110 protein-coding genes, 1 tRNA gene, 1 other RNA gene and 1 pseudogene (1 of these 113 running past the window's edge) are annotated in these 115,343 nt (G+C 39.2%); 80 read left to right on the forward strand and 33 right to left on the reverse strand.

Features of this window, described 5'->3' with window-relative positions:
* Positions 1–118: 118 nt before the first annotated feature.
* Entirely contained in the window at positions 119–1,159 is a 1,041-nt protein-coding gene (locus ACFSBH_RS09970) for a GTPase (protein ID WP_379597325.1), read from the reverse strand.
* 118 nt (positions 1,160–1,277) lie between these two features.
* On the opposite strand from ACFSBH_RS09970, the gene ACFSBH_RS09975 reads away from it, so the two are divergent.
* Entirely contained in the window at positions 1,278–2,231 is a 954-nt protein-coding gene (locus ACFSBH_RS09975) for a dipeptidase (protein WP_251512250.1), read from the forward strand.
* 106 nt (positions 2,232–2,337) lie between these two features.
* On the opposite strand, the gene ACFSBH_RS09980 is transcribed toward ACFSBH_RS09975, so the two are convergent.
* Entirely contained in the window at positions 2,338–3,195 is an 858-nt protein-coding gene (locus ACFSBH_RS09980) for a YitT family protein (protein WP_251512249.1), read from the reverse strand.
* 266 nt (positions 3,196–3,461) lie between these two features.
* Complete coding sequence (locus ACFSBH_RS09985; RefSeq protein WP_251512248.1) at positions 3,462–4,556, reverse strand: branched-chain amino acid aminotransferase; 1,095 nt, start codon at positions 4,554–4,556, stop codon at positions 3,462–3,464.
* A 286-nt stretch (positions 4,557–4,842) separates the two neighbouring features.
* Between ACFSBH_RS09985 and ACFSBH_RS09990 the strand changes: the two genes are divergently transcribed.
* The 15 genes from ACFSBH_RS09990 (at position 4,843) to opp4A (ending at position 23,842) form a co-directional block, all read left to right on the forward strand.
* Entirely contained in the window at positions 4,843–5,631 is a 789-nt protein-coding gene (locus ACFSBH_RS09990; RefSeq protein WP_251512247.1) for an HAD family hydrolase, read from the forward strand.
* Between the two features lie 183 nt (positions 5,632–5,814).
* The gene (ilvD, locus tag ACFSBH_RS09995; protein ID WP_251512246.1) at positions 5,815–7,497 is read left to right on the forward strand and encodes a dihydroxy-acid dehydratase; all 1,683 of its coding nucleotides are present in this window, start codon (positions 5,815–5,817) and stop codon (positions 7,495–7,497) included.
* A gap of 759 nt (positions 7,498–8,256) precedes the next feature.
* Positions 8,257–9,978, forward strand: coding sequence for a biosynthetic-type acetolactate synthase large subunit (gene ilvB, locus ACFSBH_RS10000; protein ID WP_379597329.1), 1,722 nt, complete (start codon positions 8,257–8,259; stop codon positions 9,976–9,978).
* Positions 9,975–10,496, forward strand: a complete 522-nt coding sequence (ilvN, locus tag ACFSBH_RS10005) for an acetolactate synthase small subunit (RefSeq protein ID WP_251512244.1) — start codon at positions 9,975–9,977, stop codon at positions 10,494–10,496. The genes ilvB and ilvN overlap by 4 nt, the downstream gene beginning before the upstream one ends.
* Positions 10,497–10,529: 33 nt before the next feature.
* A complete protein-coding gene (gene ilvC, locus ACFSBH_RS10010) occupies positions 10,530–11,564 on the forward strand; it encodes a ketol-acid reductoisomerase (protein ID WP_251512243.1) in 1,035 nt (344 codons plus the stop codon).
* A complete protein-coding gene (locus ACFSBH_RS10015) occupies positions 11,551–13,101 on the forward strand; it encodes a 2-isopropylmalate synthase (protein WP_251512242.1) in 1,551 nt (516 codons plus the stop codon). Before ilvC ends, ACFSBH_RS10015 begins: the two co-directional genes overlap by 14 nt.
* A 44-nt stretch (positions 13,102–13,145) precedes the next feature.
* Positions 13,146–14,252 (forward strand): 3-isopropylmalate dehydrogenase, encoded by a 1,107-nt coding sequence (gene leuB, locus ACFSBH_RS10020; RefSeq protein WP_379597332.1) that lies wholly within the window; start codon positions 13,146–13,148, stop codon positions 14,250–14,252.
* Between the two features lie 25 nt (positions 14,253–14,277).
* Complete coding sequence (gene leuC / locus ACFSBH_RS10025; RefSeq protein ID WP_251512240.1) at positions 14,278–15,684, forward strand: 3-isopropylmalate dehydratase large subunit; 1,407 nt, start codon at positions 14,278–14,280, stop codon at positions 15,682–15,684.
* Positions 15,685–15,697: 13 nt separating this feature from the next.
* On the forward strand, positions 15,698–16,282 hold the full coding sequence (leuD, locus tag ACFSBH_RS10030) for a 3-isopropylmalate dehydratase small subunit (RefSeq protein ID WP_251512239.1): 585 nt from the start codon (positions 15,698–15,700) through the stop codon (positions 16,280–16,282).
* Between the two features lie 128 nt (positions 16,283–16,410).
* Positions 16,411–17,388 carry a threonine ammonia-lyase gene (gene ilvA / locus ACFSBH_RS10035; protein ID WP_379597445.1) on the forward strand — a complete coding sequence of 326 codons (978 nt, stop codon included), beginning with the start codon at positions 16,411–16,413 and terminating at the stop codon, positions 17,386–17,388.
* Between the two features lie 632 nt (positions 17,389–18,020).
* Complete coding sequence (locus ACFSBH_RS10040) at positions 18,021–19,031, forward strand: ABC transporter ATP-binding protein (protein ID WP_285853584.1); 1,011 nt, start codon at positions 18,021–18,023, stop codon at positions 19,029–19,031.
* The gene (locus ACFSBH_RS10045) at positions 19,018–19,950 is read left to right on the forward strand and encodes an ABC transporter ATP-binding protein (RefSeq protein ID WP_251512238.1); all 933 of its coding nucleotides are present in this window, start codon (positions 19,018–19,020) and stop codon (positions 19,948–19,950) included. The genes ACFSBH_RS10040 and ACFSBH_RS10045 overlap by 14 nt, the downstream gene beginning before the upstream one ends.
* Before the next feature lie 7 nt (positions 19,951–19,957).
* Positions 19,958–20,920: an oligopeptide ABC transporter permease gene (gene opp4B, locus ACFSBH_RS10050; RefSeq protein ID WP_251512237.1), complete on the forward strand. Its 963-nt coding sequence runs from the start codon at positions 19,958–19,960 to the stop codon at positions 20,918–20,920.
* A 32-nt stretch (positions 20,921–20,952) separates the two neighbouring features.
* Positions 20,953–21,858 carry an ABC transporter permease gene (locus ACFSBH_RS10055; protein WP_251512236.1) on the forward strand — a complete coding sequence of 302 codons (906 nt, stop codon included), beginning with the start codon at positions 20,953–20,955 and terminating at the stop codon, positions 21,856–21,858.
* Between the two features lie 124 nt (positions 21,859–21,982).
* On the forward strand, positions 21,983–23,842 hold the full coding sequence (gene opp4A, locus ACFSBH_RS10060) for an oligopeptide ABC transporter substrate-binding protein (protein ID WP_379597337.1): 1,860 nt from the start codon (positions 21,983–21,985) through the stop codon (positions 23,840–23,842).
* 50 nt (positions 23,843–23,892) lie between these two features.
* On the opposite strand, the gene ACFSBH_RS10065 is transcribed toward opp4A, so the two are convergent.
* Positions 23,893–24,678: an HAD family hydrolase gene (locus ACFSBH_RS10065; RefSeq protein WP_251512234.1), complete on the reverse strand. Its 786-nt coding sequence runs from the start codon at positions 24,676–24,678 to the stop codon at positions 23,893–23,895.
* A gap of 138 nt (positions 24,679–24,816) precedes the next feature.
* Complete coding sequence (locus ACFSBH_RS10070) at positions 24,817–26,514, reverse strand: M3 family oligoendopeptidase (protein ID WP_379597339.1); 1,698 nt, start codon at positions 26,512–26,514, stop codon at positions 24,817–24,819.
* A gap of 239 nt (positions 26,515–26,753) precedes the next feature.
* Between ACFSBH_RS10070 and ACFSBH_RS10075 the strand changes: the two genes are divergently transcribed.
* The gene (locus tag ACFSBH_RS10075) at positions 26,754–27,038 is read left to right on the forward strand and encodes a hypothetical protein (RefSeq protein WP_251512232.1); all 285 of its coding nucleotides are present in this window, start codon (positions 26,754–26,756) and stop codon (positions 27,036–27,038) included.
* 45 nt (positions 27,039–27,083) lie between these two features.
* Here the strand turns inward: ACFSBH_RS10075 and ACFSBH_RS10080 are convergent, their stop codons facing one another.
* On the reverse strand, positions 27,084–27,947 hold the full coding sequence (locus ACFSBH_RS10080) for a CvfB family protein (RefSeq protein ID WP_251512231.1): 864 nt from the start codon (positions 27,945–27,947) through the stop codon (positions 27,084–27,086).
* 144 nt (positions 27,948–28,091) lie between these two features.
* On the opposite strand from ACFSBH_RS10080, the gene ACFSBH_RS10085 reads away from it, so the two are divergent.
* Entirely contained in the window at positions 28,092–28,991 is a 900-nt protein-coding gene (locus tag ACFSBH_RS10085) for an AEC family transporter (protein ID WP_251512230.1), read from the forward strand.
* 44 nt (positions 28,992–29,035) lie between these two features.
* Here the strand turns inward: ACFSBH_RS10085 and ytaF are convergent, their stop codons facing one another.
* The gene (ytaF, locus tag ACFSBH_RS10090) at positions 29,036–29,656 is read right to left on the reverse strand and encodes a sporulation membrane protein YtaF (protein ID WP_251512229.1); all 621 of its coding nucleotides are present in this window, start codon (positions 29,654–29,656) and stop codon (positions 29,036–29,038) included.
* 198 nt (positions 29,657–29,854) lie between these two features.
* Here ytaF and ACFSBH_RS10095 point away from each other — a divergent pair, with 198 nt between their 5' ends.
* On the forward strand, positions 29,855–30,754 hold the full coding sequence (locus ACFSBH_RS10095; protein ID WP_251512228.1) for a nuclease-related domain-containing protein: 900 nt from the start codon (positions 29,855–29,857) through the stop codon (positions 30,752–30,754).
* Positions 30,755–31,164: 410 nt separating this feature from the next.
* On the opposite strand, the gene ACFSBH_RS10100 is transcribed toward ACFSBH_RS10095, so the two are convergent.
* Entirely contained in the window at positions 31,165–31,425 is a 261-nt protein-coding gene (locus tag ACFSBH_RS10100) for a hypothetical protein (RefSeq protein WP_379597343.1), read from the reverse strand.
* A 57-nt stretch (positions 31,426–31,482) separates the two neighbouring features.
* Between ACFSBH_RS10100 and ACFSBH_RS10105 the strand changes: the two genes are divergently transcribed.
* Positions 31,483–31,722, forward strand: coding sequence for a DUF362 domain-containing protein (locus ACFSBH_RS10105; protein ID WP_251512226.1), 240 nt, complete (start codon positions 31,483–31,485; stop codon positions 31,720–31,722).
* A 56-nt stretch (positions 31,723–31,778) separates the two neighbouring features.
* Here the strand turns inward: ACFSBH_RS10105 and ACFSBH_RS10110 are convergent, their stop codons facing one another.
* Entirely contained in the window at positions 31,779–32,351 is a 573-nt protein-coding gene (locus tag ACFSBH_RS10110; RefSeq protein WP_379597345.1) for a cupin domain-containing protein, read from the reverse strand.
* Positions 32,352–32,489: 138 nt separating this feature from the next.
* Between ACFSBH_RS10110 and ACFSBH_RS10115 the strand changes: the two genes are divergently transcribed.
* Both ACFSBH_RS10115 and ACFSBH_RS10120 read left to right on the forward strand, forming a co-directional pair.
* Positions 32,490–33,143, forward strand: a complete 654-nt coding sequence (locus ACFSBH_RS10115) for a YczE/YyaS/YitT family protein (protein ID WP_251512224.1) — start codon at positions 32,490–32,492, stop codon at positions 33,141–33,143.
* A gap of 41 nt (positions 33,144–33,184) precedes the next feature.
* Positions 33,185–33,601: a universal stress protein gene (locus tag ACFSBH_RS10120; protein WP_251512223.1), complete on the forward strand. Its 417-nt coding sequence runs from the start codon at positions 33,185–33,187 to the stop codon at positions 33,599–33,601.
* Between the two features lie 51 nt (positions 33,602–33,652).
* On the opposite strand, the gene ACFSBH_RS10125 is transcribed toward ACFSBH_RS10120, so the two are convergent.
* Together ACFSBH_RS10125 and ACFSBH_RS10130 are read right to left on the reverse strand one after the other, a co-directional pair.
* Positions 33,653–34,759, reverse strand: a complete 1,107-nt coding sequence (locus ACFSBH_RS10125) for an NAD(P)/FAD-dependent oxidoreductase (protein WP_251512222.1) — start codon at positions 34,757–34,759, stop codon at positions 33,653–33,655.
* The gene (locus tag ACFSBH_RS10130) at positions 34,756–35,214 is read right to left on the reverse strand and encodes a DinB family protein (RefSeq protein WP_379597348.1); all 459 of its coding nucleotides are present in this window, start codon (positions 35,212–35,214) and stop codon (positions 34,756–34,758) included. Before ACFSBH_RS10130 ends, ACFSBH_RS10125 begins: the two co-directional genes overlap by 4 nt.
* A gap of 205 nt (positions 35,215–35,419) precedes the next feature.
* Here ACFSBH_RS10130 and ACFSBH_RS10135 point away from each other — a divergent pair, with 205 nt between their 5' ends.
* A complete protein-coding gene (locus tag ACFSBH_RS10135) occupies positions 35,420–36,343 on the forward strand; it encodes a manganese-dependent inorganic pyrophosphatase (RefSeq protein ID WP_251512220.1) in 924 nt (307 codons plus the stop codon).
* A 552-nt stretch (positions 36,344–36,895) separates the two neighbouring features.
* On the opposite strand, the gene ACFSBH_RS10140 is transcribed toward ACFSBH_RS10135, so the two are convergent.
* Both ACFSBH_RS10140 and ACFSBH_RS10145 read right to left on the reverse strand, forming a co-directional pair.
* On the reverse strand, positions 36,896–37,096 hold the full coding sequence (locus tag ACFSBH_RS10140) for a cold-shock protein (protein ID WP_251512219.1): 201 nt from the start codon (positions 37,094–37,096) through the stop codon (positions 36,896–36,898).
* Between the two features lie 183 nt (positions 37,097–37,279).
* Positions 37,280–39,031 (reverse strand): SulP family inorganic anion transporter, encoded by a 1,752-nt coding sequence (locus ACFSBH_RS10145; protein WP_379597349.1) that lies wholly within the window; start codon positions 39,029–39,031, stop codon positions 37,280–37,282.
* A 125-nt stretch (positions 39,032–39,156) separates the two neighbouring features.
* On the opposite strand from ACFSBH_RS10145, the gene mscL reads away from it, so the two are divergent.
* The 10 genes from mscL to ACFSBH_RS10195 all read left to right on the forward strand — a co-directional run bounded on the left by mscL (position 39,157) and on the right by ACFSBH_RS10195 (position 46,324).
* Positions 39,157–39,525, forward strand: coding sequence for a large conductance mechanosensitive channel protein MscL (gene mscL, locus ACFSBH_RS10150; RefSeq protein WP_379597351.1), 369 nt, complete (start codon positions 39,157–39,159; stop codon positions 39,523–39,525).
* A 111-nt stretch (positions 39,526–39,636) separates the two neighbouring features.
* The gene (locus tag ACFSBH_RS10155) at positions 39,637–40,245 is read left to right on the forward strand and encodes a Dph6-related ATP pyrophosphatase (protein WP_379597353.1); all 609 of its coding nucleotides are present in this window, start codon (positions 39,637–39,639) and stop codon (positions 40,243–40,245) included.
* 83 nt (positions 40,246–40,328) lie between these two features.
* A complete protein-coding gene (locus ACFSBH_RS10160) occupies positions 40,329–41,315 on the forward strand; it encodes an ABC transporter ATP-binding protein (RefSeq protein ID WP_379597355.1) in 987 nt (328 codons plus the stop codon).
* Positions 41,290–42,066 carry an ABC transporter permease gene (locus ACFSBH_RS10165; protein WP_251512215.1) on the forward strand — a complete coding sequence of 259 codons (777 nt, stop codon included), beginning with the start codon at positions 41,290–41,292 and terminating at the stop codon, positions 42,064–42,066. The genes ACFSBH_RS10160 and ACFSBH_RS10165 overlap by 26 nt, the downstream gene beginning before the upstream one ends.
* Positions 42,067–42,207: 141 nt before the next feature.
* The gene (locus ACFSBH_RS10170) at positions 42,208–42,591 is read left to right on the forward strand and encodes a spore coat protein (protein ID WP_379597357.1); all 384 of its coding nucleotides are present in this window, start codon (positions 42,208–42,210) and stop codon (positions 42,589–42,591) included.
* Positions 42,592–42,664: 73 nt separating this feature from the next.
* Positions 42,665–43,219 carry an SLOG family protein gene (locus ACFSBH_RS10175; protein WP_379597447.1) on the forward strand — a complete coding sequence of 185 codons (555 nt, stop codon included), beginning with the start codon at positions 42,665–42,667 and terminating at the stop codon, positions 43,217–43,219.
* Positions 43,220–43,293: 74 nt separating this feature from the next.
* Entirely contained in the window at positions 43,294–43,458 is a 165-nt protein-coding gene (locus tag ACFSBH_RS10180; RefSeq protein ID WP_251512212.1) for a hypothetical protein, read from the forward strand.
* 34 nt (positions 43,459–43,492) lie between these two features.
* Positions 43,493–43,975: a GNAT family N-acetyltransferase gene (locus tag ACFSBH_RS10185; protein WP_379597359.1), complete on the forward strand. Its 483-nt coding sequence runs from the start codon at positions 43,493–43,495 to the stop codon at positions 43,973–43,975.
* A gap of 102 nt (positions 43,976–44,077) precedes the next feature.
* Positions 44,078–45,754, forward strand: a complete 1,677-nt coding sequence (locus tag ACFSBH_RS10190; protein ID WP_379597361.1) for a formate--tetrahydrofolate ligase — start codon at positions 44,078–44,080, stop codon at positions 45,752–45,754.
* Positions 45,755–45,766: 12 nt separating this feature from the next.
* Positions 45,767–46,324 (forward strand): 5-formyltetrahydrofolate cyclo-ligase, encoded by a 558-nt coding sequence (locus tag ACFSBH_RS10195; RefSeq protein ID WP_251512209.1) that lies wholly within the window; start codon positions 45,767–45,769, stop codon positions 46,322–46,324.
* A 137-nt stretch (positions 46,325–46,461) separates the two neighbouring features.
* Here the strand turns inward: ACFSBH_RS10195 and ACFSBH_RS10200 are convergent, their stop codons facing one another.
* Both ACFSBH_RS10200 and ACFSBH_RS10205 read right to left on the reverse strand, forming a co-directional pair.
* On the reverse strand, positions 46,462–46,998 hold the full coding sequence (locus tag ACFSBH_RS10200) for a GNAT family N-acetyltransferase (RefSeq protein WP_379597363.1): 537 nt from the start codon (positions 46,996–46,998) through the stop codon (positions 46,462–46,464).
* 186 nt (positions 46,999–47,184) lie between these two features.
* Complete coding sequence (locus tag ACFSBH_RS10205) at positions 47,185–47,715, reverse strand: YusW family protein (protein ID WP_251512207.1); 531 nt, start codon at positions 47,713–47,715, stop codon at positions 47,185–47,187.
* A 176-nt stretch (positions 47,716–47,891) separates the two neighbouring features.
* Here ACFSBH_RS10205 and ACFSBH_RS10210 point away from each other — a divergent pair, with 176 nt between their 5' ends.
* Complete coding sequence (locus ACFSBH_RS10210; RefSeq protein WP_379597364.1) at positions 47,892–49,289, forward strand: MDR family MFS transporter; 1,398 nt, start codon at positions 47,892–47,894, stop codon at positions 49,287–49,289.
* 67 nt (positions 49,290–49,356) lie between these two features.
* Here the strand turns inward: ACFSBH_RS10210 and ACFSBH_RS10215 are convergent, their stop codons facing one another.
* Positions 49,357–49,911, reverse strand: a complete 555-nt coding sequence (locus ACFSBH_RS10215) for a beta-class carbonic anhydrase (RefSeq protein ID WP_379597366.1) — start codon at positions 49,909–49,911, stop codon at positions 49,357–49,359.
* 81 nt (positions 49,912–49,992) lie between these two features.
* On the reverse strand, positions 49,993–51,033 hold the full coding sequence (locus tag ACFSBH_RS10220) for a C45 family autoproteolytic acyltransferase/hydolase (protein ID WP_379597368.1): 1,041 nt from the start codon (positions 51,031–51,033) through the stop codon (positions 49,993–49,995).
* 152 nt (positions 51,034–51,185) lie between these two features.
* On the opposite strand from ACFSBH_RS10220, the gene ACFSBH_RS10225 reads away from it, so the two are divergent.
* Positions 51,186–51,620, forward strand: a complete 435-nt coding sequence (locus ACFSBH_RS10225; protein ID WP_379597370.1) for a universal stress protein — start codon at positions 51,186–51,188, stop codon at positions 51,618–51,620.
* Between the two features lie 15 nt (positions 51,621–51,635).
* Positions 51,636–51,854, forward strand: coding sequence for a YdbC family protein (locus tag ACFSBH_RS10230; protein ID WP_379597372.1), 219 nt, complete (start codon positions 51,636–51,638; stop codon positions 51,852–51,854).
* 251 nt (positions 51,855–52,105) lie between these two features.
* Here ACFSBH_RS10230 and ACFSBH_RS10235 read toward each other — a convergent pair whose 3' ends face one another.
* Complete coding sequence (locus tag ACFSBH_RS10235; protein ID WP_379597374.1) at positions 52,106–52,783, reverse strand: MBL fold metallo-hydrolase; 678 nt, start codon at positions 52,781–52,783, stop codon at positions 52,106–52,108.
* A 1-nt stretch (position 52,784) separates the two neighbouring features.
* A complete protein-coding gene (locus tag ACFSBH_RS10240; protein ID WP_379597376.1) occupies positions 52,785–53,411 on the reverse strand; it encodes a TetR/AcrR family transcriptional regulator in 627 nt (208 codons plus the stop codon).
* A gap of 193 nt (positions 53,412–53,604) precedes the next feature.
* Between ACFSBH_RS10240 and cydD the strand changes: the two genes are divergently transcribed.
* Both cydD and cydC read left to right on the forward strand, forming a co-directional pair.
* A complete protein-coding gene (cydD, locus tag ACFSBH_RS10245; RefSeq protein WP_379597378.1) occupies positions 53,605–55,335 on the forward strand; it encodes a thiol reductant ABC exporter subunit CydD in 1,731 nt (576 codons plus the stop codon).
* Entirely contained in the window at positions 55,332–57,047 is a 1,716-nt protein-coding gene (gene cydC, locus ACFSBH_RS10250; RefSeq protein ID WP_251512187.1) for a thiol reductant ABC exporter subunit CydC, read from the forward strand. The genes cydD and cydC overlap by 4 nt, the downstream gene beginning before the upstream one ends.
* A gap of 449 nt (positions 57,048–57,496) precedes the next feature.
* Here the strand turns inward: cydC and cydS are convergent, their stop codons facing one another.
* The 4 genes from cydS to ACFSBH_RS10270 all read right to left on the reverse strand — a co-directional run bounded on the left by cydS (position 57,497) and on the right by ACFSBH_RS10270 (position 61,012).
* Entirely contained in the window at positions 57,497–57,610 is a 114-nt protein-coding gene (gene cydS, locus ACFSBH_RS10255) for a cytochrome bd oxidase small subunit CydS family protein (RefSeq protein WP_379597380.1), read from the reverse strand.
* Positions 57,611–57,616: 6 nt separating this feature from the next.
* The gene (locus tag ACFSBH_RS10260; protein ID WP_251512185.1) at positions 57,617–58,627 is read right to left on the reverse strand and encodes a cytochrome d ubiquinol oxidase subunit II; all 1,011 of its coding nucleotides are present in this window, start codon (positions 58,625–58,627) and stop codon (positions 57,617–57,619) included.
* Complete coding sequence (locus ACFSBH_RS10265) at positions 58,615–59,943, reverse strand: cytochrome ubiquinol oxidase subunit I (RefSeq protein ID WP_379597449.1); 1,329 nt, start codon at positions 59,941–59,943, stop codon at positions 58,615–58,617. The genes ACFSBH_RS10260 and ACFSBH_RS10265 overlap by 13 nt, the downstream gene beginning before the upstream one ends.
* Positions 59,944–60,235: 292 nt before the next feature.
* On the reverse strand, positions 60,236–61,012 hold the full coding sequence (locus tag ACFSBH_RS10270; protein WP_251512181.1) for an NRDE family protein: 777 nt from the start codon (positions 61,010–61,012) through the stop codon (positions 60,236–60,238).
* A gap of 183 nt (positions 61,013–61,195) precedes the next feature.
* Between ACFSBH_RS10270 and ACFSBH_RS10275 the strand changes: the two genes are divergently transcribed.
* The 5 genes from ACFSBH_RS10275 to ACFSBH_RS10295 all read left to right on the forward strand — a co-directional run bounded on the left by ACFSBH_RS10275 (position 61,196) and on the right by ACFSBH_RS10295 (position 63,562).
* Complete coding sequence (locus tag ACFSBH_RS10275) at positions 61,196–61,627, forward strand: OsmC family protein (protein ID WP_251512179.1); 432 nt, start codon at positions 61,196–61,198, stop codon at positions 61,625–61,627.
* Positions 61,628–61,640: 13 nt separating this feature from the next.
* Complete coding sequence (locus ACFSBH_RS10280) at positions 61,641–61,892, forward strand: hypothetical protein (protein WP_251512177.1); 252 nt, start codon at positions 61,641–61,643, stop codon at positions 61,890–61,892.
* A 130-nt stretch (positions 61,893–62,022) separates the two neighbouring features.
* Entirely contained in the window at positions 62,023–62,727 is a 705-nt protein-coding gene (locus ACFSBH_RS10285; protein ID WP_251512175.1) for a CBS domain-containing protein, read from the forward strand.
* A 53-nt stretch (positions 62,728–62,780) separates the two neighbouring features.
* A non-coding RNA gene (gene ssrS, locus ACFSBH_RS10290) (6S RNA) lies at positions 62,781–62,967 on the forward strand.
* 190 nt (positions 62,968–63,157) lie between these two features.
* Positions 63,158–63,562: a hypothetical protein gene (locus ACFSBH_RS10295; RefSeq protein WP_251512173.1), complete on the forward strand. Its 405-nt coding sequence runs from the start codon at positions 63,158–63,160 to the stop codon at positions 63,560–63,562.
* 4 nt (positions 63,563–63,566) lie between these two features.
* On the opposite strand, the gene ACFSBH_RS10300 is transcribed toward ACFSBH_RS10295, so the two are convergent.
* Positions 63,567–64,661 carry an SDR family oxidoreductase gene (locus ACFSBH_RS10300; RefSeq protein ID WP_251512171.1) on the reverse strand — a complete coding sequence of 365 codons (1,095 nt, stop codon included), beginning with the start codon at positions 64,659–64,661 and terminating at the stop codon, positions 63,567–63,569.
* Between the two features lie 177 nt (positions 64,662–64,838).
* Between ACFSBH_RS10300 and ACFSBH_RS10305 the strand changes: the two genes are divergently transcribed.
* The 11 genes from ACFSBH_RS10305 (at position 64,839) to ACFSBH_RS10355 (ending at position 76,978) form a co-directional block, all read left to right on the forward strand.
* The gene (locus ACFSBH_RS10305) at positions 64,839–65,921 is read left to right on the forward strand and encodes a sensor histidine kinase (RefSeq protein ID WP_251512169.1); all 1,083 of its coding nucleotides are present in this window, start codon (positions 64,839–64,841) and stop codon (positions 65,919–65,921) included.
* Position 65,922: 1 nt separating this feature from the next.
* Positions 65,923–66,555, forward strand: a complete 633-nt coding sequence (locus ACFSBH_RS10310) for a response regulator transcription factor (RefSeq protein ID WP_251512167.1) — start codon at positions 65,923–65,925, stop codon at positions 66,553–66,555.
* Between the two features lie 93 nt (positions 66,556–66,648).
* The gene (locus ACFSBH_RS10315; protein WP_251512165.1) at positions 66,649–67,464 is read left to right on the forward strand and encodes a cytochrome c oxidase assembly protein; all 816 of its coding nucleotides are present in this window, start codon (positions 66,649–66,651) and stop codon (positions 67,462–67,464) included.
* Positions 67,465–68,128: 664 nt separating this feature from the next.
* Entirely contained in the window at positions 68,129–69,061 is a 933-nt protein-coding gene (locus ACFSBH_RS10320) for an ABC transporter ATP-binding protein (protein WP_379597385.1), read from the forward strand.
* Positions 69,062–69,074: 13 nt separating this feature from the next.
* Positions 69,075–70,340: an ABC transporter permease gene (locus tag ACFSBH_RS10325; protein WP_251512161.1), complete on the forward strand. Its 1,266-nt coding sequence runs from the start codon at positions 69,075–69,077 to the stop codon at positions 70,338–70,340.
* Entirely contained in the window at positions 70,337–71,449 is a 1,113-nt protein-coding gene (locus ACFSBH_RS10330; RefSeq protein ID WP_251512158.1) for an ABC transporter permease, read from the forward strand. The genes ACFSBH_RS10325 and ACFSBH_RS10330 overlap by 4 nt, the downstream gene beginning before the upstream one ends.
* 124 nt (positions 71,450–71,573) lie before the next feature.
* Positions 71,574–72,533, forward strand: a complete 960-nt coding sequence (locus ACFSBH_RS10335) for an alpha/beta hydrolase (protein WP_251512156.1) — start codon at positions 71,574–71,576, stop codon at positions 72,531–72,533.
* A 164-nt stretch (positions 72,534–72,697) separates the two neighbouring features.
* A complete protein-coding gene (argC, locus tag ACFSBH_RS10340) occupies positions 72,698–73,747 on the forward strand; it encodes an N-acetyl-gamma-glutamyl-phosphate reductase (RefSeq protein WP_379597388.1) in 1,050 nt (349 codons plus the stop codon).
* Between the two features lie 13 nt (positions 73,748–73,760).
* A complete protein-coding gene (gene argJ, locus ACFSBH_RS10345) occupies positions 73,761–74,987 on the forward strand; it encodes a bifunctional glutamate N-acetyltransferase/amino-acid acetyltransferase ArgJ (protein ID WP_379597390.1) in 1,227 nt (408 codons plus the stop codon).
* Between the two features lie 10 nt (positions 74,988–74,997).
* The gene (gene argB, locus ACFSBH_RS10350) at positions 74,998–75,798 is read left to right on the forward strand and encodes an acetylglutamate kinase (RefSeq protein ID WP_379597392.1); all 801 of its coding nucleotides are present in this window, start codon (positions 74,998–75,000) and stop codon (positions 75,796–75,798) included.
* The gene (locus ACFSBH_RS10355) at positions 75,791–76,978 is read left to right on the forward strand and encodes an acetylornithine transaminase (protein ID WP_251512147.1); all 1,188 of its coding nucleotides are present in this window, start codon (positions 75,791–75,793) and stop codon (positions 76,976–76,978) included. Before argB ends, ACFSBH_RS10355 begins: the two co-directional genes overlap by 8 nt.
* An 89-nt stretch (positions 76,979–77,067) precedes the next feature.
* Here ACFSBH_RS10355 and ACFSBH_RS10360 read toward each other — a convergent pair whose 3' ends face one another.
* Both ACFSBH_RS10360 and dat read right to left on the reverse strand, forming a co-directional pair.
* Positions 77,068–79,071 carry a S9 family peptidase gene (locus ACFSBH_RS10360; protein WP_251512145.1) on the reverse strand — a complete coding sequence of 668 codons (2,004 nt, stop codon included), beginning with the start codon at positions 79,069–79,071 and terminating at the stop codon, positions 77,068–77,070.
* 123 nt (positions 79,072–79,194) lie between these two features.
* Complete coding sequence (gene dat / locus ACFSBH_RS10365; RefSeq protein ID WP_251512143.1) at positions 79,195–80,076, reverse strand: D-amino-acid transaminase; 882 nt, start codon at positions 80,074–80,076, stop codon at positions 79,195–79,197.
* Positions 80,077–80,400: 324 nt separating this feature from the next.
* Between dat and ACFSBH_RS10370 the strand changes: the two genes are divergently transcribed.
* From ACFSBH_RS10370 to odhB, 6 genes are all read left to right on the forward strand, one after another.
* Positions 80,401–80,474 (forward strand) — tRNA-Gly (locus tag ACFSBH_RS10370).
* Between the two features lie 312 nt (positions 80,475–80,786).
* Entirely contained in the window at positions 80,787–81,923 is a 1,137-nt protein-coding gene (queG, locus tag ACFSBH_RS10375) for a tRNA epoxyqueuosine(34) reductase QueG (RefSeq protein WP_251512253.1), read from the forward strand.
* Positions 81,924–81,976: 53 nt separating this feature from the next.
* A complete protein-coding gene (locus ACFSBH_RS10380; RefSeq protein WP_251512141.1) occupies positions 81,977–82,822 on the forward strand; it encodes an amidase domain-containing protein in 846 nt (281 codons plus the stop codon).
* Between the two features lie 48 nt (positions 82,823–82,870).
* Positions 82,871–83,344 (forward strand): tRNA (uridine(34)/cytosine(34)/5-carboxymethylaminomethyluridine(34)-2'-O)-methyltransferase TrmL, encoded by a 474-nt coding sequence (gene trmL, locus ACFSBH_RS10385; protein WP_251512138.1) that lies wholly within the window; start codon positions 82,871–82,873, stop codon positions 83,342–83,344.
* Between the two features lie 548 nt (positions 83,345–83,892).
* Entirely contained in the window at positions 83,893–86,736 is a 2,844-nt protein-coding gene (locus ACFSBH_RS10390) for a 2-oxoglutarate dehydrogenase E1 component (RefSeq protein WP_251512136.1), read from the forward strand.
* 13 nt (positions 86,737–86,749) lie between these two features.
* Positions 86,750–88,027 carry a 2-oxoglutarate dehydrogenase complex dihydrolipoyllysine-residue succinyltransferase gene (gene odhB, locus ACFSBH_RS10395; protein ID WP_251512134.1) on the forward strand — a complete coding sequence of 426 codons (1,278 nt, stop codon included), beginning with the start codon at positions 86,750–86,752 and terminating at the stop codon, positions 88,025–88,027.
* Positions 88,028–88,058: 31 nt separating this feature from the next.
* On the opposite strand, the pseudogene ACFSBH_RS10400 reads toward odhB, so the two are convergent.
* Positions 88,059–89,429, reverse strand: a pseudogene (locus ACFSBH_RS10400) (MATE family efflux transporter).
* A gap of 130 nt (positions 89,430–89,559) precedes the next feature.
* Between ACFSBH_RS10400 and ACFSBH_RS10405 the strand changes: the two are divergent.
* Complete coding sequence (locus tag ACFSBH_RS10405; protein WP_251512131.1) at positions 89,560–90,636, forward strand: undecaprenyldiphospho-muramoylpentapeptide beta-N-acetylglucosaminyltransferase; 1,077 nt, start codon at positions 89,560–89,562, stop codon at positions 90,634–90,636.
* Between the two features lie 66 nt (positions 90,637–90,702).
* On the opposite strand, the gene ACFSBH_RS10410 is transcribed toward ACFSBH_RS10405, so the two are convergent.
* From ACFSBH_RS10410 to ACFSBH_RS10420, 3 genes are read right to left on the reverse strand one after another with little or no spacing between them, the layout of a single operon-like run.
* On the reverse strand, positions 90,703–91,845 hold the full coding sequence (locus tag ACFSBH_RS10410; RefSeq protein WP_251512129.1) for a Ger(x)C family spore germination protein: 1,143 nt from the start codon (positions 91,843–91,845) through the stop codon (positions 90,703–90,705).
* On the reverse strand, positions 91,832–92,959 hold the full coding sequence (locus ACFSBH_RS10415) for a GerAB/ArcD/ProY family transporter (RefSeq protein ID WP_251512126.1): 1,128 nt from the start codon (positions 92,957–92,959) through the stop codon (positions 91,832–91,834). Before ACFSBH_RS10415 ends, ACFSBH_RS10410 begins: the two co-directional genes overlap by 14 nt.
* 8 nt (positions 92,960–92,967) lie before the next feature.
* A complete protein-coding gene (locus ACFSBH_RS10420) occupies positions 92,968–94,470 on the reverse strand; it encodes a spore germination protein (RefSeq protein WP_251512124.1) in 1,503 nt (500 codons plus the stop codon).
* Between the two features lie 222 nt (positions 94,471–94,692).
* On the opposite strand from ACFSBH_RS10420, the gene ACFSBH_RS10425 reads away from it, so the two are divergent.
* The 7 genes from ACFSBH_RS10425 (at position 94,693) to ACFSBH_RS10455 (ending at position 102,449) form a co-directional block, all read left to right on the forward strand.
* Positions 94,693–94,944: a hypothetical protein gene (locus ACFSBH_RS10425; protein ID WP_251512122.1), complete on the forward strand. Its 252-nt coding sequence runs from the start codon at positions 94,693–94,695 to the stop codon at positions 94,942–94,944.
* A gap of 321 nt (positions 94,945–95,265) precedes the next feature.
* The gene (locus ACFSBH_RS10430; RefSeq protein WP_379597398.1) at positions 95,266–97,017 is read left to right on the forward strand and encodes an ABC transporter ATP-binding protein; all 1,752 of its coding nucleotides are present in this window, start codon (positions 95,266–95,268) and stop codon (positions 97,015–97,017) included.
* Positions 97,014–99,050 (forward strand): ABC transporter ATP-binding protein, encoded by a 2,037-nt coding sequence (locus ACFSBH_RS10435; RefSeq protein ID WP_251512117.1) that lies wholly within the window; start codon positions 97,014–97,016, stop codon positions 99,048–99,050. Before ACFSBH_RS10430 ends, ACFSBH_RS10435 begins: the two co-directional genes overlap by 4 nt.
* An 11-nt stretch (positions 99,051–99,061) precedes the next feature.
* A complete protein-coding gene (locus ACFSBH_RS10440; RefSeq protein ID WP_251512115.1) occupies positions 99,062–99,883 on the forward strand; it encodes a S1 family peptidase in 822 nt (273 codons plus the stop codon).
* Between the two features lie 74 nt (positions 99,884–99,957).
* On the forward strand, positions 99,958–100,698 hold the full coding sequence (locus tag ACFSBH_RS10445; protein ID WP_251512111.1) for a PRC-barrel domain-containing protein: 741 nt from the start codon (positions 99,958–99,960) through the stop codon (positions 100,696–100,698).
* A 264-nt stretch (positions 100,699–100,962) separates the two neighbouring features.
* A complete protein-coding gene (gene sigI, locus ACFSBH_RS10450) occupies positions 100,963–101,691 on the forward strand; it encodes an RNA polymerase sigma-I factor (RefSeq protein WP_251512109.1) in 729 nt (242 codons plus the stop codon).
* Positions 101,691–102,449: an anti-sigma-I factor RsgI family protein gene (locus tag ACFSBH_RS10455; RefSeq protein WP_251512107.1), complete on the forward strand. Its 759-nt coding sequence runs from the start codon at positions 101,691–101,693 to the stop codon at positions 102,447–102,449. Before sigI ends, ACFSBH_RS10455 begins: the two co-directional genes overlap by 1 nt.
* 33 nt (positions 102,450–102,482) lie before the next feature.
* On the opposite strand, the gene ACFSBH_RS10460 is transcribed toward ACFSBH_RS10455, so the two are convergent.
* Positions 102,483–102,716, reverse strand: a complete 234-nt coding sequence (locus ACFSBH_RS10460; protein WP_251512104.1) for a YhdB family protein — start codon at positions 102,714–102,716, stop codon at positions 102,483–102,485.
* A 166-nt stretch (positions 102,717–102,882) separates the two neighbouring features.
* Between ACFSBH_RS10460 and ACFSBH_RS10465 the strand changes: the two genes are divergently transcribed.
* The 8 genes from ACFSBH_RS10465 to ACFSBH_RS10500 all read left to right on the forward strand — a co-directional run bounded on the left by ACFSBH_RS10465 (position 102,883) and on the right by ACFSBH_RS10500 (position 108,919).
* Complete coding sequence (locus ACFSBH_RS10465) at positions 102,883–103,533, forward strand: YhcN/YlaJ family sporulation lipoprotein (protein WP_251512102.1); 651 nt, start codon at positions 102,883–102,885, stop codon at positions 103,531–103,533.
* A gap of 122 nt (positions 103,534–103,655) precedes the next feature.
* Entirely contained in the window at positions 103,656–104,123 is a 468-nt protein-coding gene (locus tag ACFSBH_RS10470; RefSeq protein WP_251512100.1) for an S-ribosylhomocysteine lyase, read from the forward strand.
* 97 nt (positions 104,124–104,220) lie between these two features.
* Positions 104,221–105,591, forward strand: coding sequence for a dipeptidase (locus ACFSBH_RS10475; protein WP_251512097.1), 1,371 nt, complete (start codon positions 104,221–104,223; stop codon positions 105,589–105,591).
* Positions 105,592–105,613: 22 nt separating this feature from the next.
* The gene (locus ACFSBH_RS10480) at positions 105,614–106,387 is read left to right on the forward strand and encodes a (S)-benzoin forming benzil reductase (protein WP_251512095.1); all 774 of its coding nucleotides are present in this window, start codon (positions 105,614–105,616) and stop codon (positions 106,385–106,387) included.
* 80 nt (positions 106,388–106,467) lie between these two features.
* Positions 106,468–106,593, forward strand: a complete 126-nt coding sequence (locus ACFSBH_RS10485; RefSeq protein WP_251512093.1) for a YjcZ family sporulation protein — start codon at positions 106,468–106,470, stop codon at positions 106,591–106,593.
* A 195-nt stretch (positions 106,594–106,788) separates the two neighbouring features.
* Complete coding sequence (map, locus tag ACFSBH_RS10490) at positions 106,789–107,544, forward strand: type I methionyl aminopeptidase (RefSeq protein WP_251512092.1); 756 nt, start codon at positions 106,789–106,791, stop codon at positions 107,542–107,544.
* 356 nt (positions 107,545–107,900) lie between these two features.
* Entirely contained in the window at positions 107,901–108,629 is a 729-nt protein-coding gene (locus tag ACFSBH_RS10495; protein ID WP_379597405.1) for an AzlC family ABC transporter permease, read from the forward strand.
* Entirely contained in the window at positions 108,626–108,919 is a 294-nt protein-coding gene (locus tag ACFSBH_RS10500) for an AzlD domain-containing protein (protein WP_251512086.1), read from the forward strand. The genes ACFSBH_RS10495 and ACFSBH_RS10500 overlap by 4 nt, the downstream gene beginning before the upstream one ends.
* Here ACFSBH_RS10500 and ACFSBH_RS10505 read toward each other — a convergent pair.
* Positions 108,909–109,781 carry a cation diffusion facilitator family transporter gene (locus ACFSBH_RS10505; RefSeq protein WP_251512084.1) on the reverse strand — a complete coding sequence of 291 codons (873 nt, stop codon included), beginning with the start codon at positions 109,779–109,781 and terminating at the stop codon, positions 108,909–108,911. The two genes, ACFSBH_RS10500 and ACFSBH_RS10505, sit on opposite strands and share 11 nt — an antisense overlap.
* A gap of 241 nt (positions 109,782–110,022) precedes the next feature.
* On the opposite strand from ACFSBH_RS10505, the gene ACFSBH_RS10510 reads away from it, so the two are divergent.
* The 3 genes from ACFSBH_RS10510 to ACFSBH_RS10520 all read left to right on the forward strand — a co-directional run bounded on the left by ACFSBH_RS10510 (position 110,023) and on the right by ACFSBH_RS10520 (position 113,222).
* The gene (locus ACFSBH_RS10510; protein ID WP_251512082.1) at positions 110,023–110,256 is read left to right on the forward strand and encodes an IDEAL domain-containing protein; all 234 of its coding nucleotides are present in this window, start codon (positions 110,023–110,025) and stop codon (positions 110,254–110,256) included.
* Positions 110,257–110,398: 142 nt separating this feature from the next.
* Positions 110,399–111,874 carry a methyl-accepting chemotaxis protein gene (locus tag ACFSBH_RS10515; protein ID WP_379597408.1) on the forward strand — a complete coding sequence of 492 codons (1,476 nt, stop codon included), beginning with the start codon at positions 110,399–110,401 and terminating at the stop codon, positions 111,872–111,874.
* A gap of 106 nt (positions 111,875–111,980) precedes the next feature.
* On the forward strand, positions 111,981–113,222 hold the full coding sequence (locus ACFSBH_RS10520) for an MFS transporter (RefSeq protein ID WP_465264474.1): 1,242 nt from the start codon (positions 111,981–111,983) through the stop codon (positions 113,220–113,222).
* Between the two features lie 100 nt (positions 113,223–113,322).
* Here ACFSBH_RS10520 and ACFSBH_RS10525 read toward each other — a convergent pair whose 3' ends face one another.
* A complete protein-coding gene (locus tag ACFSBH_RS10525; RefSeq protein WP_379597410.1) occupies positions 113,323–114,237 on the reverse strand; it encodes a zinc dependent phospholipase C family protein in 915 nt (304 codons plus the stop codon).
* Between the two features lie 312 nt (positions 114,238–114,549).
* Here ACFSBH_RS10525 and fumC point away from each other — a divergent pair, with 312 nt between their 5' ends.
* Positions 114,550–115,343 carry the 5' portion of a class II fumarate hydratase gene (fumC, locus tag ACFSBH_RS10530; RefSeq protein WP_251512073.1) on the forward strand. 592 nt of this gene lie beyond the right edge of the window, so the window shows 794 of its 1,386 coding nt (coding positions 1–794); the start codon lies at positions 114,550–114,552; its stop codon lies off the right edge, out of view.

Consider the following 115,343-nt stretch of genomic DNA (forward strand, 5'->3'; position numbering starts at 1 on the left):
CTGTAAATATTACTGGGTTAGTTTAGTGTTGCCTTTTTTAAGATAATTGAACCTTGATAACTCAATAATCATTTATTTTACTCTTGACATATCACCGCAGGTCTTAACAATTAACGGATCAATCTGAGGATTGTCCGACTTCTTTCTTTTGCTTTTTGTCTTTAAAATATTCATATAGTGATTTTAATGTTTTAGCATCTAGTTCAATATCATTTTCATATGCATGTTTTACAGCGTATCCGAGGGCCAACGTCATCCCGCCCGCAATACTTCCACCAGCTACAGACCCTGCTCCTGGCACGAATTTAACGACTTGTCGAAATAGTGTTTTTCCGATATTTCCCGTGATTGTCGCTAATATCAATTCCTTCGCCTTTGCTTTAGATAGTGGTTTTTCATAAAGTGCTGCAAGTCTAACCATTAATCCAACCTGAATCCCGGTCAAAGGTACAAAATCGGAACCCGGAATAGGCACTGCGCCGATTGCTGCTGCAGACCCGGATGCACCAATAATCCACTTATTGGCGGTCGATGATTTCTCCTTAATCAGTCTTGCAAATTGGATTTCTTTATGCTTTTTTTTCAGGATATCCAAAATCTCATTTCGTAATTTGTCGATATTCTCTCCGGTTCTAGAGGATATTGGCACCACCTTGAACCGGGAACCTGTATGTTCTTTGATATAACTGACAAGTCCTGGAATATCTTCCGCCGCATCTATCTTATTCAACACGAAGATGATATCTTTATTCGTTTTTCGAATGGATTCAAAGGAGCGCAATTCCCCCTCCGATAATACTGTCCCCGCAGCATTGAGGAAAAATAAAACGACATCGGCTTGCTTAAAAAATTTTAACGTTTCTTCCGAGTTTTTGGTTTGAATATCATCTAGTCCAGGTGTATCGACGAAAACAATCTTCTCACGGTATACATAACGATCGATTCCCGTTGTTTCTCCCGGTCTTGCGCCGACTTGAGCAACCTCATCACCAACTAGCTGATTGATGGTTGATGACTTTCCTGTGTTGACATCACCAATCATCGCAAATAAGATTTCTTTATCGAGTTCAGCATTCACTTGGGCAGTCTCTTCTTCAAATGCCTGATTAAAGTCTTTTTCGTTATATTGCTGCAAGTCATCCACACTCCTTTTTTTCATTTTAGCAAATTATTCATTATTTGGATATATCCATCGATTTTTGTCGAATTACTCTTCTGGGTTGATTAATTATTTTAAATAGTGTTATTCTTTCGGGGAAGAGGATAGGGGGATGATTATGAAAATAATTGATACGCACTGTGACGCACTTTGGAAAATGCAGATGGCAAAGAGGGAAATTGAATTTGATGGACCGCTTGAATTCCGTAATGCACCTGAATTAGAAACGAACGTACAACGCCTAATTGCAGGAGGCGTTAAGGTACAATTTTTTGCGATTTTTATCTTGCCTGATGTTCCTACCACAGAACAATGGCAGCATGCCCTGGAACAAGTGGATCTTTTTTATACTGAAATATTAGGGAAAAATCCTGAGATGAAGCATATTAGAAGTTTTTCCGAATTTAAAAATCTTAAACCCGGTGAGATAGGGGCGGTGCTTACTTTAGAGGGGGCGGATTGTATCGGCAATGACTTAATGAAGCTGGAAACCCTTTACCGCCTGGGTGTACTCTCTGTCGGACTTACTTGGAACAATGCCAATCTATGCGCAGATGGACAAGGAGAACCAAGAGGAGGGGGGCTGACATCTTTAGGCAAGGAAGTGGTTGCTCTTAATAATGAGAATGGCATCTTAACCGATGTTTCCCATCTATCTGATAGAGCATTCTGGGATGTTCTTGATGTCGCAAAATATCCATTCGCTAGTCATTCCAATGCCCGTGCAATTTGCAATCATCCAAGAAACTTGCCTGATGAAGCGATAAAGGCATTGATCGAGAGAGGTGGTTTTCTTCACCTTGTATTCAACCCACCATTTATTAAAGAAGACAGTAATACGGCAACTATCTCGGATTTAATTAAGCATATTGACCATATTTGTTCTTTAGGAGGAGTGAAACATATCGGTTTCGGGTCAGACTTTGATGGCATTGATAATTTTGTCGACGATTTAAGCCATGCCGGGGAATTTCCAAACTTAATTAACGAGCTGCTAAAGTATTACTCAGAAGAAACAGTAAAAGGCTTTGCTTATGAGAACTTTGTAAACAATGTCAGTTACAAATCATAGGTTGAAAGCTGATATAATTCGTAAGGTTATTGGAAAAGACGCAAAAATCAATGAAACTTCATCTTAAATAATAGAAAAACTGGTACCTCTTATTAGAGTACCAGTTTTACAATTTTTGTCCGTAATATTTATCAATGGAGAATCCACGTCCAAGGATTTCTGAAGCATTGATGAAAATCACAAAAGCTTCGGGAGTTTCTTTTTGGAGGATTTTCTTTAATGTTACAGCCTCATGCTGCTCCGTAACGCAGAGAAGCATCGTCTGATCTTGGTTGTAATAGCCTCCGACGGACCGGACTTTCGTCAACCCTCGGTCAATTTCATCACGGATAATCTGTTGAATTTTCTCTTCTTCCTTGGTGATGATGACAATCAATTTGGTTGCGGAAGTGCGCAACTGTACAAAATCAATTGCCTTGCTACAAATAAAGATGGTCATTAAAGCGAATAATGTGAGCTCCAAGCTGAATACAAATATGGATGTGATGACAACAAGTCCATCCACAATAAATTGGGCGTAACCACTTGATATATTTGTAAATCGTTTCATGATTTGGGCGATTGCTGCCGTTCCACCAGTGGATCCATTTCCTTTATAAACTATTCCTAGTCCTACACCGAGAAGAATCCCACCGTAAATAGCGCTAAGCAATGGATTAGTGACCGTTAGTGGTATATCTTCGGTCAGATAGATAATAAATGGCACCCAAAATGTTCCAAGCAATGTTTTCCAGCTGAAATCTTTTCCCATTGTTATCCAGCCAATAAGAAAAATCGGTATATTAATTGCAAATTGAACTAGTGCTGGACTGACATGGTACAATTCAAACAGCAAGGTACTGATGCCGGATATTCCGCCTGCTGCGAGTTTTGCTGGTAACAGGAACATATTGTACGTTAAACCAACGATCGTTGCACCAAGGATGATGTAGTAATATTGTAGTAGTTGATTTTTTGTATGCATCCAAGTTTTCCTTTCCTACGCATTAACGGTCTGTAATATTCCAGCATATGTGTGAAGGGAAGCAGACCGTAAAAACTGATTTTGATTCACTAACAAGTTGTGAAGGCGTTAGGAAGACCTCCAAAGTGTGAAGTTTAATGTTATATTCTACCGTATCTACTTTACCATTCACTACGAATGACGTAAATAGTAGAGAAATTGTTATAACATTAAAAAAATCTCTAGCATGAATGCTAGAGATTTATTATCAGAGTTAACTTTTTAGATTATTGATTAACTTTTGCTTTACTAGTGATGGGCTCCACCCAGTTTAGTGGATCTTCGAGTTTTCCGTATTGGATGCCCGTGATCGTATCGTATATCCTCTTAGAAATTTCACCCGTTTTTCCACCGTTGATGGTGTACTCTTTTCCATTCCATCCTAACGCACCAATTGGTGAAATGACTGCAGCTGTTCCGGAACCGAATGCTTCTTCAAGTAATCCGGCCTCATGGGCATCTGCGAGTTCCTGCATGCCTATTCTGCGTTCGACGACTGGAACGTCCCAGTGTTTCAACAATTGAATGACCGAATCTCGAGTTACCCCCGCTAGAATACTTCCATTCAATTTCGGAGTTACAACTTCTCCATCAATCTTGAAGAAGACGTTCATACTACCAACTTCTTCAATGTATTTTTTCTCCACTCCATCCAACCAGAGCACTTGAGTATATCCTTTTTTGGAGACCACTTCTTGAGCGATAAGGCTTGAAGCATAGTTACCGCCAGTTTTAGCCTCTCCTGTTCCACCTTTAACCGCGCGCACATAAGTGTCTTCCACAGCGATTTTCACCGGATTGATGCCTTCTTTATAGTAAGATCCGACCGGGGATAGGATGATCATAAATTTATATTGATGAGATGGGGCGACGCCTAAAAACGGCTCCGTTGCAAAAACAAATGGGCGAATGTAAAGTGAAGTCCCTTCCGTATCCGGTACCCAATCTTGATCAATTTCAATTAGTTTTTTCAGTGCTTGTAAAACAAAATCCTCATCAATTGGAGGAATTACAAGGCGCTCATTTGATTTGTTCATTCTTTCAAAGTTTTTTCTAGGACGAAACAGCTGAACCTCACCAGATGGAGTACGGAATGCCTTTAATCCTTCAAAAACCGATTGTCCATAATGAAAAATCATTGCAGCAGGGTCAACCGAAATTGGCTGATATGGTAGAATTTTAGCATTATGCCACCCGTCCGTAACAGAATAATCCATCACAAACATGTGATCCGTAAATGTTCTGCCAAATTCTAATTGATCAGTCTGTGGTTTTTCCTTCTTTGCTGTGCTCAACTCAACTTGTATTGACTGTTCTTCCATATCTCTATCTCCTTATCCTGAAAAGTTCTCTTAATCATAAGATATTTTTTGAAATTTGGCAAGAGGCTATTTTTTTAAGTTTATTGTTTATTCAGTAGTTTTACATGCATAGATGAATCTTTCTAAAAATAGTTGAATAATCGTTGATATATAGCGCTAGTGAGGATGATGAAGTGATATTCGATAACATTTCACCATTTAGCACTTATAATATATTGCCAAGTGAACCTAAATCGATATTATGCTAGAGTAAAAGTATCGGAACTATACGAAGGGAGAAGAAGTTGTGATTAAGACAATAATTTTTGATCTTGATGATACATTGCTTTGGGATGAAAAGAGTGTAAAAGATGCTTTTGAAGAGACTTGTAATGTTGCTGCGGAGAAATATAATCTAGATCCTCAGGAACTGGAAGAGCGGGTAAGAGCGAATGCGAGAATAATATATGCGGATTATCCTACATATGAATTTACAAAGATGATTGGCATCAATCCATTTGAAGGGCTTTGGGGAGAATTTCCAGATGAAGGTGGGATGTTCCCTGAACTACGAAAATTGGCGCCGACATACCGTAAGGATTCATGGACCAAGGGTTTGGAAGATTTAGGGGTTGATGATCCGGCCTTTGGAGAAGAGCTTGGTGAAACTTTTCCAGAGATGAGAAAAAAGACTGCTAGACTTTATCTGGATACTATTCAATTACTTGATGCGTTAAAAGACAAGTATGAAATGGTTTTATTGACGAATGGTTCTCCTGCACTTCAAAACTTAAAACTTGAGCTTACTCCAACCCTCGCACCATATTTTGAACATATTGTGATCTCTGGAGAATTTGGTAGAGGGAAACCAGATACATCTATCTTTGAACATGTTTTAGAGTTAGTGGAAAAAGATAAAGAAGATGTGCTGATGGTAGGGGATAATCTAAATACAGATATTCTAGGAGCAGTGAGGACAGGAATCACTTCGGTTTGGATTAATCGAAAAGGAGCTATAGCTGAAAAAGTGAGGCCCGAATATGAAATAAATGAGTTGATGGACCTTTTGCCTTTACTCGATCGTATAAATTCATAATAAATCGTGTTGTTCGTTCAGGACAACACGATTTTTCTTTTGGAAGGAAAAAATTTTCAGTGCGTCAAAATGCTTGATTTGTCGACTTATTTCGAGAGTTTACTAAAGCGTAAAACAAAATAATACATTGAAATATTTGAAAATTAATCTTATAATGATTCGAAAATGAAGGGTGGAGAAAAAATGACAAAGGATCTAAGAATAAAGAGTCAAGCATTTGATGGTAAAATGCGCTCACCAAACCGGGCGATGCTCCGGGCAGTAGGACTTACTGATGAAGATTTTAAAAAACCAATGGTTGGGGTTGCCGATTCGGAAAGTGATGTCACCCCATGTAACGTCCATCTAGGATCTCTAGCAAAAAATGCAAGAGAAGGGGTGCGTGAGGCTGGAGCAGTACCGTTTCTTTTCCACACCATCACGGTATCAGATGGTATTTCCATGGGTACACAAGGCATGCGTTACTCCCTGCCAAGTCGGGAAATCATCGCCGACTCGATTGAAACCGTAGTTGGTGCTGAGAACTTGGACGGGCTCGTTGCATTTGGTGGATGTGATAAAAATATCCCTGGCTGTATGATTGCAATAGCTAATGCCGAAATTCCTTCCGTCTTTGTTTACGGTGGAACGATTTCTCCGGGGAATCTGAACGGAAAAGATATTGATCTCGTTTCTGTATTTGAAGGTGTCGGAAAAAATAATAAAGGTGAAATAAGTGATGACGAATTAAGGGATATTGAATGTGCAGCCTGTCCTGGTGCAGGTGCTTGTGGCGGAATGTATACAGCAAATACGATGGCATCCGCGGTAGAAGCACTTGGAATGAGTTTACCTGGAAGCTCATCTCATCCGGCTGAGTCTAAAGATAAGTGGATCGACTCGAAAGAAGCAGGTAAAGCAGTCTATAAATTAATAGAGAAACGTATCTTCCCGAAAGACATTATGACAAAAGAAGCGTTTGAAAATGCTATTGTTGTCGTAATGGCACTTGGTGGTTCTACCAACGCGATCCTTCATTTGCTTGCGATTGCGCATGCCATTGAAGTTGATCTAACGATTGATGATTTTGCACGCATCCAGAAAGAAGTACCGCATTTAGCAGATTTGAAACCTAGTGGAAAATACGTTTTCCAAGATTTGTACAAAGTTGGCGGAGTTCCAGCTGTTATGAAATTATTACTAGAAAACGGCTATTTGCATGGTGATTGTTTGACAGTCACTGGGAAAACATTGGCTGAAAACTTAAAAGATGTCCCTGATCTGGCGGAGGGGCAACAGGTAATCATGCCTCTTGATAAACCAAAACGAAAGGATGGACCATTGATTGTTCTGAAAGGTAACCTATCTCCTGAAGGATCAGTTGCGAAAGTATCTGGAGTTAAAGTTACTCGCCATACAGGTCCAGCTCGTGTATTTGATACAGAGGAAGCTGCAACGAAAGCTGTCATGAATGACGAGATCAAAGAAGGGGACGTTCTTGTCATTCGTTATGTCGGTCCAAAAGGTGGTCCAGGAATGCCGGAAATGTTATCCATTTCTAGTATACTAGTAGGTAAAGGGCTTGGAGAGAAAGTAGCACTCTTAACGGATGGACGTTTTTCTGGCGGGACTCACGGCTTGGTGGTAGGTCATATTGCGCCAGAAGCTCAAGTTGGCGGTCCGATTGCTTTGCTTCGAGAGGGAGATATGGTGACTGTCGATACGGAAGAAATGGTACTTTCTTTCGATGTGTCCGAAGAAGAAATAGAAAGACGCCGCAGCGAGTGGGTAGCGCCACCGCTTTATAAAAAAGGCGTATTGGGTAAATATGCACATAATGTGACTAGTGCATCAAAAGGTGCTGTCACGGATTACTTAAATCGCTAAAGATAGAAAATAACCCAGGGTGAATTCCTGGGTTATTTTTTTGTTTTAAAATAAATGTCTCCGGTACGTGAAAATCCTAAAATACTATATGTTTAACAGTGATGACAATTTCTTGGAAAATATGAGAATGCTTCAAACGAAACGTACTACGATAGCCCTCAGAAAATAAAAAAATCAGAAAAAAATTAAGTTTATTTATTAAACTAAAAAGTGTGACAACGACAATGATGTAAGCGCAAACAATTTAATAGACTTATCAAAAGTATCAAAAAACTTTGCGAAAAACGGTTGACCTTTTGAAAAAAGCATTGTATGATAAACGGCAATATCATTAAACGTTAAAAACAGTTGGCTAGACAGGTTAAGAAAAAACATTACCCGTAGCCGACGAACTTATAAATTTCATATCACAAATCGATGACGGGAATAAAGGAACATGGTAATGGTACTCACAGAGATCTGGGGTTGCTGGAAGCCCAGAAGTACCTATTGTTCTGACATCATCTCTGAGTGCTTAGCTGAACGGTCTTTCTTAGACTCATTAGGCTAGGTCAGGTGCAGCCATTGTACCTGTTATCAAATCAAGCTGATGCAGCTTGATGAGGCAGTATTCGTGAGGATGCTGTGTATATGGGTGGTACCGTGAAAAGTAGACGCTTTTCGCCCCAGTAGACATTGCGGTTAGGCATTGTTGTGGGGTGGGAAGCGTCTTTTTTGTATTCAATCAAATTATTTTAGGAAATTGAGGGAGGTATACGAATGGCGGTAAAAGCTAGTCAAAGGTCGGAAGTTGGAAAGGAGTTCGTAACGGGGGCTGATCTGCTCATTGAAGCGTTGGTGGAAGCCGAAGTTGAGAAAGTGTTTGGATATCCTGGTGGAGCTGTATTACCGATTTATGATGCGATGTTCCGCCATGATTTTCCCTTTGAACACATCCTTTGTCGCCATGAGCAGGGCTCAATCCATGCGGCGGAAGGTTATGCACGAGTGACTGGAAAGCCTGGAGTCGTGCTAGCCACCTCGGGTCCCGGTGCAACGAACTTGATTACAGGTATTACGGATGCAATGATGGATTCTTTGCCGCTCGTGATTATCACCGGTCAAGTGGCGCAAGGTGTAATCGGGACAGATGCTTTCCAGGAAGCTGATGTGATGGGATTAACGACACCGATTACGAAATATAATTATCAAGTCCATGATGCAAGAGAACTGCCACGTATCATAAACGAAGCATTTTATATTGCGACGACAGGCAGACCAGGACCAGTACTAATCGATATTCCAAAAAATATCTCGGCGGAGATGACATTTGCCAATACGGATAACACGATCAATTTACCAGGATATCAGCCAACGGTCGAACCTAATGTAATGCAACTTCAGAAGCTGGTCCATCTTTTGGAAGAAGCTGAACGGCCAATCTTATTAGCTGGAGCAGGTGTATTGTTAGCTGACGGAGCGGATTTACTGCTTCAGTTTACAGAACGGCATGAATTGCCGGTAGTCAATACGTTACTAGGGTTAGGAAGTTTTCCGGGTGAACACGAGTTGTTTCTTGGGATGGGAGGCATGCACGGGACATATACAGCGAACATGGCAATCTACGAGGCGGACTTACTCATCAATATCGGAGCACGTTTTGATGACCGGTTAACTGGAAAGGTGGCCAACTTTGCTCCAGGAGCAAAAGTAGTCCATATCGATATTGATCCAGCAGAAATCGGAAAAATCATCCGAACGGAAGTACCTATCGTAGCAGACGCTAAAAAGGCATTACAAGCTTTGCTTGAAATGGACGTCAAAAAACCGCAAATAAGTGAATGGTTGACGAAGCTGATGGCTAGCAAAGTAAATAATCCATACTGGTACAACCGAAATGATGAGACCATTTCACCACAGTGGCTCATCGAGCAGATGCATGAAGCATCTGATGGAAAAGCGATCATTACAACAGATGTTGGACAGCATCAGATGTGGGCAGCTCAATTTTATCTATTTAACAACCCACATAACTGGGTCACATCAGGAGGACTCGGAACGATGGGATTCGGACTTCCGGCTGCGATTGGTGCTCAACTTGGCAGACCAGATGATTTAGTCATTTCGATTGTCGGTGATGGTGGATTTCAAATGACAATTCAAGAATTGGCAGTCATTTCAGAACGGAAGCTACCAATCAAAATATTTATCATTAATAACGAAGCACTAGGAATGGTTAGACAATGGCAAGAAGAGTTCCATGGCGAGCGTTACTCCAGCTCATTATTCACTCAAAATCCAGACTTTTTAAAACTGGCAGAAGGTTATGGTATTAAGAGTGTGCTCGTCCATAAGGAAAAAGATGTACCGGCAGTATTGGAAGAGGTATTCGATTATGATGGACCGGTGCTTGTCGATTTCCGGATCGACTGGAAGGAAAAGGTGATGCCGATGGTGGCGCCTGGTAAAGGCATCAATGAAATGGTGGGGGTGAAGCCGTGAAACGGATAATCAGCTGTACCGTACAAAATCGCGGTGGTGTTTTAAACAGAATTACCGGAATGTTTTCAAAACGGCACTTCAATATTGAGAGCATTACGGTAGGAGAGTCGGAAGCAGAAGGGCTCGCGAAGATGACATTTGTTGTAAACGTCGAGGATGAAAATAAACTGGAGCAATTGACTAAACAGCTCCACAAGCAAATTGACGTAGTAAAAGTATCTGACATCACAGAAAAATCAATTGTTGCTCGTGAACTTGCACTTGTGAAAGTAGCTGCAGGAAGCCAAGTCAGAGCAGAAATACAAGGGATCATTGCTCCGTTTCGAGGGACGGTCGTGGATGTCAGTAAAGAAACAATGACGATCCAAGTAACTGGTAAAACAGATAAAGTGGATGCGTTCATCACACTCCTCAAACCATATGGCATTAAGGAAATTGCCAGAACCGGAGTGACTGCATTACTTAGAGGTCAGCAAGTCAAACCACATTTAGCGGAAGTAAGCACATTTACTATATAAAATAAAAAACTTATTAGGAGAGGGAGATTTATTATGGCAAAAGTATTATATGAAAAGGATATCAACAACACAGTATTAGAAGGGAAAAAAATTGCAATTGTAGGATATGGATCTCAAGGTCACGCACATGCACAAAATTTACGAGACAGTGGGTACGAAGTAGTGATTGGTTTACGAGCTGGGAAATCACAAGCGAAAGCGGAAGAAGATGGTTTTACTGTATATCCAGTGGATGAAGCTGTTAAGCAAGCGGATGTCGTGATGATTTTACTTCCGGACGAAGCTCAAGCGAAAGTCTATGAAGCAAGTATTAAACCAAACTTAAAAGAGGGAAGTGCTTTAGCATTTGCTCATGGATTCAATATCCATTACTCACAAGTAGTGCCTCCTGCGAATGTTGATGTATTCCTAGTTGCTCCTAAAGGCCCTGGACATTTAGTTAGAAGAACGTATGAAGAAGGAGCTGGTGTCCCAGCGTTATACGGGGTTTACCAAGACGTAACCGGCCAAGCGAAAGATGTTGCCCTAGCTTATGCTCAAGCAATTGGAGCTGCACGTGCCGGAGTTCTGGAAACAACTTTCCAGGAAGAAACAGAGACTGATTTATTCGGTGAGCAAGCAGTGCTTTGTGGTGGAGTAACAAGCTTGATTAAAGCAGGATTCGAAACCCTTACCGAAGCAGGTTACCAACCAGAAGTTGCCTACTTTGAATGTTTACATGAAATGAAGCTTATCGTTGACTTGCTTTATGAAGGTGGACTGGAAAACATGCGTTATTCCATTTCCGATACTGCACAATGGGGTGATTTCGTATCAGGTCCACGAGTGATCAATGAGGAAACAAAAGAAAGAATGCAAGAAATCCTAAAAGATGTTCAAACGGGTGCATTTGCTAAAGGGTGGATCTTAGAAAACCAGGCAGGACGTCCACAATTTAATGCAATCAATCGAGCGGAGAACAATCATCCAATTGAACAGGTAGGAAGAGAGCTTAGGGACCTTATGCCATTTGTGAAACAGCCCATCCAAGACAAACAGAAGGAAGTGAAGGAATATGTCAAGAATTAAAATTTTCGATACGACCCTGAGAGATGGTGAACAATCACCAGGGGTCAACCTTAACCAACAAGAAAAATTGGAGATAGCAAAACAACTGGAACGTTTAGGAGTAGACCGGATAGAAGCAGGATTCCCTGCTTCTTCCAAAGGTGATTTCCAAGCAGTGAAAGCTATCGCCGATACAATCAAATCTACTTCTGTAATTGCTTTGGCACGTACTGTAAAATCGGATATCGACACAGCTTGGGAAGCCTTAAAAGGAGCAGCCAAGCCTGCAATCCATATCTTCTTGGCAACTTCACCAATTCACATGGAATATAAATTACGCAAGACTCCTGAAGAAGTGATTGCAACGTCTGTAGAAATGGTCCGATATGCAAAAGAGAGATTTGATGAGGTCCAATGGTCAGCAGAAGACGCATCACGTTCCGATTTGAACTTTCTTGCAGAAATCATCGAAAAAGTAATTGATGCCGGGGCTACGGTAATCAACCTTCCAGATACTGTTGGTTATTCGACACCAGCGGAATATGGGAACATGTTTAAATTCATGAAAGAAAATGTGCCTAATATTGATCAAGTCACTTTGTCCTGCCACTGTCATGATGACCTCGGAATGGCTGTAGCCAATTCCATCGCTGCAGTTGAAAATGGAGCAACACAGGTAGAAGGCGCCATCAACGGTATTGGTGAACGTGCCGGTAATGCTTCTTTAGAGGAAATCGCGGTAGCATTGAAAATCCGTTCCGACTTTTACCCTTACCAAACAAACCTCGTATTGAATGAGATTAAGCGGACGAGTGACCTTGTTTCAAAACTTACAGGTATGCATGTGCAGGCGAATAAGGCGATCGTCGGACGTAATGCCTTTAGCCATGAATCAGGAATTCATCAGGACGGTGTACTGAAACATGTGGAAACCTATGAAATCATTACACCTGAAATGGTCGGCGTACAAGAAGCGAATACACTGTTTCTAGGTAAGCATTCTGGACGACATGCATTTAAAGAAAAAGTCCAGGAGATCGGCATTGAACTGACTGAGATAGAACTACAGGATGCATTCACTAAATTTAAAGCATTGACCGATCATAATAAAGAAGTGACTGATGATGATATTTATACCATCATTATGGAAATCAAGACTGATTCGAAACAAGTAGATAAATACGAGTTGAATAGTTTCCAAGTTTATTATGGGACTGCAAATACTCCAACCGCAGTGGTCAGGTTGATTACTCCGGAAAAAGATGAATTGGAAGCGGCTTTGACTGGTAATGGTAGTGTAGAAGCTCTATATAAAACGATAGATAGTTTAATAGAAGAAGAACTGAACTTGATCAATTATCAACTAAACTCGGTAGGCGGAGGAAAAGATGCTCTCGCTGAGGCATATGTGCAATTAAGTGTGAATGGAGAAGTAATGAACGGCAGAGGATCTCATCAGGATGTGTTGATGGCATCTGCTAATGCATTCTTAAATGCGGTGAACCGTTATATAACGAAACACAGTACAGTGAAGAAGCAGGAAACTGTAACTCAATGACTAAATTGAGAGTGCAATAAAATTTAAGGAAGGGGAGACCGAACATGAAAAAGCAGATTGTTTTGCTTCCAGGTGATGGCATCGGCAGAGAGATTATGGAGAGTGCAAAAGAGGTATTACAGGTGATTGCTGAAGAATTTGATCACACTTTTATTTTTCATGAGCATGCAATTGGCGGAGCAGCAATTGATGCGTATGGTGAACCCCTCCCGGAGGAAACGTTGAAAGCCTCCGAACATGCAGACGCAATTCTTTTAGGTGCTGTGGGAGGACCGAAATGGGATGATCAGCCGGTGCATAATAGACCTGAACAGGGACTATTAAAAATACGTAAAAGCCTTGGATTATTTGCTAATTTACGTCCAATCAAAATCATTCCTGCGCTTACTCATGCATCTCCGTTGAAAGAGGATATTGTGTCAGGCAGTGACATCCTAATAATTCGTGAGCTGACAGGTGGATTATATTTCGGTAAACCCAGTGAAAGAAGAAATAACGGCAACTCTGTCGTAGATACTCTAAGTTATGAGCGCTATGAAATGGAAAGAATTATTGAAAAGGCCTTTGAAACTGCGATGACTAGACAAAAACATCTTACATCTGTTGATAAAGCGAATGTACTCGAATCAAGCCGGATGTGGCGAGAAATTGTAGATATGAAGTCAAATGAATATCCAGAGGTCACCGTAGAGCATGTGCTGGTCGACGCGGCAGCGATGAAACTCATTACGAATCCTGCACACTTCGATACGATTGTAACGGAGAATCTGTTTGGTGATATTTTAAGTGATGAGGCTTCAGTGATTCCTGGATCATTAGGTCTCCTGCCATCTGCAAGTGTAAGAGAAGATGGGGTGGGCTTATATGAACCGATTCACGGTTCTGCTCCAGATATCGCCGGAAAAGGAATTGCCAATCCATTAGGGATGATCCTTTCAGCGGCATTTATGCTGAGAAATTCCTTCGGTCTTGATGCCGAGGCAAATGAGATTGAACGGGCAGTGAATGAGGCATTGGAGCAAGGTTATCATACCGCAGACCTTCAAGTTAAAGATGGAACATTAGTATCCACAAAGGAAATGACGGAATTAGTTGTGGAGAATTTGTCCACTCGAAGTATTTCGGATAGCATTTGTCTAACGTATGTTTGATTTATCTTTAGTTGAGGTGAGGAAGATGGGGAAACCAAAAACAATTATTGAAAAAGTTTGGGAACAACACGTAGTTCATCGGGAGGAAGGCAAGCCGGACTTATTGTATATTGATCAGCATCTCGTTCATGAAGTCACATCTCCTCAGGCGTTTGAAGGTCTGCGCTTAGCGAACCGAAAAGTTCGCAGACCAGACTTAACATATGCAACGATGGACCATAATGTTCCGACAAAAAATCGCGAAGTGGTCAAGGATGAGATTTCACGCCAACAGATGGAAACATTGAGAAAGAACTGTGAGGAGTTTGGCATCAAACTGGCTGATATGTTTCACCCCGATCAGGGGATTGTACATGTTATTGGTCCACAACTCGGATTGACGCAACCGGGAAAGACGATTGTTTGTGGAGATAGTCATACATCAACCCATGGTGCTTTTGGAGCGATAGCATTCGGGATTGGAACGAGTGAAGTGGAGCATGTACTTGCAACCCAAACCATTTGGCAAGATCGTCCCAAAACGATGAATGTCAAAGTGGAAGGTGACCTTGGACCAGGGGTGACAGCGAAAGACTTAATCTTAGCTATCATTGCTAAATTTGGAGTCCGTTTCGGAACAGGATATATTATGGAATATACAGGAGATGCAATTCGTAAATTAACTATGGAGGAACGGATGACGATCTGCAACATGTCGATTGAAGGAGGCGCTCGAGCTGGTTTAATCAGCCCTGACGACACGACAATTGAATTCTTACGTGGCAGAGAATATGTTCCTAAAGGGGAAGAATTTGAAAAGGTAAGCCAAGAGTGGTTGGCTTTGGCAACAGATGAGGGTGCGGAATATGACCATACTGTTGTGATTGATGCGAGTGAGGTGGAACCACAAGTGACTTGGGGGACCAATCCATCGATGGGTGTCCCAGTCAGCGGAGCGACACCTCGAATTTCTGAATCGGATAATGCGGATGAAGTGAAGCGTGCACTTGAGTATATGGGATTGGAAGAGAACCAACCGATTACTTCTATTGAAATCGATCATGTATTCATCGGTTCTTGCACGAACTCCAGACTAAGTGATTTACGAAAAGCAGCCAAGATTGTAGAAGGCAGAAAAGTGAAGGACCATGTGAAGGCTATCGTCGTTCCAGGTTCCTTTAGTGTCAAACTTCAAGCTGAAGCAGAAGGCATTGACAAAATATTTAAAGAAGCAGGATTTGAATGGCGTGATTCTGGATGCAGCATGTGTTTGGGAATGAACGATGACATTGTTCCTCCAGGGGGACGCTGTGCTTCAACTTCCAACCGAAATTTCGAAGGACGCCAAGGCAACCGTGCAAGAACTCACCTGGTAAGTCCTGAAATGGCTGCAGCAGCCGCAGTGGAAGGCCGTTTTGTAGACGTCCGTCATTACGCAGGAGTACTTAACTAGAAAGGGGATTCTTATGGAAGCAATAAGACAACATAAGGGCTTGGTCTATGCCTTAAACCGTACCAATATTGATACGGACCAGATCATTCCTAAACAATTTTTAAAACGCATTGAACGAACCGGGTTCGGTCAATTCCTCTTTTACCATTGGCGTTTCAATGATGACGGTACATTAAACCAAGAATTCAGTATGAATAACCCAAAATATGAAGGAGCATCCATTTTGCTGACGGGGGAGAATTTCGGGTGCGGATCCTCAAGGGAGCATGCACCATGGGCGTTGGCAGACTACGGATTCAAAGTTATTATCGCTCCAAGCTTTGCAGATATTTTTTACAATAATGCATTGAAGAATGGGATTATTCTCATCAAGAGTGATGAAGAACAAATAAATACTTGGCAGGCAAAGGCTGAAAATGAGGAACTTCATCTTGAAGTTGATTTAGAAGAGCAAACAATTAAAGATAATGATGGTACGGTTGTAAACTTTGATATACCTTCTTACCATAAAGAGAAACTTATTAATGGTTGGGATGATATTGCTTTAACTTTATTATTGGAAGAAAAGATAACAACATTTGAAAATCAAAAAGCTTAAAAGATAAATATTGTAAACTAGGAAAATCAGGAAAATAATATTTGTTGTACAAAAAAGATTAATATATATAGGAAGAAACTGATCATAAGGAGTGTGGCTTTCTTGGGGATTTATTAACTGGCGAAAAAATTTATCAAGCTTGGAAGCGGTTGGCACCAATCGTTCATCAAACACCGCTCCTGACTTCGCATACAATTGATGATATGGTAGGAAAAAAAGTGTACTGCAAGATGGAGAATCAACAGAAAACGGGAGCATTTAAATTTCGTGGAGCAAGCTTCAAGCTAATGCAATTGTCGAAGGAAGAATTGAAAAGAGGTGTAATAACCGCTTCTGCTGGTAATCATGCACAAGGAGTTGCCTATGCAGCCAGAAAGCTTGGTGCGAAAGCAAAAATCTTTATGCCAGAAGAAACACCATTAGCCAAAGTACATGCGACGAGAAATTATGGAGCAGAAGTCGTACTCACTGGAGAAAGTTTTCAAGAAGCTTATCAAGCTTCCAAGGAATATGAATTATTGAGCGGAGGTGTGTATATTCACCCGTTCGATGATTACGATGTGATGGCAGGGCAGGGAACAATAGCAATGGAACTGCTTCGTCAAGAAGATCGGATTGATACGATTTTTGCACCAATCGGTGGCGGAGGTCTCATTAGTGGAATTGCTGTTGCTTGTAAGCATATTAATCGCAATATTAGAGTGATCGGTGTTCAGGCAAGTGGAGCAGATGCTGTATATAAAACCTACCACACAGATCGGGTCCACCATTTGCCAGAGGTAAATACACTTGCCGATGGAATTGCGGTGAAACAACCTGGAAAATATACGATGCCCATCATACAAGAATATGTGGATGATGTTGTGACTGTGACAGATGAGCAAATTTCTGCGAGTATCCTGTTTATGTTGGAAAGGAATAAAACACTGACTGAAGGAGCAGGAGCTACAGCATTAGCTGGATTATTTGCTTATCATAAGGAAATAAAAAGTCGTCATTGTGGAGTCATCGTAAGTGGTGGAAATCTGGATATCAATAGAATGCCAGAAATTCAAGGATTAGCTGAAGGAAACTCACCGTTTGAAAAAATCAAGCAAATGGCTTAATAAAATAGTGCTTCCCTTAATAGGGATGCACTATTTTTAATAATACAAACTAAAGTGGTTTCGTATTTTACGAAAAACTGTACTACAAATATCAGAAGAGCTGGATAATACAGTTGAAGATTTTCATTGATGAAGAAATAAAAAGAATTAATTTATTGGAAGATGACAAATATAAAGATGAAATATAATATTACTCAATATTTTTCCATATTTCCGGAAACTCTTTAAACCTTATTATATCAAGGTTTTCAAGATTGTTTTATGACAATTCAGTAATGAGAAAGTTAAAATAATTCCCTAATAATATTGCTTTTTTGAATTTATTCCCTTATAATCGCATTACTATAATTTTTACGATTCAATTACAAATTTTACGAATTTGCAATAGTTCAGTAATAATGTGGTTGTATAGTGTTTAAATTAATAGGATGCTAATGTCAGTGTTATAGTATTACAGCTAAATTCCAGAAAAAATTAATAGTTGCATAAACTTAGAAAAATGATAAAATATAACAAACAGGTAAATCAAAATTATCAGAAACTTATGATTTTTACTAAACTGATAGTTTTTATGGCCCTTAGGTAATGGTCATTCGTTGATTTAGAAATTTGTTAGCTAGGGGGATTACATTTTGAGTAACAGATTACTAGAAATAGAGAATTTGACCACTTCATTTCGAATAGGCGACGGGTATTATGCAGCAGTAGATAATGTATCTTTAACTGTAAATAGAAATGAAGTTTTGGGAATTGTTGGTGAGTCCGGATCAGGAAAAAGTGCACTGGCATTTTCCATTATGAGATTACATAACCGTGCGAAAATTGAAGGAAAGATCAACCTGGAAGATACTGACTTAGTGAAAGCATCTACTAATGAATTGAACAAATTACGCGGGGACAGCCTCTCAATGATTTTTCAGGATCCACTCACTGCTCTCAATCCGTTGATGGAGATTGGTGCACAGATTGGGGAAACATTAGTGCTCCACCGCCCACAAATGTCGAAGAAACAACGTTACGATCGTGTAATTGAATTATTGAATTTAGTAGGGATTCCACGTCCCGAACATGTTTATCAGCAATATCCCCATGAACTATCTGGTGGTATGAGACAACGTGTCGTCATCGCTATTGCGATTGCAAACAAACCACAATTATTAATTGCAGACGAACCGACTACAGCTCTTGATGTTACGATTCAGGCGCAAATCCTTGATCTAATCCACAAATTGAAAGAGGAAATGGATGCAGGAATCATTTTAATTACGCATGATCTTGGTGTAGTTGCGGAGATGGCCGATAGAGTCGCGGTCATGTATGCAGGAGAAATTGTAGAGGTTGCAGAAGTACATACCTTATTTGAAAATCCGTTACATCCTTATACGAGATCATTATTAAATTCTGTACCTACGGAAGGGCAGGATAAGCTGCACGTGATACAAGGAATTGTTCCATCATTGAAGAACTTGCCTCGGACGGGTTGCCGATTTGCTGCACGTATTCCGTGGATAGACGAATCTGCCCATGAAGAGAATCCAGTACTGCATGAGGTTTCACCTGGACATTACGTTCGTTGCACCTGTCATAGTAAGTTTTACTTCCCGGAGGAAGGTAAGGAGGGTGAAGCAAATGGCGCTTCTTGAGGTACGTGATTTAAAGGTGCACTTCCCGATTAAAGGTGGAATTCTGAACCGAACGGTCGGTCATATAAAGGCTGTAGACGGAGTAAACTTCTCGATTGAACAAGGAAAAACATATGGTCTAGTTGGAGAGTCTGGATCTGGTAAGTCAACTACTGGAAAAGCAATCATCGGATTAGAACAGATTACTGAAGGACAAGTCATTTTCAATGGAGAAGATATTACATCTATAAAAAATAAAACAAAAGATATCAGAAAAGATATACAAATGATCTTTCAGGACCCGTATTCATCGTTGAATCCACGGAAAAGAGTGTTGGATATTATTGCTGAACCTCTTCGAAACTATGAAAAGCTAACAAAAAATGAGGAGAAGCAGAGGGTATACGAGCTATTGGAATTAGTAGGTTTAACTCCAGAAAGTATTTGGAAATTCCCGCATCAGTTCTCTGGTGGTCAAAGGCAGCGTATTGGGGTTGCACGGGCAATTGCATTAAAACCAAAATTGATTATCGCAGACGAACCTGTATCTGCTCTCGATGTATCGGTGCAAGCACAAGTGTTGAACTTTATGCAGGATATTCAAAAAGAACTAGGCTTGACGTATCTGTTCATCAGTCATGATTTAGGTGTCGTCAAACATATGTGTGATGAGATTGCAATCATGTACAGAGGTCGTTATGTAGAACAAGGTACGAAAGATGATATTTTTGAAAATCCACAACATATTTACACGAAACGCCTGATTGCAGCGATCCCTGATGTCAATCCGCGTAATAGGGATAAACATTATGTATTCCGGCAAGAAGTCAAAAAGGAATATGAGCAAGCTTATGACGAGTATTTCGATGCTGAAGGTTTGGCGTTCGGCTTGAAGGACATCTCTGATACTCATCGGGTTGCATTACCAGAGAGAGGTTGATACAAGTATGTGGAAATTTATAGTAAGAAGACTTTTAGTTACTTTCCCACAAATTGTGCTCTTAAGTATATTGGTATTTGTAATGGCACAATTTATGCCGGGGGATGCGTTGACTGGACAAGTGGATCCGAACGTATCACCAGAAATAAAACAACAAATAAGAGAAAGATTAGGATTGAACAATCCATGGTATGTTCAATATACTGATTGGATTGGTGGAGCCGTAACAGGTGATTTCGGACAATCTTTCCGTTTCAAAATGCCAGTTACCGACTTGATTGAACAGCGAATTTACAACACGTTCTGGTTATCGCTTGTTACTTTAATTTTTATGTATATCATTGCAGTTCCGCTTGGAATCATCAGTGGTCGTTACAATGATACATGGCTGGATCAAACAATTACAGGTTATACATATTTAGGTTTCGCTACACCTTTATTCATTTTTGCACTCGTAATGTTATGGATATTTGGATATCAATTCGGTTGGTTCCCAACTAGTGGAAGTGTAGCACCTGGGCTTTCACCAGGATCGTGGGACTATGTTTGGAGTAAGTTCCAGCACTTACTATTGCCAGCTTTATCAATGGCATTAATAGGTACGGTATCCACGGTGCAGTATTTAAGAAGTGAAATTGTTGATACGAAACAAAGAGACTTTATAATTACCGCTAGAGCAAAAGGAGCTTCTGAATCAAGGGTCTATAACAGGCATATCTTAAGAAACTCAGTACTGCCAATTGCAGCGTTCTTTGGATGGGAAATCACGGGACTTATTTCAGGTACAATCTTTATTGAAAGAATCTTTGGATATCCTGGAATGGGAGCGTTATTCTTAGAATCTGTTTTAATGAGAGATTATAGTGTTGTGACTGCATTGGTATTGTTATTCGGTGTCGCTGCTATATTAGGGGCATTATTATCCGATATTATCTTAAGTATTGTCGACCCAAGAATTCGCATTAAATAGAAACTCGAAAAACTCTGAGGTGATTATAAAAAATGGAAGCTAAAGATATGAACGTTGACAGTCAAGTACTAAAAAGTGAAAGTCCCTCAGGTCTACGGATTCTTTGGAGGGAACTAGTAAAAGACAAATTAGCATTATTTTCATTAATATTTTTGATTCTGATAACTGCCTTTGTATTTGGCATCTCTTGGATCTTAAATCAAGATGAAATTGTCAGGGTTGACTTATTTGCAATTAACGAACCACCAAGTGATGAATTTATTCTAGGAACAGATTATGGCGGACGCGATGTGTTCGGTCAGCTCATCATCGGTACGAGGAACTCATTAACAATTGGTTTCTTGGTTACATTATTCAGTGGAATCATCGGGATTGTATTTGGTGTCGTATCTGGGTATTTTGGTGGTCATATTGATAATATTATGATGCGTATTTTAGACTTTTTCTTTATTTTACCGTTCATCATGCTAGTCATCGTATTTGTATCACTCGTGCCAAGTTACAATACGTTTACCTTCTCACTTATTATGACGTTGTTCTCCTGGATGGGGATAGCGAGATTAATCCGGTCAAAAGCATTGCAGGAGAAAGAGTTGGACTATGCAAAGGCATCGAAGACATTAGGTTCTTCTGATATAAGTATTATTTTCAAACAAGTACTGCCTAATATCACATCGTTGATTATTGTTACCATGACATTGAACTTAGCAGCGAATATCGGATTGGAATCCGGGCTCTCCTTCTTAGGGTTTGGGTTGCCGGAAAACACACCGAGTCTTGGAACTTTACTAAGTTATGCAACAAATCCACAAACATTGGAACATAGATGGTGGATTTGGATGCCAGCTGCATTATTGATCCTTTTATTGATGCTTGCAGTAAGAAACGTTGGTGAGGCATTACGCCGTGCCACGGATGCAAGACAGAGAAGGGGATAGTAACCAATTATACTTTTGATACTTGCATCAATATCTATCCTTATATTGGTGTTTAGTATAAAGCTGTCCGCGCCAATGGAATGGACAGTAAAAATTTAAAGGAATTAAAGGGGAGGTTAAAAGGATGAGTAAGAGCTTTAGCAAATGGCTACTTGCTTTAATGCTGCTATTCGTATTAGTGCTTGCAGCTTGTAGTGGTGGCGACGACTCTGAAGATGGTACTGGCGATACAGATACAGATGCCAAAACAGAGGAAGAAGCTACTGAAGAAGAAAGCGGTTCTGAAGATGGCATCTATTCTATCGATGATTTTTCACCAGACAAAACGGATGAAGGTGAACCTATCGATGGCGGAAACCTTAACTTTGGTTTAGTTTCAGACACAGTATTCGAAGGTGTTTTAAACTACAACTTCTATGAAGGTAACCCAGATGCCGAAGTAATGAAGTTCTTTAACGAAAGCTTGTTATACTACGATAACAACTTCAACTACACACAAGATGGACCAGCTGAGTGGGAAATTGACGAAGCGGGTACTACGGTTACCATTAAAATTCGTGACAATGTAAATTGGCATGATGGTGAGCCGGTAAAAGCAGAAGACTTGGCTTTTGCATATGAAGTAATTGGACATCCAGAATATACTGGGGTTCGTTACTACGCTGTAGAAGATGTTGTCGGAATGGATGAATATAAAGCCGGCGAAACTGACACAATCGAAGGTTTAGAGATTGTTGATGAAAAAACAATTAAGATCACTTTTAAAGAGCCGAATCCTTCGCTCCTAGCGAGTGGTATGTGGACATATCCGTTAGCAAAACATATCTATGAGGATATCCCAATTGAAAAAATGCCTGAAGATGATGCAACGCGTGTGAACCCAATCGGCTATGGTCCTTTCGTTGTTGATACAATTGTACCTGGTGAGTCTGTAACTTATACAGCATATGAAGACTATTGGCAAGGTGCTCCAAAACTGGATAGTATCACACTTAAAGTAGTAGCACCAGAAACGGTTGCAAATGCTTTGGAAACTGGCGAAATTGACGTTGTGGACAGTTTCCCGACGGATCAATATCCAGACGTTGAACAAAAACTTACAAACGTAGAATTCCTAGGTCAAATCGATACAGCTTATACGTATATCGGATTTAAACTAGGTAAATGGGTTCCAGATGATCCTGATAAGCCGGACGGAGCAGGTTCTGTAGAAATGGATCCAGATGCAAAAATGGCTGACGTTAACTTACGTCGTGCTATGTGGTATGCAGTAGATAATGATGCTGTAGGTGAGCGTTTCTATAATGGTCTTCGCTGGGCCGGTTCTACATTAATCATCCCGGCATTCCCTGATTACCATGATGATACAATCGAAACACCATCTTACGACCCAGAAGAAGCAAAACGTATTTTGGATGAAGCTGGCTATGAGGATACAGATGGTGATGGCTTCCGTGAAACTCCAGATGGAGAAGAGTTAGTAATCGGATTCGCTTCCATGTCAGGTGGAGACACTGCTGAGCCAATTGCCAACTACTATATCCAAGCTTGGGAGCAAGTTGGTTTGAAAGTTGAACTAGTTGATGGACGTTTAATGGAATTCAACCAATTCTATGACAGAGTAGAAGCTGATGACCCTGCAATTGACATTTATCAAGCTGCATGGGGTACTGGTTACGACGTTGACCAAAGAGGTCTATACGGACGTACTGCAGCTTATAACTACACTCGTTATGCAAGTGAGAAAAACGATGAGCTATTAGCTGCTGGAGCTTCTGAAGCTGCCATGGATATTGAATATCGTAAAGATATTTATAGACAGTGGCAAGAACTGATGGTTGAGGAAGTACCATTATTCCCAACTCTATACCGTTCTGTATTAGTTCCAGTTAACAACCGTGTTACTGGCTGGTCTATCCAAACAGAGTGGAACGATGCATTCCATGAAGTTGGTGTAACACAAGAAGACCCAGTATTACCATAAGTATTACAATAAAAAGGCCCGCTACCTGGCGGGCTTTTTTAATGGTATTTTCAATCTACTAATTTTAGCTGTTTGAGTCCATGAAAGATGCCGGAATCTGTAACTTCAGTTGTCCGATGCGTAGCATATTGAAGCAACCGAGGATCCGCATTTCCCATTGCGAATCCTGTTCCTACAGATAGCAGCATTTCCTTATCATTTAACCCATCTCCGAAAGCGACTGCATCTTCTTTGTTTATGTCTAAGTACTTAAGGACTTTCTTGATTGCTTCCCCTTTATTAACATTATTACGAATGACATCATATGCTTGTTCCATGCCTGTTACGTTAACTTGAGACAGATGAACATTTTCATCGGATTGATATTTGGCTACTTCATCTTCTTTTAGTTTCATTAACGTAATCCCTAAAATATCTTCTGTCCGAGGACGAATTAATTCCACATTGATTTCCATTTGAAAAGTCTCGATAAAGCTTTCTGTAAAAGGATCGTTTATGGATGTGAAATAATTTTCCCCGTTTGTATATAGTACCATTTCATGCTTGCTATCTTTCGCTTTTTCTAAAACTTGTTGGACATACATTGGTTCAAAGGGTTCATTTACGATGGTTTCTCCTTTGATTACGGCATAAGCGCCATTATAGCCAATCATCCCATCTATTTGTAATTCATTTGCCAGTCGCATGATTTCATGGAGTGGACGACCTGTAGCGATAAAGGTATGAATTCCTTGCTCCTGTAGTTGTTTGATTGCGTTTACCGTAGAAGAATCATAACTGTGATCTGGCTTTAGAATTGTACCGTCTATATCAAGAAAAACAATTTTGTAACTCACGGAATTCCCCTTTCATCAAATGCTCTCACTATTGTATCATAAGCTACTTCAGTTATTTTACTTTTTACATAAAGATTACCAGACCTTAATAAAAGGCCTGGTTTCTGTTATATTGTATTCACATTAGATAAGCCAGTTTTATAACGAAGAGTCGTCAACTCCGTTTAACCAGTTTTCGATAGCATCAATTGTCTCTTCAACTGCTCCATCTTCAAATGGAGAACGGAGATTTGCTGCCTCTACGAGTTCAAGGAAAGATTTTGAACCCCCAAGTTTACAAAGTTCAACATAATCATTCCATGCGGCTTCGTGATTTTCCTGATCCCTCTTCCAGAATTGCAGAGCACAAATTTGTGCAAGTGTATAATCAATATAATAGAAAGGTATTTCATAGATATGCAATTGTCTTTGCCAGTAGCCACCTTCATTTAAATAGGTATTGTCTCCATAGTCGCGATGAGGTAAATAAATTTCCTCCAATTTTCTCCATGCCGCTTTCCTTTCTGCAGGTGTCCAATCTGGATTCTCATACACTTGATGTTGGAATTCGTCCACAGCCACACCGTAAGGAATAAATTGAATCGCATCTGCCAGGTGGGAAAATTTATATTTCTCTGTATCTTTTTGGAAGAATAATTCCATCCATGGCCAAGTGAAAAATTCCATACTCATGGAGTGGATTTCCGCTCCTTCGCTTGTTGGGAAGTTATATTCAGGAACTCCGAGAGCTCTGCTTGAATAAACTTGGAATGCATGCCCGGCCTCATGGGTGAGGACGTCTATATCACCAGATGTTCCATTGAAATTTGAAAAGATGAACGGTGCTTGATAGTCCGGAAGATACGTACAGTATCCACCACCTTCTTTTCCTTTCCTTGCTTCAAGGTCCATTAGTTCATGGTCCAACATAAACTGGAAAAACTCATTTGTTTCATCCGAAAGCTCGGCGTACATTTTCTTGCCATTATCGATGATCCATTGTGCGGATCCTTTTGGCTTTGCATTACCTGACTTAAAGTGGAAATTTTCATCAAAAAATTTAAGCTCATCAACACCGATACGCTTTTTTTGGCGATCGTATAGTTTGTTGGCGAGCGGAACGATGTAGTCACGCACTTGTTTACGAAAAACGTCAACCATTTTTGCATCATAACCAATTCGTTCCATCCGAAGATAACCAACTTCAATGAAATTCTTATACCCTAAAGTAGTAGCAATCTTATGTCGAATCTTCACAAGTTGATCATAAATGTTATCAAATTTTTCCCCGTGCTCCGCATAATAATTAAACATCTTTTCAGTGGCTTGCTTTCTGATTTCACGATCTTTGTTTTGCGTAAATGGTGAAAGTTGAGCAAGTGTATATGTTTCCCCTTGAAATTCTATCTCAGCAGCAGCCACCAGATTTGCATACTCTGTTGTTAACTTGTTTTCTTGTGTCATCAATTCCATAATTTCTGGAGAAAATGATTTTATTGCCATATCAGCAAGCTGGAAGAGCTGTGTACCATACTTCTCCTCAAGCTCTTTGCGGTAAGGTGATTTCACGAGAAGTTTATAAAAATCGGTATTCATCTCTTCGATGATTGGAAGTGTTTCATCAAAATAGTCTTTTTCAGCTTGATAAAATGCATCACGTGTGTCAATGGAAGCCCTGATATAAACGAGATCAGACATCGTTGATAATCGGTTCCGAAACGTGTTGATATCATCGATGGCTTGGATTGCATCATTAACAGAACTTGCTTCGGAAAAAGCATTCAATAATTGATGAAAGCTCTTTTTCTCTTCCGCGATATCAGGCCTTTGGTAAATAAACTCATTAAATTTTTTCATTCCAGTGCCCCTTTTATTAAATGTTTTAAGTAGAGTAAAATGATGGAAACTTAAATTAATTATAACAAAAGTCTGAAAGATAAGGGTAGTTTTAAATTAGAAGAACTACATATCCTCTGGATGAGTGATTCTTCCAAGAAGTAATATTTCGTTCACAAATTGAAACGATGTTCAATTGACATTGAATCAAAACAGATATAAACTATAAGAAGATACATATCATTATATGGGGTGAAAGAATGGTACAATCAGTTATTTTAATTGGGGCTATCTTAACAGCATTAGTACTTATCGTTAACCTTGCTCTATTAAAAACAAACAAGAGCTCTCGAGCATGCTATTATGCTAGTTTCTTTTTTGTTATCGTAGGTTTATTACTACTTGCGGTTGCTTCAGTAGCACCGAAAGTTGATCTCCTAGGTGCTGGATTTGGCGGCTGGGGTATTGCTTCTTTATTTGCTGCAGCAATTGGTTTTATGATTACAGCTGTTGTGGATGCATACCAAAATGTAGAACAAGCATAAATAAAAAAACATTTCCTTATGGAAATGTTTTTTTATTTCTCCAGATCAGCTCTTATCCTTCAATAAGTATGTTTTACCGTCTCTTTGCTCAACTTTACCTTCCTTCATTAACCTTCCTAACGCACGTTTAAATGCAGCTTTGCTCATATTTAATGTACCTCGGATGTCTTCTGGATCACTTTTATCGCTGAAAGGGATGACTCCATCGTTTGCTTCAAGATGAAGAATGATATCTTCCGCATCCATAGGAATGCTTTCCCGTTTAAGAGGGCGCAAGGAAACATTGATTGTACCATCCTCTTTGACATCAATGATACGTCCAGTAACAAGTTCACCTAAACGCGGTTCGCTTTTCCGTTCGGTATGGTGGATGAACCCGCGATAACCTTCCTCTGTAAAAATTTCAGTACCTTCTCTACTGGAAAAATAAACTCTTCCGGAAACCGATTTATTTAATAAATCTTCGGATGCCCCTTCGTATTGTTCGGCAATAATACTTCCATTGGCCGGTAAAGCGATGAGACGATTACGATAATCCAAACCAAGTTTTACATAAAGTTTATCACCTGGCACTGGCCAAATAGACCGGAATTTTGGCAAATCATCTGTGGAAACGAGTATTTCTTTTGCAATTCCAATATTCACGAACGCCCCAAGTTTAGGGACTACTTCTATAACTTCTGCCCAATCGTAAGTGGAGATAGTGACAGAGGGGATAATTGTTGTTGCAACGATATTTTCTTTTTTGTCATTATAAAGGAAGACCTTTACTTCTTCATTTTCTGCCAATTCTTTGTTCGTTTCATTATGATGGAGAAGAGCTTCTCCTTCACTGTTTTCCAGTACATATCCTGTTTCAATTACTCGAAGTACACGCATGTTTTGAATCGTTCCGAGCGGTAGATGCATTTTTTCACACTACTTTCTTTTTTAACTATTATTTCTCATGTTACCATAAATATTTAAATTGAAGCAGTTGGAGCTATGATTTCCTTTTAATATGATAAAATAGTGCTCAACAATGTTTTTCGAATGAGACTGGGGCGATGGAGTTTGGCTTTATTTATTCAAGTGATTGTACCGATTATGCTTGTGTTTTTATCAGGGTTCATCATTCAGCGGCTGCGTCCAATGGACGTTCGTTCGGTATCTGCGGTTACATTATACATATTATCTCCTGCTTTAATTTTTATTACCCTATATGATGCGGATTTTAACAGTGGTTTTCTTATCATCATCTTTTATATGCTACTTTTATTTGCAGTGATGGTCGTCTTAAATAAGCTGCTGGCCAAGTTGTTCAAATGGTCACCCAAAACAGAAAGTGCCTCTATTTTGGCAACAGGTTTTATGAACTCGGGCAATTATGGACTTCCGGTTGTCCTTTTTAGCGTAGGTACGGCAGCACTTCCTTATGCTGTATTTATCATGATTATTCAGAGCTTGATGAACAATTTCTTTGGAATCTACTATGCTTCCAGAGGGAAGGATGGAATGCGTACGGCTTTAATAAATGTCCTGAAAATGCCAACTACGTATGCAGCCATTCTAGGAGTCGCTTTTCAATACTTGCAAATACCGATAACTGATTCAATCCACTCCATGATTTCCGTGGTGGGAGAAGCAGCTATCCCTGTCATGATGGTAGTGCTTGGTATGCAGCTCGGATCTATGACATCTTTGAAGTTGAATTGGCAGGTTATCGCTTCAAGTGTAACGCTAAAAATGGTTGGTGCACCGATTTTTGCATACCTGTTCGTTACGATATTTAATATTGATCCTCTGTTAGGTACTGTACTGATTATTGTGTCGGCGATGCCCACTGCAGCAACGACCACGATGTATGCGATTGAATTTGATACAGAGCCAGAGTTGGTTTCCAGCATTACTTTTATCGCAACTTCAGTAAGTATTATTACCATTGCTATCGTGCTAAATCTTTTACAAATATAAAACGAAAAGCTAGAATTCTCATCCGAGCAGAGAATTCTAGCTTTTTAACTTACTAGATTAAAGAATCCGATACTAATTAAGAGGAGGGAGGGGAGGTAAGAAAAGAATTGTATATCTTCATATTTTGAAAGCAGTAAGCCAAGTTTTAAGCCAATCATGAGAAAAATCCCACTCATCATTGCTACAAACAATGCCGTTATAAAAGCTGAATAATCAAGTAGGCTGGCAGCTATCCCTGCACCGAAAGCATCTAAGGCAAGGGCCATCCCAAGTAAAATGGCTTCATGCTTCGATATTGTGCCAGATTGATCTAAATCTGCTTCATGAGGTGAACGAAGCACTTTTTTCACATCTTTAAAGACAGTCGGATTTTCTGTATCATCGAGTTTTATTTTCTTGGCTTTTATGAGGTTATACAAAGTAAATAAACCGAGTCCAATCAAGATACCAGCACCAAGATTTTCTGAGATGGCTGGAGAAATAAAATGCTTAAGTCCAGATCCGAGTGTCATCGCAATGAAAACAGTAATGCCTGAACAGAGCATGATGATGGAAACGGCTAGCAGTGGGACACGGGTTTTCTGAACTCCGTAACTAATCCCGACTCCAAGTCCATCAAGACTTACTGCAATAACTAATAATGCGAGACCAGTATAATAAAGCATTGCATCCATTCCTTTTTATATTGCTGGAGAGTACATGAGATAACGATGTGGACCTCCGCCTTGAAGTTATCTAGAGTATTGTATGAAATAAGGGGATGGATGTGCTGATTTTTTATATAGATTATTAGGGGATGATTTAATAAGATTTATGTTATTATTTATAGTAATAAATAAGGAAAGGAGGGTGTAGATAATAAATTGGAAACGGTAGGTAAACCACCATTATTGTCACTTTTTGATCATTTGAGTAAGAGGAAGATGTTATCAAACAAAGAGAACAAGTATTATCTTAATCTAAAAAAAGGCTATGAAGGTGAAGTGCAATTCCTACAGCTGTTGAAAAGATTAAAAGGCGACTTGTTAGTTTTAACGGATTTGTTGCTTGAATATAATCAAGCGACTTTTCAGATTGATTGCCTGATTATAACTCGGGATAAGATCTACTTATATGAAATTAAAAACTATGAAGGTGACTTTTATTTAGAAGCGGGTAAGTTTTATAAAAAGCCTCATTATGAAGTAATTAACCCATTGCATCAATTAAGTAGAACAGAGTCACTATTACGCCAATTACTCCTCAGTATCAACTGCACTTTAATGATTGAGTCGTTCGTCGTTTTTGTTAACCCCACTTTCACTCTTTATCAAACTCCACTAGATTCACCATTTATTTTTCCTTCTCAACTACATGAACATTTAAATATAGTCAATTTACAAGCAAAAGGAATCACAAATACCAACAGGAACCTTTCTGCAAAGTTACTAGATCTCCGTAAAGAGATATCTCCTTATATGCAACTACCAATTTATGAATACGAAGAATTGAAAAAGGGAATCTCATGCAAATCCTGTAGAAATATCTCAGTTACCTTAGTTAAAAGGACATGCGTTTGTGAAGCTTGTGGAGACAGAGAGCCAATGAGCTCTGCTATATTACGTTCAATAAGGGAATTTCAGTTATTGTTTCCAGAGAAGAGATTGACCACGAATCAAGTCTATGATTGGTGCAGGGTGGTGGATTCTAAGAAAGCGATCAGACGAGTACTCAAAGACAATTATCAAACTGTCGGAAAAAAACAGTGGACATACTATGTATAATGCAGTGACTATTAGCCCTACCTAGTATAGGAAGGGCTAATTTTTTTCTCTAATACTATTCAATATATTAAATAGGTGATTTATAGGTATGTTTAGTATATATATTCGCTTGAATGAGAAGCCTTCCAATACTTTCGGTCGTTCATAATGTATCTCATCGACCGTATTAAGAGTATCCGGATAGATTCGGTCGTTTATAGTACTAATAGTCGCCCGAATAGGAAGTGAATGGACGTTTTCGGTTATTTATACGGTTTATCAATGCCCGAATTTGGAGTCATCGAGAAGCTTCGGTCGTTTATGGTGCTTATAATCGCCCGAATAGGAATTCTATGGACGTTTTTGGTCATTAATACGTTCAATCAATGCCCGAATTTGGAGTCATCGAGAAGTTTCGGTCGTTTATGGTGCTAATAATAATCGCCCGAATAGGAAGTGAATGGACGTTTTCGGTCATTAATACGTTCAATCAATGCCCGAATGTGATTCTCTTTGAGAAGCTTCGGTCGATTATAGTGCTTATAATCGCCCGAACAAGCAGTATCCAAAAATTTTCGGTCGATAATAGCACTCATAAACACAAAGTGAATATAATTTTCTCCTGATGAATTCGTGTCTATCAATCTTCTTAGTAGCCCATCTAATTGTAATCGAATTAATTTACAATCCATAAATAAAGCCGTATCATTGATAGAGAGATATTATAGCTATAAGGAGGTTGAAATCAGGTGGCTTTTGTTATCTTAGAAGCATGTCAATCGGAGAAGGCAGCTGAATGTGTAAGCGTTTGTCCAGTTGACTGTATTGTAGAAGGTCCAGATCAGTTTTATATAGATCCAGATGTATGTATTGATTGTGCGGCTTGTAAAGCGGTATGCCCAGTTGATGCAATCGAGGAAGAATATGATTTATCGCCAGATCAAGAAATTTTCCTGCAACGTGCGGAGGAGTTTTTTGCAAATAGATAAATTCAAGTGAAGAGCCGTACGCAGTGTAAATATGCGTACGGCTTTTGTGTGTATAATTAATCTACTGCTCTGTGTTGGTTCCCGTGATGATGTTGTGCATCTTGTTTTGTACGGTGTATGGTTCCCCGTGGATGTTCTGGTGGGGCATAAATCGAGTAAAGATGGAGTGATTCCCTGCCGGTATTCGTGATATTATGCCACATTCCTGCTGGAATCAAAATCGCATCATCTTCTCGAATCCGTCGTTCGAAGGTCAAATTATTGCGGCGATTCCCCATTTGAACAACTCCGCGTCCATCTTCCACTCGTATAAATTGATCCGTATTCGGATGGATCTCTAATCCAATATCTTCCCCAGGTAATAGCCGCATAAGTGTAACCTGTAAGTGTTGACCTGTCCAAACAGCTCTGCGAAATGCCCGATTCCGTTCGGTGGCATGCTCAATATTAAATACGTAGGGCTGGTTTCCATGGTCTCCTTGTCTATCCATTTCTTCATTAGATAAAGGCGGATAATACCTGTCCTCTGTATACGGATAAGCTGGTTGTTCATAAGGATGAGGGTAAGGATAATATGGAGGATAGTAAGAATATGGATTGTAGTTAGAACCATAATACATTGTAATCATTTCCTTTCGAGTATAGTTATCGGTCTATTGTATGCAATACGTGCCTAATTTGTTTTTAACAGGTTGATTACAACAATGGCATTTTTGTCTGAATATGATATATTATTTGAAAGATAAAAATAAATGGAGGGTTGTACCTTGAAGCAGACAATCCGGTGGGTATTCTTTCTCTTAGGTATGATGATTTTCAGTATGGGGATCACTTTAGCAATCAATGTTCAACATTTAGGGGTCCACCCATGGGATGTGCTTAATGTAGCGCTTTTCGACCACTTTGGCTTATCGATTGGTTCTTGGGCGATTATTATTTCTATTCTATTGATTCTAGTTACGCTACTGATGGATAGACGCTACATAAAACTCGGCACGTTCATCAATGCTATTTTAGTAGGTGCATTTGTGGATTTATATATGTGGATGGGTTTTCTTCCGACTGCTACAAATACATGGATGGACATTATCATTATCATCACGGGGATAGTAATTATGGGATTCGGTGGAGGTATGTATAATGCCGGTGGAGTAGGTTCCGGGCCTAGGGATGGTTTTATGCTCTCCTTGTCCGATAGAACAGGCATGTCCGTTAGCCGCGTGCGGATAATAGTTGAAACGCTGGTGTTGGTAGTCGGCTTTCTGATTGGTGGTCCTGTCTTTATCTTTTCATTTATCTTTACGTTCATCCAGAGCCCGATATTCCAGTATTCCTATCAATTCTTTGGACGTATAATCAGTAAGATTGAAGGGAAAATTGATGGAAACACTCGTATGATTGCGCGGGAAAAATCAAGTTGAGTCCCTATTGATCAAAAATTTAAATTGTGTGGGGTGAACAAATGTTTAAGCGTATTTTACTTGCAGTTGACGGTTCGGAACATTCGATAAAAGCAACAGAATATTCCATTAAATTAGCACAGAAATTTGATAGTGCAATCGATGCGGTTTACGTCGTTGATGAAAGTACAGCAAAGAAAGATGCTCTTCATTCCAATAACCAATTTGAAATTGAAAGAAAGCGCAAAGAAAAAATCAGACCTATTCGCGAACGCTTGGATGAATCGAAAATAATCTTCGGGACACATATTCTTCACGGCGATCCTGGTCCAACCATAGTAAAGTTTGCCAATGAACGGGCATTTGATTGTGTCGTCATTGGGAGTAGAGGGCTTAATCAATTGCAAACCCTTATCCTCGGGAGTGTAAGCCACAAAGTTGCCAAGCGTGCAAACTGCCCCGTACTTATTATTAAATAACAAAATAAAGTTAGACGTTCGGTTGGAGTAGAACGTCTAACTTTTTAGAACCTAAAGCTGGTAATCTTCAAGGTTGATATCGGTCGATTCATGTAGAGCCATTTTAGCAAGCTGCTTGCCTAAAAATGGTCCTGCAGTCAAACCTGTAGCTCCGAGACCATTTGCATACAAGAGGCCGGTAGCAGATTTCAACTTGCCGATTACTGGAAGGAATCCTTCTGTCATTGGTCTAAAACCGACCCGAGCTTCCAGAAATATACTATCCTTCAAAGCGGGGGCTATTTCTAATGCTTTCGTTAAGATGTCGTTTATACCGAATACTGTTAAGTTAGTATCATAACCCACATTGTCTTCATGAGTCGCTCCGATGACGAATCGATGATCATCAAAGCTGAGCATGTATTGATCGTTTGGTGGCATAATGACTGGGAGATTTTCCGTATCCAATTTTTCAAAACGTACATGTAGAATTTGAGCTTTTTGCGGTTTAACCTCAAATTCTTTAAGCCCAAATGGCTCAAGCAGATCATTCATCCAAGCACCGGTTGTTGCTATCACTTGATCTGAAAAGTATTTTTCCCCGTCTACAGTTACTCCTGTAACTTGGTTACCTTCAATTAAAAGCTCCGCACTGCCGTGGATTAATTTAGTTCCATGTTTTACTGCACCACGGATCAACGCATCTCGCAGCTTACGCCCGTCAACTCGCGCAGCACCGCTTACATATAGAGCTTCATATCCATCACGTAGAAGTGGAAATTTCTCTTTCGCCATTGTTTCATCTAATAATTGGATATCTCCAATTTCAGGTGCATCTTCTCGTCGTTTGATGGCCCGCTCTTGCATGGCAATCAATTTTTTCTTATCATGGTGGATGCTGAGTGCTCCTACCCGTTTGTAACCAGTATCCAGTTCACCATCTGCTTCCAGATCTGCTATGAGCTCCGGATACATTTTTGCTCCAGCTTTCACCAGCCGATACCACGCTTTGTTTCTTCGTTGAGAAAGCCAGGGACAGATGATGCCTGCAGCTGCATCAGTAGCTTGACCATCATCCGCTCGGTCAATCAAAGTAACAGAGGTACCTTGCTTGGAAAGGAAATAGGCGGAACTTGCTCCAACAATTCCGCCGCCAATAATGATTATCTTATTTGTCATTTTTCCGCATTCACTACCTGAAGCATTGCTTTCATTTTGCCTAGATGTTCTGTCTCATGATGAGCGAGCATAATTAATAGGTCACCAAATGTTTCAATGCTGCCAAATGGAACTTTAAACGATACATTCGTTTGCCAGAAGAGGTCATCGAAGTTATTAACCCGTTCTTGTTGCTCTTGCAATTGATTTATCAATGTTTCTAATGTGGGTGCTTCTTTTGTCCACTCACTAGATTTTGTGCCTGGTCCGAAGAGTTCTGCATATTCTTCGGGAATATTATTAGATTTTTTAGGGTAACGGAACAATAATTTCTCATTGAAAGTCAGTACGTGGCCAACATGCCAGCGTAATGTATTATTGAATGGTGATGCTTGGACATCAGCAGTATCTTCCGTTAGTTCCTCTATAAAATTAAGTAATGCAGTTCTAGCTAGATTAAATTGTTTTCTAGACATATATATTTCCTCCTCTTTCATCTTGAAAGGTATTTCACAATCATACTTCCTATACTAGTTTAGCTTTTCTCTATTCGATTGTAAAATAATCCGGCGGCCAGATGCATGCCTGTCCTATAATTGAAAGAGAAAGTTTGATATGATAAAATTTGATTATATTTACATAAGTTAACTCATTCATTACATATAAAAGGAGAAGGGCATAATGGCAAAATTAGTTTTTGGACATAAGAATCCGGATACAGATACAATTTGCTCAGCAGTTGTTTACGCTGATTTGAAAGGAAAACTTGGCGAAGATGTGGAAGCGCGCAGATTAGGGGAAGTGAATCAAGAAACACAGTACGCTTTAAATTACTTTAATGTAGAAGCTCCGGCTCTACTTGAAAAAGTAGAAGATGGCACGGAAGTTGTGCTTGTTGACCATAACGAATTCCAGCAAAGTGCAGATAATATAGAAGCTGCAAAAATTGTTGAAGTGATTGATCATCACCGCATCTCAAACTTTGAAACGAAAGAACCTCTTTATTTCCGTGCAGAACCAGTTGGGTGTACCGCAACGATTCTAAATAAGATGTACAAAGAGAATAATGTGGAGCGAAGTAAAGAAGTCGCTGGTTTGTTATTATCTGCAATCATTTCTGACTCCCTATTATTAAAATCACCAACCTGCACAGAAGAAGATGTGGCAGCTGCTCGTGAATTGGCAGAAATTGCAGGAGTGGATTTGGAGACATATGGTCTTGAAATGTTAAAAGCTGGTGCGGATTTAAGTGAAAAGTCTGTTTCTGATCTGTTAACAATGGATGCGAAAGAATTTTCAATGGGCGATGCAAAAGTAGAAATTGCTCAAGTAAATACGGTTGATTTAAGTGAAATCTATGAAAAACAAGATGAAATTGAAGCGGAAATCAATCAAATTATTGAAAGTAAAAGTCTCGATCTTTTCCTATTCGTAGTAACAGATATTCTCAATAATGATTCTGAAGTGCTTGCCCTTGGAAGAGGACAGGCTAATGTAGCAACTGGATTCAATGTGGAACTGCAAAATAACCGTGCCTTACTAAAAGGTGTAGTATCTCGTAAGAAACAAATCGTTACAACATTAACTGATGAGTATGTAAAATAAAATAGACTGGGACAGAGGCAATGCTTCTGTCTCAGTTTTTTATTTCATGGAGCTTCTCACGTAATAGGGTAGCCCTGAATTCATGATTCAATTGAACGTAAGAGATTCTTACGTGCTAAGGCAGCATTAAATTCAAGCCTTAATCGAACGTGAGCGTTTCTCGCGTGCTACGGGATGCCAAATTATTGCTTCAATCAAACGTGAGAGCTTCTCACGTGCTACGAGCGCCTATATTCTATCCGTCAATCAAACGTGAGAGCTTCTCACGTGCTACGAGCGGCTAAATTCTATCCGTTAATCAAACGTGAGAGCTTCTCACGTGCTACGAGCGCCTATATTCTATCCATCAATCAAACGTGAGAGCCTCTCACATGCTACGAGCACCAAAATTCTTACGTCAATCGAACATGAGAGCTTCACAAGTGCTGCGAAAACACTAAATTCGAGTCCTGATCGAACGTGAGAAGTTGTGAAGGAATTCTTTGATATTTAAATTGGAAACAAAAAAATCTTCCTGCGGACAGGAAGATTTTTTTCGCTAATCACTAAATATTATAATTTAGTAACGTTAGCTGCTTGTGGTCCACGGCTTCCTTCTTCGATATCGAAAGAAACTTGTTGACCTTCTTCTAAAGTTTTGAAGCCTTCGCCTTGAATTGCTGAGAAGTGTACGAATACATCGTCTCCACCTTCAACTTCGATAAATCCGAAACCTTTGTCTGCGTTAAACCATTTTACTGAACCTGTGTTCATTAAAAAAACCTCCATGTGCTTGTAGCACGTTTATTACTATTTTTGTTCAAGTTACCAATTCAAGACGAAACAACACTGTGTTACTTCTATCCTTTTATTCACCGAACGAAAATAATACATTTAGTATAGCATGAGTGTGAGAGAAATGCAAATTCATATCTAAAACTTTTTAAAAATGTAGGACTAGTTCACTACACCATGTTCCGCTCTATCAGCTTGAGAGCGGAGTTGTTGACTTTCCAGATAGACTTGGCAGGTAGTCGCGCCTTTTTTGCCACAACGGGAACATTTATTTACATTGATTAGATTTAAACTGTAGTCGACAGCTTTACTTGCATCACTGAAAATGTTCTTTTCACCGATTTCTTCATATAGACCACTATTTTTAATCGTATTTAAGACGTCATCATTCATTTCTGCAAGTAAGGTCGTTCCACCAGTTTTCTTGAAATCGCGGATCAATGAGGCTAAGTTATTGCCTCCTGTTGCATCAATATAGGAAACATGCTTCATCTTCAAAATCAGCACGCTCGGTTTTTTATTGATGGATCTCGTAATCATGGATTCAAATTTGTCTGCTGCTCCAAAAAACAATGGTCCTTCAATAGTAAAGAAGGCGATCTTTGGACAAATTGACTGCAATCCTTTGGAATTTTCTTCTTCTTTTAAACGGGTAGGAATTACCTTCTCGACTCCCACCACTTCACTCATCCGTTTAACGAAAGAAAACATGGCGAGGAGCAAACCGAATTGGACGGCAACCGTTAAATTAACAAATACAGTTAACAAGAAAGTGACGGCCAAGACGAGTGAATCACTGGTTCTTAATTTAACGATATGAGCAAATGATTTATGTTCACTCATATTGATTGCGACCCGCATTAGTATTGGAGCCATACTAGCTAATGGAATATGGGATGCGAATGGCGCAAGTGCCAAAATCGTAACTAGAACGAATATCCCTTGGAACACACCGGAAAGGGGACTGACAGCACCACTTTTAATGTTGGTTGCCGTTCGGGCAATTGCTCCAGTTGCAGGAATACCACCGAAAAGTGGCGTGACAACATTGGCAAGTCCTTGCCCAATGAGTTCACGATTCGAATTATGTCTTTTGCCGGTCATTCCATCCGCTACAACCGCAGATAGTAATGATTCAATACCACCAAGCATTGCTATAACAAAAGCTGGTTGGAGCAAAGTAACAATTTTATCCCATGTTAATTCAGGAAACTGTAGAGTCGGTAGACTTTGGGAAATACCACCAAATGCTGAACCGATTGTTTCCACTTTTCCCGGAAAGAATATGTAAGCAATACATGCAGGAATGATTAATGCGACTAATAAAACGGGAACACGTGGAAAATATCTCGGTACAAGAATGAGAATAAGAACACCTAACACAGCGACTAAGATGCTGTACAAATTAAGGGTAGGGAGCCTCTCAAATATTTGGATCATCGTTTCATGGAAATATTCTTTTTTCTCCATTCCTTCTAACCCTAAAAAGTTCTCAATTTGTCCGGCGAAAATGATCACCGCTATCCCCGCAGTAAACCCAATGGTTACAGACCGGGGAATGAATTTGATTAAATTACCGAATTTAAAAAAGCCCATCAACATGAGCATAATACCGGCCATGAATCCAGCAATCAGCAGATCTTCATAGCCAAATTCCAAAACAATCGCAAGCAAGATTGGGATGAAGGCACCAGTTGGACCTGCAATTTGATATCTCGACCCTCCAAATAAAGCAACCAATATCCCTGCAATCACAGTAGTGTATAAACCGTATTCCGGTTTCACCCCTGAAGCAATTGCAAATGCCATTCCAAGAGGAATAGCGACAATCCCAACTGTAATACCCGCCATCAAATCCCGTTTTACATCATTGGCGGTTAACCCTCTGAATCGATTGTCCTTTAACAACTTCACTTCATCTCCTTATTCTACTTACTATCTATGATACCATAGAACTATTTTCGGTTTGAGAGATGTGCATTATACTGAGTTATGTTATCTTTACTAAAAGAATGACATATGAATTGGGGTTGACAAGTATGTGGAGAGAATTTAAGGAATTTGCTTTTCAAGGGAATATCATTGATCTTGCGGTAGCTGTAGTGATAGGAACAGCATTTAATGCAATTGTGTCTTCATTTGTTGAACATATTATTACACCACTTATCGGAATGCTCGCTGGCGGTATTGATTTTACCGGATTAACAATTAGCCTCGGTGATGCAGAGATAAAGTATGGAATATTTATCCAGTCGTTTGTTGACTTTTTAATCATTGCTTTTTCTATCTTTTTAGCGATTCGCTTTTTAAATAAGTTTAAACGGAAAGAAGTAGAGGAAGTGGATGCTCAGCAAGAACTGTTGACGGAGATCAGAGATTTATTGAAAGAACAAAACCAAAAAATATAAATGCAAAGAAGGTCAGAGTGGGTATGTGATTAAAGCTACCTAGTTTGGCCTTTTTAAAATGGAAACCTTTTGATTGCATCATCCGTAATGAAGACATAGGAGGGATTTGTATTGAGAACAGGGTTATCATTCAGTGGAGGAAAGGACTCGACTTTTGCTTTATACAGATTAAAGGAGCAAGGAATTTCGGCTGTTTGCCTCATTACAACAATATGGAAAGAGAATGGGGAGACTGTTGCACATGGAGAAAAATTGGAGCGCTTAAAACAACAAGCAAATCAATTAGGCATACCGCTTGAATTGGTTGTTACCGATTTTGAAAGTTATACAACAGATTATAAGCAAAAATTAATGGAGTTAAAGCATATATACAAGCTCGAAGCGATAGCTTATGGAGATATCTATCTGGAAGGGCATCGCAAGTGGGGAGAAGAGTTGGCAAAATCTGTTGACTTGAAGTCGCTGTATCCATTGTGGACGGATCAGGATAAAGCAATTCAATTGCTATATGATTTTGTCGCTTCTGGTTTCAAGAGCAGAGTGATTAAAGTGGATGAGGAAAAGCTCCCAAAGGAATGGGTTGGCCGAGAGGTGGATATGAACTTCATTCGTGATATCCAAACGTATGATGTTTGTCCCCTTGGTGAATCGGGAGAATATCATACACATGTTTATGATGGACCGATATTCTACAGTAAGTCACATCGGTCCGAAGGTTGAGATTATTTACTGCTTAGGGTTGTAGGAGGATGTAGGAGAGTATTCTAAAATAAAGTTAGATTATTTCGAAAGGGGTTAAAACGGTGGAAGCAATTGTGGAGGTACATAACCTCAATAAAACGTATAAAAAGCGAAAAACAGGGGAACTGGTCCATGCGGTGACAGATGTGTCTTTTGAAGTTTATCCTGGGGAGATACTTGGACTGCTCGGGCCTAATGGGGCAGGGAAGACAACTACAATTAAAATGATATGTGGCTTGTTGCGTCCAGACTCTGGAGCAATCACGATTAAAGGGATTGATAATAAACAGAAAAGGTTAAAGGCGCTAAAGCATATCAGTGCTGTACTAGAGGGGAACCGGAATCTGTATTGGCGTCTGACGGTTAGAGAAAATCTGGAATACTTTGCAGGAAACAGGGGAGAAAGCAAACGAGAAGTAAGAGAGAGGATTGAAGAGTTACTTGAGAACTTCCGTTTAAAAGAAAAAGAACATGAGCTTGTTAATCGTCTTTCCCGTGGAATGCAACAAAAGCTGGCTATTGCTGTGGCAATGCTTGCGGATACGGAAGTGATCTTACTGGACGAACCTACTTTAGGAATTGATGTGGAAACAAGCTATGAAATAAGGGGTATGTTAAAGGAAATAGTTAAAAAATATAGTAAAACAATTATAATCAGTTCACATGATATGGATGTTATTCAAGATATTTGTGAGCGTACTGTAATCATAAATAAAGGAAAGATCGTTATTAATGATCGGATCGAAAATTTACTGAAATTATTTGAAGTAAGGACATATAAACTTGCACTTGGAACTACATTGACAAATGAGCAACAGGATAAGTTAATTCAGATATTCCCTACCTATAAATACGAACCCGATCGCTACCAATCCTCATTAGAAGTTGATTTACTGGGAAATGAAGAGATATATGAGCTGTTTGATATATTAAAGCTAGCAAATACTCCGGTAGAGTCAATTGACAGGGAAATGGTGAATTTTGAACAGATATTTATGAAAATACTAAAGGGGGAGAAGGGAAATGGCAGCCTGGCTCAATCTTCTTAAAGCAAACTTGAAAAAGGAATACTTGGAATTAAAGCGGTATTTGCCGAATACGATTGCGATGATATTAACATTTTATATCATTTTCCTCGGTTTGTTTGGAGTCATCCAGATTGTTGGAGATCCTACCACCCAGGATGCAAATACTCAATATGTGATTGTAAACTATATTTTTTGGTTTTTAGCATTTTCAATCATTAATAGTATTGGTTATGAAATACTTAACGAGGCTATGCGAGGTACACTAGAGCAACTTTCCATGTCTCCAATGGGTATTTGGCGGATAATGGCTGTACGGTTGATATCAACAACCATTATTAATTTGATCATCGTTATTATACTGCTGCATATATCTATGGCAACAGCAGGACAGTGGTTGAATGTTGATGTTGTCACTCTTGCTCCAATTATGTTATTAACCCTTATTGGTATGTTTGGAATCAGTTTTATTATTGCGGGGATAACCATCATTGTTAAACAAATCCAAGCTTTTTTACAAATCCTCCAGTTTATATTAATGGCACTTACTTTCATTCCCATATCATTATCACCAATCATCCAGTTCTTGCCATTTGTCAAAGGGATTGATATGGTCCGTGAGGTAATGATTCATGGAGTGGGTCTTTCCCAGTTTGCAGTATATGATTTTGTTGTATTGATAGTCAATGCTCTATTTTACTTTGTTTTAGGTCTTGCTATATTTATATATTGTGAAAGAGTTGCGATGCAAAAAGGACTCTTAGCCCATTATTGATGAATAGTTAATGCAAAAAACGGACTTGCGGAATAAGGGGCATTAGCATATATTTCCTCTATAGCTGGGTACTTGCTTATACATCTCCTTGGCGGCTGTCATAGGTTAGTAGTGAATCTATAACAGAAAGGGGATAATCTTATGCGTCGTCGTCATGGACGTCACTGTGGCTGTCATGAATGTACAATTGTACACCCAACAAAGCATAATTGCGTCAATCAGTTCTCTGAAAGCACTGTAAATCATGTTCATCCATCGCACACAACAGTTATGAATCATCATTTACAAAAGAATAAACATTTCTTTCCGCACTCTACTTCAGTACAAAACACATTTAACAGTGTCGATCAATACGGAGGGTCTTTCGAAGTCCCGTCTACTCCAAACCAAGTAGCAGGAGCGTTTAGCCCTGGCTGTATGGGTCCAGGTTATGGCATGGGACCAGGGCAAGTAATGGGAGCTACTCAACCTGGTTACGGAATGCATTACGGCAAAAACTGGAATAAGCATGGGAAATGGTGTTAATATAGTAGTAGGATTAGGCTGGAACAATAACGTTTCCAGCCTATTTTTATATTGTACGCATGAGGTGAATGTAATGAAAGTACTCCATGTGACAGGCTATAAATCCTTGGAACTCGGCATCTTTAAAGAAAATGATCCGAAAGTTCATATTATCAAAACGGCTATCGAAAAAAGAATCAAACAATTTATCGAAGAAGGCTTGGAGTGGGTAATTGTATCGGGGCAAATGGGAGTTGAGCTTTGGACAGCTGAAGTTGTCCTGGACTTAAAAGAAGAATACGACATCAATTTGGCTGTGTTTCCTGCATTTGAAAATCAGGACAAGCGTTGGCCGAAAGGACTGCAGGAGAAATATCAGGAAATAATTATGGTCGCTGATTTCTACAAACCTATTTATATTGGGGATTACAAAGGACCATATCAATTTCGTGCAAAAAATCAATGGTTTGTTGAAAAAAGTGATGCAAGCTTGATCTTAATGGACGAAGAATTCCCTGGCAGTGTGAAATATTTCTATGATGCAGCAAAGAAAATATCTGAAGATTATCCGATCTATTTAATCACTCCGTTGGATCTAGATGATATTGTAGAAGAGCTGCGCATGTCCGACCCTGATTATTGGTCTTGAAAAAAAGATTGCTATAACCAAACATGGAACCGTTATAAAGAAACAAGTATAATAGAAAGGAGGAGGAAATACATATGGATTTCTTAGTGACATTAATGCAATTATTTATATATATTGTACCTTTTATTGTTCTTTATTTCGTTATTGCAGCAGCTGTTAAAAAAGGACTGGACTCCTCGGAAGTCGGAAGGGTAATTTTAGAGAAATATCATGCAGAGAGAATGAAAGATAAAAAATAATCGATATGGTTAATTTAGACGGCAAGGTGATAAAATGAGCGTACGCATCCGAAAAATGAAAAGAAGAGATGTTGCAGCCGTGCAAACTGTTGCAAAGACAAGCTGGAATGCAACCTATGCTGGGATTATTCCGGTGGATATCCAAGAGAGCTTCCTATCAAAGGCCTATAGTGATAAAATGTTACTAAAAAGGCGAAGGAAGACTTATATTTTTATAGCAGAAGTGGAAGGGAACATCGTCGGTTTTGCAAACTATTCCAAAGTACAATCGGATAAAAAGTGCCATTTACATGCAATTTACATATTACCTGAATATCAAAGTAAAGGAATTGGCAGCAGACTTTTGAATATCGGTATGGAAAAGTTGGGTGCAAAAGAAATCACACTTCATGTCGAGCGCAAAAATGAGAATGCATTGAACTTTTATAAGAAAAAAGGATTTCAAACGATTTCTGAGTTTGACGATGAATTAGATGGTCATACCTTACATACGATACGAATGGCATTAAAAAATTAACTTATTAAAAATAGGATAATGTCATTTTTTGGAAAATTTCAAAATTGAGTGTTGTTCCTATTGACTCCATAAAAAAATAAAAAGAAAAAGGAGGAATATGTTATGACATACAAAACCGATATTGAAATCGCAGAATCGGCGGAATTGGCACCAATTAAAGAAATTGCGGAGCAGGCTGGTTTTGCTGCAGAGGATTTGGAACTTTACGGGAATTATAAAGCGAAAGTGAATTTTACAGCTTTCGAAAAGATGATTGACAAACCTGATGGTAAGCTTATCCTAGTGTCTGCTATTAACCCGACTGCTGCTGGAGAAGGGAAAACGACAACATCTGTGGGGTTGGGTGACGGTTTGAACCGGATTGGAAAGAAAACGATGATTGCATTACGCGAGCCTTCCCTTGGCCCAGTCTTTGGGATGAAGGGTGGAGCAGCAGGTGGGGGATATGCCCAAGTCGTGCCGATGCAAGATATCAATCTCCATTTTACTGGTGATTTTCATGCGATCAGTGCTGCGAATAACCTTCTTGCTGCAATGTTGGATAACCATATCCACCAAGGTAATACATTAAACATTGATACGAGAAAAATCACTTGGAAAAGGGTCGTCGACATGAATGACAGACAGCTGCGTCATATTGTAATCGGCCTGAACGGAGAGAAAAATGGAACTCCGCGTGAAGATGGTTTTGATATAACCGTTGCTTCTGAAATCATGGCTATCCTTTGTCTCGCAAACAATCTCGAAGAACTGAAGGAAAAATTGAAGAATATCATTGTTGGCTATACTTATCAAGATGAGCCGGTGACTGCCGGTGAGTTGAATGCGCATGGAGCAATGGCAGCTCTCCTAAAAGACGCATTAAAGCCAAATCTCGTACAAACATTGGAAAAAACGCCTGCCTTAATCCATGGGGGCCCGTTTGCTAATATCGCTCATGGCTGTAATAGTATCATGGCAACAAAACTTGCTCTCAAATACGCTGATTATACTGTTACAGAAGCTGGTTTCGGTGCAGATCTTGGTGCAGAGAAGTTTATCGATATTAAGAGCAGAATGGCTGGAATTGCACCAGACGCAGCAGTGATTGTAGCAACTGTCCGTGCTTTGAAAATGCATGGTGGAGTGGCTAAAACGGACTTAAACAATGAAAATGTCCAAGCTGTCGAGTTAGGCTTGCCGAATCTGTTGAAACATATTGAAAATATGCAAGAAGTCTTTGGCATTCCTTCTGTTGTAGCGATTAATAAATTTCCGACAGATACGGAAGCAGAGATTAATGTCATTAAGAAAAAATGTGAGGAAATCGGAGTCCGTGTCGTTCTCTCCAACGTGTGGGCTGAAGGTGGAAAAGGTGCAGAAGAACTTGCTCATGAAGTTGTGAAGCTTTGTGAAACAGAAAGCACGCTACACCATCCGTATGATTTAGAGGATTCCATTACAGCGAAAATTGAAAAACTAGTACAGAAGGTTTATGGTGGAAAAGGAATTGAACTATCCAAAGAAGCGGAACGTGAAATTGCTCGTCTAGAGAACTTAGGTTATGGCAAATTACCAGTTTGTATGGCAAAAACACAATATTCCCTTTCTGATGATCCAAGCTTGTTAGGTGCGCCAGAGAATTTTGATATCACCATTCAAAAGGTGAAAGTATCAGCTGGAGCAGGATTCCTTGTTGCTCTTACAGGTAGAGTGATGACGATGCCAGGATTACCGAAGAAGCCGGCAGCAGAAAATATTGATGTTACTCCTGAAGGTAATATTATCGGATTATTCTAAGGGGGGACTGCAATGGATAAGAAAGCCTTAAGAAAGCAGGCAAAAGATATATTAACTGGAATGGATGACAACACAAGGTCGAAAATAGGTGGACAATTAGTCGAACATTTGACTTCATCAAATTTCTGGAAGCAGGCGGATACAATTGGAATCACTGTTTCAGGCGGTTTTGAATGGGATACAGAACCAATCATCCGTAAAGGATGGCTAGATGGAAAAACGATTGTTGTTCCTAAATGTATTCCAGATGCGAAGAAGCTTGATTTTTACCAGTTGGAGAATTTCGATCAATTGGAAGAAAGTTTCTTTAACCTGATGGAACCGAATCCCGATAAAACCACAAAGGTAGAAAAAGATGTCATTGACTTAATCATTGTCCCGGGTCTTTTATATGACAAAAGAGGTTATCGAGTTGGCTTTGGTGGTGGATATTATGATCGATTCCTTGCAGACTTTTCAAGGGATACAGTCTCTATCCTTTATTCTGGACAGTTGATGGAAGAACTGCCAAATGAAGCGTTTGACGTTCCAGTTAAACATTTGATCACTGAAAATGGCTTTATTAAATAGAAGATGAATATGAATTCTAAACAGCGTGGCACCGAGATAAGGTGTCACGCTGTTTAGTGGTTATAGAAATAATCTAGTGAAGAATACATTGACTACATTTTCCTGGTTCAATAACCTACTAAATTGAAAACTCTAATCTACTGTCCCGGGTAAACCATCAACCAGCAATCTTGAAATTTACCTTCATGCCATTCATGTTCCGGCAAAAGTTTAACTTTTTTAAATCCTGCTTTTTCATAACAACGTAGTGCTCGAGGATTTCTAAGCTGTGGATCCATGTAAACTTGCTCAGCTTTACGTACAGAAATGAGGTAGTCAGCAATCAAGGAGACGAGTTCGGTCCCAATTCCTTTATTCCAGTAAGAGGGTTCACCAATGAACTGGTCCATCCCATAGAAATCATTTCCGGAAATTCCGTATATCTTTTGCGTATCTGCATCCAAAGGATAGATTTGGATGTAGCCGATTGTTTCAGATTGATATTCAATGATGCACCTTTCTATATGATCCTTCACATTGATAAATTCAAAATTAACAGCTTCCAAATCATACGGCTTGTCTCTGCCCTCATAGTATTCAAGCACTCTTGGATCACGGAGCCATTTTACCAGCAGATGCTGGTCACTTTCCTCGACATGACGAATCAACCAATCCCCATTTTTAAAAATAATCATTTCCTCACCCCTGTACAAATATACCATAAAAAATAAGCCCTAAAAGAAGGGCATATTTAGTAAGAGGAAAAGTTTAACCCCACTATACCGGAAACAAGTCCAATGCAAGTGGGGTTAGGCTTTACGTAATATATTCAACTAGTATCCAGGCGGGGAGTTTATGGCCTCATCTGAATGCTTTTTAATTTATCTTCTATATTCTTTTTCAGTACCATTGGCATATTCAATTTCGAGGTCTACTTTGGCAGCGTCTTCTGGAATGTTAAATGCCTCAAGTACTTCGCTGAGTACTTCTTCATCCGATGAGTTTTCATCAAATTGAAAGGCTGTAAAGATACTGTCTAATTCATCCATCGCTTCGTTTCCGCTTAGGTTAATATTTTCTGGTTTATTCTCGTAAGACGCTTCGATTTCATTGTCGTCGCGGTCATCATCGTAATCTACATCGATGGCATCATCGTCATTTTCAATATCAACTTCTAAGTCGAAGCTTCTAAATATATAATTTGAATCCGTCGCAGCAGAATCATTGTTATCATTTGTATTCGTATCGTCCGTTGCATTATTATCCGTATTCTCTTCGGTAGTTGTATCTGTTTCTTCGTTTGTAGCTGTATCGTTGTTTTGTGGTTGTTCTGTCACTTCATCGTTGTCCCCGCATGCAGCAAGGATTCCAATTAAGGTTGTAATGGTAAGTAGCATAAGTATTTTTTTCATAGTGTTAACTCCTTTTTTGTAGTGATATTTATAACGTATCCAAAAATGGGGGATAGTAAACTACATTCACTAATACATTCTAAAATAAAACTTAAAAATTGTTAAGCATGTAAAGTAATGGTAGAATTATGAGTTACTCGTAAGTATCAATAGTTATAAGGAAGAAGGAAATAAACATGGGAGATCGTCATATGCCAGAAGATAGTAATGGGAAGGAATTCAACCGTATTCCATTAGTTATCGTGCTTATATCTGGTGCGTTTGTAGCAATACTGAATCAAACATTACTTGGTACAGCATTACCTAAAATAATGACCGACTTAAACTTGACCGAAAATACAGTCCAATGGCTGCAGTCGGTCTTTATGCTTGTAAACGGGATTATGATACCAATTACAGCATTTCTTATTGGTCGATTTACCACTAGAAGACTCTTTTTAACTGCAATGGTTTTATTCTCATTAGGAACTCTTACAGCAGCTGTATCACCTAACTTTGAATTATTACTAGCAGGGAGGGTCTTACAGGCTTCAGGTGCAGGGATTATGATGCCGCTGATGCAAACCATTCTGATGCTCATCTACCCAATAGAAAAACGTGGTTCAGCGATGGGGATGTTTGGTCTTGTCATAGCATTTGCTCCGGCGATTGGTCCGTCTCTTGCGGGTTATATTGTTGAAGCAGGATCCTGGCGCTGGCTATTTTGGATGATCCTGCCGATCGCGATCATTGATATCATCCTCGCATATTTTGTGTTAAAAAATGTTACGAAACTGACAAATCCGAAATTGGATGTTTTATCCATTATTCTTTCAACTTTTGGTTTTGGTGGAATCCTTTATGCGTTCAGTATGGCTGGAAGCGCAGGATGGGGAAGTGCAGAGGTCATTCTCGGATTTCTAATCGGTACGATTACACTCATCTGGTTCATCACTCGTCAATTTAAATTAAAACAACCGATTTTAGAGTTTCGGGTGATGAAGTATAAAATGTTTACCATTACGACCATTATCGGTATGATTACATTTATTGCAGTGATTGGAGCGGCAATAATCTTACCACTGTATATGCAGACGATGCTCGGGTTTTCAGCTTTCGAATCAGGACTTGCACTACTTGCCGGTGCAGTTATCCAAGGAATCTTAAATCCAATCACAGGTAGACTTTTTGACAGGTTCGGTGCAAAATGGCTGTCCATTACAGGAATGTTTATTTTAACTGTTTCGACATTCATGTTTGCCGTCCTTACCCCAGAGACGTCATTTGTCTATATTTCCGTTGTCCATGCTTTACGGATGGCTAGTATTTCCATGGTCATGATGCCGGTAACTACAGCAGGGCTGAACGTACTGCCGACTGAATTGATATCTCATGGAGCAGCCGTTAACAACACGCTCCGACAAGTATCAGGTTCGATTGGTACGGCGTTGCCGATTACTATTATGACTACTTTTACGATTCCAGAAAAGGGGATTGAGGGAATGATTCGTGGGGTGAATATATCCTTCGTATTTGCAGGAGCTATTGCTTTGCTGGGGCTCATCCTCTCGTTTTATATTAGAGATCGGAAATAAAAAAATGTCAGGGCTTATAAGCCCTGATATTTTTTATTACTCGAAGGAATGTTTCAGCCTTAGAGGTTTATTCGTCTTTCGTAACGACATCCACTTTCCCGGTTTCCGGGTCAATTACTAGACCATGAACCTTGATACCTTCAGGTAATAGAGGATGTTTGCGGATGATGCCGACGCTTTGCATAATTGATTCCTCGACAGTGGTAAAACCGTGGAATTCCTCGTCTAAATGAATACCGCTATTTTCTAATGTTTCGATGCGATCGAGACTGATGCCACGATCAAGCATACTTTGTTTTAACGCATCTATATCGACATCGGACATCCCGCAATCATGATGTCCAATGACGACAACTTCCTCAGCTTTTAGTTTATACACTGCCACGAGAATGCTTTTCGTAATACTATCGAATGGCTTACGGATAATCGCTCCTGCATTTTTCACTATTTTAGCATCACCATTTTGCAGGTTTAATGCTCGGTGTAATAACTCCAGTAATCTTGACTCCATGCAAGTGAATATCACCATTTTTTTATTCGGAAATTTATCTGTCCGATAGGCCTCATAACTTTTATCTGCTACAAATTTTTCATTAAAATCTAGTAAATCTTGTAAGCTCATGTTATTCTCCTTTTCCTTTGTTGTTTTATAAAATATATCATATAAACGGTGATAAAGAATAGTGAGAAATGCTCTATTTAGTTATCGGTTTATAAATCCGTTGGTTGCTTCAAGTTCTCCCTTGATTTGTTTGACGTTTAGATTTATTCCGTTAAGCCATTTATTGAAATCGATAATGAATGGCTTGCGGTCTCCTCCAAGTGCAATCCAAGCATGCAAGTTTATAGGAGTATATGCAGCTGTGTGGATTGTACCAGCCCACGCCCCATATTTTTTCGAGAATACACCTTTGTCTGTATCATTTAATACCTTGTATGCATCATACATATTTCCAATAGTGCTTTGCTGCTTCTCAATCTCGTGGTACCGACGTAATGAATCATCCATTCGAAAGCGGTTTTCTTTCGTCAAGTTCTCAAAATGATTCGTGCAAACAGTTCCATCCCTTACCAGTACTTCAGTGGCGGAAGCCTCCACTACTACGTTTCTACCGGTGATATCCACAAGTGAATAGGTAAAGGAGTGTCTATGAGGAATCTCCTCTAATAGTTTAATTGCTTCATCAACAGTTGCACATTTTTCAAGTACGAGCCGCCCTATCATATTACATACAAATCCATCGTCAGATCGCAGCCGATTCACGAAATTATATCCAACCGCAAGCCCTTTTTCGTTGAGGCCATCCGTTCGGCCTGTAATCTGCATGGAAGGCCCTAGCGTTGCATAGCCACCATCTCTAGGTGCATATAATACATAACGCCCCTCATAGGTAATTGGGTCATTATCATAATTCCGTATCATATAGTCATTTCCCATTAAGATGGAACAGCCGCTTTTACCGTATTCAAAATAATAGCCCCCAAATTCACGGATTGCTTCTTTTATACTCATATCGAATCCATCTGCAAGGCCCATCAGCTCTTCCCAAATTTCTGGACTAAAATGTTCAAAGATTGCTTTGATTTTTCCTTCATTGACGATGAAATGCCGGGAAGTTCGCTTATCCCACTGTCTTTTTCGGGCGGTAAGAATGGGGGAGTGTTGCAGTAATTTTGCTTGATGGATTCCGAATTCATAATGACTCCCTCGGAATTGGACGATATCGCTAACAACCTGTTTCATGATGATCCCTCATTTATTTGTCAATTTGACCATACATTTACTCAGAAGCATACTAGAATCTTTAATAAGAAGGAAACAAATTGCTCTACCTTCATTTGTGGAAAGGATTCGTTGTTGGTAAAATATAAAGGAAGAGTAAGGGAGATGAAGAGATGGTGCGCAAAATCCTTGTTGCCTATGACGGTTCTGAATTAAGTAAGAAAGCAATTGAAGAAGCAAAAATTCAGGCAAAAACAGTTAAGGATGCGAAGATTTATGTTGTTACAGTAGTGACCCTGGGGATATCAAGTAATACTACTGCAGTGGCTGGAAACTTATCCATGAAGGATGCGGAAATACTTTATCCTCGTTTAGAAAATATAAAAGAGGAGCTGCAAGCTTCAGGTCAGATAGTAGAGACTGAGATTATTACAGACTTTTCACAGAAGAACCCAGCCGTAGCATTATGTGATTTTGCGGAAGAGAATGATATTAACATGATTATTGTAGGTCACCGCGGCCTAAGTAATTTACAAAAGCTGTTTCTTGGTAGTGTAAGCGGGACAATTGTACAACGGGCAAAGTGCCAAGTATTAATCATCAAATAGAATGGAGTGATAGTCGTGGCAGGAATCCAATATGAAATTATGGAGACCATTGCAGTTATATCAGAATCTCCAAAAGGTTGGACGAAGGAATTGAACTTGATCAGCTGGAATGGTCGGGAGCCAAAGTATGATTTAAGAGATTGGGCTCCAGATCATGAAAAGATGGGGAAAGGCATCACGCTGACAAAAGAAGAAGTGCTTCAACTGAAAAAATCTCTTGAAAACTTCAGTTAGAGAATTGCGCTCTGTATGTTTCATTTACAAACAAAACGCCACTTGAGAGAAGATTTATACAGATGTTCTTCTGATGTCCGCAGTCCCGGTCCACCTTCGCTTTCCGCGAAAAGCGAAGGTGGGCGGGGTGCGGAATTTAAAGAGAAAGTTGTAAAATTATATCATTTGTTTTGTTCGGATCTTAAGATATAAAAATAGTTTTATCTCAGACTCATTTAATATAATCTGAGCATGGATGATAACATTTTCCCTCAATAATCTTTTTTCTCCATCTTCTTACGATAATCCGTGTATTGATTGGCGGGATGTGTAATAGCATCTCCATGACATACTTCGAGCTTTACTGGGTTTAGCTCTGGAATTATTGTGCTGCTTTCCACTGCTTGCACCATATCTGCTGTAAACACGGACATAGGACCCCTCAATTTTCCTTTTTTCGTCGTAAATAGATCTCCTGCAAGTAAGACACGGTCTACTTCATGATAGTAAACGACGTGACCAGGAGAGTGGCCTGGAGTATGGTAAGGTTTTAAGTTACCAATAGGAAGCAGCACACCATTTTCATCTTCTTCGAGGGGGTGGAGAAGTTCTTTTGGAAGTAGTTGTTGGGCTTTGTTTCTTCGAGGATAGGGCAGCTCTCCTTCCGTATATGGTATTTCAATTTGATGTGCATATACAGGAACATCATATGTCTTGGTAATTTTCTTAATGGCTCCAACATGGTCAGCATGGCCGTGTGTCAAGAGGATTCGTTTTAATGGTCCAGCATTTAATGACTCAATTTGTTTTATGATTGTATTACTCATGATGGAAATGCCCGCATCAACAAGGGTTACTCCATCTTTATCTACTACAAGCCATACATGAATAGGGAAGCCTACCCAAATTTTTACACTCCAGATATGTTCAGAAACCTTTTTCACTTTCATCTTACCCAACCCCCAGATCTAATTTTGCTTGAAACCCTAAAAGTAAGCTTTCCACTGCAGCCTCAAAAGTCAGTTTCAATCGATTGTATAATTCATCTATCGATTCATTACTATCCTGATACGTAGTTACGATCCCATGAAGGGTATAGAAAAATACTCTGGTAAACAATAGTGACTCCTCTCCCTTTGAGATGGAAAGGCGTTGTGCAATCACTTTTTCTAATTCGGCGAATATGGATAGGCGTAGTTTATTGATTTCCAATTCTGGTTCTTCTTCGTCCACTCGGGAAGCCTCTGTGTTGATGAAGATACGGTACATATTTTTATATGTTAAACCAAATAAGATATATGTTTGGCTTAACAAATTTAATCTTTCTTGCGGGGATGAATCTTTTGCTGTAATTTTTAGGATTTCATTGTACAGCTTCTCTAATGGGGGCTTTGATAGTTGGTGGAGTAAGGTTTCTTTGTCTTTGAAATATAAATAAATCGTCGTATGTGAGCAACCGGCCTTTTTGGCAATTTGTCTCATTGTTACTGAATCGAAGCCTTTTGTGGAAAACAGTTCTCCAGCTGCCTCTATGATTTGTTTTTTTGTTTTATCAGATTTCCGTTCGTTTACTGACATAGATGATCTCACTTCCTCTCATTCACTAACCATTGGTTATGTTTATTTTATAACCAATGGTTAGTAAATGCAAATGAAAGTTTTGTTTCTTAAATTCGACAGCTTTGTTAACTTAGGACCTTCTCTTGTACTGAACCGGTGCATTTCGGGTATACTTATGTGAAAGAGTTCACTTCTTGAGAGGAGGTTAAGGATGAACGGAATGAGAGAGATCGCAAAAGAACACCGGGGAAAATTGATAGGCATGACTATTTTTTCCGTTCTGAGTGGAATCAGTATTATCGCACAAGCTTATCTTCTTGTGCTGATTGTTGATAAAGCATTCTTGCAAGGTACAGCATTCGCTGAACTTGTTTCGTATATATTATTTTTACTAGTTGCATTATTAGGACGTACCGTCTTCAACTACTTGAATGGCAAAATTGGGGTGCAACTTGCTGCAACGGTGAAGCAAGATTTACGAAAAAAATTATTGAATAAATATGCTCGGACGAATATGCAAGCTGCGATGTATGGGAAATCTGGGGAAAAGGTTAGCGTCATGATGGATACGGTTGATGAGGTGGATGATTATTATAGCAGCTACATCCCACAAGTGATTCAATCATTGATCATTCCAATTTTATTACTTGCAATGATATTCGCGGAACATTGGATGACTGGTGTCATCATTCTAATTACTGCTCCGTTTATTCCAATATTTATGATTATCATTGGTTTTAATACGAAAGATAAATCGGAGGAGCAACTAGATAAGATGGCTGCTTTTTCTGGTAAATTCCTTGATACTCTTCAAGGATTAACAACACTGAAATTATATGGCCGTTCTAAAGAACAAAGAGAGGAAATAAAAGAAAGCAGTCTTCAATTTCGGGATGCGACTATGGTAGTCCTCAAAACTGCTTTTGCCAACTCACTCGCACTCGAATTCATTTCCATGCTTAGTATGGGGTTGATAGCACTCGAAGTGGCAATCCGATTGATTATTTTCCAGGATATCAGCTTTTTCACTGGTTTTCTCATGCTCGTACTCGCTCCAGAATTTTATAATAAATTGAAAGATCTTGGTAGTGCTTTTCATACAGGGAGAGGAAGCATGGGAGCATTCAATAAGTTACAAGGTGAATTGGAAGCTCCTGATTCACCGGTAGAATGGGGGAAGGCTGCTATTCAGTTGACAGAACCTCCTATGATTGAATTGGAGCATATTAACTTTAAATATGATGAAGGCAATTTTTCATTAAATGATATCTCTCTTATAATTGAACCTTATCAAAAGATAGCGATCATCGGGAAAACAGGTGCGGGAAAATCGACATTGCTTCATGTGATTGCTGGACTTGTTCCATATGCAGATGGGGAAATATATATCAATGGAAAATCCAGGTCACATTATCTTGAAGCGGACTGGTTCAATGAGCTCAGCTATATCTCGCAACATCCATACCTATTTTCGGGTACCATTGCTGAAAATATTGCGATTGGTGGAAGGAAAAATGCTACACGCGCAGAGATAGAAGCTGCAGGAGAAAAGGCTGGAATATCCGAACTAGTGGCAACCCTTGAAAAAGGGTATGACACACAAGTCGGAGAAGCTGGTCGCGGACTCTCAGGAGGAGAGAAGCAACGGATTGCTTTAGCGCGTGCCTTCTTAAAAAAACCTTCCATTGTTCTTTTTGATGAGCCGACAACCGGCCTGGATTTACGTACGGAGAAAGTCCTCCAAACATCGATTCAAGAACTTGGAAAGGAAGCTATCATTATTACAGTAGCTCATCGTTTACACACCATTAAACATGCAGATCAAATTCTATTAATGGAAGAAGGAGAAATAGCCGCAATTGGAAGTCATGAAGAGTTGTTAGAATCCAATTCCCAATACCGCTCCATGGTAACTCTGCAGCAAGGAGGTGAGCGGGAATGAAGGATCTATCCGTCATCATCCGTTTACTGTTTAAAGAGAAAAAAGATATCTTACTATCCGTCATTTGTGGTTTTATTGGTGGAATTACAGCAGTTGGATTGTTTTCAGCTAGTGGGTACCTGATTTCTCAAGCTGCATTCGCTCCACCGATTTATACGTTGATGATTCTTGTGGCGACTGTGAAATTATTAGGAATCATTTCCGCAGTCAGTCGTTACGGAGAAAGATACTATTCCCATCGTGGGACATTTACAATGCTCAGTAATATTCGTGTATCTTTCTATGAAAGGTTGGAACCACTTGCTCCACGGATATTCCAGAAATTCCGGAGCGGAGATCTTTTAGCACGGATTGTCGGAGATGTAGAAACTTTGCAGAACTTCTTCTTAAGGGTCTTCTATCCGCCAATCGTTCTCTTGCTCGTATTTTTATGCACCATTTTCTTTACCGCTTTTTTCTCATGGGTACACGCGCTTATTATTTTCACTGGATTTATCTTGACGACTGTGCTCATTCCTGCATTCTTCGCTTGGAGACAACGAAAAGTCGATCAAGGGCTGCGTGAAGAAAGAGGCAGATTATCCACAGAAGTTACCGAGCTGTTTTACGGGTTCCGTGATTTGAAAATATACCAGCAGTTGGATGAAAAAGAAGAATCGTTGGAAGCAATAGCGGAGGATTATGTGAAGGAACAAGAAAAAGCCGGAATACATCATCTGTATAATGAATCTGTGAATACATTTATTTCACTTGTTATATCGGTTGTAGTGTTGGCAGTTGGGGCCTATTTAATTGCACAAGGTAGTTTGGATGGCATCTTTCTTGCTATGCTACTGATGATTTCTCTGACTGTTTTTGAGAATACAACATCAATGGCCATTTTTCCGAGCCATTTAGAAGATAACAGGCGAGCGGCTAAAAGGCTGGAATCTGTTGTAGGAACGCAAGTTTCTGTAGAAAAGGAAACAGAAGTGCTGGACATAAACTCGTCGCCAACCATAGAAATGAAAAATGTCTCTTTTTCATATCCTGATGAGGAGCGGGAAACGTTAAATGGCATTAATCTAAGTTTTCCAGTTGGGACTAAATCAGCCATCGTTGGGCCGAGCGGTTCGGGTAAATCAACGATACTCAGCCTATTACTAAACTTTAATAAAGTGGATGCTGGAGAAATTCTCTTAAATCACCAAGATATTAATGATATCGACAAAGAAAGCATCTGGAAGCATTCGAATGTTGTTTTACAGGAGAATCACTTTTTCTTCGGCACAGTCAAAGATAATTTAGCGATTGCTTCCGAAAATGCTACAAATGAAGAATTGCAAGATGTTCTTAAAAAAGTAGAACTTGAGCATCTTCAATTGAATAGTCAAGTTTTGGAAAAAGGTGCAAACCTCTCCGGTGGTGAAAAGCAGAGGCTTGCAATAGCGAGGGCTATGTTGAAAAACTCATTTATCTGGATGTTGGATGAGCCGACATCATCCATGGATTCCTTAACCGAAGCGAAGATTTATGAAGAGCTGTTTCAATTGGCAGCGAATGATACACTTGTTCTCATTAGCCACCGATTAAATGGTCTGGAAAAAATGGATCAGATCATCGTGATGGAAGATGGTAAAGTCGTCGAGGTAGGAAATTATGAAGATTTAATGCAAAAACAGGGCTATTTTTATGAACTGAAACAAATTGAACAAAGTGTATTTCAGGGATAGGACATCAAGTCGTGAAGAAACCTAGGAAATCTTTTTTTATAACAAGAGAGTCTTGGTCATGTCACGAATCCAATGCGAATCTTCCCGTCCATGACCAGAGGAGCCTTTTCATGTCACGAATCTCATATGAATCTTCTCATTCATGACCAGAGAGGCCTTCTCATGTCACGAATCTCATATGAATCTTCTCGTTCTTGACTAGAGGAGCCATCTCATGTCACGTATTCAATGCGAATTTTCCCATTTATGACTAGAGGAGCCATCTCATGTCACGAATCCAATGCGAATCATCACGTTCATGACCAGAGGAAGCCTTTCATGTCGTATGGCTAAGTAAAATCATCTGGTTCATGTCAATAGAGCCCTATTTATCCCATTTATTTTATGAATTGCATTTAATGACAAAATAAAAAGTGATTGCCCTTTTCCGGCAATCACTTTTTTAATTATTATTCCTCATCCTCACGTACAACATCATCATATTTTGCAAATACAAAAGCAAGTGCAATGGCTGCGACGATCGTAAGGCCTGGGGCCACAAACATAAGAAAATCATTAAACATTCTCGTTCACTCCTTATTTCCTTGGATGTAATCCTTATCGAAAAGGAATAATCGAACCAACAGGTAGAGTGATGGAATCAAGAGCGCAAGGCCAAGTACAAACACCACTACTAGTGAGATGGCCATTGCTTGGTTGGTGAACCCCTCATAAATAGATAAGTGTGGATAGAGCAAGTATGGATAATGCGCTATTCCATACCCATAGAACGCAAAAGCAAACTGGCCAATGAGTAACCACACAGCTGTCGTATAGTTCCTTCTTTTCCAAATGAACCATACAGTCAATGCCCAGAGTACAAAGGAAATTGCAAACATATACCATAAATTCATAATCCCATCGAACAGTGCACGATTATGCGAGTAGAGCTCAATGATAATCCCTGAAGCTGCTACAATCAATGGAACAGCCCAGAAGAGCGCATATTTTCGCATTAAATCCCTTGCATCCGCATCTTTTGCTTTGTCTGCATACCAAGTAAGGAATACTGCAGAAATATAGAGTACCGCTACAAGTGCGAGTACAACAATTGACCATGATAGTGGACTTGTAAACAATGCGAAATAATCAAGAACAGGGGAACCTTCGACGATTTCGACAAAGCCACCTTGAGCAATTGCAAGAACAACGGATAGAGAAGCTGGGATTAATAAGCCAGCCAAACCGTACATGAAGGCATAACCTTTATGTCCTTTTGTACCGTAGGATTCAAAAGCATAATACGATCCGCGGATAGCCATCAGAATTAAAGCGATGCTTCCTGGTACAAGGAGAATCGTTCCAAAGTAGAAGGCTGATTGCGGGAAGAATCCTACAATCCCTACAAAAAAGAATACAAAGAATACATTCGTTACTTCCCAAACTGGAGAAAGGTAACGTTGAATTATTTTCGACAGGACCCGCTCTTTTCCAGTAAAGATACTGTATGCGTTGAAGAATCCAGCGCCAAAGTCTATGGAACCGAGAATTACATAACCAAAAAGAAACGTCCAAAGTACAGAAATACCTAGGATTTCCATGTCTGTCCACCACCTTTTTCAGCATCCAGTTTAGCTAGTTCTTTTTCAACAGGATTGTTAGCAAATATCTTACGTAAAATGACTAGCGTACCTATCATTAATATCGCATAAAGTATGGCGAATAGAACAAACATGTGACCAACATAATCACTTGAAGTTGCAGCTTGGTCAACTGTCATTATTCCTCGAAGAATCCAAGGCTGACGTCCAAATTCAGCAAGCCACCAACCCGCCTCGATCGCTAGCATGGATAGTGGTCCGCCAAGGACGATGATCCAACGGAACCATTTACTAGTAACGAAACTATAGCCTTGTCGCATTCCAAACCAGTAAAGAAGTGCCACCACAATCATAAACGATCCAATCGTAACCATAATGTCGAAGTAGTAATGGACTTCAAGCGGTGGTTGTTCTTCAACCGGAAATTCATTAAGACCAATTACCTCAGCATTAGGCGAGCCAAATGCTAAAATACTTAATGCATAAGGAATCTTAATGCCATATTTCACTTCTTGAGTTTCTTCATCAAGTACACCGTACATCACAAGTGGTGCACCACGTTCTGTTTCAAAATGCCATTCTGCAGCTGCGAGTTTTTCCGGCTGATACTCTGCCAAATATTTACCAGAGAAATCACCAATCAATGCTGCTGCAATAGAGAATATAAGCCCGATTTTCATTGTCATATGAAGTGCTTTTTTATGATAAGCCTGCTTAGAGCCTCTAATTAAACAAAAGGCTGCAATGGTAGCAAGAATAAAGGCTGATGTCATATAGGCTGTTGCAAGTACGTGAGCAACTTTTGTAGGTGCTGCCAGGTTGAACATAGCTAGTACGGGGTTCGCGTTTACGAGTGTGCCATCAACGATATCAAATCCTTGAGGGGCGTTCATAAAGCCGTTTACCACCGTTATGAAATAAGCTGACATACCAGCACCGAGAGCGACTGGAATCAGTAAAAGAAAATGTTTCTTTTGATTTTCGAAGCGATCCCAAGTATAAAGGTAAATCCCTAAGAATATTGCTTCGAAGAAAAAGGCAAAGACTTCCATGAATAGCGGAAGTGCAATGATATTACCAGCAAGTTCCATAAAGTTTGGCCACAGAAGTGAGAGCTGCAGACCAATAATTGTACCGGTTACGACCCCTACAGCAACTGTAATGACAAACCCACGTGCCCAGCGTCGTGCCATTAAGATATAGTGGTTATCATTCTTTTTAATTCCTATCCACTGGGCAATCATAATCATCAGTGGAATCCCGACCCCAACTGTGGCATAGAGTATGTGCACGGATAAGGTCAATAAGGTCAACATCCTGCTTGCGAATACGGGATCATCAAATATCACTTGTTTTTCCTCCTTTTCATTTGCGCGTTAAGTTCGTGTAGTATTGAACATAAGGAAAAACAGTTTTTACTGCGTACATAGTAAAAACTATTTTGTTTCTCTATTGTAACGTATTTCTAACAGGATAATCCTATGTACTTATGACAATTTTTCAAACCCTGTTGTTTTATTATGCACCATTTTTCATGAATTATCACTTGTAATAAAAGTGGGTTATTGCCATGGTACAGAACGCAAAAGATTGTGAAATACATTGCAATTAAGCTGTAGAAGTTGGAATTGAAAATGAGAATTCTTCTTCTCCAACTAGAATGCCTTTTTTGTATGTCCGCTCTTTAAAGATGACCTGGTTGTTTCGGTCAATAAGTAAGACCGTTGCAGATCGTGTGCCATACTCCGGTGTTTTAATAAATGAAGCAGATAGTTGACGTTCCATCTCTAACCCAATACCCGTATTTGGCAGATGTGAATCCTGTGCTTGTTCATTATTTTCTAGTATTTGGAAGAGGTGTTCGGTCTTTATTTTGTCAGATTGTCGAAAATAATCTCCAAGCATCTTTTTTCCTTTTATAACTTTTGGCCAAGGGGTATTTAAAGATGCGTTACTTAAGCTATGGGTGCCTGGTGTTACTTGTACAATCTTATCTTCAATATTATTGTAATGGAAAAGTTCCTGGGAATTACCGACAAGTATATTAAATCCAGCATATGTGTCTTTTTCTTGACTGATTTTAGTTAGGTAGTCGACAGGGGAATCGGTAGAAGTTAAAAAGCCACGGACGATTGCACCACGTGATTTCTTATCTTTTCCCTCCAAGGATAAATCCCGAATGTTCGTCAAGGCTGCAAAACGTCCTTCTTTTGTAATGCCGAGCCAAGTTCCTTTCTGCACCAGATCACGTCCAGCCAATAAATGTGGTGCATCTGGCCAGAAATGAGCTTTTTCTGTTGGTCTCTTGTAGAATTCATCACGATTTGCAGCGACAATCAAGTTATAGTTTGGATGTCCTTGTATATTAAAATGGATTAAACACATCGAAATCACCTCTCATTACTATTATACGCTTTGGCTTTTTACTGCTCCAATAAAAAGATTTAAACGAATAATTAAAAAGTAAATAGCATTTTAAGGTTAGTTGTGGTGTAATGGAGGTAAGAATTAATTATCCAATTATCGTGTAATATAAAGATGCAGTGTACAGATGAAGAGGTGATTTTCTTGGAATTAAAAATGGATTGGCGAGGTAAACGGTTATTTACTGGAATGACAGCCTCTGGGCATCAATTAATTACAGACGCTGTTCCTGAGTTTGGTGGGGGAAATCAAGGTGCAAGTCCAACTGAAATGCTGCTAGGCGCAGTGATTGGTTGTACCGGGATGGACATTATTTCTATATTAGAGAAAATGAAGCTTACGCCTGAAAATTTTACTGTCCAGGCAACAGGAGATAAGGCGCAAAGCCATCCAAGACGCTTTACAACGATAAATTTACATTATACGATTTCAGGGGATATCGCTGAGGAGAAATTGTATCGAGCGATTGAGTTATCATTAAATAAATATTGCTCCGTTGCTTACTCTTTAAATGCTACCCTGAAGGCGAGTTATTCGTTGAATGGAGGAGCAAAGAAAATAGTGGAGCTTGATTAAGGGGGAAGAAATCTTGAACGCATTTACAGTTGGATTAATTATTGTCGTATGTTTAGTGGCAACTGTAATCACCTACCGGGTTCTAAAGGAAGAAGAACAAAAACAAAAGGCTTATGAAGAAAGCAGTGAAACTTTCCAAGATGAATTTAACCGCTCATTGGAGTATGAGAGAACATCATGGAAAACAAACATACCATTACTTACTTGGATTTATATTATTGCAACTCTAGCATCACTTATTGCACTAGTTATTTACATGGTATAGTGGGATATGGAGGTCTCAGAACCTCCAGTCCCATTTTTTATTTCTATCGTGGGCTTCCATTATACTAGTCTAAGAAACTCAACTAATTTATACTTGGATTTAATGATATCTATTATATAGGAGAATCGAAATGTATCGGAATTCGGAACGTTTTTTGACTGCATTCAACCGGATTGAAAAAAAGATGAAGGAAATTATAAATAATGGCCGTAATTTAGGTTTTTCAAAAATGGTACATATGCTGAAGCATCGAAATGCGATAATCGGCAGGTATAGTGATGATCTTTTGGAATTTGCAGAACTCAGAAATGCAATTGTACATAATAAAGTTGATATGACGTATGCCATCGCAGAACCGCATGGTTCTACAGTAAGTCGAATTGAATGTATTGAAAAAGAACTCCTCCAACCAAGGCTGGTATCACCGCAATTTATTAAGGAAGTTATTTACCTTCAGGAGACTGAACGACTAACGAAACTTTTAGCATTGATACATGAAAAGAAAGTGACTAAGTTTCCGGTTTATCATGAGCAAAAATTCAAGGGTTTAATTAGTCAGCGCGCAATAGCATTTTGGCTCGCTGGGAATATGTATAGAGGAAATAAACTTCCAGAAGATGCAACTGTGAAAGAAGTGTTGGACTATGAAACGAATGACAACTATCGATTTATCCCCGCAAATACTTCCGTACTAGAGGCAGTTGATATTTTTAAAAAGCAATTTGGCAGAGGCAATCGATTGGAAGCTTTACTCATTACAAATAATGGGATCGAGACGGAAAAACTCATAGGTATTATAACGAATCTAGATATTATCGGTGTCCAACATGTGTAGAAATGTAAGAAATTTACTATTGCATTTATAAATGAGAAGGTGTAATATAAGGATACAAGCTACAATGTTCGTATGGAATTAAGTTTTAACCTCTAAATGATGAATAGGGAGTTTTATATTGGAGCTCGAATGTCGGGCCGTCGCTGAACGGAAGACAGGAAGGTTTCTGCAAACACCCACTTGTGAGAAGTGGTGGTTTAAAACTTTTTATTTCAGAAATACGGCAATTGTGGCCTGTACCTACATAATAATTGAAAGGCTAGTCTCCATTTGAGGCTAGTCTTTTTTGTTTGATTAATAACATTCCTCGCTCTTGTGGGAATGTTTAGAAATTTTCTTAAAAATAATTATTTTATACGTAGACATAAATAGTTAATACACCTATAATTTATAGAAAGGAAGTAATTTTTAGTAGTTAGGAGTGGATATAATGGGCAGTTTATCCATTGAAATCATTTTTTATATCATTTTCATCTTTATAGGGCTGTTGACCGGCGCGATTTTTTGGGTGATGAATAAATATCGTATACCAGCGGTCATTTCCCTCATTTTTTCATTACTTGCCCCGCTGCTCACATTTCTTTTTGTAGTTCAAGGTAACGCAACCAAAGAAGCTTTTGGGTATATTACCGAGGAGATGAGTGCAGGAAATACTTGGGCACGTATTGTCGTTATTATACATGTTTTTTTGGTTGGGTGGCTTTTATTTTTAATGATAAAGGGAGGCATCTACCTTTACCAATCACCAAAAGTTAAAGATACCGTAAAAAATATATTGGTAAAGATAAAAACCTCTCCATCAGAAGGATCAAATCAAGATAGTAAAAGCGGTTGAGCACTTATAAAATATGTTTATTATAATCATGTTTGTATTTCCGATAAAAATCTATCATCGAATAAATCGATACTTTAAAATCTGGACAAACGATGTCAGCATCTTTTAGGTCCGTAACTGCTTGTGTGCAATCATAGGATGAATCTATTTTAAAATATGCTAATGCTTCTTTTTCTACTTTCAACCATTTTTTTATGTTGGAAAAGTTCAGCGGAAGACTTGCCAACTCAAGGGAAATCTGTCCTTTTGGCTCTCTTCCAAGATAGCTTTCAGCAAGCATTTGATACAGCTGTCTCATGGAGTAGGGTTCAGGATCGGTGAGATGATATGTTTTACCGATGCCCACTTTTTGAAAGGCAAGGTAACTACTTGCTTTCAATACATAATCAACAGGTACAAAATTACCTTCCACATGACCATCTCCAAGATATGGGAGTACTGGTGAAAGGGCAAGTCGATCGAATAAATTCAGCATAAAATAGATACCGTCAAACTTGGTTGTTTCTCCCGTTTGCGAATGACCTCTTACTATTCCGGGACGGATGATGGTCGTAGGAAGGTCAACCTTCGCCTTTTCTACAATGATTTCTGCTTCGTACTTCGTTCTTTCATAATGATTTTTAAATGATTGTCCCATCTGTAGCTCGGTTTCGTAAATTCTTCCTTCTCTCGTTCCTGAAACATATGCTGTGCTAAAATATACATAACGTTTCAATTGTGTAATTTTACGAGCCCACTCCGTCACTAGCTTTGTACCGTGGACATTCACTTCATATGCAAGGGATTCAGGAACAGCTAAGTCATATATCGCTGCTAAATGAAACAGATGTGTGACCGAGTTCTCGATTTCTTTAGCAGTTTCCTCTATCATACCGAGACCTGTCTTTGTAATATCTCCTGGGACAATGGTGAATATGTTCCTGTCTGTTGCTGTTCTTGATGTGAAATGATTTAATTCAATTTGAGCTTTTTCCATTTCTTTCGGTAGAACGAGAAGGTAGATATTTTGGATAGTTTGACCATGATCTTTTATGATTTGTTCTACTAAATTTTGTGCAAGAAATCCTGGATATCCTGTGATGAAGATAGAATCTTCCATTGTATTCCCCCTATCAGCTGTATTTGTCTTTAGTATATCAGCAATTGTTATAATTTTCTTTCATACTGATGACTTACATGAAGTGGGAGATGACATCAATATGGATTTCAAATTTTATTATCCATAATGCAAGAAAAAAGGAAACGTCAGCTATAATAGTAATAAAGGATGGTAAAAATGGGGATTTTTTGGTTACGGACAATCGTATTCAGTTTTTTATGGGTGTATATGTTAATCGTATATAGCAACTTTCCTTCATTAAGTAATATATTCTTCGCATTGTCCCTGGGAATTTATTTTTTATTGACGATTCCGAAATTCCTTGTTTGGAAATATAGTGTATTACTACTGTTATCAGCGATACATGGATACTACTTAATAGAAGATGTAACTTCTGTTGCAGTCTTATTATCGTTCCTTGTTATCGATGCATCTTTCCGCATGAACAGGAAGGGACATATCAGCATTATTATTGAATTGAGTGTCATTCTGTTTGTACTAAGTTTTATAGATAATATGATGTTTGAGCTAGTATTACTAACTGGTTTTGTTAGTTTCTTAAGTGTGATGATCAACCAAATGTATACGGATAGAAGAGAGCAACAGGAAATCTACGAAGAGCTGCTTAGTGAATATCGCATTTTGAAACGTCTCCACACTAGTGCTGAGCGTAACGCCAGACTTGAAGAAAGAACCAGGATAGCACGAGACATTCATGATTCTGTAGGTCATCGGTTGACTGCATTGATTATGAAGTTGGAGATGCTTCATATTCAAGAGAAACATCCAGCTTATGAAGAGTTAAAGGAAATGGCTAAAGAAAGTCTGGAGGATACCCGGACCGCAGTAAAAGCACTGCAAACCGAAGAAAGTGAAGGGATAGCTGCAGTTGTACATTTAATTCGAAAGCTCGAAGCGGAAAGCCATTTACTTGTTCAATTTACTTTGAAACAGGGTGTATTATCTGTACCGATAACAAATGAAATGAGTGTGGTACTTTACCGGGTGATTCAAGAGGCCCTCACTAATATTATGCGTCATGGTGATACGAGGGATGCTCAGGTTATCTTAAGTAAATCGGCCACGGATGATATCCAATTTGAAATCAGTAATAATATCCGACGTCCAAAGCCATTTACAATGGGCTTTGGTCTAAAGAATATGAAAGAACGAGTAGAGGAACTGAACGGAAATATACATATCTATCAAACTGAAAATCAGTTTATCGTCACTGGTACTTTAAGTAAAGGGGGGAATTGACATGTGGCGTTTGTTATTAGTGGAAGATCAAGCGATTGTCCGGCAAGGGTTAAAAATGATACTGGAACAGGATGAAAACATCAAAGTCGCTTATGAAGCAACGAATGGGGAAGAGGCAATTGATATTGTAAGGAGCTCTCCCGTTGATATGATCATGATGGATATCCGGATGCCGAAGATGAACGGAATTGAAGCAACGCGAATCATACGTAAAGATTTCCCGGATGTAAAGATTCTCATGTTGACGACGTTCAATGATGAAGAATATGCATATGAGGCGTTGAAAGAGGGAGCAAGCGCCTTTCTGTTAAAGACGGCTGCTCCTGAAAAATTAATTGAAGCAGTGTATAGTGCTGCCAAGGGAGGATTGACCCTGCATGATGAAGTTGCGGCAAAAGTAATGCCACGCCTACTCGAAAGATCAGAAAAACCCGTAATGCAAGTGGAACTGACAGAACGTGAACTACTCGTTACAAAGCTGGTTGGAGAAGGCAAAACAAATAAAGAAATTGCCGATGAGCTTTATTTATCAGTGGGGACAGTAAAAAACCACATTACAAACATCCTCCAAAAAATGGAGTTGAGGGACCGTACACAGCTGGCAATTTATGCAGTAAAACATGACATTTCCTAAAAGTTGTCGTTAGTTTGTCGGAAGTTATCCATTCACCTGAAATAAATTAAGGCTATACTTAAGGCAGTAATTTGTGTAGGAAGGTGATTGGAGATGCTGGAAATCATTCTGGATGAATTTCATTTTTCGACGTTATGGAATGGTGGAATTCTCATTTATATGGGATTTATTTTTATCATTTATTTTTTATTGCTTCCTCAAGATTTCAAGTACCCACTTTGGAAGCAGGTTGCCTTCGTACTTGGGATGGTTGCCGTTTTTGCGGCATTAGGAAGTCCAATAAATGTCATCGCGAGAATTAAATTCAGTATCCATATTTTGCAGTTGATCTTATTGCTTCTGATTGCACCACCTTTACTAATCATTGGGTTCAAAAATGAAATTTTCGAACGTGCAAGAAAGGTGAAAATCCTTGGGAGTATATTAAAATTCCTATCAAAACCAATTGTAGGTTTCCTTGCCTTTTTTGTCCTATTTTATTGGTATCATGTCGCTAGCGTATTTAATCATGCCAGACTGGATTTATTTATCAATTATCTATTTATGCTTGCTCTGCTTTTTGTAGGAATTCTATTATGGCTGCCAATTATTTCACCATCGAAGCTGAATAAAAATAGAAAACGTGTCTATATTTTACTAAGCATCATATTCTTAATACCATATGGATTAATTCTATTATTCCAGGATCAAAGCCTGTATTTGGTCTATACCGATGTAGAGATGTTTATGCAGTCCTTGGCTGTATGCATGCCGAGTATTAAAGAAATACCGCCGGAATTTGCAGCTGCTTTACTGCCTTACAATCCGGTCGAAGAACAATTCCAAGGCGGCATGATGCTCGTCCTTAGTCAACTTGTTATCTTTGGAATTGCATTTATCGTAGGACCGAAATATAGTAAGCAGTCTTAACGTTAACACCACTTTTATTATGAAGTGGTGTTTTTTATTAGGCTCTCAAATTTTTTGTCTTGAACTTTAATTTGAGCGATAAAAAAACCTCCTACCTCATGTCCGCAGTCCAAATACCGCTCGCTTTCTGCGGGCGCCGATGAGCCTCCTCGCTAAGCTGCGGGGTCTTATCCTGGCCTCTACTCCCGCTGGAGTCTCGAGGGAGGTATTTGGACTGCTCCGAGTTATACTCAGATTATTCTATTTAAACTTGCTAAAAGAATTCTGCGAACATTAATCTTAAAGCTGGCATTAAGAAAACAATTTAATCATTTAATCAATGTGCAAAATAACATTTTTGCTCGGAGAAGCCCCCGATACACCGAAGACTCCTGTGGGAGCAGAGGCATCGGTGAGACCCCACAAGGCGCCAGCCCGAGGAGGCTCACCAGCCGCCCACGGAAAGCGAAGGTGTATCGGGGGCTGCGGTCCGCCGGGAGAAATTGAATTGAAGTTCATATTAAGTTTCATTGTATGCGAGCAAAAATCTTTTAAGTATCTTCTAAAATGATTGAATTCCTTTACTAGCTTGATAAAAAGTGACTCAGGTCATGTTCATAAAGTGACTGCCGATAGTTTCTATTCTTAAGGAATCCGATTAAACTAAAGATACGGAGGTGGTCATATGCTTGAACTGATTGATATCACAAAAAAATTCAAACAGACGGAAGCTGTTAAAAATATGAACATGTATATTGGAAGAGGAGAAATTGTCGGGCTTCTTGGTCCGAATGGTGCTGGTAAATCAACGGCAATCTCCATGTTGTCCTCCCTTGTTGAACCAACAAGCGGAGACGTGAAATTCCAAAATAAAAGCATCATTAAAAACCCCCAAAGCTTGCGGAAGATTATTGGAATAGTTCCTCAAGAAATTGCCTTATATGAAGATCTATCAGCAGAAGAAAACATGAAGTTTTTTGGAAGGATTTACGGATTAAAGGGTCAGAAATTACAAGAGAAAGTAAATGAAGTTCTTGAACATATTGGTTTGACAGAACGTCGAAAAGATATTGTCAAAAAATTCTCTGGCGGTATGAAGAGAAGATTGAATATTGGAGTCGCCATGTTGCATGATCCTGAAATCCTCGTCATGGATGAACCTACTGTGGGAATTGAACCCCAATCCCGGAATTATATTCTTCAAACCGTCAAACGCTTAAATGAAGAACGACAAATGACGGTGCTCTACACGAGCCATTACATGGAAGAAGTCGAATATTTATGTGACCGGATTTACATCATGGATAAGGGGAATCTGATTGCTTCGGGAACAAAAGATGAAATCAAACAAATTTTATCCCTAGAAAATACAATTTCAATAAAAGCAGACTATTGGAATGAAGACTTTATTGAAAAACTGAGAGAACATCCTCAAGTCAATCGAATGAATATCGAAGAAAAAGAAATTGTTTTGGTAGTTTCAAAAAATGTAAATATCTTTTCGGAGATTGCTCATCTTGCAGAAGTAATGAATGTTCCATTACGTTCATTAGACGTAAAAAAGGTCACGTTGGAAGATGTGTTTCTTCATTTGACCGGAAGAGCCTTAAGGGATTAGGGGGAGTTAGCCGATGATTTTACAAATGATAAAAAAACAAGCCCTCATATTCCTGCGTAATCCAGTACAGATTTTACTTTTATTCGGTTTACCAGTCATTTTAATTACGATACTTGGGAGTGCTTTAGGTAACTTAATGGATGGTGGAGAGATTGACCTTACATTTCCTTTGGCTATTGTTGAGCATGAGGATGAGAGGGCCCAGGTTGAACAATTTTTAACGGATCTCGATTCAAGTGGATTACCGGAACAAGTCATTCAAGAAATTAGACTGGCAGCAGAATCAATTACTCCTGTTGAAACATTGATGGAACTGTTACAAAGTGAACAATTACAAGAGATGATTATCTTGGAAGAGTTGGAGCCGAACAGGTTGTCAGAACTGACAGGAGATGACTCTTATGCAGCTGTAATTGAATTTCCTGAAGACTTCACCTATCAAATGTTAAACAAACTGCTTTTAGAAGAAGACACAAGACCAGAGGTAATCATTCACCATAATGAAGGTGCAGAACTTGCAGGAAATATTGTTTCACAGTTATTGAAAACATATCAGGAGGAATATACACTTTCAAGCTTTCTTGGAAAAAATGGTATAAATCCTGAGCAATTATACTCGATGTCGTCGGATTTTGAACAGGAAGTAACATCGATAAGTAAGCTTAACCCTGTTGATTCGAAAACGTATTATACGATTGGTATGGTCGTAATGAATGTTTTGTTCATGGGTGCAGCCATTGCGGGCTATGCATTTGAAGAAAAGAAAGACCATATATTTGATCGGATGATTATTGCGGATCTTTCTCGTTGGACCTATTTTATTTCTACATTAATACTTGGAATGCTATTTGCTTTCATTCAATCACTATTCGTATTCGCTTTTTCATATTTTGTTTTTGATGTCACCTGGCCTGATATAGGGGCATTTCTAACGATTACTTTGTTCTTTGCAATCGCAGTCGGTGGGCTTTCCGTGTTGCTGACGGCGATTAGCTATCGTGTCAATTCTGAGCAAATCATCAATCTTTTTAGTGGTGTGGTCGTAACGATTTTAGCTTTTGTTGGTGGAAGCTTTTTTCCGGTTGGTGATAACGTAAAATTTATGCAAGTGCTCGGTGATCTTACACCAAATGGAGCGACGATGTCAGCTTATTTAAGTATCTTGCGTGGAGAAACAATTGCAGAAAATATCGATCATCTCCTATACATTGTGTGCTTTGCCCTTACAGCGATTATCATTGGGGTATTAAGCTTTCCGAAGAGAGGTGCTTCATCATGAAAGGAATCTTTTTAGCTAGACTTACTTCATTTTTCCGCAGCCCAGGCACGTTTCTTCTATTTACAGGGATGTCGATTGTTTTCACCTTAATTCTGGGAGGTGTAGGTGGTTATGACAAAATCACGGTACCTGTCTCTGGTGATGAAAGTTTACAAACAGAATTTATCGGTGAGGCTTTAGAAGAAAGCGATGTGTACAATTTTAAATGGCAGGAAGTTGAAGATTTAAAGGAGACCATTCGACGCGGGAATGCTGAAGCAGGGGTGATCCTCAAAGAAAATGGCTACGAAATGATTGTCGGCATTGACTCATCGAATGTACAGATGATTGAACAAACTGTGGCTGATATATATGTTAACAAAATACAGGAAGAAAATATCAGTGAATTATTACGAACAGAGAATGAGGAAGAGAGAGAAGAATTGCTCATGGCTTATCAGGAGGCAAAGGAAAATCCTGTGTTCGGGATAACAAATCGAACCTTTCATAGCTCGGATGCATTTATATTTGACCGCAGCTTACATTCAATTTTCGGATTCACCCTATTCTTTGTCATTTATACCATTTGCTATACTGTATTACCGATTTTCACGCAGAAAGGGAATGGTGTTTGGGATCGGATGATTCTGTCCCCATTGAAAAAGTCGGAAATGTATATTGGAAACTTAATCTATAGTTTTTTTGAAGGTTACTTGCAAATTCTAGTCATCTTCTTTGTATTCCGTTATCTCGTCGGTTTTGATTTTAATGGAGAGTTACCTGGTATATTACTCATTATGGCTGTATACAGTTTTGCGATTGTTTCCCTTGCTATTTTTATTACATCAGTGGTGAAAAATATACAGCAATTCAACGCGGCTCTTCCAATTTTATCTGTAAGTATGGCGATGATTGGTGGTGCATTTTGGCCGATCGAAATTGTACAATCAGAATTTCTGCTGACTCTATCGAAAATAAATCCGTTGACCTATGGAATGGAAGCTTTAAATGGACTTGTCCTCTATAACCAACCAATACAGGAATTATTGAAGCCTATAAGTATCCTCATCCTTATGGGTGTGATATTTATGGGAGTCGGTATTCATCTAATGGAGCGAAGACATATATAATTAAAGGAAAATATGTCCAAATATCAAAAACTGCTTGGTAACAAAAGGTATTTGCCTAAGACTTATGGCGAATACCTTTATTTTTTAATATAATAGAATCATAGACAGCGAGAGGAGCAAAAGTTTGAAAAGGAAAAAGCGTTGGTTGAAAATTGCAGGGGGATTAGTTGTTTTCCTATTGATTATAGACATTATTGCGGGTGTTTTCTTTTATAAACTGGCCATTGAGCGAGGGACGAAAGATTTTCTCTCGGGGAATTCGGATTTAGAAGTATCGGCCGAAACGATGGAAGTTTTTACACAAGGAGATTGGCGGACATGGGCGGATCAGCAGCCATTTGAATATTGGCAAATGGAAAGCTTTGACGGTCTGACGCTTCAAGGGTATTTTTTAGAAGCGGAGGAACCGACCAATAAGACGGTTGTGTTTGCCCATGGCTATCTTGGCAGGGCACGGGATATGGCTTTATTTGGACAATATTATTATGAAGAGCTTGGATTTAATATGTTCACAGCCGATAGCCGTGGACATGGTCGCAGTGAAGGTGACTATTATGGCTTTGGCTGGCATGACCGCCTTGACTATGTGAAATGGATAGATCGGATTATTGAGGAGCTGGGCGAGGATACAGAAATTATTTTGCATGGTCTTTCCATGGGAGCCGCAACAGTTCTCATGACTTTAGGAGAGGACTTGCCGGATAATGTGAAACTAGCTGTAGCGGATAGCCCGTATTCAAGTGTGTATGATCTATTTGACTATCAACTTGGCCGTATGTTCAATTTGCCAAGCTTCCCCATCCTGCCAACGACGGGGATGGTTACAGATATCCAAGCAGGATATTCCTTTAAAGAAGCTTCTGCTTTAAATCAAGTTCGGAAAGCGGAAGTGCCGATACTCTATATCCATGGAGGAGCGGATACGTTTGTACCAACCGAAATGACAAAGCTACTGTATGAGAATACAAGTACAGGAACCGATATGTTTATCGTACCGGGCGCAAACCATGGTGAATCCATCGTCCTTGATCGAGAAGGCTATTTAGAAAACATGAACGCATTTTTTGATAAATATTTATACTAGAATGATTGACCCAGAACAAGAAAGCTTGATCTGGGTCATTTTTTTATGGACATGAATTTACATATTTATTCAACGGTTAATAATAAAAATTAATTTTTATAAATACTATTGCATATTTATACACCTCGATGTATAATGATGAATAATTAATCTTAGAAAGAGAGTTGTTTAAATTGAAAAAAGCGGCAATTATTGGTGGAACGGGCTACGGAGCAATTGAATTGATTCGGCTGTTACAAACACATCCCAAATTAGAAGTGGCAAAAGTAATCAGCCATTCTCAAAGCGGTGAGGTCCTTTCGTCAATTTACCCGCATTTAAAAAACCTACCTGAAATCAGATTAGAAGAATTAGATATTTCTAGTTTAGAAGCTGAAGTGGATGTCGTTTTTTTAGCGACACCAGCTGGGGTAGCGAAAGAAATCGTACCAGAGTTACAGAATAAAAATCTGCAAATCATTGATTTATCAGGGGACCTTAGATTATCGTCACGGGAAGATTATGAAGAATGGTACGGAAAGTCGGCTGCTCCACAGGAGACGTTAAATCAGGCTGTATATGGACTTTCTGAAATATATAAAGAAGAAATACAATCAGCTACAATCATTTCTAATCCAGGGTGTTTCCCGACAGCTTCATTATTAGGGTTAATTCCAGCACTGGAACTCGGAAACATCAAGCCAACAGGGATAGTCATTGATGGGAAAACTGGTGTATCGGGAGCGGGAAGAACGCCAACAGCGGCCACTCATTTTTCAGAGACGAATGATAATGTATCACCATATAAAATTGGAAAGCATCAGCATATCCCGGAAATCGAACAATACTTATCGAAGGCTGTTGATGCGGATGTTACGACAATATTGACTACGCATTTAATTCCGATGACACGAGGTTTGATTTGTACGATGTATGCGGATCTGAATCAAGAAACAACGACAGAAGAAGTTATTAAAAGTTACCAATCTTATTATGAAAATAAACCGTTCATACGTATCCTGCCAGAAGGACAGTTTCCACAGACGAAGGCAGTCCAAGGAAGCAACTATTGTGATATTGGCGTATGGGTGAACGAAAGAAGCAACCAGTTAATTATAGCAGCTGCGATTGATAATCTTGTAAAGGGAGCATCTGGCCAAGCGATCCAGAATGTAAATATCATGAATGGCTGGGAAGAGAATTTGGGATTACAGGCAATTCCAATGTATCCATAGGAGGATGTTGTAGATGGCACAACTGAAAGAAAAACAACTAAAGATGATAGAGAATGGCAATGTTACTACCCCGAAGGGCTTTCAGGCAGGAGGGGTGCATACTGGCCTACGTAAATCCAGATTAGATTTCGGATGGATCCATTCAGAAGTACCTGCAACAGCAGCTGGAGTATATACATTAAATGCATTTAGAGCTGCTCCTCTTCAAGTTACAAAGGATAGTATCGACAAAAGCGGAAAAATACAAACAATCGTGGTCAATTCGGCGAATGCCAATGCAGTTACAGGGCCCGAGGGATATCAAAATGCTTTAGACACCCAAGCGAAGGCTGCTGAGATAAAGGGTGTGGATGTTGACCATGTGGCCGTTGCTTCTACTGGAATAATTGGAGTTCAACTCCCAATGGAAAAGATATATAAAGGCATTGAAGCGATGAATGATGAAGTGAATCAAGGTGCTGAACGATTTGAGACAGCCATTTTAACGACGGACATCGTAACGAAACATGCTGCCGTACAATTCGAAGTTGACGGAAAGTTAATAACGATTGCGGGTGCGGCAAAAGGGTCTGGTATGATTGCTCCCAATATGGCAACCATGCTTTCCTTTATTACTACAGACGCTGATGTCGAGCAGGCTAGTCTTGAGAAAGCGTTACGTAGTGTGACAGATCAATCATTCAACATGATCACTGTGGATGGGGATTGCAGTACAAATGACATGGTGCTTGTCCTCGCCAATGGAATGCAAGAAAATAATACATTAAACGAAAATCATGCAGAGTGGTCTGTATTTGTGGAAGGGCTGCGTTATGTGAGTCAGGAACTGGCCAAACAAATTGCCCGGGATGGCGAAGGAGCAACGAAGCTTATTGAAGTGAAAGTAAAAGGGGCAGCCTCCGATAAAGTGGCAGGTGAAGTCGCTAAAGCGATCATTTCTTCTAACTTGGTAAAGACTGCAGTCTACGGATCAGACCCCAACTGGGGAAGAATTATTTGTGCGGTGGGTTATAGCGAGCAGCCGTTGGATGTTAATAAAGTTTCTGTATCCCTTGGTGACATCCAAGTGGTTCAGAATGGTCTGCCTCTTGATTTTAGTGAAGAAGCGGGTACAACATATTTGGAACAAGACATAGTGACGATCCATGTTGATTTGAATAATGGGGAAGGGGAAGCCACTGCATGGGGATGCGATTTGACCTATGAATATGTGAAAATCAACGCTTCCTATAGAACATGAGGTGATTGGAATGAAGTTTGTCGTTTTAAAAGTTGGCGGAAGTATTCTAAACAAACTACCAAAAGCATTTTATGACACAATTGTCAGCTTAAAAGAATCGGGGCGTATTCATCCAATCATTGTTCATGGGGGTGGACCTGAAATTAATCATGCCCTAGATCAAATGAATGTTAAAAGTGAATTTGTAAATGGACTAAGAGTGACCTCCAGCGAAGTCTTGAATGTAGTCGAGCAAGTTTTGAGTGGGAAGGTCAATAAACATATTGTTACGAAGTTTACGCAAAGTGGCGGAATCGGACTAGGTCTTAGTGGAGTGGATGCTAATCTGTTGAAAGTGACACCACAAGATAAGACTGGAAAGCTGGGGTTTGTAGGTGATGTGAAAGAAGTAAATACGAACTGGCTCCAGCTTATCGCTGAAAATGGCGGAATACCTATCATTTCACCAATTGGAATTCATGAAACAGGTCAACATTATAATATTAACGGTGACACGGCTGCAGCTGCAGTGGCAGCAAGTTTAGGGGCAAAACTGGTACTGATAAGTGATATTCCTGGTGTGTTGGAAGAAATTCAAGGAAAGAAGGTCCTCATACCAAAACTCACAAAAGCAGAAATTGAAGAAAAAATTTCAAGTGGTGTCATTTACGGTGGGATGATTCCAAAAGTATATTCGGCCTTGAAAGCTTTATCTGGCGGTGTAGAAGAAGCGGTTATTTTAAACGGAATGAATCCTGGCGATTTAAAGACTTACCTTTCGGGTGGTCAAGTAGGAACGAAGATAGTAATGGGAGAGAAGCATTATGTCTAACACAATAAAGACAGAGCAAGCATCTGCGGTGATGAATACGTATGGACGTTTTCCTTTAGAGATTGTAAAAGGAAAAGGAAGTTATGTATGGAATGACGAGGGAAACAGGTTCTTGGATTATACTTCAGGGATAGCGACTTGTAATCTTGGCCATGTCCCTGAACCGGTACAGGCTGCATTAAAGGAGCAATTGGATACCCTTTGGCATGTATCGAACCTTTACCATATTCCGATACAAGAGAAGTTGGCAAAACTATTAACAGAGAATAGTAGTCTGGATGCGGCGTTTTTCTGCAATAGTGGGGCCGAGGCGAATGAAGCTGCGATAAAGATCGCAAAGAAATATGCGAAAGACCAAGGGAACGAGGCAAGAACCGAAATTGTCACCTTTAAACAATCATTTCACGGCAGAACAGGGACAACACTGGCGGCAACAGCCCAAGAGAAGATTCACCAAGGATTCACGCCAATTACTCCAGGATTTCGCTATCTTCCTTATAATGATTTTGATGTTTTACAGGAAATCGATAATGGAAAGACTACAGCTGTTCTCCTTGAACTTGTTCAAGGCGAAGGAGGCGTCAATATAGCGGATAAAGCTTGGTTAAAGGAATTGGAGAAGATTTGCAAGGAAAAAGATATACTGCTCATGATTGATGAAGTACAAACTGGTATCGGCAGGACAGGGACATTATTTGCCTATGAACAGTTTGGAATTGAACCTGATGTGATCACTCTTGCTAAGGGGCTTGGTTCTGGTTTTCCAATTGGTTCCATGCTCGCTAAGGATGGGGTGGCAGCTTCATTTACACCAGGTACACATGGAAGTACATTTGGTGGTAATCCATTGGCGATGACAGCAGGGTATTCAACAGTGCAATATATCCTTGATGCGGATATATTGGATAATGTGAATAAAATCAGTCAATATTTTCAAGAAAAATTGACAGAATTGAAATCATCATATCCTGCAATTATTGAGATAAAGGGAAAAGGTTTACTTCTTGGTCTGGAAATGGAAGAGGGGGCAATTGAATATATAACTGCTTTAAGAGAAGAGAACGTGTTGGTATTATCAGCCGGTGAGAAAGTATTACGCTTATTACCGCCACTTACTACTACAGAAGAAGAAATTGATGAATTTATAGATGCTTTCAAACAAGTGTTAAATGAAAAGTAGGTTATTTTTATCCCCATCGTAGAAGATGGGGATATTTTAATATACATATAGAGCTGGTTATTTTACGATAGGGTTACTGGCGACAGAGATTATAAATACTTTTCAAACCAGCGGCAAATATGCTCTAATCTAGCAATCCTAAGTTTAGGATTCCCACTTCTGCTTAATTCATGATTTGCATCAGGGAAGCGAACGAACTCCACTTCTTTACGTAGATGCTTCAATGTAATAAAAAGTTGTTCACCTTGTTCGATGGGACAACGGAAATCCTTCTCACCATGAAGAATCAATAATGGTGTTTCGATGTTCTCTGCATACTTCAGAGGAGAGAAGTCCCATAGTTTTTTAGGATCTTCCATCAAGTTATGACCAAGCTCCCACTTTGTAAAGAAGTAGCCGATATCACTGACACCGTAAAAACTTAGCCAATTGGAGATACTACGTTGGGTAACTGCCGCCTTGAAGCGATTTGTATGACCGACAATCCAGTTCGTCATAAAACCACCATAGCTCCCACCAGTCACACCGAGCCGGTCTTCATCGATAAAACTGTAATTGTCTAACGCATAATCAACCGCAGCCATCAAATCTTCATAGTCTTTCCCGCCGTAATCGGAACGACATGCATTGACGAATTCCTGGCCATATCCATGACTGCCACGAGGGTTAGTGTATAGCACCACATATCCTTTGGCAGCAAGTAATTGCATCTCATGGAAGAAGGATTGTCCATAACTCATATGAGGTCCACCGTGAATTTCCAATACAAAAGGATATTTTTTCCCCTCTTCAAATCCATATGGCTTTAGTAGCCATCCTTGAATTTTCCAATCATCCTCTGTAGTTACTTCTAACTCTTCCGGTGTTGCTATGAAAACCTCTTGTAGGAATTCTTTATTGGTAGTTGTCAATTGCCGTAACTCTGATCCACGTTCGAACAAGTAAAAGTCACCAGGGTTGGTTGGCGAGCTAATACCTATAATAAACTTATCTGTTTCTTTGTGATAACTGAAACCAAATACATGACTATCATTTTTATGAAGTATTTCCAAATTACTTTCCAAGTCCACTTGATAGAGTCCAGTCGATCCACGATCGGTTGCAATAAAGAATATCTTCTCTCCATCTTTTGACCAAACAGGTCCGTTTTCCGAGGCCCCTAAACGCATATCACCAATGATGTAATCGCCAAGTTGAAGATCCCATTCATTACTGATACAGAGACGCTCTCCCGATTGCAAATCAAAAATATACAGTTCTGTTAAGGTTGCTCCTGCATAATCATATTCATGACCGAGACAAGCGATTTTCTCTCCACTAGGTGAAAATACAGCCCGTTGATGGTAACCGGAACGCTCATTCAATTTCTTTATTTCGTTTGAGTGGAGGTCTAAAAGGTACAAGTCATTTGTTAGTTCATAGTCCGCATTATCACTTAAGTTGGCCGTGAAAAGAATTTGTTTTCCATTTGGTGAGATATCCTGAAAAAGATGATGATAGTCACCTTTCGTCAATTGGGTGAAGGTGTTGCCTTCTAAGGAGTAAGATACAAGTTGTGTTTTCTTATCATCATGAAAACCTTCTGCATCTGATTTATATTTCAGGGTGCTCACAACAAGAGGCTCCTGACTTTTTGCTTCTGTCAGCTGTTGTTTTTCCTCTTTTGACAATTCTTTCTGACTTGCTACATCATCGTCTTCATGTAGGGAAGCAGTGAAAATAATATACTTGCCATCTGGAGACCAATGCGGGTTTGAAGCACCATGTTTAAATGTGGTGAGTTGCCTAGCTTCTCCTCCGTTGGTATGCATGATCCATAGCTGTGGCGTCCCACTTCTGTTTGACTGAAAGACAACTTGTCTTCCATCAGGTGAAAACGACAGATTGCTATTATTATATTTTCCGTACGTCCATGGAGTCGATTTTTCTTCATGTAATTGCTGGAGGTGAATATTTGCTTCATACTCGTTGTTTTCATTGATTTTGGTAGAGACAAAGGTGTAACTTGTACCGTCTTTCGTGAACTGGGGCTCGCTTAATACTTCAATTTTTGTTAGGTCTTCTGGAGTTATTGCTCGCTTGGATTTTTTCAACTTTATTCCTCCTTAATCGATTATTAAGTGTGACATACTGGATTCCTTCGAATGTCGAAATGATATTTATTTAGGAAAAATGCGCAAGTCTATCAAACTAGCAGACACTGCGCATTATTTTAGTTAAGCTTCAGTTAAGGTTTCTGGAATGATGGGTTCAATTCCTGCATCCAATGCATAGGCATGTTGAAGCTTTCGAGTAATCGGTCCTGGAAGTCCATCATTAATTTGATGATCGTCAACTTTGACGATTGGAGTGATTTCAGAAGTACTGCTCGATAAAAATACTTCATCGGCATCTTTGATATCACCAACATGGTAAGCATCTTCAATAAATGGAATTTCAAGATTTTCTGCAAATCGCTCTACCGCTATGCGTACACATCCGTGAAGGATCCCGTTAGTTTTCGGATGAGTATAGATGTTTCCGTTCTTCACAAAATACACATTAGCGGAACTGCATTCTGTTACCGTCCCGTCTTTGTGTAAAATTGCTTCATAACAGCCATTTTCATTAGCTTCTTGTTTCGCAAGAAGGTTAGGCAGAAGGTTCAGACTTTTGATGTGGCAAAAACTCCAGCGAATATCTGGATGTGTAATGGCGCAGACGCCATTTTCCATTTCTTTCATATTCCGTGCTGCAGGTTCAATGTAGGCATATACATTTGGTTCTGTATTCTGTGGGAATATATGATTCCTTGGTGCAGAACCACGTGTTACTTGGAGGTATACTTTTCCATCCATTTTCATTTCATTTTTCGTAAGCAAACTTTCAAGTATATGGATAAAGTCATCTCTATCGTGTGGAAAATTTATTTTGATTTCAGACAGTGAACGATACAGACGATCGATATGTTCTTCTAATAAGTAATATTTCCCCCGATAAATTCGTATTACTTCATAAACTCCATCTCCGAATTGCAATCCCCGTTCTTCAAAAGGATACTTTAGTTTGTCTTTATGCATAAATGATCCTTGCGCAAAGACAATTGGAAAGACTGACATTATCTCAACTCACCCTTCTGTATTACAAATTTAATCCTAGTCTATCGGTTTTACTTTGGAATGTAAATCTTTTGATTAAAAAATTTTACAATAGTCACAATTTAAATGTTTTGCATATAATTATTTTATGAAAAGATATCGTTATCGTGAACTGATGTAATAATTTGTCGATGAATTTGAGTATGATTCAGGAACAAACAGCTTAGGAATATGTGGGTTAGAGAGGGCTCTTTCATTATTTATTAATTTATTTTAAAATTTTCCTTGATTTATTTTTACGTAGTTGCTATAATTGGTTTTGTCATTAAATAAACTAATTTGTTTGCGGGTGTAGTTTAGTGGTAAAACCTCAGCCTTCCAAGCTGATGATGAGGGTTCGATTCCCTTCACCCGCTCCATACATATGTGTTTAACGCAGTGTCTCGTAAATGAAGGTTACGAGGCGTTGCGTTTTTTATATTCCAGCACATATTTCATAATATTATTAATAGAGTGCTGATAGACTGGGGGATACTTTCTTCCGTAGGCTCGCAGCTCCCGATACACCTTCGCTTTCCGTGGGCGGCTCATCAGCCGCCCGCGGAAAGCGAGAGGTATTTGGACTGTGGACCTCAGATAGTAGTATTTTGTTCAGCAATTTGTATAAAATGGAATTGAAACTGTTTAATCATTAATGTTAAATTAATAGAAAAGTAAGGAGGTGGGCGTTGATGAGGATTGATGAGTTGAAACAGGAAATAATCGATTATAGTAAAGAAATCGGTATAGATAAAATTGGCTTTGCTTCAGCTGATGTATTCAGTGAACTGCGGGAAAGATTACGCCGACAGCAAGAGTTGAATTATCAATCAGGATTTGAAAAAGGCACCATTGAAGAACGTACAGAGCCGGCAAGATTATTGCCTGAAGCCCAGTCAATCATCTCCATTGCCATCGCCTACCCTTCACGAATAAAAAATCAAATCCGCAGTACAAAAGAAGAAAGGCGAGGAATATTTGCCCGAGCTTCATGGGGAATCGACTACCATGTCGTCTTACGTGACCGATTGGAAAAGCTCTCTAATTTTATAAAAGAAAAATACCCTGATGCGGTGAATAAAGTGATGGTTGATACTGGAGAATTATCTGATCGGGCTGTTGCTGAACGAGCCGGTATTGGTTTCAGTGGAAAAAATACATCGATTATTACAAAGGAATTTGGTTCTTTTGTTTATCTTGGGGAATTGATTACAAACTTGCCATTCATTCCCGATGATCCAGTTACGGACAGCTGTGGCGACTGCCGTAAATGTCTCGACGCCTGTCCTACAGGAGCGCTTGTACAGGGCGGACAACTGAACGCACAACGCTGTATCGCTTTTCTGACGCAAACAAAAGATTTTCTGCCTGAAGAGTTCCGTTCGAAAATCGGTAATCGGATTTATGGCTGTGATACATGTCAGCAAGTATGCCCATATAATAAAGGGGTGGACTTCCATTTGCATCCAGAATTTGAACCAGATCCGGAAATTGCTAAACCTAAGCTGAAGCCGATGCTCCGGATGTCGAATCGGGAATTCAAGGAAAAATTCGGTCATTTATCTGGAGCTTGGCGCGGTAAGAAGCCATTGCAACGAAATGCGTTGCTTGCGCTTGCTCATTACAAGGATCAAACTGCTGTAGAAGAAATAACGACTGTTATGAAAGAAGATCCGCGACCGATGATTCGTGGTACGGCTGCTTGGTCTTTAGGTAAGATTGGTACGTCTGAGGCTTTTGACGCAATTCGAGATGCCATGAAGTTTGAAAAAGACGAACATGTTCTCTTTGAAATGGAAAAAGGATTGAAATTCGAATTACAACCATAAAAAAAGAAAATGATACAAGCTTGCCTCCATATACTTTAATGGAGGCGATTTTTATGATGGAGATGAGCGAATACTGGACAAAACTTTTATCAGATGAAAAGGAACAGCCCATTTGGTGGGAGCGGAAGCAGGAATTATGGGAAAGGGAAAAAGGGAGTATTGTTAAAGTGGAAGGCAGGGGAGAACCTTTCCAAAATATAAGGTATGACGACAAAACAAACGAAGATCATTTACTTCATCTGCGTTTTTTAATTAAACAAGAAGGTCGTTACCATTTAGAAGAGCAAGTCTTGCATTATCGGTTGGAGAGGAAAAACGGGGAAATAATTAATTATAAAGAAATTTTACCGGAAATTCCGAACCGTAAAACACCTTCCATTCAAGTGAAAGAGGCCGAAGAAAGTGGAAGACAGGACTTCGTTTATGATCGCAGAGAAGCCGTCCGTTATGCCGAACGATGGTGGAATAGTTATAATCCTGCATTTCGGGTGTTCGATGATGATTGCACGAATTATATCTCCCAATGTTTATATGCTGGCGGTGCACCGATGCGTGGGGCTCCACAGCGGGATCGAGGCTGGTGGTACCAAGGCAATAATTGGAGTTACAGTTGGTCGGTCGCCCATTCACTACGTTGGTATTTAAGTGGTTCGACAGTGGGGTTAAGAGGAAGGGAACTGGAAAATCCTCAAGATCTCATGTTAGGTGACGTAATTTGTTATGATTTTGAAGGTGATGGCAGGTGGGACCATAACACGATTGTTGTTAATAAAGACTTTTATGGGATGCCGCTTGTCAATGCACATACAAATAATAGCAGAAATCGCTACTGGACATACGAAGATTCCGCTGCTTGGACACCTAACATCCAATATAAATTTTTCCGCATTGGTGAATAACGTGCTATAATATTAAAGTTAATTTGTATATTTAAGGAGATTAAAAAAGTGAGTTTACATGTAGTACTATATCAACCAGAAATTCCTGCAAACACAGGTAATATTGGAAGAACTTGTTTAGCTACTGATACGACACTCCATCTTATTCACCCGCTAGGGTTTTCAACTGAAGATAAGATGTTACGCCGCGCTGGTCTAGATTATTGGCAACATTTGGATGTCGTTGAGCATCAATCCATAGATGAGTTATATGAAGCATACCCAGAAGCGGAGTTCTATTATATTGAAAACTTCGGAACAAAGCATTATACCGACTATGATTTCAGTAAGTCAGATAAAGATTATTTCTTTGTTTTTGGTAAAGAATCTTCAGGAATACCCAAAGAAATAATAGAAGGAAAAGAAGATCACTGCCTCAGAATTCATATGAACGACAAAGTCCGTTCGCTGAATTTATCCAATACCGCAGCAATCATCATATATGAAGCGTTAAGACAGCAAGGTTTCCGTGGTCTGGTCTAATTGGAATCGAAAAAATAAACCGTCATCTGCAAAAGATGACGGTTTATTTATGTTTTGTAAACTATTGCTGATATACAGTTACAAATTACTGATTATTCTTTGGTACTCCCGGCTTAGCCTCATACCCTGATGTAAACATGGAAATGATGAAAGTGACACAAACTCCTAGAATTAAAGCTAGCTTCATGAAAAGTCCTCCTTCAACTATAAAACCAACACAAAATTTATTATATGGATTTATTATAACGAATTCAACTTGAATTGTGAACCGAAAACCAAGACATTCAAAAAATGTCGCCTTTTGTCGTATTTTTAAATGTTTTATATATCTCGAATTTGGATAAATAATATAGAGGTTTGAACAAAGTTTTATTGATTTTGGATAAATGTAAGGGTTATCATAAATTTTGCGGCCATTTTTCCGAGATGGAATCATTGTAACAAACATTAATTTGATGTATATTTATATGTGGATGCGACTTCCGTCCTTACAATAAATATTTAACCGTTTACAAGACGGCAATAATACTTCAATGGGGGTATCAAAAGTGATACAGAATGGGGAATCTGTACAACAGTTTTGGCGTCAGATTTATGGACCAAACAGGGGGTATATCGAAGAGCAGTATGAATTGTATAAAGAAAATAGCGAAGCAGTAGAAGCTTCCTTAAAAGAAATCTTTGATACATATGGAGAGCCAGCTTGGCTGGAAGAGAGAGAAAATGATACTGCAGCAGCGCCATCTCAAGGTTTTGCAGATGTAAATATGGAAAAAATCACCTCAGCTTTGAAATATGTTGAGGCTATTCGACGTTACGGACACACCGAAGCGGACATATATCCAGTAGGTGGTTATAAGGGAGAAAATACTACTTACCTGGATTCGAGTACGTACGGATTAACGGATGAAGACTTAAAAGAAATTCCTGCAAAGTGGCTATGGGATAAAGCACCTGCAGATGTGGAAAATGGTCTGGATGTCATTAATCGTTTGAAGAAATACTATACGGGTACGATGACATTTGAATATGAACATGTAAATAATCATGAAGAACGAGAATGGTTCATTGATTTTATAGAATCTGGAAACGCGCGAGTAGAGCCGACAGATGAAGAAAGAAAAAATCTATTGCAGAGATTAGTAGATGTTGAAGGATTCGAAAGCTTCCTGGCGAGAACTTTTGTTGGGCAAAAGCGCTTCTCCATCGAAGGGTTGGAGTCGATGGTGCCAATGATTGATGAGGTCATCAATCATGCGATTCAAGACAACACGAAAAATGTCATGATGGGTATGGCACACCGGGGAAGACTTGCTGTTTTAGCAAATGTATTAGGGAAGCCTTATGATAAGATTTTCTCAGAGTTTAACTATACTTCGGATAAGGAACTTATGCCATCTGAAGGTTCACAGGCAATCAGCTATGGGTGGACAGACGACGTTAAATATCACTATGGGGGAACAAAAGCTTATCCAAGTGATAAAGAAGCGAAGACAAGAATTACTTTAGCACACAATCCTTCCCACCTAGAGTTTGTCAATCCGGTGGTGGAAGGTTTTGCACGAGCTGCACAGGATGAACGGAAAGAAAAAGGTTATCCGAAGCGTGATGAAAATAAAGCGGTCGCTCTATTAATCCACGGTGATGCGGCATTCATCGGTGAAGGGGTTGTTGCAGAGACACTTAACCTATCCAATTTGCCTGGCTATAATACTGGAGGAAGCATACATATTATCGCCAACAACTTATTAGGGTATACGACGGATAGGGAAGATGGGCGATCTACTCGTTATGCAAGTGATTTGGCGAAGGGCTTTGAAATTCCAATCATCCGCGTGAACGCAGATGATCCGATTTCATGTATCTCTGCAGTGAAAATTGCTTGGGAATATCGTAAGAAGTTTAAAAAAGATTTCCTCATTGATTTAGTAGGTTATCGTCGCCATGGACATAACGAAATGGATGAACCACGTACAACACAGCCGACATTGTACAAGGAAATTGATAATCATCCACCAGTAGCAAAATTATTTGCTGATCGTCTTGTAGAGAGAGGAACAATTAAATCTGGTGACTATGAAAAACTTCAAGAAGAAATCTATAATAAATTGCATGGTATTTACAGCAATATGAACGAGCAGAAAATCGGCAAACCAGAACTGCCGAAAATGCCAAAATATCTCTTGAATGGATTAGAGAAGTTCGAAACAAAAGTAGATTTGGATGTACTTAAAAAATTAAATCAAGAGCTTCTGAACCGTCCGGAAGGTTTCAATGCTTTTAAGAAAACAGAGCGTATCCTCGGACGTCGGGCTAAAATGCTGGATGAAGGCAATATAGTGGATTGGGGTGCAGGTGAAGCATTGGCATTTGCTTCAATTCTGCGAGATGGTATTCCAATTCGAATTACTGGACAGGATACCGAGCGTGGTACTTTCGCTCACCGACATATCGTCCTCCGTGATGTGGAAACGAATGAGAAATACAGTCCTATGCATGGATTATCAGAGGCGAAAGCATCATTTGATGTGAGGAACAGCCCGCTTTCTGAAGTGGCTGTACTAGGATTTGAATATGGTTATAGTGTTCAATCACCTAATACACTTGTAATCTGGGAAGCTCAGTTTGGCGATTTTGCCAACGTTGCTCAAGTTGTTTTTGATCAATTCATCTCATCAGCACGGGCCAAGTGGGGAGAGAAGTCCAATATGGTTCTTCTTTTACCGCATGGTTATGAAGGTGCAGGTCCAGAACACTCTAATGCCAGATTAGAAAGGTTCTTACAAGGTGCAGCAGAAAATAACTGGATTATTGCCAATGTCACATCATCTGCACAGCTCTTCCATATTTTACGGAGACAGGCTGCGCTAAGAGGACGTGATGAAGCAAGGCCTCTAGTGATGATGACACCAAAGAGCAGTATGATTCGAAATCCGTTAATGGGTGCAACAGCCAAAGAATTTTCCGAGGGCAAATTTATGCCGCTCAGACAGCAACCAAACTTCGAGCCGAACCGGGAGAAAGCTACACGCCTCTTGATAGGAAGCGGTAAAGTAATGGTTAATATTGAAGAAGAGATGTCCAAGTCAGATGAAAATTACGATTGGCTGCAAATCGTGCGTGTCGAACAGCTTTATCCGTTCCCTGAGAAGGAACTGAAAGCTGAATTAGACAAGTTGCCGAATGTTAAGGAGATTGTTTGGGTACAAGAAGAACCGAAAAATATGGGGCCATGGGATTTTGTAAGTGATTATTTAAGAGATCTGAAGAAGGATGATCAAACATTAAGTGTTATTAGCAGGCCGAGACGAGCTGCACCAGCAGGAGGAGTTCCAATCTTCCATAAAGCAGCACAGAGCAGTATCATCAATCAGGCATTAACAAAAAACTAAGGGGGAGTTACTGGTGCAAGACATCAAAATACCAGAATTAGCTGAATCTATTACTGAAGGAACAATCGCTGAATGGTTAGTCAAAGAAGGGGACAAAGTTGAAAAAGGGGACCCTTTGATTGAGCTTGAAACGGATAAAGTAAACGTAGAAGTGAATTCGGAGTTTTCCGGGGTAATTACAGAAATCGCAGTTGCTGAAGGGGAAGATGTAACTGTTGGTGATGTAGTTGGAAAACTGGATGAAAATGGAGAAGCCGTGGCAGCGTCTGCTCCAGCTGAAGAGCCGAAGAAAGCGGAAGCTCCTGCTAAGGAAGAGGCTCCAGCTAAGGAAGAGACACCATCAGCACAAAGTGAAACACCTAAAGCAGAGGAACAGCAAGCAGCTGCTGAGAAGTCAGAAGTGATTGCATCACCTGCAGCTAGAAAACGTGCCCGTGAACTCAATATTGATTTAAGTACGGTTTCACCTGTTGATCCTCTTGGCCGTGTACGTCCAGAAGATGTAGAAAGAGCTGCCGCTCAACTTGTAGAATCTGCAAAACAACCGAAACAAGAGGCACCAAAACAACAAGAAACAACTGAATTTACAAAACCAGTAGAACGAGTGAAGATGACACGTCGTCGTCAAACGATTGCGAAGAATCTTGTAAATGTTCAACACGAAGCTGCCATGTTGACAACTTTCAATGAGGTTGATATGTCTGCTGTCATGAAGCTACGTGCAGAACGCAAGGATAAGTTCCAAGAGAAACATGGTGTGAAACTTGGATTCATGTCCTTCTTTACAAAGGCTGTCGTTGGTGCATTGAAAGAATTCCCGCTACTGAATGCTGAAATTCAAGGTAATGAATTAGTCATCAAGAAATTCTATGATATTGGTATTGCGGTTTCGACAGAGGAGGGACTTGTCGTTCCGGTTGTACGTGACGCCGATCGCCTAGATTTCGCTGGAGTAGAAAAAGAAATTATGAACCTTGGCCTCAAGGCAAGAGAAAATAAACTTGCTCTATCAGACTTGCAAGGCGGAACTTTCTCGATTACTAACGGAGGAATCTTTGGTTCGATGTTATCGACTCCTATCTTGAATGCTCCACAGGTAGGGATCTTAGGTATGCATAACATCGTCAAACGTGCAGTCGTCATGCCGGATGATAGTATTGAGGTTCGACCTATGATGTACTTGGCACTATCATATGACCACCGAATCGTCGATGGTAAAGATGCGGTACAATTCTTAGTTCGTATTAAGCAAATGCTTGAAGACCCATATGATTTATTATTAGAAGGTTAATATATAATGTTAAAAGAGCTCCACAACTATGCTAAATAGCTGCGGAGCTCTTTTCTGATTTGGCAATTTTTCTTTGAACGACTTTTAATCGGATGAATAATGCTATAGCCCCCGAACTAAGACCAACAATAATACCTACCCAATAACCAAAAGGCTCAAGTTTCGTATAGTTTGCTAGGATCCAACCAGTCGGCAGTCCAATTACCCAATAAGATACAAGCGCAATGACTAGTGTAATATTCACATCTTTGTAGCCGCGAAGCGCACCTTGAATTGGAGCGCCGATAGCATCAGCCAACTGGTAAAAAACAGCGAATATGATAAATTGTCTCGTCAAATCAATAACCTCAGGGGTTGAATTATACAATGCTGCTACAGGATCTCTAAATACAAATAGTACGAAACCGGTAAATAAAGCGACAAATAACCCACTAGAAATTCCTATTTTTGTATAAGTTTTGGCATGATCTAACCGTTTTGCACCCACTTCATAACCAACTGCAATGGTAAGTGCGATTCCAACACTAAGTGGAATCATATATAATAAAGTGGCAAAGTTCATTGCAGCTTGGTGGGCAGCAATAGTGTATGTACTGTATACGCTCATCAGTAAAGTCACTGCAGAAAATATACTCGTTTCGAAAAATATTGCAAAACCAATTGGAACACCGATTTTTAACTGTTCCAACCAGTCATCAATTTTTGGTTTACTGAAGCTTGAAAATAAATCAAAAGGACGAAAAACATGCCATCGTACACATATAATGATAGCAATGCCGCATATCAACTAATAGGTTAACGCAGTTGCAATTCCAGCTCCTATGCCCCCTAATGGAGGAATTCCGAATTTCCCAAAAATAAATATATAATTCAAGAAAACATTTATAGGTAAAGCAATCAGCATAATAAACATAGATAATCGAGTTTGTCCAAGAGCATCGATAAAGCTTCGAAGTGTATTGAAGATAAATAAAGGAATAATCCCTATTGCGAGAGTAATAAGATAGTATTTCGCAATATGCTTAACACTATCCTCCAAATCCATCAACGCAAGTACCGGATTGATTAATATCGCTCCTAATATAATAACTGCGATGGCTAGAACTATGGAAAGATAGATACCTTGGTAAACTTTGTTAGCAATCAGTTGATTTTGTTTTCCACCATGAAGGTGGGAAATAATTGGAGTAATCGCTAGAATAATACCATTTATCCCGGTAAACACTGGTATCCATAGATTGGATCCAATAGCAACCCCTGCCAAGTCGACTGCCCCTGCTTGACCACTCATAAGCGTATCGAAGAAGCTCATTAAATTCATGGAAACCTGTGTGACAAGCACAGGGATAAGAATATAAATAAATAATTTTATTTTAGATTTAAGACTCGATGTAGTATACATGTTATTCTTCCTTTTTAATCATATTTCGATTACACTAGATAATTGAAACAGCAATTTAGATTATACCATGTATACGTTATACTTATAGGAAAGATTCTGTTATTAGCAATATAGAGAGGGAGAACGTTAGATGAATAGTAAGAAACGCATTCTTTTTACCGGCGGAGGCACTGCTGGTCATGTCATTGTAAATTTAGCACTGATTCCGGTATACCAAAATGCCGGCTGGGAAATAGATTACATCGGTTCGTATGATGGAATTGAACGTAACCTGATTGAACCATTAGAAGGGGTGACATATCACCCGATTTCTACAGGTAAGTTAAGACGTTATATGTCTGTTGAGAATTTTAAGGACCCTTTTAAAGTACTAAAAGGGACATTGCAAGCTTATCGGATTATTGGAAAGAAAAAACCAGCTGCCATTTTTTCAAAAGGCGGTTTTGTTTCTGTGCCCGTTGTAATTGCGGCTAAGCTTCGTGGTGTACCTACGGTTATTCATGAATCGGATTATACGCCAGGGCTGGCGAATAAACTATCGATTCCATTCGCCAAGAAGGTACTTGCAACCTTTGAAGAAACTTTAGAATTTCTACCTGAGCAAAAAAGAGAGCATGTCGGTGCAGTAATCCGTGAAGAACTGTTCACAGGATCACGTGAAAAGGGGCTTACGTTTGCTCAGCTGAAAGGTGATAAACCAGTTCTACTCATCATGGGTGGAAGTGGAGGTTCGGAGAAGATAAATGAGACGGTAAGAAGAAGCCTGCCACAATTACTGAAGCAATTTGAAATCATCCATATTTGTGGACATGGAAAAGTCAACCGGGAGTTTGATCAACATGGATATATTCAATTTGAATATGTTAATGAAGAATTGAAGGATATTTTTGCTGCTACCGATTATGTACTTTCCAGAGCAGGCTCTAATGCCATATTCGAATTCTTGGCATTACGGATTCCGATGCTGCTTATTCCTTTATCTTTGGAAGCGAGCAGAGGAGACCAAATTGTAAATGCCAGATCATTTAAAGAAAAAGGTTATGCTCGTGTACTTGAAGAAGAAGAGCTATCCGAGAAAAAACTTGTCGAGGAATTGCAACACCTCATGACTAGTTCACCTGTAATCCGGGATAAAATGAAACAATTTGAACCTCAAGCCAGTCGAGACAGGGTTGTTAAGATTATTGAACAGGCTATGAAAAGATAATTAAAAGAGCAGCAGAAAATCAGTTTTCTGCTGCTCGATGTCTTATATGTGCAAGAATTTCTGAGTCTATCCAAAAGCACCGGTATTAATGATTTCCACATCAACAGAGAACTCCACTGAAACATCCCGATACTTTTCATCCCACTCTTTCCCGGTAGTTTTGCTCCCTTTTCTCGTAGCGATGTACTTTCTGCCAATACCAAATGCATCTGACTTCACATCCTGTAATTTTGTTAACAATTCTTCATATTTTTGCTTGTAATAGGATTCTATGTCGTTCTTTAACTGATCAGAAATCTTTTTAGTGTTGATCTCCAATGGTATGGAAGTTTCCAGCACCTCAAGTCTCATTTTAATTTTTGCCTCAAAGGCTAATGAATCTTGATCAATAATTTTAAGTTTTCCATTTCCTTTACTGAGATGCATAGAAATTTGTAATTCTTCTGTATCGGCAGGAATCTCTCCTATTAAATGATCTCGATAATTCTCTAATGGAACACTCGCATTTAAAAGAGTTTTACTAACATTTCTTCTCATTTGATTAACTAAGAATGAATCTTCTAAAGATATTTCTAATACATAGCGATCATCGTGGAAGACAGCTGCACCAACAAGAGTCGGTCGGCCTTCCACATCATCGATTATCGGAAGAAGCGGGTCAATACCAGGTTCCTCAATATAACGGTCGACATTAACTAATTCGCTGATTGGTAACTTATTTTGTCTTGTTTCCTTGTTGATTAAGTCTTTAAAGAATTCCGATTTGTTGATCGTGATTTGTTCGTAGGTCAGTTCAATGATTTCTCTTGCTGTTTGATTCGTTACAGCTAACAGCATTTTTTCTGAAACCCGGGCGTCACGGACTAGCGCACTGACAAATGGCAGGATACCTTGTTCTGCCGCTTCTTTTCCGTATAACTCCAAGGTTATTTTACCAGGCGACAACAAATAACTGGATTCTTTTCCCGCATCTTCTCTGGCTTCTTTTAGGGTTTTTCCTCTCCCGGTAAGTAAACTCGTAGTTTCTTGTACTACTGGATCAAAAATATAAGGAACGATAACCGTTTCAAGCATTCGTTCTTGATTCTCTTCAATTAAATCTACACCTCGTGTATTAACAATAGCTGTTTCCTCTATCTGAGTAGGAGCTAAGCAGGCTTGCAGAAGAATAACCAAAATTAATAGTAATAGAAAGTTAACTTTCCGCATGCTGTTTTCCTCCTCGCTTTTTTTTGATCTTTTGTTTGATAATCACAATGGGTAGAAGAATTAACGGATAAATATATACAATTCCCATATCGAAATACTTGGAGATTTCAATTATTGTCTGAATATCATAATATTGGCGGATAAAAGGAATAAGAGCCATAACAATACCCAAAGTAGTATAAAGACTTATCTTCTTTGGGATGTTATATATTCTTTTTAGAATGTAGATAATACACCACATTAGAATAACCGCGCGAGGTATCGTGATCATCATCCATTCTGCGACAACAACGTAATCGAGTCTTTCAACGATAGGTGAGGTTTGGATTTTAAATAAAGTTAATACGACCCAAATTCTCCGTTCTAATTGAGCTGGGTTTAAAAATCCTATAGAGATGATGGTGGTTAGAAGGACAACGAAAGCTACCCATGAAATACCTAGGAAAAGCGGTTTTTTCACTCTTTCTTTATTTTGGATGAAGGGATAAATAAAGAATAAAACTTCAAAACCAGTGAATGTGTAACTGGTGGCTAATACCCCATTAATCGCAACATCCGTTATACTCCTATCCATAATTGGAAGAAAGTTAATTAATTCCATTTGCCGTAACGGGTCAATTAATAGGAATACTAACCAATACGAACAAATCATGAAAATAAAGCATACGCCGATTACGACACGTAGACCACCAAGCACAGTGTATATAATTAAGCTAATCAGCATCAAGCCAAGAATAAAGTTATTACTGTCAGGGAAAATGAATACTTTAATAATTTCAATATAAATCAATAGTGCTGCGAATAATTCAGTACTAAAATGAAAGAAATACAGCGTTCCAACTAGTTTTGCTATAAAATTACCAAAAAGGTCGGCATGTATTCCTAATATATCTGCGTTTTCATATTGTTTGAGAATATACAACATAATAAATAGAAGCAGGACAATCAATAAATAGCTAATTATGACTGATATCCATGCGTCGTGCCCTGCTTCTAAAAAAATAATCCGGGGTGTACCAATCATTTCAACACCTGTTGTTACAGAGACGAGGATGGCAAAAAGATAGAAGGATTGAAATTGTTTATTCTTTGGAATATCAAGGTTTACTTTCATTCGATCCCCTACTTTTCATTATCTTTTTTCACCGTTGCTTTATTTTTCCCGTAAGTATGTTTATCCTTAAGTCTGTAGGATAAAAAGCGTCTACCTTGTTTCTGCTCCGGCAGACGGAAAAATACTTTATTAAAATCAGCTAACCTCAATGGATATAATGGAGTTAGATATGGTCTGCCAAGTGATTCTAAACGAACAAGGTGAATGACTAATAAGCATATACCAAACATGATTCCGATTATCCCATACATACTAGCAAATATAATCAATGGAAATCGGACAAATCGGAGTGTATTCCCCATAACATAATTGGGTGTCGAGAAGGACGCCAAGGCACTTAGTGTAACTAAGATAATCAGAATATTACTGGTGATTCCGGCTTGAACAGCTGCTGTACCGACAACAACACCACCAACAATACCAATTGTTTGACCTACTTTAGTAGGCAGTCTCGCTCCCGCTTCCCGGAGGAGTTCGATGACCAATTCAATAATGATTACTTCAAGAATTGGTGGAAAAGGAACCGCTGCCCGCGATTGACCGATGGACATGAGAAGTTGTGATGGAATCAGTTCATAATGAAAAGTAGTTGCAGCGACATACATCGGCGTCAACATCAAGGTAACGAATGCAGCAAGAAATCGTAGAGAAAGAATAAAGCTGCTCAGATTCCAATGAAAATAGCGATCCTCCGTCGATTCGAAAAAACTAAAAAAAGTAGAAGGGGCAACCATAGCCAGTGGACTACCCTCAACAAGTACAATAATTTTTCCTTCCTTTACGGCGTAGGTCGCTCGGTCGACCAATTCAGTTGCAACGTATTGAGGAAAGACGGAAGTGGAGTTATCGAGAATATATTGTTTTAACATATGAATATCTTCAATCATATCCACTTTAAGGTCATTCAGGCGTTGCCGCATGGTATTGACATCTGTTTCGTTTGCAACTGATTTTAGATAAATAATCCTCGCTTCTTTCGGATTCCGTTCGCCTACCATTATTTTTTCCCGTGCTAGATCCGGAGTGTTTAATCGCCAGCTGATTACGTTTAAATTGCTTTGCATTGATTCTGTAAAGGCTAGCTGGGGACCTATGACAATCGCTTCTGTTTCAGCCCTTTCGAGGGCACGTTTTTCACTTTTTGACAGTTTATAAGTGATGAGCTGTTTATCTTGTTCTAAATATAAAAAAACTTCACCCTTATTTAAACCATTAACTGTATCTTCCAATTTTGTAGTCGTTTTACCTGATGCAAGTGGTATTCCACTTAATATGGTATCAGTTGACCAATCGGACTCCATGGATAGTAACGGATTTAAGAGACTTTCTTCTAGTTTTGTGTGATCAATGAGAAATGGGATATAAAATACCGCAATTTGTTTTTCATTCTGCTGATATGTAGTGTAATTCAAGTCTTGGCTGTTGATAACGAGGGATTCCACTTTGTTTTTTAGTTGATCTACACTCATAGGAAGTGCAGACTTTCCATTATTTTTCTTTGCTGGTCGCATAATTACCCCACCTAAGGTTTGTATATTTCATAGTATGGATTAGACATGAAAAAATATCCTGCTTCTTTATTATATTTCGACGATATAAGAGAAAATATGCCAAAAAGTATTAGCTAAAGAAGTAAGAAAGTATAGGTCAACTTTTCTAAAAATTTAAAATAAGTGCTTGTATTACTATACGGAGTACTGTATGATAGGGGAAAGAAAATAAGGGGTGAGAAGATGAAGAGTAGAATTGTTCGAAATTGTCGATTGTGTCAGGATTTATTGGTTGATAGTCCCTTTATGTTATGTGCGACATGCTTGCATGATAGCGAACAAGTATGGAATTTCATCAGGAAAAACCCTTTTGTATCTGTTCATGATATTGTTGTAGCTACTAGAATTGAATATTTGAAAGTAGAACGGATGATTAATTATGGTAATAAACGGAATCAGCGTTCAACAATTGAAAATAAATCGAACTCCAGTTAAAAATAATATTCCATGAAGAATAGTTCATATGAGCTATTCTTTTTTTGTGTGAAAAATATAAAAGTGATTGACAAATATATTCAAAATACTATAATTATTAAGGTATCTTAATTTTCGTTCAGGAGGAGGTCATGAAGATGAATTCATTAGTTGTATATTCATTAAATAAAATATCAAATGTGACCTTTATTTGTAGCATAGAGTGAAGGTCACTCTAAAGACGTGTGGCCGTATTTTTTTATGTATATTATTGATTTCTGACACACGAGTCGATAGACACGTGTGTTTTTTATTCGGGGAATTTAGAGAGTGGGTGGAAAGATGTTTCAAGTATTTAAGAAACTGGATTGGTTTTTCAAGTTTTATTGGAAACGTTATATGTTTGCAATTATTGCGCTCTGTACAGCGAGTGCGATCGGTTTAATTCCTCCAAAGATAATAGGTTATACGATTGACCAGATTCAATACGAAACATTAACTTGGGAGAGTTTACAATTCATCATCCTTCTATATTTAGCACTTATCGTCATCCATTATACGATTTCATATTTATGGGATTATACGTTATTCGGTGGTGCGGTCATTTTGGAGAAATGGTTGCGTACAAAGTTAATGACGCATTTTCTTAAAATGACTCCAACTTTTTTCGGTAAGTATCGAACTGGTGACTTGATGGCAAGGGCAACCAACGATTTAAAAGCAATTAGTCAAACAGCTGGATTTGGGGTTCTGACTCTCGTTGATTCCAGTATTTTCATGATTATGATTATCGGTATGATGGGCTTTACGATTAGTTGGCAATTGACATTGGCCGCTCTTCTGCCATTGCCTATCATGGCGGTTGTCATGAATAAATACGGCTCTGCCATTCATTCTCGGTTCATGAAGGCTCAAGACGCGTTTGGAAATATGAATAATGAAGTGCTTGAATCTATTCGCGGTGTACGTGTCATCCGGGCGTTTGTTCAAGAGGAGCAAGAATTGAATCGGTTTGACAAGATGACAGAAGACGTTTATCTCAAAAATATGGAAGTGACAAAAATTGATGCTTTATTTGAACCGACGATTAAAATCCTCGTTGGGCTTTCTTATACGATTGGATTAGGATATGGAGCTTTTCTCGTTTTTGAGAACAAGATGACGTTAGGTGACTTGGTTACATTTAATGTTTACTTAGGAATGTTGATCTGGCCAATGTTCGCTGTTGGTGAACTGATTAATATACTACAGCGTGGGAATGCCTCACTTGATCGGATTGAGGACACGATGAGTTATAAAGCGGATGTCCAGAATCCTGAACAGGGGAAACAGCTGCGCGGTGTGGATGCGATTGATTTCAATCAAGTGACGTTTTCCTATCCGGGGACAGAGTACAATCAGTTGAAATCTATAGAATTGCATGTGAAAAAGGGAGAAACGATTGGTGTTGTTGGAAAAACAGGAGCAGGAAAAACAACTTTATTTAAATTGATGTTGAGACAATATTCAGGAATGAAGGGCAGTATCATTTTTTCTGGTATTCCTATAGAGCAGCTGGAGTTAGCGGAGCTTCGCAATTGGATTGGTTATGTCCCGCAGGATCAGATGATGTTTTCAAAAACGATTCGTGAAAATATCCAATATGGGAAAGAAGATGCGACGGATGAGGAGATTTATCGCATATTAGATTTAGCCCATTTTCTTGATGATATAAAACAACTTCCCGACGGGTTGGATACCCAAGTTGGTGAAAGTGGAATTACATTGTCGGGTGGTCAGAAGCAGCGGGTAGCATTGGCGCGGGCTTTTATTAAGGATCCCGAAATATTAATTCTGGATGACTCCTTATCCGCTGTAGATGGAAAGACGGAAGCCATGATCATCCAACATTTGCGGGAAGAAAGAAAAAATAAAACGACGTTTATTGCAGCTCATCGGTTATCAGCGGTAACACATGCTGATCAAATTATTGTCCTTGACAATGGAAAAATAACCGAGCAAGGAACCCATGAAGAGCTGTTAAAACAAAATGGCTGGTACAAGGAACAATATGAACAGCAGCAGTTGGAGCGACTGGGGGATAGCGGAGCATGAAAAAGAAATCAACAGAAAGAAGACTATTTCAATACGCGCTTCATTATAAAAAAGGGATTTTTATAGGATTGATTTGTTTAGCAATTGCCGTAACGTTAGAGCTTGCTGGCCCATTTATAGCTAAAACAGTAATTGATGATCATATTTTGGGCGTGGAGGGCTACTGGCAGGAAGTAGTGGAGGATAACGATCGTTATACGATTGCTTATGATGACAAGTATTATAAACGAGTCGACCGTTTGTTGCAAACAGATGAAGTGGTTGGAGAACCACACACCTTAATGCAAGTTGGTACATCCTATTACATGATTGATGATCAAGCGCCGCTCTCTGGTGTTAGGGAAGTGGGGGATAGCCAGATCAGTATTGAATTCGGTGAGGATGTTCTTACTTACGATGCAATAAAATTAAACCTTCAAGAAATGTATGCGTTTTTTGAACCGGAACAACGCCCCATCATCCTGCTCTTAGTATTATATATGGTACTTCTGCTTATAGCCGGTGTGTTTAAATTTTTTGAGACGTATCTCTTGCAGCAAGCCTCCAATCAAATCATTAAAAAGATGCGTATGGATTTGTTTGCACAAACCCAACGTATTCCGATCAATTACTTCATTGATAGGCCAGCTGGAACGATTGTTTCCCGGATAACGAATGATACAGAAGCAATTCGTGACCTGTATGAACGTGTATTATCGATAATTGTATCGAGTATAGTGTATATGACAGGGATTTTCATCGCTTTGTTCATTTTGGATGCTCGACTTGCAGCAATGTGTTTAATTTTAATACCTGTCATCTTTTTATGGATGAAAGGTTATCAATATTTTGGAACGAAATATAACACTGTCATTCGTGCAACAATCAGTGATATTAATGGGAAGATCAATGAAGCAATTCAAGGCATGCCAATTATCCAGGCTTTCAATCGAGAAAAAAGTACACAAGATGAATTCGAAGAGCTCAATGAGCGGCATTTTACGTATCAAAGGAAGCTAGTTCGTTTGAGCGCATTAACTTCTTATAATTTAGTAACAGTGTTAAGGAATATTACCTTTGTTGGTTTCATTTGGTATTTTGGTTCGGGTTCACTCAATCTGACGAGTATAATTTCCATCGGGATGCTTTACGCTTTTGTGGATTATATTACCCGTCTATTTGAACCTGTAACAGATATTGTTAATCAGTTGCCGCTTATTGAACAGGCACGTGTGGCAGGCCACCGTGTATTTGAACTGATGAATCATAAAGGAGAAGCTATCCAGAACAGTAAAATCAACCGATATCGTGGACACGTGGTTTTTGATCAGGTGACGTTTTCTTATAACGGTGAAGATGATGTGTTGAAGGATATTTCATTTGAAGTGAAACCTGGTGAAACTGCAGCCTTTGTCGGCCATACAGGCTCAGGGAAAAGTTCAATCATGAACCTGCTGTTCCGATTTTACGACCCACAAAAAGGTAACATCACCATTGATGGCTATTCCACAAAAGAATTATCCAGACAGCAAGTACGAAGCCATATGGGAATAGTACTTCAAGATCCGTTTTTATTTACGGGAACGATACTCTCGAATGTCACGATGAATGACCCAGCCATTTCCAGAGAAAGAGCGATTAAAGCTTTAGAAGCCGTTGGTGCAACAGGATTTATTAAAAGATTGCCTAAGGGTTATGATGAAATCGTCACCGAGGGTGGGAGCACATTTTCACTGGGTGAAAGGCAGTTGATTTCTTTTGCTCGAGCCCTTGCATTCGATCCGGCAATCTTAATATTAGATGAAGCGACAGCGAATATGGACACAGAAACGGAAAGTGTGATTCAGCATGCACTGGAGGTGCTCCAAAAAAACCGTACTACGCTGGTCATTGCCCATCGTCTATCAACGATTCAAGACGCAGATCGCATTATTGTACTTGAACGTGGAACTATCAAAGAACGCGGTAATCATGATACACTAATTGAAGAAAAAGGTTTGTATTATCAAATGTATCAGATGCAACAAGGTAGAGTTCGGGCAAGTGTCTCATAGGCGGGGTGCGTATGGAGAATAAAGAAAAGAATGAAAAAAAGACTGATGTCATTGATGAAGATTTATATGAAGAAATTGATGAAGAAGAACTATATGAATTAGTAGAGGAAGAGCGTCAAAAAGCAATTCAGCGTGCGAAAGAAAGAAAAGAGGCGACGACGAAGCGTCCGTTTCCTAAGTGGATTTTTTGGGTGATTGCATTTGCGATGTTGTTTAATGTAATTGCCTTACTTCCACAAACCTTTTCAATTCCAGCAATTGATTTTTTAATTACGTCGACTCGATTATCTCAGCAAGAAGAAATACAAGAGTATAAAGAAGCGGTAGTAGTTATTGAAACAGGTGACAGTAAAGGAACAGGCTTCTCGATCCATGAGGACGGAACGATTATTACGAATCACCATGTTATCAAAGGGGAGGAAAGTGTAACGGTTGCATTTCCCGAAGAAGGACTTTATCAAGGGAAGGTAGTCGCAGAATATCCCGATATTGATTTGGCAATTGTTGAAACAAATGGTGAAAACTTGCCATACTTGACGTTAGCAGAAACAAGTGATTTTACAGAGGATGAAAAAATTAATTTTATCGGTAATCCGCTTCGTTTTAATGGTATAGCCAACGAAGGGACAATTATTGGCTATACCGAATTATCAAGTTGGAAGAAGCCGGTTTTAATGATTCAAGCGCCTGTTTACCGAGGAAACAGCGGAAGTCCAATTATTAATAAAGATGGTAAAGTGATTGGTGTCATTTTCGCCACGTTGAATCATGATATACATGGAAAAGTGGGTCTATTCGTTCCGATTGACTACTTTTTCGAATACAACGATTAGTTTATCCGCTTTCCATAGGGGGTATGGAATCTGTAAAACAAACATGCCTAGGGAACTTTATGGAGGTGGAATCGATGTATTATTTTACATCTCAGTTGCTTACTTATAACATCGATGCGACAGATGGAGAAATGGGTAAAGTGAAGGACTTGTATATGGATGATCATGCGTGGAAAATCCGTTATGCTATTGTGGATACAAGAAAGTGGTTGCCGGAGCGCAAGGTACTTCTTCCACCGAGTGCTTTTAAAGGAATTAATCCAGAGAATGAAACCATTGAAGTGGAGTATGATAAAAACACCATTAAAAATAGTCCTGCTGTTCCTGAAAATACAGATTTGACGAGGGAACATGAAAATCAGCTTATGAACTATTTCGGTTGGACGCGTTATTGGCCGAATGATGTATTGGTGGGCAATGAGCATCGGGCATTAGGGGTATTCCATGATGAGCAAGATCCCCAACGCAGAGAGCAAATTCCTAATGAAATCGAAGAGGAGCGGGAAATATTGCTCCATCAACATGGTAGTAGCCTGCGAAGCCATGAGGAAATCATGAATGCGCGGGTACATGGTAAGGATGGCAAGCTTGGTAAAGTAGTTGATTTTGTCCATGATGAAGACTGGAATGTGAAGTTTATCGTTGTAACAAGTCTAGAATTGACGAAGAAAGATTTTTATTTTTATCCAATGCGGCAAATCACCTCGATTGATTGGTATGAAGGTGATGTTTACCTTGATGAAACGCTCATCAATTTTGAAAGTAAGCTCGCTTTCTCTACGAAAGAAGATATATTAGTGAATTTTCATTCATAAAACACAGGAACCTATCCGGGTTCCTGTGTTTTTATTTGTTGCGGGAGCGGAACATTTGATTGGTAATATACTTTTAATCTTAATGTAAACCGCGTGAGATAGTTAAACGTTAAGATAAGAGGAGTATAAATAGAAAATTGCCGATAACAGAGAAAAAGGATGGGGAATGGATGAGACATATAAAGATAAGTACCAAACAATTTATACATACACCCATAAAAAAGGATATAAAATCGAAAATTATAGTAGCTGGAGGTGTTACACATGAAAGTGTATAACCAGCTGGAGCAAACCCCTATCGAAGAGCTCGTATTACAAGTTCAACAGGGGGATGAAGAGAAGCATGACTATTTGCTGACTTCATACCAACCATTTATGATTAGTGTTATTTCCCAGGTTTGCAAACGTTATATTGATCCCAGACAGGATGATGAGTTCAGTATCGGACTATCTGCGTTTAACGATGCAATATTTTTGTATTGCCCAACAAAAGGTTGTTCTTTTCTTTCTTTTGCTAAGTTGATTGTCAGCAGAAAAGTCATTGATTATATTCGTTATAATTCAAAAAGGCAAAATGACTTGTCGTTTGATACGTTTTACGACGAAGAAACGATGGAGAATCCTGCTGAAGTTTCAGCAGTCATTGAACAATATCAAGATGAGCAAGATGCAATCAATCGACGGGAAGAAACGTTGGAATATCGCAAAAAACTTAAAGAGTTTAATTTATCTCTTCTGGAACTTACTGAAGTCGCTCCTAAACATCGCGATTCTCGAGAGACCGCAGTGCGTATCGCAAGGATGTTGAACGAGGATGATGAATTAAAACAATATGTACTCGCAAAGAAAAAATTACCAATTAAAAAATTAGAAAAACGAGTATCAGTCAGTAAAAAAACAATTGAAAGAAATAGAAAATATATATTAGCCATGTTTATTGTTTTGCAAGGGAACTTTACATATCTTAAGGAATATTTGAAGGAGGTGGGTTAGTGAAAAAGGGTATCATAATGGAAGTACGGTCCAAGTATGTCATCGTGCTTACTGCAGATGGCTCCTTTGAAAAAGCAGTTGTTGCTGATCATGATGCTACTATAGGCAAAGAAGTTCGATACGAACCGTATGTTTCCAGACCCCAATTTCCCTCCAAATTTTCAATTCAAGCTAAGTTCCTCGTGATTGCCACTGTGTTGGCTTTCTTTATAGTTACCACCATAAACTTAATCGAAGACACTGAGACGTACGCTTATGTAAATGTTGAAATCAACCCAAGTTTTGAGATCAAAGTCAACCGGGATTTGGAAGTTCATGAAGTAACTGCATTAAATAAAGAAGCTGAACCATTGGCTCGAGAGCTGAATCAATCAGAAAAAACATTAAAGGAAATGTTGAATGATATTATCAGTAGCTGTGAAAGCGAAGAGATGATAAAGCAAGGTAAACGGGCCTTGATTGGTGTAAGTTATGCGGACCATCAAGAAGGCGGAATAACGAACAGTATTAAGGAGTATTTCCAATCATATAATACGGATTGGCAAGTCGTGACATTCCGAGTACCCGGTGAAGTGAGAGAACAGGCCGTGGAGAATAGAACATCCATGAACAAGCAATTTGCATCAATCATTCAATCAGGTGATGAAAAAATCCTGGAAAATATCGGGATTGATGAAGAGAAAAGGGAAATGATTCACGCTTTTTACGATACAACTACAAAGCCTAAAGAAATGATCATAGAAGTTGATATAAATTAAATGCCTGGCACTTATAGGGGTGCCAGGCATTATTTATACTTCCATTGTGGTTATGTTGTCTTGCTGCATCGCATGATCTATATAATAAAGCAGTTGATCATGTGACTTCATAATTTTATCCTCATCCAAAGAGTAATGGTAGGCATTTAAGAACTTTTCAATCCTCTTCGATAATAAATCATCATTTGTTCGCACCATTAATATCAATAATTCATCCCATTGTCCCCATAGCGTATAATAAAGTGCCTTGTCATAATCAGGAATCATTTTTCTCCTCCTAACTAGAAACCGTTATTTGTATTGTTCCCAGTTCATCAATTCCCTCCCGCTTACAAATATGGTCTCTATTCCAAAAAAAGGATTACATTCAAAAAGCATATTCTCATCCGTGAGTAACATAATAAAGGCAAATAGTTAAGGAGGTTATTTACGGATGAGAGTTAAGTTATTGAGCATTTTAGCTGTACTTTTGATTACTTTAATGGCCTGTCAAGGAAATGATGATGCACAAAGAGGTACGAATAATCCTAACATTGACCCGACGACAAATCGTAATACAGGTGATGGTATTTTTAATAATGACCAGGATTATATGATCGGGCGAGATGCGAACGACCGTGGATATGGTCGTGACAACCATATGAATCAAAATCGCAACGGTGACAACGTAAATTCCCGTTATTCAATAGGCGAAGAGGCTGCAGACAGAATTGAGGAAGAAATAGATGAAATCGATAACGCATATGTTGTAACGACAGAAAATAATGCCTATGTCGCTGCCGAATTGGATGACGACACGAATCGTAACGAACAAGGAAACCAAACAAATAACAGAGATACCAATAACGGAAATAACCATTTTGGTGATGACGAAATTTCTAATGAATTAAAAGAACGCATTGCCGAAGTTGTCCGTTCTGTCGATAATGATATTGAAAATGTATATGTATCCACAAACCCAGATTTCGTTGGTTTGTTCGATAATTATGCAGATGAAGCAGAAGATGGGCGGCCAATAGCTGGATTTTTTGATCAATTTGAGATTATGATTGAAAGAATATTTCCGGAGAACGCAGGTAGATAAAGTTTTCTAAGCATGCTGATAGCAATATCAGCATGCTATTTTTATTTTTCATGCTGGATGGTTGGAGGAGATTACAAAAATAGTGTATGATTTAGGGTAAAGATGAGTTTGAAAAGGGAGAGATGAATGTGACAAAAAAAATGAATGTCGAAAGTTTTAATCTCGATCATACGAAAGTAAAAGCTCCGTATATTCGCCTTGCAAGTGTTTCTGAGGGAGAGAAAGGCGACAAGGTTTATAAATATGATATTCGTTTTAAGCAACCGAATAAAGAGCATATGAAAATGGATGCACTTCATTCAATTGAACACCTTATGGCAGAAAATATCCGTAACCATGAAAAGAATGTGCTTGATCTCAGTCCGATGGGATGCCAAACAGGCTTCTACCTTTCCATAATTAATGAAACAACTGAAGAAAAAGTAATGGATATTATGGAGAAGACATTACAAGATGTTTTAGAGGCAGATGAAGTACCAGCTTGTAATGAAGTCCAATGTGGCTGGGCGGCTAACCATAGTTTAGAAGGTGCTAAAGAAATCGCTAAGGATATGCTGGCAAAACGTGATGAATGGCACGAAGTATTTTAATAATGATATAAAGAAATACTTAATAAAGATATAAAGATATAAAGAAGTACAGGGACGGAGCATATGGCCCCGTCCCACTTTTTAAGGAGGAATGACATTGAGCGAAAAGGCGATCGACTATTTAAAAGAAAATAGAGACGAATTACTTGAGAAGTTGAATGAATTTTTATCTATACCAAGTATCAGCACGGACTCTACATATAAACAAGATGTTGAGAAGGCAGCGGATTTTCTTGTTACTTATTTGCAGGAACTATCCTTTGAAAAGGTTACCAAACAAGAAACAGCTGGTCACCCGTTAGTTTATGCTGAATACAATGGTGCAGGCGAGGATGCTCCGACTGTGCTATTTTATGGTCATTATGATGTACAACCAGTCGATCCAATCGATCAGTGGGAAAGTGATCCATTTAAGCCGGAAGTACGTAATGGAAGGCTTTATGCCCGTGGAGCAAGTGATGATAAAGGACAAGTATTCATGCATCTTGCTGTATTTGAAGCATACTTGAAGACCGAAGGAAAACTCCCGATTAATGTGAAGGTTTGTATAGAAGGTGAAGAGGAAATTGGGAGTGAAAATTTATATGATATCCTGCTTCAACAAAAAGAAAAGTTCCAAGCTGACTTTGCCGTCATTTCCGATTCAGGTATGGTTGCTAAAAATCAACCGACTATCTTATACGGCTTGAAGGGCTTTACGGGAATTGAGATTACAGTGACTGGTCCGGACCATGACCTTCACTCCGGTATGTATGGTGGTGCAGTTCGGAACCCAATTATGGCACTCAGTCATATACTATCATCAATGAAAGATAATGATGAAGTCATTACAGTAGATGGTTTTTATGATGATGTGGAGCCGATTACGGATGCAGAACGAAAATTAATCAAGAAGGCTCCTAGTGAAGATTATGTCCAATCTACTGGTATTACAGAAACCGTTTCGGAAAAAGGCTATACACCAGCAGAACATACAATGGGCCGTCCAACGTTCGAGGTAAATGGAATGTATGGAGGCTATCAAGGAGAAGGTACGAAAACAATTATACCTTCTGAAGCAACTGCTAAAATCACATGTCGTCTAGTTCCAGGTCAAGACCCTGAGAAAATCCAGCAATTACTGGAGGACCATGTCAACAAACATGCTCCGAGTGGTGTTTCTGTGAAAGTGAAAAAAGAGAAACTTTCAGCGAAGGCCTATAAAGTAGAGCCAAATCATCCGCTTATTCAAAAAGCAGCCGAAAGCTATACGAAAAGTTTTGGCAAGGAAACGGTTTTTGTCCGCATGGGTGGATCAATCCCTGTAGTGGAATGGATTGATTCTATCTATGATATGCCAATTGTTTTACTGGGCTTTGGAACACCGGAAGATCGTCTCCATTCACCAAATGAAAGCTTTCCACTAGACAGCTTTGATAAAGGAATGGAAACTCTTGTTTACTATTGGGATATGGTTAAACAGGTTTAACTATTGTTAGGGGGAATGTAGCTTGGCGAACCTTGCAGTGATAACTGGGGTTTCGAGGGGGCTTGGTGCATCACTGGCAAAGCTTCTATTAGAATCCGGTATAGATGTCATTGGAATTTCACGAAGAGATAATAAGCAATTAACTACGCTCGCAGCAGAAAACAATCAGTTTTATAAACATTTTTCTTGTGATTTATCAAATATTCCAGAGTTGGAAAAAACAATTACCACTATTCATGACGAAATCAAAGCACTCCACGAGGAACAAGAAATTGAAGTCATTTATCTGTTGAATAATGCTGGGGTAGTGAATCCTATTCATCAAGCACATCATATCAAGAGCGAAGAGCTGATCAACCATGTAACAATCAATACGATTGCTCCTATGGTGTTGACTGGTCAGTTTTTAAAACAACAAGAAAAACATGGGATTCCTGTCATTGTGGCTAATGTAAGTTCTGGAGCTGCTGAAAGGGCAATTTACGGCTGGAGCGCCTATTGTTCAACGAAAGCAAGCTTGAATATGTACTCTAAAACAGTGGCATTGGAACAAGAACAACTCGGTACGGAGAATAAAATTATCGCATTCAGCCCAGGTATTATGGATACCCAAATGCAAAATGAAATACGCTCTTCTTCAAAAGAGCAATTTGCCGAGGTTGAAACGTTCAAAGATTACAAAACGAATGATTCATTGAGGAATACCGATATCGTTGCTGGTGTACTCATTGATATCATCACAGATGAAGATGTGAAAAATGGAAAAATCTACTATGTAAATAACTATATAGGGTAAAAAATTATCAGGCATTCGCCCTCCCATTTTCGATAAGCCTGCATACATTATTGTAGTCTTGAAAATAGGGAGGGAATGCTATGAGCAAAGGAAATGAAGGAAGATTCGGAGGAGGCTTTGCACTCCTAGTAGTACTTTTTATCTTGTTAATCATCATAGGAACAGCATACGGAAACAACTATGGTGGAGGATATGGATACTATTAATAAAGTTAAACAAAATTCATAAGACGAGAAACCATGTGAAGTTTCATATGGTTTTTCTTTTTTTTGTGCATAGATTATTCCAAGTGGTGTTACAACTGAAACAGATGCCAATTTATGATAAACTATAGAATGGTACCCAACATCATTAACAATCGTTTCAAATATATATAGTAAAAACGAAAGGTAGGCTTTTTAATGATAACAAGAAAGAGTGATCGTGAAATAGCACAAATGCAAGCAGCTGCTGATGTGTTAGTTGCATGCCATAAGGAAATTGCAAAAATGATAAAACCAGGAATTACAACAATGGAGATAGATGCTTTTGCAGAGGAGTTTATGAGAAAGCATGGAGCAACTCCTGAGCAAAAGGGATATAATGGTTATCCATATGCTACTTGTGCTTCCATTAACGATGAGATTTGCCATGGTTTTCCTAGAGATGAGCAATTAAAAGATGGTGACATTGTAACAATTGATATGGTTGTTAATTTAAACGGAGGACTTGCGGACTCAGCTTGGACTTATGCAGTTGGTAATGTTGATGAAGCTGGTTTACGTTTAATGGAAGTGACAAAAAAATCATTATATAAGGGAATCGAACAGGCTCAGGTTGGAAATCGTATTGGTGATATTGGACATGCAATTCAGACGTATGCTGAAGGAGAAGGCTTCTCAGTTGTCCGCGATTTTACCGGCCACGGAATTGGTCCAACTATCCATGAGGATCCACATGTTCCTCACTTCGGTTTACCAAACAAAGGGTTACGCTTGAAAGAGGGTATGGTTATCACAATCGAACCCATGATCAACGAAGGTACGTGGGAGAGCCAGATGGATACAAATAATTGGACAGCACGTACAATCGATAAAAGCCGTTCAGCGCAATATGAACACCAAATCGTAATTACAAAAGATGGCCCACTTATACTGACGGATCAAGATAAAGAGTAATAATAACTAATAGGACTGCCAGCTTGTTAAAAGCAGGCAGTTTTTTTAATTTCTGAATTAGGATTGGGTACATATTTGGAAAATTTGAGTTTGTAACTTTCCCTTAAGGCATGGTGTGGGAGTGGTTTTGGTCCAATAAAAGGTGTTTCCTGACCGCGTGTTGTGCCCCTGGCTTCGGTTAAATATACAGCTGCTTAATATCCCGGATAAATGCTGCAAATCCGAAATCAGTCAAATAAAACAGATAGAAGTAGGAAGGCTTGAACTACACCTATAATTAATAGCCGACTACCTTCCTAATTTTCACTAAATAGTATATAATAAGTACAATTTTAGTTTGAATCGGGGGGAATGAGATGGATCAGGCTGTTTCTAGGGAGAAAGAGTCTCAAGCAATACATATGTTGAGAAAAGGTTTGGCGACTGGCTTTCCAATTATGCTTGGTTACTTGCCAATTGCCCTTACATACGGAGTGTTAGCAAGGCAAACAGGATTGTCTCTCGTCGAATTGACGATGATGAGCGGTTTGGTTTATGCGGGGGCGAGTCAATTTATGGCTGTCAATATGATTGCTGTCAGTGCAAGTGCGATGGAGATTATCATTGCAACATTTGTGTTGAACTTCAGGCATTTTGTAATGAGTTTGTCCTTTATGAATCGTTTAAGGAATGTCGAGCGGAAGTGGAGGCTGCCGTTGTCTTTAGGGTTGACGGATGAATCATTTGCTGTATCAGCTTTCCACCCTAAAGAAGCAAATCAAAAAAATGGTGCATATTTTTACTTGGGTATTTTTGTGATGGCCTATTTCTCCTGGGTATCAGGTTCATTGCTTGGTGGAGTGTTGGGGGATGTCATTCCTGCTAATTTAAGCCAAAGTATGGGGATTGCCCTTTATGCGATGTTTATCGGTTTGCTGGTTCCTTCTGTTAAAAAGAATCTAAGAGTAGGATTAATTGCTGTCATCGCAATGTTGATCAACTTTGCTTGTGTTGAAATCGGTATGAGTTCGGGTTGGGCCATCGTTGTAGGTACGATTTTAGGAGGCGCAGCGGGGATCTTTTTATTGAAGGAGGAAGTGGAATGATTATACTGACGATTATTGGTATGTCCCTTGCAACTATGATCCCGCGAATTATTCCAGGATTCCTCGTGGATAAACTTCAGTTCAGGCCGTGGGTTAATCGCTGGCTGAACGCGATTCCTTATGCAGCATTAGGTGCATTGATTTTTCCGGGAATATTATCCGTCATTCCTGAGCAACCGTTTATTGGAATAATAGGCGGTCTAGTTGCAATTGTACTGGCTTATTTTGGTCTTAATGTCGTACTTGTTGTATTGGGTTCCATTTTGGCTGTATTTTTACTTACGATCTAAAATAAGGTTCGATATGGATATGAGCATGGGTAACACCATGCTTTTTTCCTATCTCTTTTTCAATCCATTCTGTAATTCGATGGCTGTCTTCAACGGTCAATTCAGCATCGACAAGAATGGTAAGTTCTAGTAATGCTTGACTACCATGTACTCTCCCTTTCAAATCAACGACTTCCTCCACTCCAGAAACTTCTTCAACACTTTCTTTAATTAAAGATAATTCTTCTTCATCAAATGCATCGGTAAGTGTTAAGGTGGCATCACGGAAAATGTCAAAGGCTGTTTTACAAATGATGATGCCGACAATCGTTCCAGTCAAGGGATCGAGCCAATATAATCCGAACTGTGCTCCGATAATACCGATAAAAGCTCCACCACTGACTAAAGCATCGGAACGATTGTCTTGAGCTACCGCAAACAAAGCTTGGCTATTTAATTTTTGGGATAGTCTTTTGTTATAGAGGTATACGAGGAGCATCACTCCAGCAGAACCAAGTGCTGTCCAGGCGGTTAATATATTTGGTTCAGCCGTTTCAAAGTAAATAATATTTCTAATTGTGTCATAAATGACTTGAATTCCAATAAACATCATTATAAAAGCAGCGAATAATGATGCAATTGTTTCTGCCCGATAATGTCCGTACCGGTGATTCTCATCTGCTGGTTTTTGGGAAATTCGTAAACCAACCAATACTGCAATCGAGGCGATGACGTCTGTTGTATTGTTTAACCCATCTGCCTGTAATGCAAGTGAATTGCCCCAGTTTGCTATGATTATTTTTATAATTGCTAAGCTCAGATAGGTGAAAATGCTTAACCAGGCACCTTTCTCAGCTAAGCGTAAATTGTCTGCATGATTCATTTCATATCCTCCATATTTCTTTCGGTTTCCATAGTTTATCAAAAGCTAATCGTGTGGGTCCAGAGAAAAAGATACGCTCATAGTAATCAGTCTTGGCCGTTGTGAAGGATGTTTCGTCAAGTAAACAAATAAGGAAAGCTCTTTTCCAGAACTGGGGAAGTGAAAGGTTCCTAAAAATAATGTGTTGCTTTTATTCGGAAAATTTAGGATAATGATAAAAAGGGTAAAGGGGGCAATTCCAATGAAGAAAGAGAAAGTCTCTCTCATATTTTTTCGATATACTGGAAAGCCGATCCATGCAAAAAAAGAGATTCCTTTTGAGATGAGTATGTTGGCACGTTTACAATTGGATGTCATCTGCTTCAAGTACAACCGGTGTAAATTAGAAGAAGCCATCAACGAATCTCTGCAAAAGAAAGACAAAGAATCGTTTCGTAGAATTAGTGAGCAGTATAAAGAATATATTTGGAAGTAATGGAGGTTTTCCTTCATTCTCTTGATTATGCGATATAACTATCGGGCCGATGATTGGTCCGATAGTTGACGTGCGGATTCTCCCCCCATACCTATGAAAAATATTTACATTATCTTTGCAATGATCTTGCGGGGAGGTAATTATGAATAAAGAAATCTTCATTAAAATGCAGCACCAAGTGTTATTGTACTTATTAATTTTTTCTCTAGTCCTAGGGTTGGGTGCTGAATGGATAGTAGGTGCGCCAATCGGAAACATTTTGGCAATGATGACAGGTGGAGTTGTTGGGATTTCTACCATTGTCATACTGCATTACCGGCAACAATACATCCAGCTGATACCATATATTGCAATCATTGCTGTCAGTGGGATTGCACTTGTTGTCATGTTAAGTTCGAGCTATGTAACAAATATTTTATTCGTCTTTTATTTACTAGTTGTAGCAGCGATGGCATTGTCACGAACTGTCCTTATTACAAGTGGAGTATTGGGTATTTTTTTACTAACTTTCTTTGTATATACGAAAGGGCAGGCAATTGGGCTGGATGCCAGAGCGACGGCAATTACCCTGGTGTTTTTTACGTTGGTATTCTTCGTTCTGTTTATTATCGTAAGAAATACCCGCAGATTATTAACTCATTTGGAAGAATCTCTGCAGCAGAGTGAAATGACGTCAGATCAATTAAAAAATCAGCAGCAAATTATCCAGAATAAGGTGAAGATGGTCAACCAGCAAACAGATGAAGCGAAGGAGACCGGTGATGAAAATAGAAAAAGCATTCACCGGATGCTTGAAGCTTTTAATGATATTCATCTGGCGACAGAAGCTCAATCGGAAGCTGCCCAAAGTATAACTGTGACGCAAGAAAAGAATCATCAACTTATTGAAAAGATGCTTCAATCTTTCGAGCGGAGTAAGCAAGATGGCGAGGGGTTAAAGGATTTGTCATTAAAAGGACAAGTCCAGGTGGAAGGTTTAGCTGAGCTGATGGGAAGTTTCCAGCAATCATTTGACCGGCTTATTGAAAAAATGGGAAACCTGGTCAAGGATATTCAAGACAATAATCAATATACGAAAACAATAAAAGATATTGCAGCCCAGACAAATCTTTTGGCATTGAATGCCAGTATTGAAGCAGCTCGTGCAGGAGAGGCGGGAGCAGGTTTTGCAGTTGTGGCCGCTGAAGTGCGCAAGCTTGCGGAAGTCTCTGAAAAGGCAGCGAGCAGCATATCCAATAATCTGGTTGAAGTAGAGGAACATGCTCTTGTAACACAAGAAGAATTACATAAAAATAAAAAAGAACTAATGGAAAACACGTCAAAAACAGAAACAGCCAAACAGAACTTTATTGAAATTACGGAACAAATAATTTCCTATATCCATTACTTGGAGTACTTGGAGCGGCAAGGAAAAGAAATTAGAAAGTCCACTGAAGTCATCGATCAGGCTGTCATGCAATTAGCGGCACATATTGAAGAAACGAATGCAACAACGATAGATCTCGTTTCCCTTGTTGATACAGCAAGCGGACAGATGGACGGTATGTTGTCGATTATTGAACAAACAAATAAGACGGCAGCAAGTCTAGAGGATTCTAGCTATAACCATGTAAAATAACTGTAAATCTTTTGCTGGAATTTACCGAGTACCTCGTATATTTGGTAAGCTTGCTTTAGAAGGGGGAGAGATATTGGAAAATAAGAAAAAGTTACAAAGAAGCTGGATGATGTATGACTTTGGTAATTCCGCTTTTGCAACGACCATCATGGCTGCAGTCCTCCCAGTCTACTATGCAAACGTTGCAGCAAGTGGATTGGAAGAAGGTCTGGCAACAAGTTATTGGGGCTACTCTCAATCCATATCAGTATTACTTATTGCTATTCTCGCGCCGATCCTAGGAGCAATCAGCGACTTTTCTGCAGCTAAAAAGAAATTCCTGCAATTTTTTGCGTTCATGGGTATTATTGCGAGTATATTATTAGCTTTTGTCGGTGAAGGCGATTATATATTAGCCTCTATATTATTTATCGTCGGTTCTATAGGTTTCTCGGGTGGAAATATATTTTATGATGGATTCTTGCCTGAAGTTGCTGATAAGGACGAGATGGATAGAGTCTCTTCCGGTGGCTATGCTTATGGTTATATCGGAGGAGGAATCCTCTTAACGATAAATATCTTAATGATTTTGAATCCTCAATGGTTCGGCTTGCCAAATACAGTAGCGGCAACACAGTTATCATTTGCAACAGTCGGTATCTGGTGGCTCGTCTTTTCTATACCTTTATTAAAAAATATAAAGGAAGAGAAAAAAGTTGAAATTAAAAGGGATAAATCTTATATTGCCATCGGTTTCTCTCGGGTAGGGAACACCTTTCGTGAAATAAAACAGTATAAACAAGCATTGATTTTTCTACTTGCATTTTGGTTGTATAATGATGGGATTTCTACAATCATGCGGATGGCAACGATTTATGGAGCGGAAATTGGAATTGCGGGCAATGATTTGATTGTTGCGCTGTTGATCACCCAGTTTGTCGGTATTCCGTTCACTTTCTTCTTTGGCTGGCTAGCCTCTAAAATAACAGCCAAGCGGGCGTTGTCCATTACATTACTGACATATATGGTCATTACGATTCTCGGATACTTCATGACATCCGCTATCCATTTTTATGTATTAGCCATTGCAGTGGGAATGGTACAAGGTGGTGCCCAGTCACTAAGTCGGTCTATTTTTGGGCGTATGATTCCTGAAAATAAGCATGCGGAATTCTTTGGTTTCTACGGTATTTCGTCCAAGTTTGCTGCGATGTTCGGACCTTTCCTGTTTGCCTTTATCGGACAAATTACTGGTAATAGCAGATTCGGAATCATTTCTCTTATTTTCTTCTTTATAGCAGGTTTGATCATTTTAAGATTCGTCGATGTAGAAAAAGGGATAGAGGAAGCTCAGCGGCAATCAGGATGATTTGGAAGTGTGGAAGTGAAGCCAAAATAAAAAAGAGGTCAATCGAGAAAATGTATTCTTGATTGACCTAGTTTCATTTTATTATATTGTGTTCTGTTCGCTATACAATAGGATCACTGTATTGAAGTTCCAGCCTCAAATTTAGTGGTTTACCTGTATCGTAGGAAATATCTCCGATTAAATCTTCAAGTTTCTCCAATGAGTAAGATGAACCGCTATCCCAGTAATGAAATAATTCGGTTATGATATCAATTCCCTCTACACGGCTTTCACTGTACAGTTCGATGAAACTTTTATCACATGGTTCATTTGTTGCCGGATGATACCAAGTTGTTTTTTGTAAGTTCAAATAGTCCACTTCATCTTTGATTGGCTGATGTGAATATGCGGATATTAAACGGCCAAGCAACCTATTTTTGATTCCGGTCGGATCCGCTAAAATTTTTAATGCAAGCAGCATATCCTTATAAGCTTTCTTAATGTAGGTGTCATCGTTTCTGGTGAAATCAGGATAATTGGTATTAATTAAATGAAATAATAGCGAGACGAGACGATGATCGAGCTTCCTTCCTACATCAATTTCCTTGTAAACCGGTGTTTTCCAAGTTTTTAGATTGTGGTACTTCTCCATCATCAATGTATCAATCTGTATCTCTAATCGTTGATGATTGTTTCCATCATATCCAGCACGATAATGGATATAAGGATGGGTGTTACGGTCAAGTACATGATGCGTGACAAAACCGACGACAAATGCTTGAACTTCATTGCTATTGTCTTTGGCAGCTTTAATCATATCAAGGAGGAAGGTTCCACACTGACTTGTATGTAACGCCGTGCCTATATTATGGACCGGTTCTTCTTTAATCCATGGCCAAAAATTATAATAGAAAAACGGATCTGGTCCCTGTGCACCGAGACTCATATAATTCTCATATTGGGAGAATGAATGATTCTTGCCAACAGCATCCACGACCGACTCGCAGAAAAGAATATGAGTCCAGATATTAGGCATTGTAATTTCCTCCTTTCTTTATTGTCAAAAATCCATCTTTGTATATTATATAGTAAAATTCGTATTTTTCACTGTTGTTGTGGCACAAATTTGTGTCAATTGATAAATCTTAGCTGAATAGTAGGGTTATTTTCATTAAAACTGATATTACATATGGAAAAGTGGATTTAGAATATGTAAGAGGTGGTTCGAGTTATTGAATATATTTGATTCCAGCGATGGAGTCCTATCGTGTATGGTTTTTCATTTCCTAAGCATCAAGAAATTTGGTACAATGTATACGGTATCATAAAACACAGGGAGGAACTACATTTGGACTATCGTTTGGAGAAAGATACACTAGGGGAAATTAAAGTTCCTGCAGATAAATTCTGGGGAGCGCAAACGCAAAGAAGTAAGCAAAACTTTCCAATCGGCAACGAAAAAATGCCAAAGGAAATCATTAAAGCTTTTGCTGTACTAAAGAAGAGTGCTGCGAAAGTAAACAGTGATTTAGGTTTACTTGAAGCAAAAAAAGCTGAAGCAATCGAATACGCAGCAGATGAGGTTATTGCAGGGCGTGTGGATGAGCATTTTCCATTAGTAGTATGGCAAACTGGAAGTGGTACCCAATCGAATATGAACGTAAATGAAGTGCTTAGCTTTATCGGAAACAAGTGGCTAGAGGAACAAGGAAGCGAATTACGTCTTCATCCGAATGATGATGTAAACAAATCACAAAGTTCAAATGATACATATCCGACAGCTATGCATATTGCTTTTGTTTTAAAGTTAGAGGATCATGTATTACCCGCAGTTGAAGTGTTAAAGAAAACGTTAAAGGAAAAAGCCGATGCATTTACAGATATTGTAAAGATTGGCCGTACCCATTTACAAGATGCAACACCACTTACACTCGGGCAGGAAATCAGTGGTTGGCATCGTATGCTAGAAAAAACAGAATCCATGATTAAACTAAGCATTCCAGAACTTAAAGAATTGGCACTTGGCGGTACTGCAGTAGGTACTGGTCTAAATGCCCATCCTGAATTCGCAGAACGTGTTGCAAAACAAATTAGCGAATATACAGGAAAAGCTTTTGTGACTGCTAAAAATAAATTTCACTC

Origin of the sequence: Oceanobacillus luteolus (genome assembly GCF_042678205.1) — a bacterium.
In the GTDB taxonomy this organism is placed as follows: domain Bacteria; phylum Bacillota; class Bacilli; order Bacillales; family Amphibacillaceae; genus Oceanobacillus; species Oceanobacillus luteolus.

Excerpts from the sequence above, each read along its gene's own strand:
- ACFSBH_RS09970 (WP_379597325.1), bottom strand. The coding sequence starts at position 1,159 with ATGAAAAAAAGGAGTGTGGATGACTTGCAGCAATATAACGAAAAAGAC.
- ACFSBH_RS09975 (WP_251512250.1), top strand. The coding sequence starts at position 1,278 with ATGAAAATAATTGATACGCACTGTGACGCACTTTGGAAAATGCAGATG.
- ACFSBH_RS09980 (WP_251512249.1), bottom strand. The coding sequence starts at position 3,195 with ATGCATACAAAAAATCAACTACTACAATATTACTACATCATCCTTGGT.
- ACFSBH_RS09985 (WP_251512248.1), bottom strand. The coding sequence starts at position 4,556 with ATGGAAGAACAGTCAATACAAGTTGAGTTGAGCACAGCAAAGAAGGAA.
- ilvD (WP_251512246.1), top strand. The coding sequence starts at position 5,815 with ATGACAAAGGATCTAAGAATAAAGAGTCAAGCATTTGATGGTAAAATG.
- ilvB (WP_379597329.1), top strand. The coding sequence starts at position 8,257 with ATGGCGGTAAAAGCTAGTCAAAGGTCGGAAGTTGGAAAGGAGTTCGTA.
- ilvC (WP_251512243.1), top strand. The coding sequence starts at position 10,530 with ATGGCAAAAGTATTATATGAAAAGGATATCAACAACACAGTATTAGAA.
- ACFSBH_RS10015 (WP_251512242.1), top strand. The coding sequence starts at position 11,551 with ATGTCAAGAATTAAAATTTTCGATACGACCCTGAGAGATGGTGAACAA.
- leuB (WP_379597332.1), top strand. The coding sequence starts at position 13,146 with ATGAAAAAGCAGATTGTTTTGCTTCCAGGTGATGGCATCGGCAGAGAG.
- leuC (WP_251512240.1), top strand. The coding sequence starts at position 14,278 with ATGGGGAAACCAAAAACAATTATTGAAAAAGTTTGGGAACAACACGTA.
- leuD (WP_251512239.1), top strand. The coding sequence starts at position 15,698 with ATGGAAGCAATAAGACAACATAAGGGCTTGGTCTATGCCTTAAACCGT.
- ACFSBH_RS10045 (WP_251512238.1), top strand. The coding sequence starts at position 19,018 with ATGGCGCTTCTTGAGGTACGTGATTTAAAGGTGCACTTCCCGATTAAA.
- opp4B (WP_251512237.1), top strand. The coding sequence starts at position 19,958 with ATGTGGAAATTTATAGTAAGAAGACTTTTAGTTACTTTCCCACAAATT.
- ACFSBH_RS10055 (WP_251512236.1), top strand. The coding sequence starts at position 20,953 with ATGGAAGCTAAAGATATGAACGTTGACAGTCAAGTACTAAAAAGTGAA.
- opp4A (WP_379597337.1), top strand. The coding sequence starts at position 21,983 with ATGAGTAAGAGCTTTAGCAAATGGCTACTTGCTTTAATGCTGCTATTC.
- ACFSBH_RS10070 (WP_379597339.1), bottom strand. The coding sequence starts at position 26,514 with ATGAAAAAATTTAATGAGTTTATTTACCAAAGGCCTGATATCGCGGAA.
- ACFSBH_RS10075 (WP_251512232.1), top strand. The coding sequence starts at position 26,754 with ATGGTACAATCAGTTATTTTAATTGGGGCTATCTTAACAGCATTAGTA.
- ACFSBH_RS10080 (WP_251512231.1), bottom strand. The coding sequence starts at position 27,947 with ATGCATCTACCGCTCGGAACGATTCAAAACATGCGTGTACTTCGAGTA.
- ytaF (WP_251512229.1), bottom strand. The coding sequence starts at position 29,656 with ATGCTTTATTATACTGGTCTCGCATTATTAGTTATTGCAGTAAGTCTT.
- ACFSBH_RS10100 (WP_379597343.1), bottom strand. The coding sequence starts at position 31,425 with ATGGATTGTAAATTAATTCGATTACAATTAGATGGGCTACTAAGAAGA.
- ACFSBH_RS10110 (WP_379597345.1), bottom strand. The coding sequence starts at position 32,351 with ATGATTACAATGTATTATGGTTCTAACTACAATCCATATTCTTACTAT.
- ACFSBH_RS10120 (WP_251512223.1), top strand. The coding sequence starts at position 33,185 with ATGTTTAAGCGTATTTTACTTGCAGTTGACGGTTCGGAACATTCGATA.
- ACFSBH_RS10125 (WP_251512222.1), bottom strand. The coding sequence starts at position 34,759 with ATGACAAATAAGATAATCATTATTGGCGGCGGAATTGTTGGAGCAAGT.
- ACFSBH_RS10130 (WP_379597348.1), bottom strand. The coding sequence starts at position 35,214 with ATGTCTAGAAAACAATTTAATCTAGCTAGAACTGCATTACTTAATTTT.
- ACFSBH_RS10135 (WP_251512220.1), top strand. The coding sequence starts at position 35,420 with ATGGCAAAATTAGTTTTTGGACATAAGAATCCGGATACAGATACAATT.
- ACFSBH_RS10140 (WP_251512219.1), bottom strand. The coding sequence starts at position 37,096 with ATGAACACAGGTTCAGTAAAATGGTTTAACGCAGACAAAGGTTTCGGA.
- mscL (WP_379597351.1), top strand. The coding sequence starts at position 39,157 with ATGTGGAGAGAATTTAAGGAATTTGCTTTTCAAGGGAATATCATTGAT.
- ACFSBH_RS10165 (WP_251512215.1), top strand. The coding sequence starts at position 41,290 with ATGGCAGCCTGGCTCAATCTTCTTAAAGCAAACTTGAAAAAGGAATAC.
- ACFSBH_RS10170 (WP_379597357.1), top strand. The coding sequence starts at position 42,208 with ATGCGTCGTCGTCATGGACGTCACTGTGGCTGTCATGAATGTACAATT.
- ACFSBH_RS10175 (WP_379597447.1), top strand. The coding sequence starts at position 42,665 with ATGAAAGTACTCCATGTGACAGGCTATAAATCCTTGGAACTCGGCATC.
- ACFSBH_RS10180 (WP_251512212.1), top strand. The coding sequence starts at position 43,294 with ATGGATTTCTTAGTGACATTAATGCAATTATTTATATATATTGTACCT.
- ACFSBH_RS10185 (WP_379597359.1), top strand. The coding sequence starts at position 43,493 with ATGAGCGTACGCATCCGAAAAATGAAAAGAAGAGATGTTGCAGCCGTG.
- ACFSBH_RS10190 (WP_379597361.1), top strand. The coding sequence starts at position 44,078 with ATGACATACAAAACCGATATTGAAATCGCAGAATCGGCGGAATTGGCA.
- ACFSBH_RS10195 (WP_251512209.1), top strand. The coding sequence starts at position 45,767 with ATGGATAAGAAAGCCTTAAGAAAGCAGGCAAAAGATATATTAACTGGA.
- ACFSBH_RS10200 (WP_379597363.1), bottom strand. The coding sequence starts at position 46,998 with ATGATTATTTTTAAAAATGGGGATTGGTTGATTCGTCATGTCGAGGAA.
- ACFSBH_RS10205 (WP_251512207.1), bottom strand. The coding sequence starts at position 47,715 with ATGAAAAAAATACTTATGCTACTTACCATTACAACCTTAATTGGAATC.
- ACFSBH_RS10210 (WP_379597364.1), top strand. The coding sequence starts at position 47,892 with ATGGGAGATCGTCATATGCCAGAAGATAGTAATGGGAAGGAATTCAAC.
- ACFSBH_RS10215 (WP_379597366.1), bottom strand. The coding sequence starts at position 49,911 with ATGAGCTTACAAGATTTACTAGATTTTAATGAAAAATTTGTAGCAGAT.
- ACFSBH_RS10220 (WP_379597368.1), bottom strand. The coding sequence starts at position 51,033 with ATGAAACAGGTTGTTAGCGATATCGTCCAATTCCGAGGGAGTCATTAT.
- ACFSBH_RS10225 (WP_379597370.1), top strand. The coding sequence starts at position 51,186 with ATGGTGCGCAAAATCCTTGTTGCCTATGACGGTTCTGAATTAAGTAAG.
- ACFSBH_RS10235 (WP_379597374.1), bottom strand. The coding sequence starts at position 52,783 with ATGAAAGTGAAAAAGGTTTCTGAACATATCTGGAGTGTAAAAATTTGG.
- ACFSBH_RS10240 (WP_379597376.1), bottom strand. The coding sequence starts at position 53,411 with ATGTCAGTAAACGAACGGAAATCTGATAAAACAAAAAAACAAATCATA.
- cydD (WP_379597378.1), top strand. The coding sequence starts at position 53,605 with ATGAACGGAATGAGAGAGATCGCAAAAGAACACCGGGGAAAATTGATA.
- cydC (WP_251512187.1), top strand. The coding sequence starts at position 55,332 with ATGAAGGATCTATCCGTCATCATCCGTTTACTGTTTAAAGAGAAAAAA.
- cydS (WP_379597380.1), bottom strand. The coding sequence starts at position 57,610 with ATGTTTAATGATTTTCTTATGTTTGTGGCCCCAGGCCTTACGATCGTC.
- ACFSBH_RS10260 (WP_251512185.1), bottom strand. The coding sequence starts at position 58,627 with ATGGAAATCCTAGGTATTTCTGTACTTTGGACGTTTCTTTTTGGTTAT.
- ACFSBH_RS10265 (WP_379597449.1), bottom strand. The coding sequence starts at position 59,943 with ATGTTGACCTTATTGACCTTATCCGTGCACATACTCTATGCCACAGTT.
- ACFSBH_RS10270 (WP_251512181.1), bottom strand. The coding sequence starts at position 61,012 with ATGTGTTTAATCCATTTTAATATACAAGGACATCCAAACTATAACTTG.
- ACFSBH_RS10285 (WP_251512175.1), top strand. The coding sequence starts at position 62,023 with ATGTATCGGAATTCGGAACGTTTTTTGACTGCATTCAACCGGATTGAA.
- ACFSBH_RS10295 (WP_251512173.1), top strand. The coding sequence starts at position 63,158 with ATGGGCAGTTTATCCATTGAAATCATTTTTTATATCATTTTCATCTTT.
- ACFSBH_RS10300 (WP_251512171.1), bottom strand. The coding sequence starts at position 64,661 with ATGGAAGATTCTATCTTCATCACAGGATATCCAGGATTTCTTGCACAA.
- ACFSBH_RS10305 (WP_251512169.1), top strand. The coding sequence starts at position 64,839 with ATGGGGATTTTTTGGTTACGGACAATCGTATTCAGTTTTTTATGGGTG.
- ACFSBH_RS10310 (WP_251512167.1), top strand. The coding sequence starts at position 65,923 with ATGTGGCGTTTGTTATTAGTGGAAGATCAAGCGATTGTCCGGCAAGGG.
- ACFSBH_RS10315 (WP_251512165.1), top strand. The coding sequence starts at position 66,649 with ATGCTGGAAATCATTCTGGATGAATTTCATTTTTCGACGTTATGGAAT.
- ACFSBH_RS10320 (WP_379597385.1), top strand. The coding sequence starts at position 68,129 with ATGCTTGAACTGATTGATATCACAAAAAAATTCAAACAGACGGAAGCT.
- ACFSBH_RS10325 (WP_251512161.1), top strand. The coding sequence starts at position 69,075 with ATGATTTTACAAATGATAAAAAAACAAGCCCTCATATTCCTGCGTAAT.
- ACFSBH_RS10330 (WP_251512158.1), top strand. The coding sequence starts at position 70,337 with ATGAAAGGAATCTTTTTAGCTAGACTTACTTCATTTTTCCGCAGCCCA.
- argJ (WP_379597390.1), top strand. The coding sequence starts at position 73,761 with ATGGCACAACTGAAAGAAAAACAACTAAAGATGATAGAGAATGGCAAT.
- argB (WP_379597392.1), top strand. The coding sequence starts at position 74,998 with ATGAAGTTTGTCGTTTTAAAAGTTGGCGGAAGTATTCTAAACAAACTA.
- ACFSBH_RS10355 (WP_251512147.1), top strand. The coding sequence starts at position 75,791 with ATGTCTAACACAATAAAGACAGAGCAAGCATCTGCGGTGATGAATACG.
- dat (WP_251512143.1), bottom strand. The coding sequence starts at position 80,076 with ATGTCAGTCTTTCCAATTGTCTTTGCGCAAGGATCATTTATGCATAAA.
- queG (WP_251512253.1), top strand. The coding sequence starts at position 80,787 with ATGAGGATTGATGAGTTGAAACAGGAAATAATCGATTATAGTAAAGAA.
- ACFSBH_RS10380 (WP_251512141.1), top strand. The coding sequence starts at position 81,977 with ATGATGGAGATGAGCGAATACTGGACAAAACTTTTATCAGATGAAAAG.
- ACFSBH_RS10405 (WP_251512131.1), top strand. The coding sequence starts at position 89,560 with ATGAATAGTAAGAAACGCATTCTTTTTACCGGCGGAGGCACTGCTGGT.
- ACFSBH_RS10410 (WP_251512129.1), bottom strand. The coding sequence starts at position 91,845 with ATGCGGAAAGTTAACTTTCTATTACTATTAATTTTGGTTATTCTTCTG.
- ACFSBH_RS10415 (WP_251512126.1), bottom strand. The coding sequence starts at position 92,959 with ATGAAAGTAAACCTTGATATTCCAAAGAATAAACAATTTCAATCCTTC.
- ACFSBH_RS10420 (WP_251512124.1), bottom strand. The coding sequence starts at position 94,470 with ATGCGACCAGCAAAGAAAAATAATGGAAAGTCTGCACTTCCTATGAGT.
- ACFSBH_RS10425 (WP_251512122.1), top strand. The coding sequence starts at position 94,693 with ATGAAGAGTAGAATTGTTCGAAATTGTCGATTGTGTCAGGATTTATTG.
- ACFSBH_RS10430 (WP_379597398.1), top strand. The coding sequence starts at position 95,266 with ATGTTTCAAGTATTTAAGAAACTGGATTGGTTTTTCAAGTTTTATTGG.
- ACFSBH_RS10435 (WP_251512117.1), top strand. The coding sequence starts at position 97,014 with ATGAAAAAGAAATCAACAGAAAGAAGACTATTTCAATACGCGCTTCAT.
- ACFSBH_RS10440 (WP_251512115.1), top strand. The coding sequence starts at position 99,062 with ATGGAGAATAAAGAAAAGAATGAAAAAAAGACTGATGTCATTGATGAA.
- ACFSBH_RS10445 (WP_251512111.1), top strand. The coding sequence starts at position 99,958 with ATGTATTATTTTACATCTCAGTTGCTTACTTATAACATCGATGCGACA.
- sigI (WP_251512109.1), top strand. The coding sequence starts at position 100,963 with ATGAAAGTGTATAACCAGCTGGAGCAAACCCCTATCGAAGAGCTCGTA.
- ACFSBH_RS10460 (WP_251512104.1), bottom strand. The coding sequence starts at position 102,716 with ATGATTCCTGATTATGACAAGGCACTTTATTATACGCTATGGGGACAA.
- ACFSBH_RS10465 (WP_251512102.1), top strand. The coding sequence starts at position 102,883 with ATGAGAGTTAAGTTATTGAGCATTTTAGCTGTACTTTTGATTACTTTA.
- ACFSBH_RS10470 (WP_251512100.1), top strand. The coding sequence starts at position 103,656 with ATGAATGTGACAAAAAAAATGAATGTCGAAAGTTTTAATCTCGATCAT.
- ACFSBH_RS10485 (WP_251512093.1), top strand. The coding sequence starts at position 106,468 with ATGAGCAAAGGAAATGAAGGAAGATTCGGAGGAGGCTTTGCACTCCTA.
- map (WP_251512092.1), top strand. The coding sequence starts at position 106,789 with ATGATAACAAGAAAGAGTGATCGTGAAATAGCACAAATGCAAGCAGCT.
- ACFSBH_RS10495 (WP_379597405.1), top strand. The coding sequence starts at position 107,901 with ATGGATCAGGCTGTTTCTAGGGAGAAAGAGTCTCAAGCAATACATATG.
- ACFSBH_RS10500 (WP_251512086.1), top strand. The coding sequence starts at position 108,626 with ATGATTATACTGACGATTATTGGTATGTCCCTTGCAACTATGATCCCG.
- ACFSBH_RS10505 (WP_251512084.1), bottom strand. The coding sequence starts at position 109,781 with ATGAATCATGCAGACAATTTACGCTTAGCTGAGAAAGGTGCCTGGTTA.
- ACFSBH_RS10510 (WP_251512082.1), top strand. The coding sequence starts at position 110,023 with ATGAAGAAAGAGAAAGTCTCTCTCATATTTTTTCGATATACTGGAAAG.
- ACFSBH_RS10515 (WP_379597408.1), top strand. The coding sequence starts at position 110,399 with ATGAATAAAGAAATCTTCATTAAAATGCAGCACCAAGTGTTATTGTAC.
- ACFSBH_RS10520 (WP_465264474.1), top strand. The coding sequence starts at position 111,981 with ATGATGTATGACTTTGGTAATTCCGCTTTTGCAACGACCATCATGGCT.
- ACFSBH_RS10525 (WP_379597410.1), bottom strand. The coding sequence starts at position 114,237 with ATGCCTAATATCTGGACTCATATTCTTTTCTGCGAGTCGGTCGTGGAT.